This window comes from Tenacibaculum profundi (assembly GCF_052050075.1).
Classification (GTDB): Bacteria; Bacteroidota; Bacteroidia; order Flavobacteriales; family Flavobacteriaceae; genus Polaribacter.
In genome coordinates, this window is record NZ_CP197225.1 from 1,735,001 (window position 1) to 1,850,343 (window position 115,343).

Annotated in this window: 87 protein-coding genes, 5 tRNA genes, 2 rRNA genes and 2 pseudogenes (2 of these 96 running past the window's edge); 52 read left to right on the forward strand and 44 right to left on the reverse strand. The window is 31.0% G+C overall.

From position 1 onward, the window contains the following. The 4 genes from ACSIGE_RS07075 to ACSIGE_RS07090 all read right to left on the reverse strand — a co-directional run. Positions 1-221: ribosomal RNA gene (locus tag ACSIGE_RS07075) — 23S ribosomal RNA — on the reverse strand (it extends 2,648 nt beyond the left edge of the window). A 228-nt stretch (positions 222-449) separates the two neighbouring features. Then, positions 450-523: transfer RNA gene (locus tag ACSIGE_RS07080), tRNA-Ala, on the reverse strand. Positions 524-629: 106 nt separating this feature from the next. Continuing rightward, a tRNA-Ile gene (locus tag ACSIGE_RS07085) sits at positions 630-703 on the reverse strand. Between the two features lie 91 nt (positions 704-794). After that, positions 795-2,316 (reverse strand): 16S ribosomal RNA (locus ACSIGE_RS07090). Together the 16S and 23S rRNA genes with 2 tRNA genes alongside form the textbook arrangement of a ribosomal RNA operon. A gap of 835 nt (positions 2,317-3,151) precedes the next feature. Between ACSIGE_RS07090 and thrS the strand changes: the two genes are divergently transcribed. The 5 genes from thrS to ACSIGE_RS07115 all read left to right on the forward strand — a co-directional run bounded on the left by thrS (position 3,152) and on the right by ACSIGE_RS07115 (position 7,044). Continuing rightward, positions 3,152-5,095: a threonine--tRNA ligase gene (thrS, locus tag ACSIGE_RS07095; protein WP_440882064.1), complete on the forward strand. Its 1,944-nt coding sequence runs from the start codon at positions 3,152-3,154 to the stop codon at positions 5,093-5,095. A 72-nt stretch (positions 5,096-5,167) separates the two neighbouring features. Then, positions 5,168-5,686 carry a translation initiation factor IF-3 gene (gene infC / locus ACSIGE_RS07100; protein WP_440882191.1) on the forward strand — a complete coding sequence of 173 codons (519 nt, stop codon included), beginning with the start codon at positions 5,168-5,170 and terminating at the stop codon, positions 5,684-5,686. A gap of 39 nt (positions 5,687-5,725) precedes the next feature. Further along, positions 5,726-5,923 (forward strand): 50S ribosomal protein L35, encoded by a 198-nt coding sequence (rpmI, locus tag ACSIGE_RS07105; protein WP_093668551.1) that lies wholly within the window; start codon positions 5,726-5,728, stop codon positions 5,921-5,923. A gap of 104 nt (positions 5,924-6,027) precedes the next feature. Then, the gene (gene rplT / locus ACSIGE_RS07110; protein ID WP_440882065.1) at positions 6,028-6,372 is read left to right on the forward strand and encodes a 50S ribosomal protein L20; all 345 of its coding nucleotides are present in this window, start codon (positions 6,028-6,030) and stop codon (positions 6,370-6,372) included. Between the two features lie 87 nt (positions 6,373-6,459). Next, positions 6,460-7,044, forward strand: a complete 585-nt coding sequence (locus tag ACSIGE_RS07115) for a hypothetical protein (RefSeq protein WP_440882066.1) — start codon at positions 6,460-6,462, stop codon at positions 7,042-7,044. A gap of 365 nt (positions 7,045-7,409) precedes the next feature. Here ACSIGE_RS07115 and ACSIGE_RS07120 read toward each other — a convergent pair. After that, positions 7,410-8,519, reverse strand: a pseudogene (locus tag ACSIGE_RS07120) (histidine decarboxylase); the annotation flags it as partial. A gap of 129 nt (positions 8,520-8,648) precedes the next feature. Here ACSIGE_RS07120 and ACSIGE_RS07125 point away from each other — a divergent pair. Then, positions 8,649-9,128 carry an Lrp/AsnC family transcriptional regulator gene (locus ACSIGE_RS07125; protein ID WP_440882067.1) on the forward strand — a complete coding sequence of 160 codons (480 nt, stop codon included), beginning with the start codon at positions 8,649-8,651 and terminating at the stop codon, positions 9,126-9,128. A 97-nt stretch (positions 9,129-9,225) separates the two neighbouring features. Here the strand turns inward: ACSIGE_RS07125 and ACSIGE_RS07130 are convergent, their stop codons facing one another. The 6 genes and pseudogenes from ACSIGE_RS07130 to ACSIGE_RS07155 form a co-directional block, all read right to left on the reverse strand. Beyond that, entirely contained in the window at positions 9,226-10,809 is a 1,584-nt protein-coding gene (locus ACSIGE_RS07130; RefSeq protein WP_440882068.1) for a hypothetical protein, read from the reverse strand. Positions 10,810-12,271: 1,462 nt separating this feature from the next. After that, positions 12,272-13,855, reverse strand: a complete 1,584-nt coding sequence (locus ACSIGE_RS07135) for a hypothetical protein (RefSeq protein WP_440882069.1) — start codon at positions 13,853-13,855, stop codon at positions 12,272-12,274. Between the two features lie 495 nt (positions 13,856-14,350). Further along, positions 14,351-14,644: pseudogene (locus ACSIGE_RS07140) on the reverse strand (OsmC family protein); the annotation flags it as partial. A gap of 145 nt (positions 14,645-14,789) precedes the next feature. Continuing rightward, complete coding sequence (locus tag ACSIGE_RS07145) at positions 14,790-16,379, reverse strand: hypothetical protein (protein WP_440882070.1); 1,590 nt, start codon at positions 16,377-16,379, stop codon at positions 14,790-14,792. Positions 16,380-17,694: 1,315 nt separating this feature from the next. Next, complete coding sequence (locus tag ACSIGE_RS07150; protein ID WP_440882071.1) at positions 17,695-19,287, reverse strand: hypothetical protein; 1,593 nt, start codon at positions 19,285-19,287, stop codon at positions 17,695-17,697. A 535-nt stretch (positions 19,288-19,822) separates the two neighbouring features. Next, positions 19,823-21,391, reverse strand: coding sequence for a hypothetical protein (locus tag ACSIGE_RS07155; protein WP_440882072.1), 1,569 nt, complete (start codon positions 21,389-21,391; stop codon positions 19,823-19,825). A gap of 204 nt (positions 21,392-21,595) precedes the next feature. Between ACSIGE_RS07155 and ACSIGE_RS07160 the strand changes: the two genes are divergently transcribed. Beyond that, positions 21,596-23,614, forward strand: a complete 2,019-nt coding sequence (locus ACSIGE_RS07160) for a ComEC/Rec2 family competence protein (RefSeq protein WP_440882073.1) — start codon at positions 21,596-21,598, stop codon at positions 23,612-23,614. Between the two features lie 8 nt (positions 23,615-23,622). Here the strand turns inward: ACSIGE_RS07160 and ACSIGE_RS07165 are convergent, their stop codons facing one another. From ACSIGE_RS07165 to ACSIGE_RS07180, 4 genes are all read right to left on the reverse strand, one after another. Further along, positions 23,623-24,138 carry a thioredoxin family protein gene (locus ACSIGE_RS07165; RefSeq protein WP_440882074.1) on the reverse strand — a complete coding sequence of 172 codons (516 nt, stop codon included), beginning with the start codon at positions 24,136-24,138 and terminating at the stop codon, positions 23,623-23,625. 96 nt (positions 24,139-24,234) lie between these two features. Then, positions 24,235-25,983, reverse strand: coding sequence for a peptide MFS transporter (locus tag ACSIGE_RS07170; RefSeq protein ID WP_440882075.1), 1,749 nt, complete (start codon positions 25,981-25,983; stop codon positions 24,235-24,237). A 74-nt stretch (positions 25,984-26,057) separates the two neighbouring features. Beyond that, the gene (locus ACSIGE_RS07175) at positions 26,058-27,440 is read right to left on the reverse strand and encodes a peptide MFS transporter (RefSeq protein WP_440882076.1); all 1,383 of its coding nucleotides are present in this window, start codon (positions 27,438-27,440) and stop codon (positions 26,058-26,060) included. A 15-nt stretch (positions 27,441-27,455) separates the two neighbouring features. Continuing rightward, the gene (locus ACSIGE_RS07180) at positions 27,456-29,603 is read right to left on the reverse strand and encodes a S9 family peptidase (protein ID WP_440882077.1); all 2,148 of its coding nucleotides are present in this window, start codon (positions 29,601-29,603) and stop codon (positions 27,456-27,458) included. Between the two features lie 141 nt (positions 29,604-29,744). Here ACSIGE_RS07180 and ACSIGE_RS07185 point away from each other — a divergent pair, with 141 nt between their 5' ends. Genes ACSIGE_RS07185 through ACSIGE_RS07195 form a run of 3 tightly spaced genes read left to right on the forward strand, consistent with a single transcriptional unit; the run spans position 29,745 to position 33,183 of the window. Continuing rightward, positions 29,745-31,022, forward strand: a complete 1,278-nt coding sequence (locus tag ACSIGE_RS07185; RefSeq protein ID WP_440882078.1) for a hydroxymethylglutaryl-CoA reductase, degradative — start codon at positions 29,745-29,747, stop codon at positions 31,020-31,022. Continuing rightward, entirely contained in the window at positions 31,023-31,958 is a 936-nt protein-coding gene (locus ACSIGE_RS07190) for a GYDIA family GHMP kinase (RefSeq protein ID WP_440882079.1), read from the forward strand. It begins immediately after the preceding gene. Positions 31,959-31,962: 4 nt separating this feature from the next. Continuing rightward, positions 31,963-33,183, forward strand: a complete 1,221-nt coding sequence (locus ACSIGE_RS07195) for an NAD(P)/FAD-dependent oxidoreductase (RefSeq protein ID WP_440882080.1) — start codon at positions 31,963-31,965, stop codon at positions 33,181-33,183. 95 nt (positions 33,184-33,278) lie between these two features. On the opposite strand, the gene ACSIGE_RS07200 is transcribed toward ACSIGE_RS07195, so the two are convergent. Next, positions 33,279-33,512 carry a hypothetical protein gene (locus ACSIGE_RS07200; protein ID WP_440882081.1) on the reverse strand — a complete coding sequence of 78 codons (234 nt, stop codon included), beginning with the start codon at positions 33,510-33,512 and terminating at the stop codon, positions 33,279-33,281. A gap of 756 nt (positions 33,513-34,268) precedes the next feature. Here ACSIGE_RS07200 and ACSIGE_RS07205 point away from each other — a divergent pair. From ACSIGE_RS07205 to ACSIGE_RS07225, 5 genes are read left to right on the forward strand one after another with little or no spacing between them, the layout of a single operon-like run. Beyond that, a complete protein-coding gene (locus ACSIGE_RS07205) occupies positions 34,269-35,348 on the forward strand; it encodes a diphosphomevalonate/mevalonate 3,5-bisphosphate decarboxylase family protein (protein WP_440882082.1) in 1,080 nt (359 codons plus the stop codon). Between the two features lie 14 nt (positions 35,349-35,362). Beyond that, the gene (locus ACSIGE_RS07210) at positions 35,363-35,863 is read left to right on the forward strand and encodes a toxin-antitoxin system YwqK family antitoxin (RefSeq protein ID WP_440882083.1); all 501 of its coding nucleotides are present in this window, start codon (positions 35,363-35,365) and stop codon (positions 35,861-35,863) included. A 57-nt stretch (positions 35,864-35,920) separates the two neighbouring features. Continuing rightward, positions 35,921-36,847, forward strand: a complete 927-nt coding sequence (locus tag ACSIGE_RS07215; protein ID WP_440882084.1) for a mevalonate kinase family protein — start codon at positions 35,921-35,923, stop codon at positions 36,845-36,847. A 15-nt stretch (positions 36,848-36,862) separates the two neighbouring features. After that, on the forward strand, positions 36,863-37,783 hold the full coding sequence (locus ACSIGE_RS07220; protein ID WP_440882085.1) for a geranylgeranylglycerol-phosphate geranylgeranyltransferase: 921 nt from the start codon (positions 36,863-36,865) through the stop codon (positions 37,781-37,783). A gap of 42 nt (positions 37,784-37,825) precedes the next feature. Next, a complete protein-coding gene (locus ACSIGE_RS07225; protein ID WP_440882086.1) occupies positions 37,826-38,662 on the forward strand; it encodes a pseudouridine synthase in 837 nt (278 codons plus the stop codon). Positions 38,663-38,688: 26 nt separating this feature from the next. Here ACSIGE_RS07225 and ACSIGE_RS07230 read toward each other — a convergent pair whose 3' ends face one another. Genes ACSIGE_RS07230 through ACSIGE_RS07240 form a run of 3 tightly spaced genes read right to left on the reverse strand, consistent with a single transcriptional unit; the run spans position 38,689 to position 41,768 of the window. Next, positions 38,689-39,060 (reverse strand): heavy-metal-associated domain-containing protein, encoded by a 372-nt coding sequence (locus tag ACSIGE_RS07230; RefSeq protein WP_440882087.1) that lies wholly within the window; start codon positions 39,058-39,060, stop codon positions 38,689-38,691. A gap of 2 nt (positions 39,061-39,062) precedes the next feature. Then, positions 39,063-41,303: a TonB-dependent receptor gene (locus ACSIGE_RS07235; protein ID WP_440882088.1), complete on the reverse strand. Its 2,241-nt coding sequence runs from the start codon at positions 41,301-41,303 to the stop codon at positions 39,063-39,065. Positions 41,304-41,354: 51 nt separating this feature from the next. Further along, the gene (locus ACSIGE_RS07240; RefSeq protein ID WP_440882089.1) at positions 41,355-41,768 is read right to left on the reverse strand and encodes an HYC_CC_PP family protein; all 414 of its coding nucleotides are present in this window, start codon (positions 41,766-41,768) and stop codon (positions 41,355-41,357) included. An 88-nt stretch (positions 41,769-41,856) separates the two neighbouring features. On the opposite strand from ACSIGE_RS07240, the gene ACSIGE_RS07245 reads away from it, so the two are divergent. From ACSIGE_RS07245 to rodA, 8 genes are all read left to right on the forward strand, one after another. Next, complete coding sequence (locus ACSIGE_RS07245) at positions 41,857-42,312, forward strand: GAF domain-containing protein (RefSeq protein WP_440882090.1); 456 nt, start codon at positions 41,857-41,859, stop codon at positions 42,310-42,312. Between the two features lie 92 nt (positions 42,313-42,404). Beyond that, complete coding sequence (locus ACSIGE_RS07250; protein ID WP_440882091.1) at positions 42,405-42,530, forward strand: hypothetical protein; 126 nt, start codon at positions 42,405-42,407, stop codon at positions 42,528-42,530. A 148-nt stretch (positions 42,531-42,678) separates the two neighbouring features. After that, positions 42,679-44,205 (forward strand): bifunctional phosphoribosylaminoimidazolecarboxamide formyltransferase/IMP cyclohydrolase, encoded by a 1,527-nt coding sequence (gene purH, locus ACSIGE_RS07255; protein ID WP_440882092.1) that lies wholly within the window; start codon positions 42,679-42,681, stop codon positions 44,203-44,205. A gap of 82 nt (positions 44,206-44,287) precedes the next feature. Beyond that, entirely contained in the window at positions 44,288-45,316 is a 1,029-nt protein-coding gene (locus ACSIGE_RS07260; protein WP_440882093.1) for a rod shape-determining protein, read from the forward strand. A gap of 13 nt (positions 45,317-45,329) precedes the next feature. Next, positions 45,330-46,157 carry a rod shape-determining protein MreC gene (gene mreC / locus ACSIGE_RS07265; protein ID WP_440882094.1) on the forward strand — a complete coding sequence of 276 codons (828 nt, stop codon included), beginning with the start codon at positions 45,330-45,332 and terminating at the stop codon, positions 46,155-46,157. Next, entirely contained in the window at positions 46,150-46,656 is a 507-nt protein-coding gene (gene mreD, locus ACSIGE_RS07270) for a rod shape-determining protein MreD (protein WP_440882095.1), read from the forward strand. The genes mreC and mreD overlap by 8 nt, the downstream gene beginning before the upstream one ends. Beyond that, positions 46,653-48,533: a penicillin-binding protein 2 gene (mrdA, locus tag ACSIGE_RS07275; protein WP_440882096.1), complete on the forward strand. Its 1,881-nt coding sequence runs from the start codon at positions 46,653-46,655 to the stop codon at positions 48,531-48,533. The genes mreD and mrdA overlap by 4 nt, the downstream gene beginning before the upstream one ends. Next, complete coding sequence (gene rodA, locus ACSIGE_RS07280) at positions 48,514-49,791, forward strand: rod shape-determining protein RodA (protein WP_440882097.1); 1,278 nt, start codon at positions 48,514-48,516, stop codon at positions 49,789-49,791. Before mrdA ends, rodA begins: the two co-directional genes overlap by 20 nt. 464 nt (positions 49,792-50,255) lie before the next feature. Here the strand turns inward: rodA and rpsT are convergent, their stop codons facing one another. The 4 genes from rpsT to proS all read right to left on the reverse strand — a co-directional run bounded on the left by rpsT (position 50,256) and on the right by proS (position 52,301). Beyond that, entirely contained in the window at positions 50,256-50,507 is a 252-nt protein-coding gene (gene rpsT / locus ACSIGE_RS07285) for a 30S ribosomal protein S20 (RefSeq protein WP_440882098.1), read from the reverse strand. Positions 50,508-50,541: 34 nt separating this feature from the next. Continuing rightward, a tRNA-Glu gene (locus ACSIGE_RS07290) sits at positions 50,542-50,613 on the reverse strand. Between the two features lie 60 nt (positions 50,614-50,673). After that, positions 50,674-50,745 (reverse strand) — tRNA-Glu (locus tag ACSIGE_RS07295). A gap of 77 nt (positions 50,746-50,822) precedes the next feature. Beyond that, complete coding sequence (proS, locus tag ACSIGE_RS07300; RefSeq protein ID WP_440882099.1) at positions 50,823-52,301, reverse strand: proline--tRNA ligase; 1,479 nt, start codon at positions 52,299-52,301, stop codon at positions 50,823-50,825. Positions 52,302-52,452: 151 nt separating this feature from the next. Here proS and ACSIGE_RS07305 point away from each other — a divergent pair, with 151 nt between their 5' ends. The 5 genes from ACSIGE_RS07305 (at position 52,453) to ACSIGE_RS07325 (ending at position 57,436) form a co-directional block, all read left to right on the forward strand. Beyond that, positions 52,453-53,547, forward strand: a complete 1,095-nt coding sequence (locus tag ACSIGE_RS07305; RefSeq protein WP_440882100.1) for a hypothetical protein — start codon at positions 52,453-52,455, stop codon at positions 53,545-53,547. 65 nt (positions 53,548-53,612) lie between these two features. Then, complete coding sequence (locus ACSIGE_RS07310; protein WP_440882101.1) at positions 53,613-54,989, forward strand: OmpP1/FadL family transporter; 1,377 nt, start codon at positions 53,613-53,615, stop codon at positions 54,987-54,989. 101 nt (positions 54,990-55,090) lie between these two features. Then, a complete protein-coding gene (locus ACSIGE_RS07315) occupies positions 55,091-55,987 on the forward strand; it encodes a NifU family protein (RefSeq protein WP_440882102.1) in 897 nt (298 codons plus the stop codon). 13 nt (positions 55,988-56,000) lie between these two features. Then, on the forward strand, positions 56,001-56,729 hold the full coding sequence (gene ubiE / locus ACSIGE_RS07320) for a bifunctional demethylmenaquinone methyltransferase/2-methoxy-6-polyprenyl-1,4-benzoquinol methylase UbiE (protein WP_440882103.1): 729 nt from the start codon (positions 56,001-56,003) through the stop codon (positions 56,727-56,729). Between the two features lie 2 nt (positions 56,730-56,731). Beyond that, on the forward strand, positions 56,732-57,436 hold the full coding sequence (locus ACSIGE_RS07325; protein ID WP_440882104.1) for a porin family protein: 705 nt from the start codon (positions 56,732-56,734) through the stop codon (positions 57,434-57,436). A gap of 366 nt (positions 57,437-57,802) precedes the next feature. Here the strand turns inward: ACSIGE_RS07325 and ACSIGE_RS07330 are convergent, their stop codons facing one another. Genes ACSIGE_RS07330 through ACSIGE_RS07340 form a run of 3 tightly spaced genes read right to left on the reverse strand, consistent with a single transcriptional unit; the run spans position 57,803 to position 59,440 of the window. Further along, positions 57,803-58,621, reverse strand: a complete 819-nt coding sequence (locus ACSIGE_RS07330; RefSeq protein WP_440882105.1) for a mechanosensitive ion channel family protein — start codon at positions 58,619-58,621, stop codon at positions 57,803-57,805. A 28-nt stretch (positions 58,622-58,649) separates the two neighbouring features. Next, positions 58,650-58,862, reverse strand: coding sequence for a hypothetical protein (locus ACSIGE_RS07335; protein WP_440882106.1), 213 nt, complete (start codon positions 58,860-58,862; stop codon positions 58,650-58,652). Between the two features lie 5 nt (positions 58,863-58,867). Then, positions 58,868-59,440: an RNA polymerase sigma factor gene (locus ACSIGE_RS07340; protein WP_440882107.1), complete on the reverse strand. Its 573-nt coding sequence runs from the start codon at positions 59,438-59,440 to the stop codon at positions 58,868-58,870. Positions 59,441-59,664: 224 nt separating this feature from the next. Between ACSIGE_RS07340 and ACSIGE_RS07345 the strand changes: the two genes are divergently transcribed. The 12 genes from ACSIGE_RS07345 (at position 59,665) to ACSIGE_RS07400 (ending at position 76,447) form a co-directional block, all read left to right on the forward strand. Further along, on the forward strand, positions 59,665-60,528 hold the full coding sequence (locus ACSIGE_RS07345) for a sigma-70 family RNA polymerase sigma factor (RefSeq protein ID WP_028891227.1): 864 nt from the start codon (positions 59,665-59,667) through the stop codon (positions 60,526-60,528). A gap of 202 nt (positions 60,529-60,730) precedes the next feature. Next, complete coding sequence (gene rpe, locus ACSIGE_RS07350) at positions 60,731-61,396, forward strand: ribulose-phosphate 3-epimerase (protein WP_440882108.1); 666 nt, start codon at positions 60,731-60,733, stop codon at positions 61,394-61,396. A 389-nt stretch (positions 61,397-61,785) separates the two neighbouring features. Beyond that, the gene (locus ACSIGE_RS07355) at positions 61,786-62,049 is read left to right on the forward strand and encodes a hypothetical protein (RefSeq protein WP_440882192.1); all 264 of its coding nucleotides are present in this window, start codon (positions 61,786-61,788) and stop codon (positions 62,047-62,049) included. A 314-nt stretch (positions 62,050-62,363) separates the two neighbouring features. Then, positions 62,364-64,214 (forward strand): GMC oxidoreductase, encoded by a 1,851-nt coding sequence (locus ACSIGE_RS07360; RefSeq protein ID WP_440882109.1) that lies wholly within the window; start codon positions 62,364-62,366, stop codon positions 64,212-64,214. 206 nt (positions 64,215-64,420) lie between these two features. After that, the gene (locus ACSIGE_RS07365; protein ID WP_440882110.1) at positions 64,421-65,053 is read left to right on the forward strand and encodes a Crp/Fnr family transcriptional regulator; all 633 of its coding nucleotides are present in this window, start codon (positions 64,421-64,423) and stop codon (positions 65,051-65,053) included. 244 nt (positions 65,054-65,297) lie between these two features. Next, a complete protein-coding gene (locus tag ACSIGE_RS07370; protein ID WP_440882111.1) occupies positions 65,298-66,329 on the forward strand; it encodes a methyltransferase in 1,032 nt (343 codons plus the stop codon). A 1,395-nt stretch (positions 66,330-67,724) separates the two neighbouring features. Continuing rightward, a complete protein-coding gene (locus ACSIGE_RS07375) occupies positions 67,725-68,351 on the forward strand; it encodes a GNAT family N-acetyltransferase (protein WP_440882112.1) in 627 nt (208 codons plus the stop codon). A 77-nt stretch (positions 68,352-68,428) separates the two neighbouring features. Beyond that, a complete protein-coding gene (locus tag ACSIGE_RS07380; protein ID WP_440882113.1) occupies positions 68,429-69,481 on the forward strand; it encodes a 3-oxoacyl-ACP synthase III family protein in 1,053 nt (350 codons plus the stop codon). A 13-nt stretch (positions 69,482-69,494) separates the two neighbouring features. Then, positions 69,495-70,376, forward strand: a complete 882-nt coding sequence (locus ACSIGE_RS07385) for a 3-oxoacyl-[acyl-carrier-protein] synthase III C-terminal domain-containing protein (protein ID WP_440882114.1) — start codon at positions 69,495-69,497, stop codon at positions 70,374-70,376. A 29-nt stretch (positions 70,377-70,405) separates the two neighbouring features. Continuing rightward, on the forward strand, positions 70,406-72,352 hold the full coding sequence (locus ACSIGE_RS07390) for a fatty acid CoA ligase family protein (RefSeq protein ID WP_440882115.1): 1,947 nt from the start codon (positions 70,406-70,408) through the stop codon (positions 72,350-72,352). Between the two features lie 36 nt (positions 72,353-72,388). Continuing rightward, positions 72,389-73,420: an NAD-dependent epimerase/dehydratase family protein gene (locus ACSIGE_RS07395; RefSeq protein WP_440882116.1), complete on the forward strand. Its 1,032-nt coding sequence runs from the start codon at positions 72,389-72,391 to the stop codon at positions 73,418-73,420. 12 nt (positions 73,421-73,432) lie between these two features. After that, complete coding sequence (locus tag ACSIGE_RS07400; RefSeq protein ID WP_440882117.1) at positions 73,433-76,447, forward strand: non-ribosomal peptide synthetase; 3,015 nt, start codon at positions 73,433-73,435, stop codon at positions 76,445-76,447. Between the two features lie 223 nt (positions 76,448-76,670). Here ACSIGE_RS07400 and ACSIGE_RS07405 read toward each other — a convergent pair. The 15 genes from ACSIGE_RS07405 to mraZ form a co-directional block, all read right to left on the reverse strand. Then, positions 76,671-76,742, reverse strand: a tRNA-Arg gene (locus tag ACSIGE_RS07405). Between the two features lie 19 nt (positions 76,743-76,761). Then, on the reverse strand, positions 76,762-77,211 hold the full coding sequence (locus ACSIGE_RS07410; RefSeq protein ID WP_440882118.1) for a GatB/YqeY domain-containing protein: 450 nt from the start codon (positions 77,209-77,211) through the stop codon (positions 76,762-76,764). Positions 77,212-77,240: 29 nt separating this feature from the next. Beyond that, positions 77,241-79,106 carry a cell division protein FtsZ gene (gene ftsZ / locus ACSIGE_RS07415; RefSeq protein ID WP_440882119.1) on the reverse strand — a complete coding sequence of 622 codons (1,866 nt, stop codon included), beginning with the start codon at positions 79,104-79,106 and terminating at the stop codon, positions 77,241-77,243. A 70-nt stretch (positions 79,107-79,176) separates the two neighbouring features. After that, complete coding sequence (gene ftsA, locus ACSIGE_RS07420; RefSeq protein WP_440882120.1) at positions 79,177-80,523, reverse strand: cell division protein FtsA; 1,347 nt, start codon at positions 80,521-80,523, stop codon at positions 79,177-79,179. Then, positions 80,510-81,157: a cell division protein FtsQ/DivIB gene (locus ACSIGE_RS07425; RefSeq protein WP_440882121.1), complete on the reverse strand. Its 648-nt coding sequence runs from the start codon at positions 81,155-81,157 to the stop codon at positions 80,510-80,512. Before ACSIGE_RS07425 ends, ftsA begins: the two co-directional genes overlap by 14 nt. 89 nt (positions 81,158-81,246) lie before the next feature. Next, positions 81,247-82,599 (reverse strand): UDP-N-acetylmuramate--L-alanine ligase, encoded by a 1,353-nt coding sequence (murC, locus tag ACSIGE_RS07430; protein ID WP_440882122.1) that lies wholly within the window; start codon positions 82,597-82,599, stop codon positions 81,247-81,249. A gap of 7 nt (positions 82,600-82,606) precedes the next feature. Beyond that, on the reverse strand, positions 82,607-83,701 hold the full coding sequence (gene murG, locus ACSIGE_RS07435) for an undecaprenyldiphospho-muramoylpentapeptide beta-N-acetylglucosaminyltransferase (protein WP_440882193.1): 1,095 nt from the start codon (positions 83,699-83,701) through the stop codon (positions 82,607-82,609). A gap of 28 nt (positions 83,702-83,729) precedes the next feature. Further along, positions 83,730-84,917 (reverse strand): FtsW/RodA/SpoVE family cell cycle protein, encoded by a 1,188-nt coding sequence (locus tag ACSIGE_RS07440; RefSeq protein ID WP_440882123.1) that lies wholly within the window; start codon positions 84,915-84,917, stop codon positions 83,730-83,732. Positions 84,918-84,928: 11 nt separating this feature from the next. Beyond that, positions 84,929-86,266: a UDP-N-acetylmuramoyl-L-alanine--D-glutamate ligase gene (gene murD, locus ACSIGE_RS07445; protein WP_440882124.1), complete on the reverse strand. Its 1,338-nt coding sequence runs from the start codon at positions 86,264-86,266 to the stop codon at positions 84,929-84,931. Positions 86,267-86,269: 3 nt separating this feature from the next. Then, the gene (gene mraY, locus ACSIGE_RS07450; RefSeq protein WP_440882125.1) at positions 86,270-87,496 is read right to left on the reverse strand and encodes a phospho-N-acetylmuramoyl-pentapeptide-transferase; all 1,227 of its coding nucleotides are present in this window, start codon (positions 87,494-87,496) and stop codon (positions 86,270-86,272) included. Positions 87,497-87,501: 5 nt separating this feature from the next. Further along, positions 87,502-88,965, reverse strand: a complete 1,464-nt coding sequence (locus ACSIGE_RS07455) for a UDP-N-acetylmuramoyl-L-alanyl-D-glutamate--2,6-diaminopimelate ligase (protein ID WP_440882126.1) — start codon at positions 88,963-88,965, stop codon at positions 87,502-87,504. After that, positions 88,965-90,974, reverse strand: a complete 2,010-nt coding sequence (locus ACSIGE_RS07460; protein WP_440882127.1) for a penicillin-binding protein — start codon at positions 90,972-90,974, stop codon at positions 88,965-88,967. The genes ACSIGE_RS07455 and ACSIGE_RS07460 overlap by 1 nt, the downstream gene beginning before the upstream one ends. A gap of 2 nt (positions 90,975-90,976) precedes the next feature. Continuing rightward, the gene (locus ACSIGE_RS07465; RefSeq protein ID WP_440882128.1) at positions 90,977-91,309 is read right to left on the reverse strand and encodes an FtsL-like putative cell division protein; all 333 of its coding nucleotides are present in this window, start codon (positions 91,307-91,309) and stop codon (positions 90,977-90,979) included. A gap of 1 nt (position 91,310) precedes the next feature. Beyond that, on the reverse strand, positions 91,311-92,207 hold the full coding sequence (gene rsmH, locus ACSIGE_RS07470; RefSeq protein ID WP_440882129.1) for a 16S rRNA (cytosine(1402)-N(4))-methyltransferase RsmH: 897 nt from the start codon (positions 92,205-92,207) through the stop codon (positions 91,311-91,313). Continuing rightward, complete coding sequence (mraZ, locus tag ACSIGE_RS07475) at positions 92,194-92,661, reverse strand: division/cell wall cluster transcriptional repressor MraZ (protein ID WP_440882130.1); 468 nt, start codon at positions 92,659-92,661, stop codon at positions 92,194-92,196. Before mraZ ends, rsmH begins: the two co-directional genes overlap by 14 nt. 458 nt (positions 92,662-93,119) lie before the next feature. On the opposite strand from mraZ, the gene ACSIGE_RS07480 reads away from it, so the two are divergent. The 5 genes from ACSIGE_RS07480 (at position 93,120) to ACSIGE_RS07500 (ending at position 97,720) form a co-directional block, all read left to right on the forward strand. Beyond that, on the forward strand, positions 93,120-93,884 hold the full coding sequence (locus ACSIGE_RS07480) for an alpha/beta fold hydrolase (RefSeq protein ID WP_440882131.1): 765 nt from the start codon (positions 93,120-93,122) through the stop codon (positions 93,882-93,884). 95 nt (positions 93,885-93,979) lie between these two features. Then, complete coding sequence (yihA, locus tag ACSIGE_RS07485; RefSeq protein WP_440882132.1) at positions 93,980-94,591, forward strand: ribosome biogenesis GTP-binding protein YihA/YsxC; 612 nt, start codon at positions 93,980-93,982, stop codon at positions 94,589-94,591. Between the two features lie 5 nt (positions 94,592-94,596). Further along, positions 94,597-95,283, forward strand: coding sequence for an RluA family pseudouridine synthase (locus ACSIGE_RS07490; protein ID WP_440882133.1), 687 nt, complete (start codon positions 94,597-94,599; stop codon positions 95,281-95,283). A 27-nt stretch (positions 95,284-95,310) separates the two neighbouring features. After that, positions 95,311-96,360, forward strand: coding sequence for an alkane 1-monooxygenase (locus tag ACSIGE_RS07495; RefSeq protein ID WP_440882134.1), 1,050 nt, complete (start codon positions 95,311-95,313; stop codon positions 96,358-96,360). Beyond that, entirely contained in the window at positions 96,350-97,720 is a 1,371-nt protein-coding gene (locus tag ACSIGE_RS07500) for an aldehyde dehydrogenase (protein ID WP_440882135.1), read from the forward strand. Before ACSIGE_RS07495 ends, ACSIGE_RS07500 begins: the two co-directional genes overlap by 11 nt. A 57-nt stretch (positions 97,721-97,777) precedes the next feature. Here the strand turns inward: ACSIGE_RS07500 and ACSIGE_RS07505 are convergent, their stop codons facing one another. Further along, positions 97,778-100,159 (reverse strand): penicillin acylase family protein, encoded by a 2,382-nt coding sequence (locus ACSIGE_RS07505; protein ID WP_440882136.1) that lies wholly within the window; start codon positions 100,157-100,159, stop codon positions 97,778-97,780. A gap of 210 nt (positions 100,160-100,369) precedes the next feature. Here ACSIGE_RS07505 and pelF point away from each other — a divergent pair, with 210 nt between their 5' ends. The 7 genes from pelF to galE all read left to right on the forward strand — a co-directional run bounded on the left by pelF (position 100,370) and on the right by galE (position 112,403). After that, positions 100,370-101,908, forward strand: a complete 1,539-nt coding sequence (gene pelF / locus ACSIGE_RS07510; RefSeq protein WP_440882137.1) for a GT4 family glycosyltransferase PelF — start codon at positions 100,370-100,372, stop codon at positions 101,906-101,908. Beyond that, on the forward strand, positions 101,905-103,500 hold the full coding sequence (locus tag ACSIGE_RS07515; protein WP_440882138.1) for a hypothetical protein: 1,596 nt from the start codon (positions 101,905-101,907) through the stop codon (positions 103,498-103,500). The genes pelF and ACSIGE_RS07515 overlap by 4 nt, the downstream gene beginning before the upstream one ends. Before the next feature lie 100 nt (positions 103,501-103,600). Continuing rightward, a complete protein-coding gene (locus ACSIGE_RS07520; protein WP_440882139.1) occupies positions 103,601-104,290 on the forward strand; it encodes an endo alpha-1,4 polygalactosaminidase in 690 nt (229 codons plus the stop codon). 268 nt (positions 104,291-104,558) lie between these two features. Further along, on the forward strand, positions 104,559-106,271 hold the full coding sequence (locus tag ACSIGE_RS07525; protein ID WP_440882140.1) for a hypothetical protein: 1,713 nt from the start codon (positions 104,559-104,561) through the stop codon (positions 106,269-106,271). Between the two features lie 110 nt (positions 106,272-106,381). After that, on the forward strand, positions 106,382-110,116 hold the full coding sequence (locus ACSIGE_RS07530; protein WP_440882141.1) for a DUF2194 domain-containing protein: 3,735 nt from the start codon (positions 106,382-106,384) through the stop codon (positions 110,114-110,116). A gap of 66 nt (positions 110,117-110,182) precedes the next feature. After that, on the forward strand, positions 110,183-111,313 hold the full coding sequence (locus tag ACSIGE_RS07535) for a DegT/DnrJ/EryC1/StrS family aminotransferase (protein WP_440882142.1): 1,131 nt from the start codon (positions 110,183-110,185) through the stop codon (positions 111,311-111,313). A gap of 79 nt (positions 111,314-111,392) precedes the next feature. After that, a complete protein-coding gene (gene galE / locus ACSIGE_RS07540) occupies positions 111,393-112,403 on the forward strand; it encodes a UDP-glucose 4-epimerase GalE (RefSeq protein ID WP_440882143.1) in 1,011 nt (336 codons plus the stop codon). Between the two features lie 56 nt (positions 112,404-112,459). Here the strand turns inward: galE and ACSIGE_RS07545 are convergent, their stop codons facing one another. Together ACSIGE_RS07545 and pta are read right to left on the reverse strand one after the other, a co-directional pair. After that, entirely contained in the window at positions 112,460-113,644 is a 1,185-nt protein-coding gene (locus tag ACSIGE_RS07545; RefSeq protein WP_440882144.1) for an acetate/propionate family kinase, read from the reverse strand. 12 nt (positions 113,645-113,656) lie between these two features. Next, positions 113,657-115,343 carry the 3' portion of a phosphate acetyltransferase gene (gene pta / locus ACSIGE_RS07550; protein WP_440882145.1) on the reverse strand. Its footprint extends 407 nt past the window's final position, so only the last 1,687 of its 2,094 coding nucleotides appear in the window; its start codon lies beyond the right edge, outside the window; it ends in the stop codon at positions 113,657-113,659.

A 115,343-nucleotide genomic window follows, 5' to 3' on the forward strand; every position in this document is an offset into this window, starting at 1 on the left:
AATCACTTTTGTTTTCTTCTCCTCCGGGTACTTAGATGTTTCAGTTCTCCGGGTTTGCTCACCTTGCGGTGTGATATATCTTCAATATACCGGGTTGCCCCATTCGGAAATTTACGGATCATAATGTATGTGCCACTCCCCGTAACTTATCGCAGCTTATCGCGTCCTTCTTCGCCTCTGAAAGCCTAGGCATCCTCCATACGCCCTTATTTAGCTTATTGTACTTTTTGCTTCCGATATTAATCGGAAACGAGCTCTTTATAATTCTTAATTATATTTTTATAAAAATATATCGTTAGATACTTAAATCTAACGCTCTATCTTGATTCTTTACGATATCATTTTACCAATATGTCAATGAACTTGTGCCGAGTCAGAACTGATAAATATTTCAGTTACCAACCTGGTATAATACCTTGTGATAATAATTATCTATAGGTATTATCTAGTGGAGAATATCGGAGTCGAACCGATGACCTCTTGCGTGCAAGGCAAGCGCTCTAGCCAGCTGAGCTAATCCCCCATGTACTTCTAGTATGAGGCTTAACTATTGAGTTATGAGTCGTTAAACATTCTCAACATAACCCGCTTCTAGAATTTCCTTTAACTAAATACCAAACAAAAAAAAGTAGTCTTGGGCAGGCTCGAACTGCCGACCTCTACATTATCAGTGTAGCGCTCTAACCAGCTGAGCTACAAGACTATTTAAGATCTGATCTTAGTCTTTTTTATTTTAAAATTAACAGCAGAGTAAAATTACACTTCCTTCTGTAACTTAACACCATCTTCTCTAGAAAGGAGGTGTTCCAGCCGCACCTTCCGGTACGGCTACCTTGTTACGACTTAGCCCTAGTTACTAGTTTTACCCTAGGCAGCTCCTTGCGGTAACCGACTTCAGGCACCCCCAGCTTCCATGGCTTGACGGGCGGTGTGTACAAGGCCCGGGAACGTATTCACCGGATCATGGCTGATATCCGATTACTAGCGATTCCAGCTTCACGGAGTCGAGTTGCAGACTCCGATCCGAACTGTGATATGGTTTATAGATTCGCTCCTATTCGCATAGTGGCTGCTCATTGTCCATACCATTGTAGCACGTGTGTGGCCCAGGACGTAAGGGCCGTGATGATTTGACGTCATCCCCACCTTCCTCACGGTTTGCACCGGCAGTCTCGCTAGAGTCCTCAGCTTTACCTGCTAGCAACTAACGATAGGGGTTGCGCTCGTTATAGGACTTAACCTGACACCTCACGGCACGAGCTGACGACAACCATGCAGCACCTTGTGAAATGTCCGAAGAAAAAGCTATCTCTAGCCCTGTCATTCCACATTTAAGCCCTGGTAAGGTTCCTCGCGTATCATCGAATTAAACCACATGCTCCACCGCTTGTGCGGGCCCCCGTCAATTCCTTTGAGTTTCAATCTTGCGATCGTACTCCCCAGGTGGGACACTTATCACTTTCGCTTAGTCACTGAATCTAAATCCAACAACTAGTGTCCATCGTTTACGGCGTGGACTACCAGGGTATCTAATCCTGTTCGCTCCCCACGCTTTCGTCCATGAGCGTCAGTATATACGTAGTAGACTGCCTTCGCAATCGGTATTCTGTGTAATATCTATGCATTTCACCGCTACACTACACATTCTATCTACTTCCGTATAACTCAAGTCAACCAGTATCAAAGGCAGTTCTACAGTTAAGCTGTAGGATTTCACCTCTGACTTAATTGACCGCCTGCGGACCCTTTAAACCCAATGATTCCGGATAACGCTTGCACCCTCCGTATTACCGCGGCTGCTGGCACGGAGTTAGCCGGTGCTTATTCTTACGGTACCGTCAAGGTCGTACACGTACGACTGTTTCTTCCCGTATAAAAGCAGTTTACAACCCATAGGGCAGTCTTCCTGCACGCGGCATGGCTGGTTCAGGCTTGCGCCCATTGACCAATATTCCTCACTGCTGCCTCCCGTAGGAGTCTGGTCCGTGTCTCAGTACCAGTGTGGGGGATAATCCTCTCAGACCCCCTACCTATCGTTGCCATGGTAAGCCGTTACCTCACCATCTAGCTAATAGGACGCATAGTCATCTTGTACCAATAAATCTTTAATATACAACCGATGCCAATCATATATATTATGGAGTATTAATCTTCATTTCTAAAGGCTATCCTCCTGTACAAGGCAGATTCTATACGCGTTACGCACCCGTGCGCCGGTCGTCAGCAAGTAGCAAGCTACTCCTGTTACCCCTCGACTTGCATGTGTTAAGCCTGCCGCTAGCGTTCATCCTGAGCCAGGATCAAACTCTTCATTGTATAATCTTTAATATTATTTAATGTCAAGTCTTCAAAAGAATTTTCAAGTGGTAAACCCTAAAGCTTACCGTGGTAATTCTACTCTAATTACGCTGTCAATTTCAATATTTTCAATGAACTTGTTAACCCAAAATAATTAATATAATCTCAATCAATATCTCAAATTAAACTCTTGTAGAAATGCTAGAATCGAACTAACTGATAAACTAATTATCATTCCAAAATTTCTGTGATCGTGTCGCTCTCCGTAAGCGGATGCAAAACTAAAAACTTTTTTAAAAATAACAAACATTTTTGAAAGTTTTTTTATTTTTTTTCAGAACAGCCGAAGTCAAATTAAAACCTCAAACAAACTAAAAAAAAGTAAATAATTACTAATTATCTTACCCCCCTTTATAACTCTAAAACAACACGCTAAATCAATGAACTTGCTAACTCTTTTACTATGCGTTTTTCGCGTTAGCGGTTGCAAACATACAACCATTTTTTATTCTAACAAGACTTTTTTTAACCTTTTTTTAAACCAAACAAAAAAACAGCTTAACACCAATTACTTATATTTTAAATAATACGTAATTCAACTACCAGGTTTTTAAAAATCACTTCGCCCCTCTATCCCCCCCATCAATTTATTATACAAGTACTTTAAGCTTAATTATCCCATGACCTATTCTATTTCTGTATCATTCCATAAAAAACACATATCACATATCCTGCATTAGAGTTGCATTAATTATATACTTATATTATTGTACACAAAATGCATTTGCAATATCTTTGCCCTTCGAAAATTTCCACTTGTAGGGAAATCAATTATAATTTTATATAAAACACAATGATTAAAATTACATTACCAGACGGAAGCGTTAAAGAGTTTGAAGTGGACAGCACTGCTATTGACGTAGCCAAAAGCATTAGTGAAGGACTTGCAAGAAATGTTATCTCTGCTAGTTTTAATGGATCAACTATTGAAACAACCACACCTTTAACAACCGATGGGTCTTTAGTTTTATATACATTTAACGATAAAGAAGGTAAAAAAGCCTTTTGGCATTCTTCTGCTCATGTACTAGCTCAGACTATATTGGAATTTTATCCAAATGCAAAGCTGACAATTGGGCCAGCTATCGATAATGGCTTTTACTATGATCTTGATTTAGGAGAAGATATAATCTCTGAAAAAAAATTTCCAGAAATAGAGAAAAAATTCTTGGAGTTAGCTAGAGAAAAAGCAGAATTTAAAATGCGTGAAGTTTCTAAAACTGATGCCATAGCCTATTATGAAAGTAAAAACAATGAGTACAAGGTAGAGCTTATTGAAGGTCTTCAAGATGGAGACATTACTTTCTGTGATCACAGTAATTTTACAGATTTATGTAGAGGAGGCCATATCCCAAATACAGGTTTAATAAAGGCTATTAAAATAATGAACGTAGCAGGAGCTTATTGGAGAGGGAATGAAAAGAATAATCAACTAACACGTATTTATGGCATCTCTTTTCCTAAACAGAAGCAGCTTAAGGAATATTTAGAATTATTAGAGGAAGCAAAGAAACGTGATCACAGAAAGCTAGGAAAAGAATTAGAACTTTTCACCTTTTCGCAAAAAGTTGGTCAAGGACTTCCTCTATGGTTACCAAAGGGTGCTGCATTAAGAAGCAGATTAGAAGACTTCCTTAAGAAAGCTCAAAAGAAAGCAGGTTACGAAATGGTGATGACCCCCCATATTGGTCAAAAAGATTTGTATGTAACCTCTGGTCATTATGCAAAATATGGTGAAGATAGCTTTCAACCAATAACTACACCTAAAATGGATGAAGAGTTTCTTTTAAAACCTATGAATTGCCCTCATCATTGTGAAATTTATGCTCATAAGCCATATTCTTATAAAGACCTACCTATTCGTTATGCAGAATTTGGAACTGTTTACAGATATGAACAAAGTGGCGAGTTACATGGATTGACAAGAGTGAGAGGTTTTACTCAAGATGATGCCCATATTTTTTGTACGCCAGAACAACTTGATTCAGAATTTAAAAACGTGATTGACCTCGTCCTTTATGTATTTGGTTCTCTAGGATTCAAAGATTTCACTGCTCAAGTTTCTGTTAGAGATATGGAAAACCTCAACAAATATATTGGTGATAAGGAAACTTGGGAAATTGCTGAAAATGCAATTATAAATGCAGCAAAAGATAAAGGATTGGACTTTATTATTGAAGAAGGGGAGGCAGCATTTTATGGTCCTAAACTAGATTTTATGGTGAAAGATGCTTTAGGAAGAAGTTGGCAATTAGGTACCATACAAGTTGATTATAACTTACCTAAAAGGTTTGAATTGACCTACAAAGGCTCGGACAATCAACTACACCGACCTGTTATGATACATAGAGCTCCTTTTGGATCTATGGAACGGTTTATTGCTGTATTACTTGAACATACCGGGGGAAAATTTCCGTTGTGGTTAACACCTGAACAAGTTATCATATTGCCAATCAGTGAGAAATACCAAAAATATGCAGAAAAAGTTTTACATTTGTTAGAAAATTCCGAAATTCGCGCCCAAATCGATGATCGAAATGAAAAAACAGGTCGTAAGATCAGAGATGCAGAAGTTAACAAAATACCTTTTATGGTAATTGTGGGCGAAAAAGAGCAGGACGACAACACTGTTTCTGTAAGAAAACACGGTGAAGGAGATGTTGGAACTCTATCTATTGAAGAATTCGTATCTTTGATATCAGAAGAGGTGAACAAAACATTAGTTCCTTTTAAATAAGTAAAGTTAATAATTTTAAATATATAAGCCATAGCAATCAAAAGAAGAAGAGGTGTCAGAAACACCAGAGTAATTAAAGAAGATCAACATAGAATTAACGAAAAAATTAAATATGTTGATGAGGTACGTCTTGTAGGCGATAATGTCGAAACTGGTGTATATTCTTTGTTCAAAGCAAAAGAAACTGCCAGAGAATTAGGTTTGGATTTAGTTGAAATCTCACCAAAAGCAGTTCCTCCTGTTTGCAAGATTATTGATTACAAAAAGTTCTTATATGAGCAAAAAAAGAGAGAAAAAGCTCTTAAGGCTAAAGCTACAAAAGTAGTTGTAAAAGAAATTCGTTTTGGTCCGCAAACAGATGAGCATGATTATGAATTTAAGAAGAAGCATGCTATAAAATTTTTAAAAGACGGGGCTAAACTAAAAGCTTTTGTCTTTTTTAAAGGACGCTCTATTGTTTTCAAAGAACAAGGACAAATTTTATTATTAAAGTTAGCCCAAGAGTTAGAAGATTATGGAAAGGTAGAACAAATGCCAAAATTAGAAGGAAAACGTATGACTATGTTCATCGCCCCTAAGAAAGTTAAATAAGAAATTTAAAATATAAGCAAGATAAAACGATAAGCAAAAATGCCTAAAATCAAAACAAAATCTAGTGCCAAAAAACGTTTTAAACTAACTGGCTCTGGAAAAATCAAAAGAAAGCACGCGTTTAAAAGTCATATTTTAACAAAGAAGTCTAAAAAACGTAAGCTTGCATTAACACATGCCACATTAGTTCACAAGTCTGATGAGGCCAGTATTAAGCAACAATTAGTATTAAAATAATTGTTAGTTAAGGTAGTAAATTAATTATAAACCATGGAGTCAGGCTCATAAAGTATTACAGCAGAAATAATGTGATCGCCTACTACAAAAAAACAATTTGAATTATGCCAAGATCAGTAAATTCAGTAGCTTCAAGAAATAGAAGAAAGAAAATTTTGAAGCAAGCAAAAGGTTACTTTGGACGTAGAAAAAACGTGTACACAGTAGCAAAAAATGCGGTTGAAAAAGGGTTATTATACGCTTACAGAGACCGTAAAAACAATAAGAGGAATTTCCGTTCATTATGGATTCAGCGTATTAATGCTGCAGCTCGTCAGTATGGATTATCCTATTCTCAGTTTATGGGGAAAGTTAAAGCAAATGAAATTGAGTTAAACCGTAAAGTTTTAGCCGATTTAGCTGTAAACAACCCAGAAGCTTTTAAGGCCATTGTAGATAAAATAAAATAAGTTTCATAAACTTGCTTATAATAAAAACCCAAACTATAACGTTTGGGTTTTTTACTAAAGACTATTGTTATACTTAAATAATATTTCATGAAATTCTTAAAAATCTTATCATTAGTACTAATTACTAACATTGTTTTTGCTCAAGACAAGAAAAACGAAATGGAGAGTAGTTCTATAGAAATGAAATTCGATGAACTATATAAGAAATCTAGTTCTTACCAGAAATATAAAGTTATAGATAAAATTGCTTACTCAGAACTTAAACAATATGTACTAATTTCACTTAAAAAACTTGAGAATACTATTGACAATGAAAAAAAAGACGTCACCAAACTTAATGATGAATCCACAAAGTTAAATAATGAAATTAAAAACTTAAAAGAAAAATTAGATACCTCTATTGCTCAAGAAAATAAAATTTCTTTTCTAGGGATTGATTTAAATAAAATAAACTATAACATCATAGTTTGGAGTATTATTTCTATTTTGATTGCATCTCTTATGTTTTTCATTTATAAATACAAAGACAGTAATAGTACAACAAAGAGAACTCAAATCACATTTGATGAAATAGAGCAAGAATTTGAGCTCCATAAGAAAAAATCTATTGAAAAAGAGCAACAATTAAGAAGAAAACTTCAAGACGAAATAAACAAACAAAGAGGTGTTTAAAAAATTCAGAATAAGTCTTTGAATTATATCAAAGACTTATTGTACCATATTATCTGAACAAATACTTTTTCTAAGTACATAATAAAGATCTTATTTCTCCCTTTTATTTATCAACTACTAATCCAAAATGTAAAATAATAAATTGATCAATTTCACATTCTATCCTTTGTAGTAATAATAATAAAATTCTAAGTAATGAAAATTACAATACTTTTACATATTTATAATTATTTCTAATCCTAACCAATTTTTTGGTTAAATAGTATACTACTCTAGAAATTAAAAATCAAATGTCTCTATAAATGAATTACTCGTTAAAGGTATATTTTTAATAACCATCTATTTTTCTACAACGCTTACTTTATTTAACTAGCAATTGTCTCTCGCTCACTTACTAAAGCTTCTATAAATTCATCAATTAAGTCCTTGTTCAATCCAGGAATACAAATAATATGAGCTATACTTCCCTCTGATGCTATTTGATATTTTTTACATAAATCATCAGATGGTTTATCGAACACAACGGTAAGTGCTTCATTATTCCTCCAAGCATTCATCCCTAATCTACACAATTCTTTTTCGGTATATCTTGCTAAATCTTGAGCCTTTTTTACTCTAGCTTTTAAGCCATTTTTTCCTATTTTATCAATAACTGACCAAAGAAATAATGGTGTTATTCCATTTCTTGATCCAGTAATAGTTGTATCCAACGTCCCTACATACGATATTGAATTTGCTACTCTATTTCTATGTGCTCTTTTACACATTACAATACCACAGGGTATGGGGCCTCCAATAAACTTATGACCTGAAATTGAAATACTGTCAACACCTTCTGCAAAATCAAACTTTAATTTAGGCTCAACAAAAGGAGCAATAGTACCTAAAAAGGCGGCATCACAATGGATATAATAATTTTTTATAGCATACTTTTTAATAATCTTTTTAATCTTCTCCAAATCATCAACAGCCTCTGTCATTGTTGTTCCAATATTTAAAAAGAAAACAGCTGGTTTATCCCTGTGAATGGTTATAACTTGTTCTAAATCTTCGTAATCAATTTCACCATTATCTTGACTTCTAACAACTACATTTCTCATATTCAACAAATGAAGATTTTTCTTAACACTATAATGAGTTGCCTCGCTATAGTATACTATAGCATCAGGGAAACATTCTCTTGATAAATAAAGTCCATAAAGGTTTCCTTCTGTCCCCCCATTAGTAACATACCCCCATACGTCGTTCATAGAAGTATTTAAAATATCAGCAAAAAAAGAAATACAATTTCTCTCAATTTCTTTAGTATCTATAGCCAGTGTAGAATTAGACTCAGGATCTCCAACATTATTAACACATAAATCTAAAAATGGAGCAAAATCACTAAAACTAAAATCTTTCGCTAATGGATATCCTAGAAAACTATCAGATTTTCTTTTTATTCTTCTATAAACGTTATTAAATGTCTGCATATCACTATTTTTTAAACAAAATTACAAATAAAGAATATAATTCCTAAAAAAAATATTATATTAGTAAAATTTCCTACATAAAACCTAATAAACAAAATAAAAAAACTAATTATTATCTAAAACTTATATTTTATGAAAAAAAATACTGCTCACCTATTAGATGCTATTGATTTGAAAATTATAGAAGAGCTACAAACAGATAGCAAACAATCAATTAAACAGATATCACAAAAAATAAACCTATCAATTACTCCTACTCATGAGAGAATAAAAAAGATTGAATCGTCTGGAGTGATTGATAAATATGTTGCTATTATAAAACCAGAGATGCTAGGTAAAAAGTTAATTGTTTATTGTCAAGTTACCTTAATCCAGCATGAAGAAAACGCGTTTAAAAAATTTGAAGACTACGTAAACTCTGTTTCTAAAATAGCAGAAGTGTCCTATATCGCTGGTAGTTTTGATATTCTTTTAAAAATCATCTTAAAAGATATGAATGAGTATCAGAATTTTGTTTTAAAGGAAATGTCGCAATTAGAAATTATTTCAAATATTCAGAGTTCGTTTGTCATTAAACAAATAAAAAACAACACTCTTATCAGTATTGAATAATACCATAAGGTTTATTTTAAAAATTAAGTTAAATCAACACCTAGATTACATATTTATTGTTCTCCAGGTAGGTATCTGGTAACTTATAAAACAACTATCATGTTCCTAATTTTTTTAAATTCAAACAAAAAGTTCCGTATACTTTTATAGTATGTGGAAATATATTTATAGAAGACTTCGCTCCAAAGTTAAGTACCTCATCTGGAGTTTGCCCAGCCTTAACATCTACATAATCTAGATAAATAATTGCTTTTACATATACATTACTACTTTTTATAGAACCTTTTGGTATAAAATAATTAATCATCGCATTAGGATTCGTATTCGATCTAGAGAAGGCTGGTAAGCTCTGACTATCAACATAAAAAAGATGTCTATCTGCTGAAACGCTTAATGCAGGTAGTATTTTATTAATTCTTCCCATAAGGATGTCATTACTATCCCAAATATAATTTCCCAATGGAGTTCTATGATGCTTTGCTAGGTATGGTCTGCCTCCAACTAAATCCTGAACATATTGAATACCAATCTTTTTTCCTCTATGAGTTTGATCTATTAAGAAATTAACATCTTCCTGTGTAATAGAGGTTGAAATAGTTTCACTATTGTAGATATAACTAAACTCAGCACCTCCAGCTAAACTGGGATTATTAGTATTTCCTCCAGCTGTTAAAGAGCCCCCAACTATAAAAGAATAACTTGGGTTACTGCGTGTTCTTGTTACTGGTTGGTTCCCTATTTTAGCGATAGGTGAGTAATCTTTTATAATAGCTCTATCAAAACTATTTCCTTGCAATTCTGTTACAAAAGTTACTGAGGTTATTAAGTTTTTTAATTCTTGATAGTATTTCATTCCTCTACTAGGACGCAATACATCATACCTTGGATTTTTATATCTTCGACCAAAACTGGCCCGTGTATGAGTAACGCCGCTTTCTGGTACGTATTCAATATGAATTCCATACCCCTCTTCACCGTTGTCTTCTGTTTTACCTTTAGCTACCTTTAATCGAACATCATACTTTAAAGACTCATGTTCAATAAAATAGTTAACTTCATTTTGATATTTAGTAAAAATATTTTTTTTTCTATTAACATCTGTAGAAAAACTATTTATGGCGGTTGTACTTAATAGCTCTTCTTTTATTTTTTTCTTAATTTCATTAAAGTTAAAAATAGAAAAAAATGCCTTTTCATCAAGATTTTCACTTGAAGTTAAAAAAGTTTCACATTTATTACCTTCTCTATAAAATATACTTTTACGGCCTGCTTTAGGATCTATATAGGATAGCATATAAAGGGTTACATTATCTAAAATGTCCCCAGAAAACGCAACAACACTATTTCTTAAGGCTTCTTTTTCTTCTTTACAAGAGGCTCTGACAAGATAAGCGATCCCCTTTTGATTACATAACTCTAAAAGATATGATGTTTCTTCTTTTTTCTGATCAATTAAATAAATTTTATTTTCATCAAGTATATCCTCTTCCTTACGAAGGACCTTATAAGACATACCCGGTGGAAGTAAGTTTTTTAAATGCATAAACTCAATTGTAGCATCTTGTTTATTTTTTAATTTTAAATTCTGATCATCTTTATTACTACAATGAATAAATAAGATTATAGTTAGAAAAGCCAATATTATCAGTCTCAAATTAATTTTATAAGTCAAGTTTGTCATTTTATACTAGTTTTTTTAAAAAAAATATTTAATAAAAGGTTAGAAATATTATACAAATTACATTTTCAAGTGCATTTTTTGATAAAAAATGTACTTAAATTAATAAAAAATTACACTTTGCCCCCCCCTTTTCCTTTTATTTTCTTAAACCCTGATTAAAAATAATTTAAAGACAATCATTGATAAAAGATAGAGGTAATTAACACCTCAATTTTCATTATTACACAATTATCTGTTTATAGTTCCTCTTAATTCATGTAATTTGTAGATTGGTCTTTTTTTATGCAAATCTGACCAAAGCTTAACTAAACATACTTATTTAAACTCTTTAAAGACCTTAATAACAGATTGCAATTAGGGCAAGCATAATGTTTATGTTTTTCAATTTATTTATTACATAAATATGTAATTAAAGGTTAATAAAAATGCACAGCGTTATCATTACAATACGCAATGAGCTGTATATTTAAAGTTTCATAAAGTGGTGGACGATCTATAAAAATCTATTGACGTTGATTTTAATTTATATAATTTAAGATTCGTAAGTAAAAAATCACAAGCTTTTCTTTAACTAAAGAAATAATTTTGGTCTAACACTTTATTAAGGAAGAGAAAACCTTTTCAAAAAAACGTTCAATTCCTCTTACTTTAATTTGTTTTAAATCACTAAAAAAATTAAAGCTTATGTTTTTATTTTTTCTAAATAACTAGAGGGTATCTAAGGGCATCATGCTACTTAATAGCATCAAACATAAATTTATCGAAATAAAGAATTGTGATAATTAAAGATTTTAAAAAACGTACTGAAATCTCATAATTTAAAATGTTTTTTAAAGCTATTTCTATGGTAAATACTCTTATAACCTATACTCGAAAATAAGGTTTAGCTCTGTTCTAACAGACTATATTTTTTTTCGAATAAGCTTTTCATATATTAGGTTTTATCTATGTAGTATTTTTAAAAAAAGTATTGTAATCTAATGATCATTTTTAAATCTAGAACTTTTTTTTTATCCTTTTAGATAAAATTTAGCTAACTTTTCTCTACACCTAAACAAGGAGACAAAAGAGCATTTTGTACACTCTTTAAATATTAAAAAAATGTTAAAACTCCATATAAAAACTAGAAATAACCGATAAAAAAATAATTAAAAAAACAAATAATATACGCTATATTTTACCCTCTTACATTGTCTTAAGTTTTAGGAAAAATTAAGAGAATAGTCTCCATTAAAAACACCTGATCAACACCGTCCTTTTAAACTCATAAACAACAGGATCTTAAAGTTAAATATTTAAGAATTCCATTAAAAAAAAGAATTAATTCAAAATATACCCAACCGTATTATTTATTTAAAATATTAGTACAAAAAAATCGAGGCAATAAATAATTGCCTCAACTTTTTAATACATACATAATATCAATTTAAAGTAGTAGACTCTTATATTATGCTATTATTATTTAGTTTCCTAATTTTTTTAGATTTAAACGAAAATCAGGTGCTTGACCTAAATGAGAAGTTAATTTTGCTTCAAGCGAATTCAGATCATGATCAACATTAAGTAACTCATCTGGAGTTTGACCAACTTTAACATCTAAATAATCTAAATAAATCTTGGCTTTTACTTTAACTTCCCCATTATTAGGAATACTATTCTCTGGTATAAAGTAATTTACCATTGCGTTTGGATTCGTATTAGACCTTGACATACCTGGTAAAGTTTGGGTATCCACATTAAAGAAATGGTCATGTGTTGATGTAGCCAAATCACCTAATATCTTATTTAGTCCTCCATTTATAAGAGTATAACCATCATCTACATTGTTTTTAAAGTTATACGATCCTAATGGACTCCTTGGATGCTCTTCAAAATAGCGTATGTCTGCCACAAAGTCTTGTAGGTATTGAACGCCTAATATCCTTCCACCGTTCCCTTCTTCGATTATATGTTTAACATCTTCTGAAGTAATCGTACTTGAAAGAGTTTCACTATTATAAGTGTAACCTCCAGTCAAATTTGCTCCCAGAGAGGGACCTGTTGTAGCAGCTGTACCAGTCAACCCTCCCCCAATTGTAAACGAATAACTTGGACTTTGACGTGTTCTTCTTACAGTTCCACTAATTTTAGCAACTGGAGAATAATCCTTTATAATAGCTCTACTTGGACCTGTCAATTCTGTTACAAAAGTAACTGCCGTAATTAAATCTGTTAGCTCTTGATAATATTTCATTCCATAACTTGGGTACCATATACTATAATCTGGATTTCTCTTTTTGTTTCCAATTCTTGCTCGTTTATGTACAACACCAGACTGCGGTAAATATTCCACATGAATACCATATCCATTCTTATTTGTATCATTTGTTTTTCCTTTAGCTATTTTTACAACAACATTATACTTCAAAGATGTAGTAGATATAAAATAACTAGCTTCATGTTGATAGTTATCAAAAACTTTGCTTTTATTTCTAGTAGAATTAAGAGCATTTTTTCCTGATAATTTTAATAATTCTTTACTAATTTCATTACTAATCTCATTTACAGTGAAAGATGAAATACTTACACTTTCCTTGTCTATACCATTTGAAGATAATGGCTTGTCATCACCTTCTTCATAAAATATACTTTTTCGACCTTGGACTGGATCTTCATAAGAAAGAACATATAAATTTGAATTATTCTTATTGCTTCCCGCATAAGCTACCATAGTATTTTTTAGCGCATCTTTTTCTACTTTATTAGATACCCTCACTAGGTACTCTAGGTGTTTATCATTACAAAGTTCAACTAAACTAGACGTTTCAGCTCCTTTTCTATCAATTAAATAGATCTGATCTTTATTTGATATATCGGAAGCTTTATTAAGTATTTTAAATGATTTTCCTGGGGGCAGTAATTTTTCTAACCCATCAAACTGAGCAGTTGTCAATTCTTTTTCTATCGAAAGGTCTTGAGTATCGCTATTACATGCTGAAAATAAAACCATTACCACAGCAGATAATTGGACTATTTTTAAAAATTTTGTATTTAATAAATTATTCATTTTATTTTATTTTATTTTGAGGTGTTTTTTATAGGACTAATCTTTAGTTTTAGGCAAAAAAAGTCCCACCCAAAGTGTCTACTACTTTGAACTAATCATGTATCGTCAAAAGAAAACATAACAAGGAGTACTCTTTTTTACTTGTTACCTGTGTTTACTTTTAAAGTTGTTTGTGCGAATGTATTTGTCAATAAAAACGTGAATACAAATGCGAGGATTGATTTTTTATTTTTTATTTTTTCTAATTATTACTGGTGCAAATTTACAGGTGAATACCTTGTTAAAATGGTAATTTAAGTGCTATGAATGGTAAAAAGGTAACTTAAAGTAATGTGCTTATAAATTATAAAAGTCATTCAGGTTTAATTTTAAAAAGAATCAATGTTTTTTTCTTGAAAAAGGAAAATATTATAAAGAAATGAAGGAAAAACTTTTTAGGTTTTCCCTTGATATTGAAGTATAACTACTTCATATTAAAATCAATTAATCTATTTTTTAAATTATATCCAGTTTAGCTGTCATTTTAATCTTGTTTGTTATTGAATAATAATTAGGAAAAAGTCTAATGACTTGATCAGCGATCTCTTTTAATTCTTCAGAACTTCCATCACCTTTTACAGTAAATAGGTATTCAGCTGAGTCAAATCCAGCAGGTATTTTTTCATCAATACCAAGAAAACCACGTAAATCAAGTTCTGTTTTAATATCAAGAGTAAGATTATCTATTTTTATACCTTTAGATGATGCTATTGCGATAAATATTATCGTCATACAAAACGATAACCCAGCAAGAAAATAGCTTTGACGATCTTAAAAATCTCTATAATTTACTTTTAAATATAAAAAATCGAGGCAATAAATAATTACCTCGACTTTTTAATACATACGTGATATCAGTTTAAAGTAATAGACCCTTACATTATACTATTATTATTTAGTTTCCTAATTTTTTTAGATTTAAACGAAAATCAGGTGCTTGACCTAAACGAGCCTTTAGTACTCCTTCAATCGAATTTCTAGGATGAGTAGCATTCCAGTACTCATATGGAGTTTGACCAACTTTAATATCTGCATAATCTAAATAAATTTTGGCTTTTACTTTAACTTCGCCGTTTCTAGGAATACTATTCTCTGGTATAAAATAATTCACCATTGCGTTTGGATTCGTATTAGACCTTGACATACCTGGTAAACTTTGAGTATCCGCATGGAAGAAATGGTCATGTGTTGATGAAGCCAACGAACCTAATGTCTTATTTAACCCTCCTAATATAAGAGTATAACCATCATCTGCTGTATTATTTCTAACATTATAAATTCCTAATGGAGTCCTTGGATGCTCTGAATAGTATGGTTGTCCTGCTACATAGTCTTGTAGATATTGAACACCTAGTTTTCTTCCTCCATTCCCTTCTTCGATTATATGTTTAACATCTTCTGAAGTAATCGTACTTGAAAGAGTTTCACTATTATAAGTATAAGATCCATTCAAATTTGCTCCCAGAGAGGGACCTTTTTTATCAACTGTACCAGTCAACCCTCCTCCAATTGTAAACGAATAACTTGGACTTTGACGCGTTCTTCTTACGGTTCCACTAATTTTAGCTACTGGAGAATAATCTTTTATAATAGTTCTACTTGTACCTGTCAATTCTGTAACAAAAGTAACTGCCGTAATTAAATCTGTTAGCTCTTGATAATATTTCATACCATAACTTGGATACCATATACTATAATTTGGATTTCTCTTTACAGTTCCAAATCTTGCTCGTTTGTGCACAACGCCAGACTGAGGTAAATATTCCACGTGAATACCATAACCTATTTGATTTGTATCATTTGTTGTTCCTTTAGCTATTTTAACAACAACATTATACTTCAAAGAGTTATTAGATACAAAATAACTAGCTTCATGTTGATACTTATCAAAAACTTTGCTTTTATTTCTGGTAGCGTTAAGAGCATTTTTTCCTGATAATTTTAATAATTCTTTACTAATTTCATTACTAATCTCATTTACAGTAAAAGATGAAATAGTTGCCACTTCCTTATCCATACCATTTGAAGATAATGACTTGTCATCACCTTCTTCATAAAATATACTTTTTCGACCTTGGACTGGATCTTCATAAGAAAGAACATATAAATTTGAATTATTATTATTACTTCCCGCATAAGCTACCATAGTACTTTTTAGCGCATCTTTTTCTACTTTATTAGATACCCTCACTAGGTACTCTAGGTGTTTATCATTACAAAGTTCAACTAAACTAGACGTTTCAGCTCCTTTTCTATCAATCAAATAGATTTGATCTTTATTTGATATATCGGAAACTTTATTAAGTACCTTAAATGATTTTCCCGGGGGCAATAAATTTTCTAACCCGTCAAACTGATTCGCAGTTGTCAATTCTTTTTCTATCGAAAGGTCTTGAGTATCGCTATTACATGCTGAAAATAAAACCATTACCACAGCAGATAATTGGACTATTTTGAAAAACTTTGTGTTTAATAAATTGTTCATATTATTTTATTTTTTTTTATTTTTTTTTATTTTGGGGTGTTTTTATAGGACTTATCTTTTAATTTTAGACAAAAAAAGCCCTACTCAAAGTGTCTATTACTTTGAACTAATCATGAATATTAAAATCATTTGATTCTTAAAATTAGAACGCTACTAACCGCTCTATTTCTATGAATAGGATCTACATCATTTTATCTAATAACAATGAGGTATTTGTTAGTTTTAATTAAACTAACCAAAAAGTTTTTTCACTCATAATAAGGATTTTTAAAAGGGTTAAAACGAACTTATAAAGTTTAAACTTATATTTTTTCTAGATATATCTTGTAAAGGGAATGTAATAGACTACTCTTTTTACACTAGTGGAAAGCTAACATCCTAAATTATATTTATCTTTTTAACTTAAATTGATTAACAAACACCGAAGCCAACACATTGCCTTACAATAACATAAAGACAAAAAAAAACTTCAAATACCCTATTAATAACAAAAAAAACGAATTAAAAAACATTATTCACAACAATAAGGTGTTAAAATTATAAAAATAAAAACATCCATATTTTGTTCTTTGCTTTACATTGTCGAGGCAAAGCGACGTTTTTTAAGGTAATTCTACAACTAGTTTCTCTTAGAATATTTTGTTTTAATCTATACACGAGACCTTCTTTATTTTTTAGTATTATTTTCCAAAACTTACTTTTGTTAAATTTTAGTATAACCAAATATTCTTCAAGTAAGCTATAAAAATCATGTTGTCTAAAATTTTTATTAGTTTTTAAAATTGCTGCAATAATTTTATATCCATAAAAACTGGTAATAAATTTATTTTGTCTTCAGGGTTAAAATTAGTGGATAAAAAAAAGAAAATATCAATTGTAGTAATAATGAAGTATTATAATTGCTTCGATTCACAAAGGAACACAAAAAACTATAATACAACAATTTAAAAGCGTAAAATTATAAAAAAACAAATATTGATAGATGATCAAAATAATGAGTAAGAAAATAGCTTTAACGATCTTAAAAATCTCTATAATTTACTTTTAAATATAAAAAATCGAGGTAATTATTCATTACCTCGACTTTTTAATACATACATAATATCAATTTAAAGTAGTAGACTCTTATATTATGCTATCATTATTTAGTTTCCTAGTGTTTTTAGATTTATAACTTTGACGACCTTAAAGGTCTCTATGACTTACTATTTAATATAAAAAAGTCGAAATATTAAATTATCTCGACTTTTTTTGTTTGAACCCTTAAAAGGGTATTTGCATCTAAAAAACTTTGTTGCTAAAACTACGTGCGAACCTAGTTAACTTTCTTGTTTTTGAGTTTGTTAAGATTTATAGTAACAGTTTTTGAATCATATTGGGAATTAAAATCTCCTGCGACTATTTTAGATGAACCTGCTCTAAAAACTTCATAAGGAGTTTGCCAGGCAAAAACATCTAAAATATCAAGTACAATTGAATGCCTAACTTGTACTTCACCATTTTCAGGAACTCCGTTTTCAGGTATAAAAAAGTTTACCATTGCTTTCGGTTTTGTATGAGATCTTGACAAGGTAGGCATAGTCGTTGGTGTTACATGGTAGAAATTATCATCTGTAATTGGAGTAGCTGGTGAAAGTGTTTTATTGAGCCCTCCTTGTATAAGCGTCTCAATTGAAGGATCTTCTATCCTTACAACCTTTTTTAAATCTGGCTGTCTTGGGTGTTTGTACAAATATTCTTTTCCTGCTATTAGCGCTTGAATATATTGCAATCCTACTTCTCTAGTACCTATTCTATTTTCTTCATTTATTACTCTGTTATTAACATCTGATTGAGTCCACGCTGCTGATTGAGATCCGCTACTATAAGTATAAGATCCATTTAAATTTGCCCCTAAACTAGGACCATCTGCACCAACCGATGCATCCAAACCTCCTCCGATTGTAAACGAATAGTTAGGCTCAGATCTTGTTAGCGTTACAGTTGTACCTATCTTAGCGTCCGGATAATAATCTTTTGCTGCAGTATTTGTTGCCCCTATTAATTTTGTATTAAAAGTTAGCCCAGTTATAAGGTTTGATAGTTTTTGAAAATATTTATGTCCTCTACTTGGATACAAGAAATTATATTGTGAATTATAGGTTTTACTTCCAAATTTGGCTTCAGGGTGGGTAATACCATCAATTGGGAAATAATCTAGATGAATTCCATACCCAACTTCCTCTGTATCACTTGTCCTTCCTTTGGCTACTTTAAACACAACCGCATACTTAAAATTAATGTCCTGAAGATAAGAGGTAACTTGAAATTGATAATCAGAAAGCCCCCCTTTATTCTCGTCTTTATTTGTTTTATCAGAAGTTCTAAGTTTTTTCTTCATTTGAAGTTTTGACATGTCCTGTTGTAATTGATCTGTGATATCACCTAAAGTAACAGAATATGATTCATCAGAATTAGAAAAACTAGATTTTCCTTCTTGATAAATAAAAGTTTGATAACCTTCTTCTGAGTCTTTAGATGTCAAAACATATAGATCTGATGAATTATTAACATCTGCTAAAAATGCTACCATACTATTTTTCAAAGCTTCTTTTTCAACTTTATTTGAAGCTTTAACCAAATAATCAACACCTTGTTCTTGACAAAGCTCTACTAAACTAGCCGTTTCAGCGCCTTTGCCTTGGATCAGATAAATTGGGCCTGACCCCGTAATATCTGATTTACTATTAAGAACTTTAGAAGAGGTACCTGGAGGCAATAAAGACTCTAAACTGCTAGATTGACTAGAGTTCGCAACTTCTAGTTCTTCAGAAAAATTTTGCTCGTTACTATCACACGAGCTTAATACTGTAGTCCCTGCAATAGCTAATGCTAATAAGCGTAAAGAAATTGTTTTTTTAATATTCATTATTTTATATTTTTTTGGCAAAATTATAGTGAAAGAGTTGTTAAGAAATTAAACAAACTGCTCTTTTTAGAACACTTATTGCTTATTTCGCAATTTTTAATTAAAAAGAATTAATTTTCAATAAATAGACTTAAAAAAGTATGGGTAGAAGCTAACGGAAAACTCTTATGATTTTATCCTATATTTATAAGAATTTAAAAGGCTATGAAAAAAATAATAGAGTACTTTCCTTTCTATCTTATGCTGTCTATATGTGCAAAAATTTGTATAGAAAATATCAATTGTAGTAATAATGAAGTATTATAATCGCTTCGATTCACAAAGGAACACAAAAACCTGTAATACAGCAATTTAAAAAATAAATATTGATAGATGATCAAAATAATGAGTAAGAAAATAGCTTTAACGATCTTAAAAATCTCTATAATTTACTTTTAAATGTAAAAAATCGAGGTAATTATTTATTACCTCGACTTTTTAATACATACATAATATCAATTTAGAGTAGTAGACTATTATGTTATGCTATCATTATTTAGTTTCCTAATTTTTTTAGATTTATTTCAAAATCATGTGCAGGAGCTGAATGTTTCCAGAATGTTGCTTCAATCGAATATCTAGGGTGATCAACATTCCAGTACTCATATGGAGTTTGACCAGCTTTAGCATCCATATAATCTAAATAAATCTTGGCTTTTACTTTAACTACCCCATTGCTAGGAACATTATGATCTGCTATAAAGTAATTCACCATTGCGTTTGGATTCGTATTAGATCTTGACATACCTGGTAAACTTTGCATATCCGCAATAAAGAGTTCATCATGTGTTTCTGACGCAAACATACCTAATGGCTTATTTAACCCTCCTAATATAATAGTATTATCTCTTAAGTCATACGATCCTAATGGAGTCCTTGGATGCTCTTTAAGATAACGTTGTCCTGCCACATAGTCTTGTAGGTATTGAACGCCATGTTTCAATCCATTTGGCTCTTGATTGACTAAATGTTTAACATCTTCTGAAGTAATCGTACTTGAAAGACTTCCACTATTATAAGTATAAGATCCATTTAAATTTGCCCCTAAACTAGGACCATCTGCACTAACCGATGCGTCCAAACCTCCCCCGATTGTAAACGAATAACTTGGATTTTGACGTGTTCTTGATACGGATCCACTAATTTTAGCAACTGGAGAATGATCTTTTATAATAGCTTGACTTGGACCTGTCAATTCTGTTACAAAAGTAACTGCAGTAATTAAATCTGTTAGCTCTTGATAATATTTCATTCCATAACTTGGGTACCATATACTATAATCTGGATTTTTCCATAAGTCTCCAAATCTTGCTCGCTTGTGTACAACACCAGACTGAGGTAAATATTCCACATGAATACCATATCCACTATCTTTTGTATCATTTGTTATTCCTTTAGCTATTTTAACAACAACAATATACTTCAAAGATTTAGTATCTATAAAATAACTAGCTTCATGTTGATACTTATCAAAAGCTGTGCTTTTATTTCTAGTAGCGTTGAGAGCATTTTTTCCTGATAATTTTGATAATTCTTTACTAATCTCATTACTAATCTCATTTACAGTGAAAGATGAAATACTTACACTTTCCTCGTCCATACCTTTTGAAGATACTGACTTATCGTCACCTTCTTCATAAAAGATACTTTTTCGACCTTGGACTGGCTCTTCATAAGAAAGAACATATAAATTTGAATTATTCTTGTTGCTTCCCGCATAAGCTACCATAGTACTTTTCAAAGCTTCTTTTTCAACTTTATTTGAAGCTTTAACCAAATAATCAACACCTTGTTCTTGACAAAGCTCTGCTAAACTAGCCGTTTCAGCGCCTTTGTCTTGGATCAAATAAATTGGGCCTGACCCCGTAATATCTGATTTACTATTAAGAACTTTAGAAGAGGTACCTGGAGGCAATAAAGACTTTAAACTGCTAAATTGACTAGAGTTCGCAACTTCTAGTTCTTCAGAAAAATTTTGCTCGTTACTATCACACGAGCTTAATACTGTAGTCCCTGCAATAGCTAATGCTAATAAGCGTAAGGAAATTGTTTTTTTAATATTCATTATTTTATGTTTTTTTGGCAAAATTATAGTGAAAGGGTTGTTAAAAAATTAATCGAATCCTCGTTTTTAAAATACTTATTACTTATTTCGCAACTTTTAATTAAAAAGAATTAATTTTCAATAAATAGACTTAAAGAAGTATGGGTAGAAGCTAACGGAAAACTCTTATGATTTTATGCTATATTTATAAGAATTTAAAAGGCTATGAAAAAAATAATAGAGTACCTTCCTTTCTATCTTATGCTGTCTATATGTGTAGGAATTTGTATAGAAAATAATATGGATATACAAGAGCTAAGCTTACAAAAAAGTTATCTATACATTATTATAATAATTATTTTTCTATACTTCATAATGAATAAAATCGGTCATTTACTATTTATGTTGATAGTAATATTATTATTCATCAGTGTTGGCTTTCTAACTTCTTTTTTTAATAACCCTATAAACTATTCTAATTATTACAAAAAAATACCGTCAGAAAATAAAATTTTAACTCTTCACATAAAGGAAAAACTAAAATACAATTCGTATTATCAACGATATATAGGAGCAGTTGTCTCTGTAAATAATATAAAAACTAGAGGCAATGTACTTGTTAATATTAAAAATAAAGGCTCTAAATCATTAGAAATAGGTCAACTAATATATTCTAATGCTAACTTTAGTTCAATAAAACCTCCATTAACGTCAAGTCATTTTGACTACAAAAGCTATTTATCAAAAAAATATGTGTTCGAACAAATCTATTTGGATAATAATGAATTTCAAATACTAGAAACAAAAAATAATTCTATAATTAGAATTGCAGAAATATTGAGGGCAAGAATAGAAATATCTTTAGATAAACAACCTTTCTCAAAAGAAGTGCTTGCTGTTATAAAAGCACTTCTTATTGGACAACGTAAAGATTTGTCTAATAAAATAAGAACTGCTTATTCAAAAGCTGGCGTCATTCATATTCTTGCTATATCTGGACTACATCTTGGTATTTTACTCTACTTTTTAAACAGTATATTGGCTTTCCTTACTCAATTTAAATATGGTAGTCAGGTTAAATTTTTAATTATTTTAGTTATTTTATGGGGTTTCGCATTTATTTCAGGCCTTTCGGCATCCATAACGCGTTCTGCGACTATGTTTTCTTTCGTTATCATAGGAAAGTTATTGAATAAAAATACTTTTACGGAATATTCTATTATAAGTTCCATGCTATTTCTACTTTTAATAAAGCCTATGTTTTTGTTTCACATTGGTTTCCAGCTAAGCTATCTTGCTACCTTCGGGATTGTTTGGATATACCCAGTACTACAGAAACAAATACACTTTAGTAATGCTTTTTTTTCTAAAATATGGGAAATATTAATTATTTCTCTATCTGCACAAATCGCAATACTTCCTCTAAGCATCTATTATTTTAATAGCTTTTCAGGCCTGTTCCTAATTTCGAACTTAGTCATTATTTATTTTTTAAGCTTTGTTTTGATATTAGGAATTATAATTATCTCTATGGCAGTTATTAATATTTTACCCTATCCTATTGCTTTTCTATACAACTATATCATTTCTCAAATGAATAATTTTATTGAATGGATTTCCTCTTTCGATTATTTCATTTTCAAGAACCTTATCCTTAATAAGTTTGAAATACTTCTTTGTTATTTGATCATTTTTGGAAGCATCAATATACTTTATCACTTTACTAAAACCCGCTTTTTTCTGATTCTTTATTGTTTTTTAACATTTCAACTAGTAAATATTTATGAAAAAAGAGTAATTTATTTAAAAAACACCTTAACCGTTTTCCATGATAACAGAAATACTATTATCGGCAAGCAAAAGGGGAAAGATTTAATGATTTATCATTCTAAAGAGCATAAAAGCCTCGGTTATTTTACTGATCCAATTAAACAGAAAACAAACGTAAATATCAATTTAAGTAATAAAACCCCAAATATTATACAGCACAAAAATAATACTCTTTTAGTTTTAAAAGATACTTACTTACAGGGTTTAAAAGGAATAGATAAGAAGACAACTATTTTACTTTGTAACTCTCCCAAAATAAACCTTGAACGTATTTTGAAAAAAAACAATCCTAAACTGATAATTGCTGATGGAAGTAACTATAAAAGCTTTATAACTATATGGAAAAAAACATGTCTAAAACATAAAACACCGTTTTATTCCACTGAACAAAACGGTGCATATATTTTTAATTGAAACAAAAGCTAGATAGAACTTTTAAAATTTTTCTCAAAGTCTTTCCATTTCGTTTTTTTGTAGTTATCGTCATTGAAAAAAGCCAACACTATTTCAAATTTCTTTTCAGCCATATATCCTGGAACATTTTGTAGCAACTGTTTGTCTTTATTTAAAAATGCTGTAGATGGATAGCTCAATCTACCCTTCATTAACGCTGCTGCTAATTCGTGATATCCTCTTCTTCCTTGAGATTTGTAGGCAAAAGTTTTTCCTTCAAAACTAATATCATTTCGGTCTTCCCCATTTAATTTTACTGGATAATAATTTTCATTTATGTATTTTATAATTACCTCATTTTTATAGGTTGTATTATCCATTCTCTTGCACCAACCACACCAGTCCGTATAAATATCAATTAATATAGGTTTCGGTTCTTTTTCGTTTTTTTCCATAGCTTCCTCAAAAGACAACCAATCTATTTTATCTTGAGCATTTATACCCAAAGAAATTAAAGCTAGTATTATAAAAATAAAATTCTTCATATCTTCTTAATTTCAATAACTATTCCAAAATTACAAAAAAAACCTATTAATTCTCAACGATTTAACAGGTTTAATATTGTTTAACTATATAAGCTATTATTTAACTCCATGCATAAGTCTCTTTAAAACAGGATGTAATACTAAAGATATGATCCCTAATCCGAGAGGTATTAATGTAAAAATTAAGAAAAAACCTGATAAACTATATTCCTGTGTAATTTTTTCAATATCTCCACCAATGTAATGTGCTAGCTTATTTCCTATTGCAATTGCCAGATAATAAACTCCAAACATAAACGCAATCATTCTTGTTGGAATTAACTTGCTCAAATAGGAAAGCCCCATCGGTGACAAACATAGTTCTCCAAGCGTGTGAAATAAATAGGCCAAAACCAACCAAATCATACTTAAACTAGCACCTTCTGCACCTGCAGAAACATTTCTTGCACCAAAAGCTAAAAATCCAAAACCTAAAGCTAACAAAGCCAGACCAAGAAAATACTTAACTGACGCAGGTGGGTTATAATCGCTGTCCCACCACTTTGTAAATAACGGAGCAAATATGATAATAAACAAAGAGTTTAAAATAGCAAACCAAGTAACCGGAACTTCAGTTTCAGAACTACTAAACTCTGTGTAAATTTTATATAAAACAATGATCCAGACAATAACGAAACTAGATCCTAGTATAATGTTTGACAATCCGATTTTGGTATAGGTCTTTCTAAATAGACTTATTAAAACATACGTTATAATACCTAATGGAACAACAGTTACCAATAGATCAATTACTTTAAATATAGTTCCTGAAGTACCTTCTAAAATTCTATCTGTAAAATCTCTTGTATAAATAGGCAAAGATCCTGCTGCTTGTTCAAAAGCAGCCCAGAAGAAAATTGTGAATAAACTAAAGATGGCAAATGCAATCATTCTGTCTCTTTCAATTCTTGTATATCTTGGTATTCTTACCAATAATAGTACAATAAATGAAATTGCCGCTAATAGCGCAAAAAACAATGAATCAGACAACCCAGCAACACTAAAATTCAAAATATTAATATTTCCAATCTTACTTAAAGGGTCATTAATGATAAAAATTAAAGCAGAAATAGTAAAAAGCCCTATTAATATATAATCAATAATAGAAAAAGGATTTCTTACTCCTACTTCCTCTTCTACCTCTATTTTTTCTTTATTTGTTTTCAAAGGCTTGTCTCCAAGTGTTCCAAAAATCGGTTGTGCATAATAGAACTGCAACATTCCTAACAACATAAAAACACCTGCTAATCCAAACCCATAACTCCATCCTATTTTTTCTCCAACCCATCCACATAACATAATACCTATGAACGCACCTGCATTTACCCCCATGTAAAAAATATTATATGCTCCATCTTTTTTATCATCTTTTCCTGCATACATCTTTGAAATGATTGAGGTCATATTGGGTTTAAAAAAACCGTTTCCTATAATCAATAAAGCTATTCCAATATACAAAGATGTTGGTGTTTCAAAAGCCATTGAAGCATGCCCCAAAGTCATTAGAAGTGCTCCAATTACAACAGCCATTCTGTATCCAATTTTATTATCAGCTAACCATCCCCCAAGCAAAGGTGTAAGGTATACAAAAAGGGCGTAAGTACCTAGTAACGATAAGGCAGCGGAAGTACTCCAACCCCATCCTGGATTATCTCCTAAAACTGCTCCTGTTAAAAAAATAACCAGAATAGCACGCATTCCATAATAAGAAAAACGCTCCCACATTTCTGTAAAGAATAGAACAAATAGTCCCGCCGGATGCCCCAGTACTTTATCTTTAAATAAATTCTCGATATCTGTCTTCATATATTTCTAATATTTAGTTTGTAAACGCAACAAACCTCCCAAGTTTTTCTTGTGAGGTTTATCGCATAAAATAATTAATTATTATTTTCTATATTTTCAGCACCATGAGTTAATCTTTTTAATGGCTTTAGCAACGTTATGATTAATACCCCAAATATTGTACAAAATATAGCAATTCCTGTAAATACTTGAAATTCTCCAGCTCCCTCAGACAATTCTCCAACGAATCCAGCTACTTTGTTTCCTAATCCTGTAGCAGCAAAATAAGCTCCCATCATAAAAGACGCATACTTTACTGGAGCTAATTTTGTGATGAAAGATAAGGCTACTGGCGAAGCACATAATTCACCGATAGTGTGGAATAAGTAAGCTAAAACTAACCATATCATGGCTGATTTTTCAACAACTTCCTCCCCATTCATTACAACCTCTGTACTTGCTTTGCTCATAAAGAAGAATCCAAATGCCATGATAATAACTCCCACAGCCATTTTGAATAATGAAGAAGATTCTTTTCCTTTTTTACCCCAGTTATACCAGAACCCACCAACAGCAGTACCTAGTACAATAATGAAAAATGCATTAATCGATTGAAAAACCGCAGCAGGAATTTCATTCCCTATAAGCGGTAAAGAAAAAGAAAGAATTCTATTTGTTTTTTGCTCAGTGTATAGACTCATTAAACCTCCAGCTTGCTCAAAAGCACCCCAAAAAACAATAATGATTAGGAATGACAAGAACATTACTAACATTCTATCTTTCTCGACCTGAGTTAAAGGTTTCTTCATTAATTCCTTGTCTGGAGAATCTTTCTTTCCAAGGAATTCACCCACTCCATCTAAATACTTTAATCCGAACATATAAACTAACTGCCCCAATGCCATTCCAATTCCAGCTAAACCGAAACCATAATGCCAACCATACTTGGCGGCAACGGCTCCAACAATAAGAGCTCCCAAAAATGCTCCTAAATTAATACCTATGTAAAATATATAAAATCCTTTGTCTCTTCTGTCATCTCCTTGATTGTATAAACCACCAACCATGGTCGAAATATTTGGCTTCAAAAAACCAACACCAATTACAATTAAAATCAATCCTGCGAAAAAAGCCCACTGTGCATTAATCGCCAATATTCCATGGCCCGCACATAACAACAAACCTCCTAACATCACAGCCTTTTTTTGACCTATAAACTTATCGGCAATCCAACCTCCTGGTATAGATGTTAAATACACGAACATTGTATAGGTTCCATAAAAAGACAATGTCTCTGCATTTGTCCATCCATATCCCGACTGCGGATCCCCTAGAATAACAGGAGCTGCAAGAAAAAGTGTTAAAATAGCACGCATTCCGTAATAAGAAAAACGTTCCCACATTTCTACAAAGAATAGAACATAAAGCCCAGCAGGATGTCCAAAGATTTCTTTCTCTGCTACTATATTTTTAGCCATATTTATTTGTTTAGTTTATAAGTTATTTTTGATAAAGTTAGTCATTTTAGTATAAAGATGTAAACGTGTATTACCTCCATAAATACCATGATTTTTATCTGGGTATATAGCCCATTCAAAATCTTTATTAGCTTGAACTAATGCCTCTACCATTCTATATGTATTCTGAACATGTACATTATCATCACCTGTACCATGAATTAACAGGTACTTTCCTTTCAATAATTCTGGGTAGCTTAGCGGAGAGTTCTCGTCATAACCTGAAGCATTCTCTTCTGGAGTTCTCATGTAACGCTCTGTATATATTGTATCATAAAAACGCCATGTGGTAACAGGCGCAACAGCTATTGCTGCAGCAAAAACTTCATTTCCTTTAAGTATGCAATTGGTACTCATATAGCCACCGTAAGACCATCCCCAAATACCAATTCTTTTTGCATCAATGTAAGAAAGTTCTCCTATTTTTTTGGCAGCTTCAATCTGATCTTCCATTTCATATTTTCCAAGATTTTTGTAGGTAATTTTTTTAAAGTCTCGTCCTTTAAATCCTGTACCTCTTCCATCAACACATGCTATTATATAACCTTGCTGAGCTAACATTTGATACCAGTACTCATTTGACCCACCCCATCTATTCGCTACCTGTTGTGAACCTGGACCAGAATATTGATACATTAAAAGAGGGTATTTTTTTGAAGGATCAAAATTAGTTGGTTTGATCATATACATATTCAACTCCTCTCCATTTACAGAAATAGTAGAAAATTCTTTACTAGCAATATTATACTCTGCTAATTTCGACTTTAGAGCAGCGTTGTCTTTTATAATTTTCAAAACTTCTCCTTTTGCATTTCTCAATGAATAAATACTTGGTGTACTTGCATCTGAATAGGTATTAATGAAATAGTTTAAATTTTTACTAAAAGCTGCTATATTTGTTCCAGTTTGCTCACTTAGTAGCTTTTTATTTTTTCCTTCTAAAGAGATACTATAAACACCTCTATTTATCGATCCATTTTCGACTGATTGATAACAAATTGTATTGTTTGTTTTATTAAATCCATAATAAGAAGTTACCTCCCATTCTCCTTTTGTTATTTGATTAATCAGTTTCCCTGCTTTATTGTAGTGATAAATATGATTAAAACCATTTTTTTCGCTTGTCCAAATAAAACTGTTATCGTCTAAAAAAGTTAAATCATCATTAACATCCACATAGGCTTTGTCTTTCTCATTTAATATTAGCTGACTACGATAAGTATCAACATTAACAAAATACAGATTTAAGTCATTTTGATGACGATTAAGTGTTCTAACAGCCAAAACTTTATCATCTTTAGTCCAGTTTATCCTTGGAATGTATTCATATTCACCTACAGTGATTTCTGCTGTTTTATTAGTTTTTAAAGAAAAAATATGCAGTGAAACCTTAGCATTATCCTCTCCAGCTTTGGGATATTTAAATACATGCTGAACTGGATACTTCCCATTACCAAAAACATCCATTGAAAACGTTTTAACCTTACTTTCATCAAATCTTAAAAAAGCAAGATGATTACTATCTCCACTCCATTCGAAAGCTTTAACAAAACCAAATTCTTCTTCATAAACCCAATCAGTAATACCATTTATTATTTTGTTCTCTTCACCACTAGATGTAATTTTATAAACAACCTCTTCTTTATCGAAACTCTTTATGAATAAATTATTTTCTTTTGCAAATGCAACTTTTTTACTATCTGGCGAAAAAGTGGGTTCCTGTATATCTTCCCCTATTAAAGAAATCTTTTTTGTTTTTATGTCATAAACATAAAATGTACCAAGAAACGAATGACGAAATATCTGTTTAAAATTAGTTCCTAAAATTAATTTTGTTTCATCATTATTAAACTCATAGGAATTAAAATAATCAATATTTGCTAAATCTTTACTGTCAACTATTGTTTCTATTTTTTCTAAAGTCTCATAACTGTATTTATTGACCGAAGAACTAAATCCATCAAAGTCAATGAGTGAATAAAAATCACCATTCATGGAATTTAGGGAGTTCATATAATCAGATCTAAAAGTATTGTTTTTCCATATGTCTTCTAGAGAAATGTTCTTTTTTTGCGCTTGAAGTAAAGTAGATAATCCAAGAACAAAGATTAATAATTTGTTCATATTTAGTATTGTCTGTGTCAAAAGTTTGCCAAGTTTACGGAAAATTCATTAATTTTTAGATCAAAATGATCATAAATATGTTCAGATAATACTAAATTAATTGGATTCATTTATCTTTGACCTCCTAAAACTTAATGAAGAATGGCGAAAGTTATTTCAGGATTTTCAAAGCTATCGAAAAAAGAAAAAATTGACTGGTTAGCAACTAACTTTTTTAATAATCAGAATGAAATTATTGAAACGATAAAACAGTACTGGAATGCTGATGAAGCATTGCAAAGGCTTCATGATGATTTTATAGAAAACACGATCACCAATTTTTATATGCCGTATGGTATCGCTCCTAATTTTGTTATAAACGATAAAGAGCATGTAATTCCTATGGTAGTTGAAGAAAGCTCTGTTGTTGCAGCTGCCTCATTAGTTGCTAAATTTTGGAGTACAAGAGGAGGTTTCAAAACAAAGGTTATTTCTACTACAAAAGTAGGACATATCCACTTTATGTATTCTGGTAACAAAGAAGATTTAGAAACCTATTTCGAAACACAAAAAAATAATTTACTCAAAGCAACCCTTTCCATTACAAAGAATATGAGAAAAAGAGGTGGTGGGATTTTAGACATTAACCTTATTGACAAGACCAAAAGTCTTACTGATTACTATCAACTTCATGTTTGCTTTGAAACAAAAGACTCAATGGGCGCTAATTTTATAAATTCTTGCTTGGAGGCTATTGCAAATGAATTTAGAAGAAATGATATTGATATTATTATGAGTATTCTTTCAAACTATGTCCCCGAATGTTTGGTAAGATCTGAAGTATCTTGTAAAGTTCAAGATTTAGGAGGTGAAAATCCTGAAAAGTTTGCAAGAAAATTCCAACAAGCAGTTAAAATTGCTGAAATAGAACCTTACAGAGCTGTAACACATAATAAAGGTATTATGAACGGTATAGATGCCGTTGTTTTAGCGACTGGAAACGACTTTAGAGCCATTGAAGCAGGAGTTCATGCTTATGCGTCCAAAGAGGGTACATATAAAAGTTTATCTCATTGCGAAATTGAAAATGGAATCTTTAAATTTTGGATCGAACTTCCCTTAGCAATAGGAACTGTTGGGGGATTAACAGCCTTGCATCCAATGGCCAAACTCTCATTGGATATGATGGGAAGACCCTCCGCTCCAAAGTTAATGGAAATTATTGCTACAGCAGGCTTAGCTCAGAACTTTGCCGCATTACGAGCCTTGACAACAAAAGGAATTCAACATGGCCATATGAAAATGCATTTAATGAATATTTTAAATCAAATGGGAGCCTCAAATGAAGAAAAAAACATAATCTCTAAAGAATTTGAAAACAGTACTGTTTCACATAGTGCAGTAGTACAAAAACTTAAAAATTTGAGAAAAAACTCTTAGATGGATTCAGTAAGATATTATAGTAACGGAAAACTACTTCTTACAGGAGAATACTTGGTACTCGATGGAGCAGAAGCTTTAGCTGTTCCATCTAAGTTTGGTCAAGATTTAACTGTGCAAAGTATAAATGATCCTGAATTAATTTGGGCCAGCTTCACCCAATCAGGAAATTGCTGGTTTGAGGCTAGTTTTAGCCTTCCAAAATTAAGATTAACATCAGCTACTTTTAATTCTAATATTGAGGGAAGTTCAGAATTTATTGCAGAAACCCTCCAAAAAATATTACAACAAGCTAGAAAATTAAACCCTAATTTCCTTAATACTTCGAGTGGTTTTATTGCTAAAACAAAATTAACTTTTTCAAGAAATTGGGGGTTAGGAAGTTCTTCAACCTTGATCAATAATATAGCAGAATGGGCTCAAATAGATCCTTTTACGTTATTAGAAAACTCTTTTTCAGGAAGTGGTTACGATATTGCTTGCGCCAAAAACAACACTCCAATACTTTATCAAATTGAAGAAAAAAAACCTATCATAAAAAAAGTTAATTTTAATCCAAATTTTAAAGATCAACTATTTTTTGTTCACTTAAATCAGAAGAAAAATAGTAGAGAGGGAATTGCCCAGTATAAAAAAGTAAAAGACAAAGTTAAGCAACACATATCATCAATAAACGACATCACCCATAGATTATTGATATGTAAATCTATTAATGATTTTGGTTCTATTATTAAGGAGCACGAACAAATAATAAGTGGGATCATAAAAGAAAAACCTGTTAAGAAAAAATTATTTTCAGATTATTTTGGAGAAATTAAGAGCCTAGGAGCTTGGGGCGGTGATTTTATATTAGCGACTGGAAACAATGATACCCCCGAATATTTTAAAAATAAAGGTTTTAAAACTATTTTAAGTTATAATCAAATGATTTTGTAAAGCTGTGAAAAAAGTAATTATTATTGGAGGAGGTGCTGCTGGTTTCTTTACAGCAATAAATGTCAAAGAATTAAATCCAGAATTAGACGTTACAATTCTTGAAAAAGGAAAAGATGTTTTGCAAAAAGTTAAAATATCAGGTGGTGGACGTTGTAACGTTACACATGCTTGCTTTGAACCTAAAGAACTAATTAAAAACTATCCAAGAGGAAAAAAGGAATTATTGGGACCTTTCCATCAATTTATGACTGGCGATACTTTTGAATGGTTTGATAATCGTGGCGTACCTTTAAAGGTTGAAAATGATAACCGAGTATTTCCAGAAGCAAACACTTCTCAGGCAATTATTAGTTGTTTTACAGAATTAACTAATAAACTAAATATAAAAGTTACTACGAATCAAAACGTAATTGATATTGAACATCAAAATCACTCATGGAAGGTTATCACTAAAAATAAAAATCACCAATGTGATTTTCTAGTTATTGCCTCAGGTAGTGGCAAGAAAATATGGGATTTAGCAAAAAAGCTAAATCATAAAATCATCACACCCGTCCCTTCATTATTCACCTTCAATATTAAAGACCCTCGGATTTTTGACTTAGGAGGAGTATCGGTTCCCAATGCTATTGTAAAAATTGCTAAAACAAAGCTAGAAAATTCAGGTCCTTTACTAATTACCCATTGGGGATTAAGTGGTCCTGCTGTTTTAAAGCTTTCTGCTCATGGAGCAAGGATATTATCAGAAAAAAACTATCAATACAATGTTATCGTCAATTGGCTTGGTATGGATAGTGATGAAGTTCTTGAAATGTTAAATAATTTTAAAAAAAAGCTTTCCAAAAAACATATTTATTTAAGATCTCCTTTTTCAAATCTTCCTAAAAGATTATGGGAACGTCTACTAAATGCAACCAAGATTTCAACTAACGCAAATTGGGCTGATTTAAGTAACAAGCAGCTAAACAGCTTGTCGATTCAATTAACGCAAGGACTATTTAACGCAAATGGTCGAACTACTTTTAAAGACGAATTCGTCACCGCTGGTGGAATTGACCTAAAAGAAATTGACTTTAAGCGATTCGAAAGTAAAATACATAAAAATCTATTTATCGTTGGCGAAGCCTTAAATATAGATGCTGTTACAGGTGGATTCAATTTTCAAAACGCTTGGACAAGCGGATATATCTGTGCTAAAAGCATTGCTGAAAATTCTATTTTGTAACCAAATTTATCTACAATTTAAAAAAACAACTAATTCTTTTTTCAATCAAATATTGCTAATAAAAAAGTTTGACAAAATAGCTTCAAACAGTTATTTTAGACTACTTTCAAACCCCTATGAGGTTTCAACGCATCTCTGAATATCTTCATATTTGCCTCGTCGACAATTATAAAAGCCAGTACATGAAACTTGTTAATTTCTTCGAGATTGATATCAAAAAAAGGTAGGTCGTTTTGGTCCACAAACTCTTTTAAATGCAAACAATGATGTTTTGCTATTTCAAAACTATCCTCTCCTCTGAAGTCCCAAACTAATTTAATTTTATGCATCAACCTTATATTTTTTTCACAAAAATACCTATTCCAAGAGAAATAGGTATTAATTATTAAATAAATTCAAAATGAGAACAAGACTCGTTTTTTTAAAATTTTGCTGTGGGGGACAATTTATTTGAGTTTTTAACTATTTATAAAATTATTATTACTCTAATAACGAAAAAAACGTAAGTTAAGTATCTACTAACTTTTTTTTAACATTAAAGCTTAGAAACAAACCGATACAAATGAAAAATATTAAACTAAGTTCAATCTTTTTAAAATCATAAAATCAAATTTTATTTATTTTACGATACAAAAAAACCCGCTCCAAAATTAGAGCGGGAAAATTGCTATGAAAAAGAAAAATTCTAAGACGTCTCTTAGAACTGACGCAAAAATATAAAAAAAACAGTATTCATTATGTTAAAAAAAGGCACTTAAGCACACCTGAAAACCCTATTTATAAATACTCAAAAACCCTAACAAACTAGGCGTTAGCACTAGTAAAACTAACTAATAAAACAACTAAAGATATTAACCTAAAAATTACCAAAATTCTTTTAAAAAGAATTAAATGCTATTTTAAGACTATAGCAACAAATTAAATAATTCTACGAAAGTCAATAACATTCTCTTTTAATAGTAACTAAAAAACCTGATTGAGTAAAAGAATAAAGACAACGTTCTCTTTTCAATATTTTTCAGAATCGTAAGCATTGTCTTTATTAGAAAATAACATGTACTTTTGTAAAAACTATAAGTTTAAGAATGTTAGAATTTATTTTTCAAGGAGCCTGCAATGATATTAAAAAAACTAGTCATAAATGGCAAACTCCAAGTAATATTGCACTTGTAAAATACTGGGGAAAAACACATCCGCAACTACCCAAAAATGCTTCTATAAGTTTTACTTTAAACAACTGCAATACAAGAACTAGAATAGACTTCAATAAAAAACAAAATAACAATAGTATTGAATTTGAAATCTTTTTTGAAGGAAAAATTAAAGAAGAGTTTAAACCAAAAATTGCCGATTTTTTTGATAGAATTAAAAAATACTGCCCTTATATTTATGACTATCGAATGGTAATATATTCAGAAAACTCTTTCCCGCATAGTAGTGGGATCGCTTCCTCAGCAAGTGGGATGTCTGCTATTGCTATGTGTATTATGAATCTTGAAAAGGATTTGAATCCAAATATGAAAGATAGCTACCTAAAGCAAAAAGCTTCTTTCCTGGCTAGATTGGGTTCAGGTAGTGCCAGTAGAAGTATCGAAGGTCCATTAGTTGTTTGGGGGAAACACCTTGACATAGCTGGAAGCTCTGATAATTATGCCATTAAGTTCCCCTATAAAACTCACCCCGTCTTTGACAACTATCAGGATTGTATTTTGATAGTAGATAAAGGGGAAAAAGATGTTTCCAGTACTCTGGGGCATAATTTAATGCATAACCATCCATTTGCTGAGCAAAGATTTAAACAAGCCAACGATAATTTAAAAAAAATCTCAGATATTCTCCAAAACGGTAATCTGAAAGAATTCATAAGTCTCGTAGAAAGTGAAGCCTTAAGTTTACATGCAATGATGCTAACAAGTAATCCTTACTTTGTTCTTATGAAACCTAAAACCCTTGAAATAATTAATAAGATATGGAATTACAGACGAGAAAATGATAGTAATATTTGCTTTACTCTTGACGCTGGTGCTAATGTTCATCTATTATACCCTCTCTCAGAGAAAAAAGAAGTAGATTTTTTCATAAAATCAGAACTGTTAAAGTTTTGCCAAAAAAATCATTATATTTGTGATTATACAGGATCCGGATCTAAAAAAATTAATTCATAACCACTACCCTAATCATGAAAAACACTACTTCTCTTCTTTCTGTCATTACACTAATAATATTCTCACTAAATGGTTTTGGTCAAGAAACTATTTGGTTCAATTCGAATTGGCAACCCACTACAGAATCTCAAGGAAAATACTATCGACCCTATCCTAAAAAAATTGACCAAGGCTACTGGATAGTAGATTATTACATGAATGGACAAGTTCAAATGGAAGGATACAGTAGTATATTAACTCCAGGCAAAGAAGAGTTTGAAGGCTTGGTACTTTATTATCATGAAAATGGGACGCCTTTTCATAAAGCAAATTATAAAAATGGACAATTGCATGGAATTCGAAAAGTTTATTACGAAACTGGAGAACTCAAGGAACAGGGAAGATATGTCGAAGGGAAGCGCTCTGGAATTTGGAAAACCTTTTACAAAAATGGAAAAATAAAAGAAAAAGGTAAATACAAAGACAATGAAAAGTCCGGAATTTGGAAAACTTTTCATAAAAATACAAAACAATAAATTGGAATCTAGAGGTATTACTTGTATTTTTGTATTACTGAAACATTTACAACACCTATGAAAGGACCTTTATTCTATGCAAAAATTTTGCTCTTTGGGGAATATGGTATAATCAAAGAGTCTAAAGGACTGGCTATTCCATTTAATTCATATAAAGGAGCTTTAAAAACAGTGAATACACTGAATGGTGAAGCAAAAAAGTCTAATGAAAACCTTTTAGGATTTCATCAATATCTAAAAGAGCATGGTAGTGAGCTTATCCAATTAGACCTTGAAAGTTTCAAATGTGATATTAATAATGGAATGTATTTTGATTCCTCAATTCCTCAGGGATATGGAGTTGGTAGTTCTGGCGCTCTTGTTGCCTCAATTTATGACAAATATGCTTCCAAAAAGATTACAGTTCTTGAAAATTTAACAAGAAATAAGCTATTGACTCTTAAGGAAACCTTTTCCATAATGGAATCATATTTCCACGGTAAGAGCTCTGGACTAGACCCTCTGAACTCTTACTTAAGTCTTCCTATTCTTATAAATTCTAAAGAGAATATCGAAGCAACTGGTATACCCTCTCAAAAAGACGGAAGAGCCGCTGTTTTCTTACTAGATTCCGAACAAATTGGAGAAACAGAACCTATGGTCAATATTTTCATGAATAAAATGAAAAATAAAGGCTTTAGAAAAATGTTAAGTGATGAATTTTCTATCCATACTGATGCGTGTATCGAAGATTTCTTACAAGGCAATATAAAATCGCTATTCGGTAATGTGAAAAAACTATCAAAAGTGGTTTTTAAAAACTTTAAGCCAATGATACCTTCGGCTTTTCACAAGGTTTGGGAAAAAGGGATAAGAACAAATGATTACTATTTAAAACTCTGTGGATCTGGTGGCGGTGGTTATATTTTGGGCTTTACTGAAGATTATGAAAAAGCAAAAATTAGCTTAAAAGACTATAAACTAGAATTGGTATATCGTTTCTAACTAACCTTTGTCACTATGGGTAATACATCAAAAGTAACTATACTCTTTTATAAAGTATTTAGCCTATTATCAGTAGTTAGAGGACACAACATATTAATATTAATAGCAGCGCAATATTTAGCTGCTATTTTTATTTTTTCAGAGAACAAAGCTCTAAAAAACGTTCTTTTTGACTCTCATTTATTTCTGTTAGTACTCGCAACCACATGTGTAATTGCTGCAGGATACATTATAAATAACTTTTACGATGTAAAAGCCGACAGAATTAACCGCCCTATAAAATCTGGCTTGGACTCAATTGTTAAACAAGAAACTAAATTATCTTTATATTTTATTTTAAACTTTTTTGGTTCTTTATCTGGATGGCTAGTATCTTGGAGAGCAGCTATTTTCTTTACTTTTTATATTTTTAGTATTTGGTTATACTCTCATAAATTAAAAAGATATCCTGTCATTGGGCTTGTCTCAGCAACTACACTTACTATACTTCCCTTTTTCGTTATACTGGTGCATTTTAAAAATTTTTCAAAAGTTATTTTTGTACATGCTTGTTTTTTGTTTTTAGTTATAATGGTAAGAGAAATTATAAAAGATTTAGAAAATATAAAGGGAGCTATAATAAATAATTACAACACATTCTCAGTAAAATACGGAGAAAATAAAGCAAAACAACTTGTTATAATACTACTCATACTCACTCTACTACCGATAATAATATTATTTAATTACCCAGGAATAAATCATATGAAATATTACTTTTATTTTGCTGCTAGTATTTTATTATTTATTGGGATTTATATAAATAAGGTAACCACAAAAAATCAATACAGACTGCTTCACAACATACTAAAGCTATTATTATTAGCAGGTGTTTTTAGCCTAATCTTTATTGACAAAACATTAATATTAGATAAAGTGATTCGAGTTTTAGATTAGTTTTAAAATATTTAATTGTAAATTTGCACACATTTTTTAATTATGAATTCAAAAGACTCGTCGAGAGGACGACAAGCTGGTAAAATCAGCAATCCTCGTAATAAATCTCAATTTACAAAGAACTTCAAAAAGAACAAACCTCAAAAAAACGCTTCTCAAAAAGAGACAAAAGAAGGCATCAGGCTAAATAAATACATTGCCAATTCAGGAATTTGCTCAAGAAGAGAGGCTGACACTTTCATTGAGCATGGAAGCGTTACAATTAATGGTAAACTGGTTACAGAAATGGGCTATAAAGTCCAACCAGATGATGAAGTCCGTTTTGATGGTACACTCATATCAATGGAAAAGAAACGATATGTTTTACTAAATAAACCAAAAAACTACATCACAACAATGGAAGATGATCGTGGTAGAAAAACAGTAATGGAACTGGTTGGAAATGCAACATCTGAACGTATTTATCCCGTAGGAAGGTTAGACCGAAATACTACTGGTTTACTTTTATTTACAAATGACGGAGAATTAGCAAAAAAATTGACCCACCCAAAACATAATGTGAGAAAACTCTATCATGCTACTTTAGACAGAAAGCTAACATTGTCCGACTTAGAAAAATTAAGAGGTGATGTTACTATAGAAGGGAAAAGAGTTTTCATTGATGCCGTTTCCTATGTAGAAGGTGAAAAAAAGAACGAAGTTGGAATTGAAATTCATTCAGGAAGAAATAGAATTGTTCGTAAAATTTTTGAACACTTCGGATATAATGTAACAAAACTAGATCGTGTAATATTTGCTGGACTAACAAAAAAGAATTTACCACGCGGTCGCTGGAGAGAACTCACAAATCAAGAACTAAATAATTTACATATGTTATAAAAAAAACCGTGCTAAGCACGGTTTTTTTAAGCCTTTTTTTTATGATCATTTTTTACATCTTCATCTCTGTACTTACAGCAAGGATGTAAATTATCATAATCTATCTGAGAGGCCTTAACTTCTTTTGTATCATGACCTACCTTTGCTACCTTTTGCTTAATCAAATTTAATTCCGTTTTTCTTTCGTCAAAAATCAAACTTAAATCATGTGTTTCAACATTCCAATTAGCATATTTCACTCCTTTCATTGATAAGGCTGCCTTCTCAATTCTTTTCTTACACATCATACACACTCCATCAACATTAATTATAACTTTCGCATTTTTCTTCTTGTTTTGAGATAACATAGAAGATGTTATTCCTAACATTAAAAAAACAAATAAAACTTTTTTTCTCATTTTTAATCTAATTTAATTCTTAAACCTGTGTAATAATTGCTACCAAAAATTGGTGCGTAAACAATAGTAGTATCAAAATAAGCTCCAAATGGATTCTCACTACCCCGAATGGGACTATCTTGCCTAACATTTGTTATATTTTCAGCTCCTAAATATAATTCAAAAGTCTTAGAAAAAACCTTTGTTAATTGAGCATTTATTGTACTATAAGGTTTTGAGTAACTAGCTAGCCCTCTACTTTTAAGACCCTCATCTCCCCCCGGTATTCTTTGATTTCCTAACCAATTATATGTAAAATCAAACTTCCATTTTTCTCCATTGTTCTTCGAAATTGTCTCATAGGATGTATTTACAAAAAATCTATTTCTCGCTAAAAGAGGTTTTTCAAATCTACCGCTTTCATAATCAGTTTTTACATTATTAAGTCTGTATGCCAAGCGAATATTAAAATACGGTAATACGTTTTGAGTAATTTCGGTCTGAAAGCTTTCGGCTTTACTATCACCTTTTAAATCATAAAACGAAATAGCATTTAGATTTTCCCAGTCAACTACCACTTTATTTTGAAAAACTGTTCTATAATAATCGATACTAATTGATCCTTTCCGGTCAAACAACCTGAATCTTTGAGAAAAAGACACCCCTGAATTCCAGGCAATCTCTGGGTTTAACCCATAAATTCTCCCTTTGTTACTTTGAATATTAACACTCCGTGAAGAGGCAAATAACTGTAAATTTTCAGCGAAAATATTGGCACTTCTTACTCCTCTACCTATTGAGGCCTTAAAAACCCCTTTATTCCATGCAGCATAACGGGCATGTATTCTTGGAGTTAAAAAGACACCTAATAAATTATGAAAATCTAATCGAATACCAGCTGTTAAGCTAAAAAACTCATTATCATCATACGTATATTCAAAAAAAATGCCAAGATCATGTTCTTTTCTCTTAAAATTCTTGTCTATAACTAATTCAAAATAGTCATCTTGCAAAAAACTTGCTCCGACTTTAAATTGATGTCGAGTATCTCCAATTATTGAACTAAATAGGCCATTTACATAAAAACTTTTATGATAAATATCGTAGTCTTTTAATCCAAAATAAGATTTTTGCTGATGGTCATTGTAAGACATTTGAAAGCTAAACTTCTGAAAAGGTAAGTCTGGAAAAACATAACCTAACTTAGTGGATATAGCAGCTTTTGATGTATTTATCTCACTTCCCCAAAACTGGGGATTTTTATATTGTTTTTTAAAATCATAATAAATTTGACCTGTTTGCTTAGTATCATTCAAATACCTCAAATTAACAAAACCAATCCATCCTTTTTCAGAATCAATATATTGCCACCGATTCATTATATTAACTTGATTTGTTAAAGGATTATCTAAAAAGCCGTCGTTGTTTCTATCAAATTTTAGACTTCGATTGCTACCATGCAAATAAAAACCTGTGTACCATTTATCTGAAAGCTTTTGATTGAAATGAGTATTTAATTCTAATCTACCACCAAGCTCTCCATAAAAATTTGTAAAAAATTTACTGTCGCTAAAAGGTTTTACCAACTCCGCGTTAATCTGCCCAGAAATACTTTCATAACCGTTAGTAATACTCCCAGCTCCTTTCGTTATCTGTATGCTCTCAACCCATGATCCTGGAATAAAAGTTAAGCCAAATACTTGAGAAGCTCCTCGTACCGAAGGTATATTTTCCTGAGTAATTAAAAGGTATGGGCTTTTTAAACCTAACATTTGAATTTGTTTAGTCCCTGTTAAGGCATCTGAAAAATTTACATCAATTGATGGATTTGTTTCAAAACTCTCTGATAAATTACAACAGGCTGCTTTCAATAATTCAGCACTCCCTATATTCATTATATTTTGCGCATCTAAAAAAGACCGTTGAGTTGGTTCTTTAGAAACTATAATTTCAACTTCCTCAAGTATTTCTTTTTCTTTCAAAACGTATCTTAAATAAGATTTATTTTGAATTAATAATGTATCTGTTTTAAAACCAACATGACTAATAATCAGATAATTATCAGCTTGATTATTTGGTATTGTAAACATACCATCATCATTGGTTATCGTTCCTATTTGAGTGTTCATCCAAAATACTGATACCCCTGAAACCGCCTCTTCATTTCCTTTTTCATTTGTATATAAAACTTTTCCTTTAAACGTAACTTGCGAATAGCAAATCGAATTTATAAGCAGTATCGTAATACCGACTATATTTTTCATATTGTAAGTTATTGTGTTTGTTTTTTAATCAACTATAAATCAAAACACAAATCATAAAATAAATACCTGATACAATAAACGAATGTTATATACTATTTGAAGTGAATAGTATTTTTTGAGATCATAGACTTTAAAAACAAATTCAGCGTCCGATATGGTATTTGGTTTAAAAAATAATATCGTATACTTTTCTATATTCTGTTTCAACTCAATGGTACTTTCGAAGATATTTTTTTCTCCAGACAAAAAAATACGTTCGTTTTTACAACATGATTTTTTTTCGGAAACAGCAATACTAAATGACTTACAAGATGACTCCTTTTTACATGAATGTTTCTCTCCAAAAAAAGAAACACCAACTAATTTCCCTCCACAAAAATATTTTTCAATTGTAAAAGAAGTTGTTGACAAAACTAGCAGAATCGCTAATAAAATTGATGTTATTTTTGAGAATACTTTTATCACATTGGTAAAATTACGAAAAATATTTTTGCAATAGATATCTTCAAAGTACTTTTGCTACTTTGTTTAATATTTATTTGAAATAAAATTTATGGATAATATAATAGAGATAAAGAAGCAAATTGAAAGAATTTGTAGCTCTCAAAAACCCAAGGAAGAAAAACTTCAACAAATATGTGATTATTTAGCATCTGAAATTTCTTATTACGATTGGGTTGGCTTCTATTTCAAAAATGGGGATAAGAAGGAATTAAAACTTGCTCAATTTTTTGGAGAGCCCACTGAACATACAATAATTCCTTTTGGTAAAGGCATTTGTGGTCAAGTTGCTCTTAGCAATAAAAATTTTGTGGTTCAAGACGTAAGTGAACAGGATAATTATATTTCATGTGGTTGGAAAGTTAAATCAGAAATTGTTGTACCAATATTTATCGACGGACAAAATATAGGTCAAATTGACATTGATTCTCATTCAATAAACCCTTTTTCTTCGAAAGACGAGGAACTTCTAGAATTTATTTGCAAAAAAGTTAGTTTTTTCATTTAAAAACTAACTAAAATATTTGATAATTAAAGTTTTTTTATTTAATTTGAAAGATATTTATTAACAACTTTATTAACATTTAATTCCCTTATATTATGAGTAGTAATGAATTCCCCACTTACGCTGCTTTGGGCGACAGAAACGCTCAAAAGAAAAATCAACAAACTTTAATAGAGAAATTCACTTCATGGTTTAGAAATTTTCTTGAAAACGCAGAGTGAGAATTAAAATTTCGATTTATAGTTAATTTTAAAAAACACTGTCAAATTAGCAGAATTTTGGCAGTATTTTTTTATTCAAAAAACTAAACACTTTATTGTAAAACCCTCTAGGTTTTAGTATTTTTGGTCTCTTAACAACACAACAAAAATGGACAATACAAAAACCATAAAATCAGCACTAATTTCTGTATTTAATAAAGACGGATTAGAGCCAATTGTCAAAAATCTCAATGCGTTAGACGTTACTATTTATTCTACTGGAGGTACCGAAAAATTCATAAAAAATTTAGGTATTAATGTTTTACCTGTAGAAGATGTAACAGCTTATCCTTCTATATTAGGTGGAAGAGTAAAGACATTACACCCTAAAGTTTTCGGAGGTATTTTAAATAGGCAAGATCACGAAAGTGATATCGCAGAGATGAAAGACTTTGACATCCCTCAGCTTGATTTAGTTATTGTTGACTTATACCCTTTCGAAAAAACAGTTGCCTCAAATGCTTCCGAGCAAGAAATTATTGAAAAAATTGATATTGGAGGAATTTCACTTATTAGAGCAGCCGCCAAAAATTATAAAGACACTGTCATTGTTTCTTCAATGGAGCAATACAACGATTTTCTGTCAATAATAAGTCAATCAGGGGGGAAAACAACAATTGCTGAACGAAAAAGGTTTGCGTCAAAAGCTTTTAATATTTCCTCTCACTATGATACGGCCATTTTTAATTACTTCAATGAAGAAGAAATTGTTTATAAAGCTAGTGAAACTAGATCTAAAATCTTACGCTATGGGGAAAATCCTCATCAGAAAGGCTATTTCTTTGGAGATCTAGAGAATATGTTTGACAAGCTAAACGGTAAAGAACTCAGTTACAACAACCTACTAGACATTGATGCTGCTGTAAATTTGATGAATGAATTTACCAAGGAGCCTCCTACTTTTGCCATATTAAAACATAACAATGCCTGTGGCCTCGCACAACGGTCAACGATTCATGATGCTTACCTTGATGCACTAGCAGGAGATCCTGTGTCTGCTTTTGGTGGAATTTTAATAGCTAACGATACTATTGATCTAGCTACGGCACAAAAGATACATAAATTATTTTGCGAGGTAGTAATAGCCCCATCATACGATGATGACGCTTTAGAAATTTTGAAAGGGAAAAAAAACAGAATAATTTTAATTCAAAAAACAACAAAGCTATCTCAACAGACTGTAAGAACAGCCTTGAATGGATTTCTTGTTCAAGATAAAGACAATAAGACAGATCTATTAGAAGATATAATTTATGCAACAAACAATAAACCGTCTGGAAAAGAGTTAGATGATTTATTATTTGCTTCAAAAATTTGTAAGCATACAAAATCAAATACGATTGTTTTGGTCAAAAACAAACAACTACTAGCAAGTGGAACCGGCCAAACAAGCAGAGTAGATGCGTTAAAACAAGCTATTGAAAAAGCTAAAAGTTTTGATTTTGATTTATCCGACTCAGCAATGGCTAGTGATGCGTTTTTCCCTTTTCCTGATTGTGTTGAAATTGCACATAAGGCAGGCGTGAAAAATGTAATTCAACCGGGAGGATCTATTAAAGATCAACTGAGTATTGACTACTGTGATAAAAATCAATTAGCAATGATTTTCACAGGAACAAGACATTTTAAACATTAATTATTTTTGATGTAAAAGCTATCTATATTTTTTATAGATTTGTGTGTACGCATCAATTATTTAGATAAAAGACAAACATTTTATGGGGTTTTTCGACTTTATGACCGAAGATATTGCTGTTGATTTAGGAACTGCAAACACGCTAATAATCCATAATGGAAAAGTAGTTATTGACAGCCCTTCTATTGTTGCAAGAAATAGACTTTCTGGTAAAATTATTGCTACGGGTCATGAGGCCAATAGAATGCAAGGAAAAACACATGAAAACATAAAAACAATACGCCCACTTAAAGATGGAGTAATCGCTGATTTTCAGGCCTCTGAAGAAATGATTAAGGAATTTGTAAAAAAAATTCCTGCCATTAAAAAGAAGCTTTTTCCTCCTTCTTTAAGAATGGTTATTTGTATTCCTTCTGGTATTACAGAAGTTGAGAAACGTGCTGTTATCGACTCTGGACGCCATATGAATGCCAAAGAAATATATCTTATATATGAACCTATGGCAGCAGCGATAGGTGTTGGAATAGATATTATGGAACCGAAAGGTAACATGATTATTGATATAGGTGGTGGAACAACTGAAATTGCTGTAATTGCTCTTGCGGGTATTGTATGCGATCAGTCTGTGAAAGTTGCTGGAGATTTATTCACGAACGATATAATGTATTATATGCGAACACAGCACAATTTATACGTTGGCGAAACTACTGCGGAAAAAATAAAAATTCAAATTGGTTCAGCCACAGAAGATCTTGATACACCTCCAGATGATATGATGGTTCAAGGTAGAGACTTACTCAGTGGCAAACCTAAACAAGTTCAAGTTTCATATAGAGAAATTGCCAAAGCGCTTGATAAATCAATATTAAGAATTGAAGACTCTGTAATGGAAACTTTATCTAAAACTCCTCCAGAATTAGCTGCTGACATATATAATACTGGTATATACTTAGCAGGAGGAGGCTCTATGCTAAGAGGCTTAGATAAACGCTTATCTCGCAAGACTGACTTACCTGTTTATGTAGCAGAAGATCCACTTAGAGCTGTAGTTCGTGGGACTGGTATTGCTCTTAAAAATCTAGAAAAATACAAATCAGTATTGATCAAATAAATAATGTTAATTCATGCAGCAGCTTGTTTATTTCTTACAGAAGTATAAGTATTTTTTGTATTTTCTTTTTTTAGAAATTACAGCTGTTGTACTGATAATTAACAATTATTCTTTTCACAAAAGTAAAGTGATAAGTTCTGCTAATCTCATTTCTGGTGGAATACTGAATAAAGTAAACAACATAAACAAGTACTTCCATTTAAACACTGAAAATACATTACTTGCAAAAGAAAATATTATACTTAAAAATAAAATTGAACAACTTTCTAAAATAATTGATAGTAACAAAATTACTGTCGTCGTTGATAGCCTAAAGTACAATCAAAAGTATATATATAAAGCTGGAAAAATAATTAGTAATAACTATAATTTTTCTTATAATTTTATGACTATTGACAAGGGTAAAAATGATAATATTTCTAATGAAATGGCTGTGATAAATAGTAAAGGAATTATCGGAATCACGGAAGATGTTACCAGTAGATATTCTAGAGTGCAGTCAATTTTAAATAAGAATAGTAAAATAAACGCAAGACTCAAGAATAGTCATCATTTCGGAACGTTAGAATGGAATGGAAATAATGTAAACATTGTTCAATTATCGGATATTCCTAGACAAGCAGTTTTAAAAGTTGGAGACACAGTAATCACTGGAGGCAAGTCTTCTATATTTCCTGAAGGACTAAATATTGGAACTATAGCCAGTATTCCTGAAAAAGCTTCTGCTATCAATACAATAGATGTTAAACTTTTTAACGATATGACAAATATTGGTAATATTAACATCGTTATAAATTTTCACAAAAGTGAGATTAATGAGCTAAACAAAAAAAATGAATAGAACGATACATTTAATTTTATTATTCTTGTTTTTTGTGCTTTTACAAGTAATTGTGCTTAATAATGTTTTACTATTCGGGTATATCAATCCTTACCTATACATTTCTTATATATTTATTTTCCCTCTTAATCAAAAACGTTTCCTTTTTCTTTCTCTTAGTTTCATACTTGGCTTGCTAATTGACTTATTTTCCAATTCTGGAGGAATTCATGCCTTCGCGACCTTATTTATAGCTTATATTAGATTATTTTTAGTGAAAACTATTTTTAAAAAAACAGAATCTGATTATTTATTATTTGACTTAAAACTGGAAACATTTGGTAAAGTGTTTAACTATGTTACAATTTTAACAATTATACATCATTTTATATTATTTAGCTTTACCAACTTCAGCTTTAGTAATTTTTCAAATATTATAATTAACACCCTACTATCAACGTTATTTACCCTAATACTGTACTTTTTAGGAAGTTTTATTTTTAGAAAAAAGTTATCATGAGAAGAAGCTTTTTATTAATTTTTCTTATTTTCCTAGTTTCGCTTATTTATATTGGAAGACTTTTTCAGTTACAAATTCTTAAGAGCGAAAAACAAAACCCTGCTTTTACCTCAACAGTTAAAGTTGAATATGATTATCCTGAAAGGGGATATGTGTATGATCGTAAAGGGAAATTATTAGTTGCAAACCAATTATCATATGATGTTATGGTTATTCCGAAGGAAGTAAAACCACTTGACACCTTAGAATTTTGCTCTCTTTTAAAAATAACAAAAGAAAATTTTTTAAACCGTTTTAAAAAAGCTGAACAATACGCTAGGTGGCTCCCTTCTGTTTTTTTAAAACAATTATCGAAAGACCATTTCGCTTTTTTACAAGAAAAATTATCCAAATATAAAGGCTTTTACGTTCAAAAGCGGATTATACGAAATTATCCGATAAACTCTGCTGCAAATGTACTGGGCTTTATTGGTGAGGTTAACGAGCAAAAAGCAAAGTTAAGTACTTACTATGAACAAGGTGAGCTAATTGGAAAACTAGGTATAGAAAAACAATACGAAAAAGATCTTAGGGGAATAAAAGGTAAAAGATATTTCAAAAGAAATAACCTAAATGAAATAACTGGACCTTATAATGAAGGAAAACTAGACACCCTTTCTATACCTGGTAAAGACTTAACATTAACAATCGACAGTGATTTACAGCAATATGGTGAAAAATTAATGAAAGGAAAAAGAGGTGGTATTGTAGCTATTGAGCCTAAAACAGGTGAAATTTTAGCTCTAATTACCGCACCTTCATATGATCCTAATCTATTAGTTGGGAGGAAACGTTCTAAAAACTCTACAAAATTATTTTACGATTCGATCAATAAGCCAACATTCGATAGAGGACTGCAAGCAATGTATGCTCCTGGATCACCTTTTAAAATTATTAATGGATTGATTGGTCTTCAGGAAGGAGTTATAAATAATAATTTTTCGGTACGTTGTTTTGGTGGTTATAGATACGGCCGACAAAAAAAAGAGTTTATGAGGTGCCATTGTGGAATAATTGGAAATCCTATACATTTAAAAACCGCCATCGCTAAGTCTTGCAATAGTTATTTTGCTACAACATACAGAAGAATAATAGATAATGCTAAAGATTCAAAAACAGGACTTGAGATTTGGAGTAAACATGCAAAAAGTTTTGGTCTTGGTAATTATTTAGGCTACGACTTACCAACAGGACAAAAAGGTAGAATTCCTGACTCTACTTATTACAATAGTTGGTACAATTTTAGATGGGGTGCCACTCACACCATTTCTAATGCAATTGGTCAAGGAGAAGTTGAAACCACCCCAATGCAACTAGCTAATATGACTGTTGCAATTGCTAACAAAGGGCATTATTATCGCCCACACATTGTCAAAAAAATTAATAATAAACTTATAAAAGATAAGACTTATACTGAAAAAATAAAAACAACTATAGCTCCAAAGCACTTTGAAATTGCTATCGAAGCTATGCATGAAGTTTTTACAAGAGGAACTGCAAGAGGGAGTAAAGTAAAGGATATAGAAATTTGCGGAAAAACAGGGACAGTTGAAAACTTCACTAGAATAAATGGTGAACGTATACAACTTAAAGATCATTCTATTTTAGTGGCTTTCGCTCCAAAAAATAATCCCAAAATAGCCCTCGCTGTCTATATTGAAAATGGTGGATATGGATCAACAATTGCAGCACCAATAACCAGTCTTATCATTGAAAAGTATTTAAAAGGTCATGTCGAAAGAAGATATATTGAAGAGAAAATGATTGATTTAAGTTTAAAATCAGAATATGATAAATTAATTCCTAAAATAGATAGTATTGCGCCAAGAGAGAAATAACATATTTGTCGGAATCGACTGGGTTACCGTAATTCTTTATATTATTCTTATCATTTTTGGATGGGTTAATATTTATGCGGCCTCCTCCAATGAAATTGATAACCAAATTTTTAACTTTTCAACAAGATATGGAAAACAATTAATCTGGATAGCTCTTAGCATACCTATTATAATATTCGTACTATTCTTCAACTCCAAATTCTATGAAACTTTTTCAAGCATATTATATGTTATTTCTATTTTATTTCTGATTGGAGTTCTGGTTTTTGGAAAGAAAATTAATGGTGCAACTTCCTGGTATAGCTTTGGAGGGGTAGGCCTCCAACCTTCCGAGTTCATGAAAGCTTTTACAGCACTCGCACTAGCAAAGTTAATGAGTGATAGGCAATACAACTTAGGTCTCTTAAAAAATCAAGTAAAAGCATTTGTTATCATTTTTTTGCCAGCTTTTTTTATAGCATTACAACCGGATATGGGGTCCGTTCTTATTTATTTCTCTTTCTTTTTTGTATTAAATAGAGAGGGTTTAACACTAACATATATTATTTTAGGAACATTCTCAATTTTGCTGTTTTTATTAACTATTTCCTTTGGAGTCGCAACAGTATTAACAATTTCATTGACCCTTATTTCAACTTATATACTATACGCTATTTATAAGAACAAAAGATTTATTCGGTTTAATATTTTTAAGGTGATCGGTACTTATGCAGTTACAAGTATCTTCATTATTGGAATAGGATATATATATGACAACGTAATAGAACAACATCAAAAAGACCGTTTTGATATTTTACTAGGCAAAATTAAAGATAATACAGGTATTGGTTATAACACCTACCAGGCAGAACTAACCATAAGCTCTGGTGGCTTTAGTGGAAAAGGATTTCTAAAAGGGGATAGAACACAGGGTAATTTTGTACCTGAACAAGATACAGACTATATATTCAGCACAGTTTGTGAAGAATGGGGGTTCTTGGGAAGTTCTGCTGTAATAATTATATTTTCACTTTTTCTATTCAGAATTATATATCTAGCAGAAAAGCAAACAAATAAATTCGGAAGGATTTACGGTTATGGCGTCGTTTCTATATTCTTTTTTCATGTTATAGTAAATATTGGTATGGTAATAGGTATTTTACCTACAATCGGAATACCGCTCCCTTTTTTTAGTTATGGTGGTTCTTCTCTATGGGGTTTTACCCTCCTTCTATTTATTTTCATACGATTAGATGCTTATAAAGCATATGATCTATAAACGTTTCTCCGCCCCTTTTTTAAACTTCTTTAATGTCCTAACAACTTATTCTAACTATTTAAATCCCTAATTATTTCTTTCTTAAAGATCTATAACAATCTATTTTTACTACTTTAACAAAAAAGATGGTTCTTAAAAAGTAAATTTAATTAAATATTATTCTAAAAGTTTCATGTTAATTTAAAGAAGTAGAAAATTCAGATTTTAAAGTTTTTGATGGTTGGCAGTCAATCCCAATATCTATAGATTATCAATCTATTCTATCTTTATGCACTTATTTTATACATAGAAATACAAATCAAATGCTTCGAAAAACCATTTAAACACTAACATAAAAGCTACGGGAATACAATATCCATTAGTAATCCATAGGGTATGGTATGTTTTTAAATATTATTTTTTTGATAAAAGAAAAGGGCGCCCAATCAAGGGTGCCCTTTTAACTATTAACTAACCTTAAAACTTTATAAAGCAGCTACATGTTTAGCCAATTTAGACTTTAAGTTAGCAGCTTTATTTTTATGTATAATATTATTTTTTGCCAGCTTGTCAAGCATTGAAATTACTGAAGAAAACATACCTTCAGCTTCTTTTTTATCTGTTGAAGCTCTTAATTTTTTCACAGCATTACGTGTTGTTTTGTGCTGATATTTATTTCTTAAGCGTTTTGCTTCGTTACTTCTTATTCTTTTTAATGCTGACTTATGATTTGCCATTTTAATAAAGCGTTAAATGTTTATAAAAACTTTGTAGTCCGTACGGGAATCGAACCCGTGTTACCAGGATGAAAACCTGGCGTCCTAACCCCTAGACGAACGGACCATTGTTTTAGTGTATTATATTAATATAATTTCATACTGCTAACGAATATAAAATTATTTGTAGTCCGTACGGGAATCGAACCCGTGTTACCAGGATGAAAACCTGGCGTCCTAACCCCTAGACGAACGGACCATCACAATACATATCTGTGATTGCGGGTGCAAATATATAAACTATTTTAAATTACACCAAATCTTTTTTTAAAATTTTCAATAGGCTTTTGCAAATAAAACTCTTCGTACTGATGGCTTTCCTGTTAACACACACATACCTTGCTCTTTAGCATAATCATTAGGAATGCATCGAATGGTAGCTTTAGTTAACTCTTTTATTTTTTCTTCAGTTTCATTAGTTCCGTCCCAATGCGCTGAAACGAACCCGCCTTTCTTCTCTATCACTTCTTTAAACTCTTCAAAAGTTTCCACCTTTGTGGTGTGATTTGTTCTGTAATCTAATGCCTTTTTAAATAAGTTTTCTTGAATATCATTTAAAAGGTTCGTAATATGATTTACTAACTCATTTTGCTCAATTATTTCTTTTTCAAAGGTGTCTCTTCGAGCTACCTCAACTGTACCATTTTCAATATCACGATTTCCTACAGCAACACGTACAGGCACCCCTTTAAGCTCGTATTCTGCAAACTTTGCTCCAGGCCTCATTGTATCTCTGTCATCAAACTTAACAGTAATCCCCTTAGCCCTAAGACTTGATATAAGTTCAGACATTTTATCAAAGATGATATTTAACTGATCCTCTCCCTTGTAAATCGGCACTATTACTACTTGAATTGGAGCTAATTTTGGTGGTAGTACCAGACCTGAATCATCTGAATGTGTCATTATCAATCCTCCTATTAAACGGGTAGATACCCCCCAAGAAGACGCCCAAACATATTCTTGTTTTCCTTCTCTAGATGTATATTTAACATCAAACGCTTTTGCAAAATTTTGACCTAAAAAATGTGACGTTCCTGCTTGCAAAGCCTTTCCGTCCTGCATTAAAGCTTCAATCGTATACGTCGCATCTGCTCCCGCAAAACGTTCACTTTCGGTTTTTTCTCCTTTTACAACTGGCATTGCCATATATTCCTCTGCAAACACGGCATAGATATCTTGCATCTGTTTTGTCTCAAACAGTGCTTCCTCTTTTGTAGCATGCGCCGTATGACCTTCTTGCCAAAGAAACTCTGCCGTACGAAGAAACAAACGAGTACGCATTTCCCAGCGAACAACATTTGCCCATTGATTAATTAATAAAGGTAAATCTCTATGAGATTGTATCCAACCTTTATAGGTGTTCCATATAACAGCCTCTGAAGTAGGTCGTACTACCAACTCTTCCTCCAACTTCGCTTCTGGGTCAACTCTTAATTTACCTTCTCTATCTGGGTCACTCTGTAATCGATAATGCGTAACTACAGCACATTCTTTTGCAAAACCTTCTGCATTTTTCTCTTCAGCTTCGAATAAACTTTTAGGTACAAAAAGTGGAAAATAGGCATTTTGATGTCCTGTCTCTTTAAACATCCTATCTAACTCTGCTTGCATTTTTTCCCAAATTGCAAAACCATATGGTTTAATTACCATACATCCTCTAACTGCCGACGTCTCAGCTAAATCTGCTTTAACAATCAATTCGTTATACCATTTAGAATAATCTTCTGCTCTTTTTGTTAAATGTTTACTCATATAAGAAAGTTTGGCATAAAATTTGTAAATTTTTATGCGTAAATTGTAGGTGCAAAACTACGTTAAAAAGGTAATAAGCCCAACAAAAAATATTTTTTTGCAACGCAATGTAAAAGAAAAGTAATTCGTTCAACTATAAAAAAGTCCTAACATGATACCAAAATACACCAAATCCAGATTTTTTTACCCAAAATTCATTTTATTCATTATATCGATTTTATTAGCTTCTTGTGGTACGATGCAAACCGTTTCTAACAACGATGGTATTTATAACGATGAACCTCTGGCTCAACATGAATCACAAAGGAATAGTATAATAACACCCAGTGATAATGAGTTTCAAAAAAATGAAGATAATTATTTTTCTAAAGAATTAGAAAGAATTGGACTACTGAACGGAACAGATATTTTTACAGACATTGATAATTATAAGTCTGATACTGATGATGATTTCGAACTAGAAAACAACTTTGATACTGAAACCGAAGAAATCAATAGAAGTTATAACTCATATGCTCCTTGGGGTTATCATTCAGATGACAATGATGTTGTTATCAATGTTAATACCAATCCGAATTGGGGCTGGAATAACTGGGGATATGGTTGGAATGATTGGGGTTGGAATAATTGGGGCTGGAATAACTGGGGCTGGAATAACTGGGGATATGGTTGGAATGATTGGGGTTGGAATAATTGGGGCTGGAATAATCGCTGGTGGAGAGGGCGTTATATATATGGAAATAGATGGGGATGGAATAATTATTGCCCTCCATATGGATATGCAAATCGTAGATATTTTTATGGTAATAGAAGAAATGCTAACTACTATCGAATGGGAGCAAGGAGAGGCTATAATAACTACAGAGGTCATTATACAAGACGAGCTATAACCTCTAGACGTTCTTCAAATGTATATAGAAATAGTCGAAATATAAGATCCTCAAGAAGACACGGCAGTATTAACCGAAGATCTTCAAGAACCTATAGAAATTCAACAGGTAGATCATCAAACAGAAATTTTTCAAGATCAAGAAGTAATTCTAATCGTAACTATACTCCTTCAAAAAGAAGAACCCGCTCTAGAACGTATACACCTTCCAGATCAAAGAATAACAATTCCTCAAGAAACTACTCTCCTTCAAGATCAAGGAGATCTTCAAACTACTCACCATCAAGAAGGGGTAGTTCCTCAAGAAGTTACTCTTCAGGAAGGTCTAGTTCTCGATCTAGAAGTAGGAGAAACTAAAAACTTTAAATAATTTAAACTAACTACGCAATATAATTACAGTTTATATTTTAAAAATTACAGTAATGAAAAAATTAGTATTATTAGGAATTTTACTTAGTTCCTCGCTAAGTAGTTTTTCACAAGATTTTGAATTTCAAAGATTAAACTACAACCAACTTGGTTTACTATTTTCACAAGATGATAATTACGGGACTGCTAGATTTGAAGCTATGAGTGGTGCTTTTGGGGCTCTTGGAGGTGATCTTTCTGCATTTAGAATCAACCCAGCAGGTAGTGCTGTTTCTTTATCAAGTACAGCATCGGTTTCCTTAAGTCATTTAAATTCGGACTATGCTTCTATATACTATGGGAATTCTTCAAATTCATTCAATGATTCTTTTAATCTATCACAAGCTGGCGCCATATTCACTTTTAGCACCAATTCAACAGAATGGAAAAGAGTCGCTTTTACTGTTAACTATAATGTCAAAAGTAATTTTAATTCTTTCTATAGAGTCGCAGGAAACAGTCAATTTTTATACAATAGCGAACACCTAGATGATTTAGAAATAAATAAAAATCAATTTGATAGATCGTTGGAGCAAGATTTTTCAGTTGAAAAAAGAGGAAAATCAAGTGTTATTAATTTTGGACTTTCAGCAGTACATGATAATAAGCTTTTTGTTGGTGTTTCTCTTAATTTTCATGATTTAAACTTAAACAGGATATCTCATTTAATAGAAAAGAATGATGATAGAAATGGAAACATATTAATCGCCGATAATTTAATTGATTCATATATACAAGGAAATGGTTTTTCTTTAGGCTTAGGTTTTATTTATAAATTCAATCATAATTTAAGATTTGGGCTCGCTTACGAAACTCCAACCTGGTTTAATGAAATACAAGAAGATTATGCTGAAGACCTAATACATGAAGAAGTAAAAGATTTAGATTTTTTTAAAACTCGTGCTGTACCGATAGAAGAAGGAGCTATTTACAGGTTTAGAACTAATAGTAGAATCACAGCTAGCGGCGCTTATATTATTGGAAAGCAAGGTTTAATAAGTTTTGATTATACATACAAAGATTATCCAAACATAAAGTATAGAGAAAATTCTTCTACTTTCATTGATGCAAATCAAAATTTTAACTCAAACTACAGAGCAACCCACTCTTTTAATTTAGGTACAGAATGGCGTTTTGACAGGCTAAGTATTAGAGGTGGTTATCATTATTCTAAAAATCCTAACCTTTTGGTAGCAATTGGTGGAAATACAAATGATGATAATATCAGAGGTTTTTCAACAGGGTTAGGTTATAATTTTGGAAATATGAAAATTGACCTATCTTACAGTAAATTTGAAAACCAAGAATTTGAATCAATATATAATCCTGGAGACATTATTCTTGACAACGATACTTCAAGAATCTCAGGAACACTTACCATAAACTTGTAATCAAAACACAAATAATTATAAAAGAGACCCTCTATTACGGGTCTCTTCTTGTTATTATTTCTCAGTTTTTTACCGTAATTTTGCATTTCATTCAGAAAGATATGGACTCAGTTAAAATAAACATTCAAGAAACTAGTAACGAAACCATTATTAAATTTGTTAGTAGCAGTATTTTAATAAATGGTGGAAGTTATGAATACAATAATATTGATGAGGCTAAGAACTCTTCTTTGGCTCAGCAACTATTTTATTTACCTTTTGTTAAAAAAGTATTTGTAACGGCAAATTTTATTGCTATTCAACGTTATGACATAGTGCAATGGGATGATGTTGCTGAAGAAGTAAAGGAACAAATTGAGGCCTACATAAAAAAAGGCAACCCTGTTGTCAAAGAAAATACTGAAAAGAAAGAGCCTATTGAAGTTTATGCTGAAGTAACTCCAAACCCTAGTGTAATGAAGTTTGGAACCAACAAAGCGCTTACACAAACAGATGTGGAATTAAAAAATATTGATGAGGCTAGTAAATCCTCCCCTTTAGCGCAAGAGCTTTTCAGTTTCCCATTTGTGAAAGAAATTTTTATTTCTGAAAATTATATTTCAATTATGAAGTATGATATGGTCGAATGGAATGAAGTATACCATGATATAAGAGCTTTTATAAGAAATTATCTCTTAGAAGGAAAGACTATTATTTCCAAGCTCCCTGAAATTAAAAAAGAAACAACTCAAAAGACTGAAGAAAAAACTAATCTCTCTGATATTGAAACAAAAATAGTTGCTATTTTGGATGAATATATAAAACCCGCCGTTGCTTCAGATGGTGGAAATATTGCATTTAAATCTTACGATCGAGAACAAAAACAAGTGAATGTTATCTTACAAGGAGCATGTAGTGGTTGCCCTTCTTCTACCATTACTTTGAAAAATGGCATAGAAACAATGCTAAAAGAAATGTTGCCCAATCAAGTAAATGAAGTTGTTGCCATTAATGGATAATTCAAAAAAAATTATGTCTAAGCAAATTAAACCTTACAAAAATTCTAATTTAGGAAAAAAAGAGCAAGTTGCTCAGATGTTTGACAATATATCCAAAGAATACGATGGTCTAAACCGAGTAATATCAATGGGTATTGATATTAGTTGGAGAAAGAAAGTTGTTAAAATTGTTGGAAAAAAATCTCCAAAGCAGATCTTAGATATCGCCACTGGCACAGGTGATTTAGCTCTTATGATGACGAACTTAAATCCCGATCGTATTATAGGATTAGATATTTCCCAAGGAATGCTGGAAGTAGGCAAATCTAAAATCAAAAAAGCAAACTTAGACCATAAAATTAAAATGGTTGTAGGTGATAGTGAAAATATACCTTTTGAAGATGATACATTTGATGCCATAACAGTCTCATTTGGCGTGAGAAATTTTGAAAACCTCAACAAGGGGCTTCAGGAAATCTTGAGAGTATTAAAACCAGGAGGGCAGTTTGTTGTTTTAGAAACTTCTAATCCTACCAAATTTCCATTTAAACAAGGTTATCGTTTATACACTAATTATATTTTACCTACCATAGGAAAATTGTTTTCAAAAGATAGGGTTGCTTATTCATATTTATCAAAAAGTGCAAATTCTTTTCCTTTTGGACAGGCCTTCAACAATATTTTGCAAAAAAATGGGTTTAAAGAGGCAAAGAATTTACCCGTAACTTTTGGAGTTGCATCAATATATACAGCTTTTAAATAATTATGTTAAGAAAATTTATAGTTTTTATAATACTTTGTAGTTCAACTTATAAAACGCTTGGTCAAAGAGAGAAAGTTCTAAACCTTCCAAGTTTTGATAAACCTTTATTCCATTATGGTTTTTACTTAGGAATGAATACAAATGGCTATAAGGTATCCTACAAACCTAGCTTTGTAGACAATCCTCAGGTAGAGGTACAGCCATCCGTTGGTTTCAATGTAGGTTTGATTGGTGATTTAAGACTTCATAATAATTTAAATCTAAGATTTGAACCTGGATTAATGTCCAATACAAAAACGCTTATTTTCAAACATATGCCTGAAGTTAATGAAAACCGGAGAACAAGAGAAGTAGGAACTACATTCCTTCATTTACCTCTAATTTTAAAGGCAAGTACCAATAGAATTAACAACATTAGACCTTATGTTTTAGGCGGTATTGCTTACGATTATAACTTCTCAAGTAACCAAAACAACAGCGATGATAATTTTGCTGGAAATTTTAGAACAAAAACGAGCAATATCACCTATGAATTGGGCATTGGTATAGACTTGTACCTGAATTACTTTAAATTTTCTCCTTCCATACGAGGTGTTTTTGCTATTTCTAATGAAATAATTTATGATAATAGTCCTAATAGTCCATGGACAGATCCAATTGATTTTCTCGGTACAAGAGGAGTATTCTTAAATTTAGCATTCGAATAAAAGATTTCTAAATAATATTATACATCTATTACAAAAAATTACGAATGGCTCTCAATATTATTGAGAGCCATTCTTCTAAAAAAAGGACACAAACCTTTTTTACCTTATTTAGATAGAGTTTCCCCCGAAATCTATCTTATAAGATTAGGACACATTATTTCATATGAAGTCACTTTCAAAGAAAAAATATAATATAAAGCACCTACTAAAAAAGAAAAGGTTGTCTTTTAAAAGACAGCCTTTTCATGTAAATATGTAAAGCTAAAAAACTTTACTATTAGATAGAAGTCCCCCGAAATCTATCGTTATTTCTCTCAGTTTCAATTTCATAAATTTCAAACTGATAGATATGCAAATATACATTTTTTATTTTTCAAAAATTATTTTGCTATCAACTACATCTTTAATGGGCAAAATAACCTTTCCTTTATTGGTTTTTAAAGTAATACATATATTGTCAATAGCTACCACAACTCCCTCAATTTCATCAACTCTAATGTGCTCACCTATGCCTATATTTTTTCTTGAATAATATCCAAACAATAATCTACCAACAGCATCTCTTGCTCCTAGTCCGAATGCAATTGTAAAAGCTAATAATATTGAGCCTATCAATAGAGTTAAGTTACTCTTTATAATTGATGTATCAACTCCTGCCTGATCTAGTGCCGTTATTGATAAAAAAACTACAATTAAATAAAAAGCGATATTACCAACTAAATTACCTCCTGTTATCTCTAGAGATTTAAACATAGATTGAATTGCCTTTTTTACAACAGTTCCTAAGTAAGCACCAGCAAGAAAAATACCTATAGCAGTTAGTAATTTTGGCAAATAGGCAAAAAAGCTTTTGATCCCGTTAGAAACTCCATCTAGACCAAACATTTCCGCGCCAACCATTACAAATATGAAAATTAAAAACCATTTTAAAACAGCTAATATTATGTTGGTAAGTACGATATTAATGGTAGTATCTCCAAAAATTTTCGTGTTACTTAATTTTTTTGACCATTCATCTATCTTAGTTTTTGCTAAAGCCTTCCTCACAATATATAAAAAAAGCTTTATGATTAACCAAGAGAAAATAACAAATGAGATAAAACCAACAACTTTGGGTAGTGATTCAATTATTCCCTCAAATGTATTTTTAAATGGTTTCAAAATGTCTAATTGTAAAGAGATCATAATAGTATTAGTTTAGTAGTTTATGATATTAATCCGTAATTTCTTCTGTGTTATCTTCGTTGTCTGGAGGTGGTGCCCCTCCTCCACTGAGTAAATCAACAATTGTATTGGGATATTTGACAACAAACAAATCCGCTACATCTATAGAAAGCTTTATCATTGCCACATCATTAAGCACCTTTTCTTTTAGTACTTTTGGCAATTCTTCGTTATGTAATATTTTTTTAAATGGATTATCCATAATAATTACAACTCGTTATACGTTTCTACAACCTTCGCTTTTGCTCGTTTTAAGCGCATCTTAACAGCACTTTCTCCTAACTCTAACACGCCTGCTATTTCTTTTATACTCATATCGTCTTGATATTTCATTAATAAAATCATTTTCTCAGCAGGAGAAATTAGTTCGAGTGCCTTTGCTAATTTATCCGACTTTAGCTCAAATAGAGCTGCATCATCTATTTCATCTAAACCATTATCTTCCTCCTTGATTTGATCAGTAACAATTGTTACTCTTTCTTTTCTCTTTGCACTATTACGTTGAACATAATTTACACAAAAATTGTAGGTAAAAGAATATAACCAAGTAGAAAATTTTGATTTACCTTTAAAAGTACGCAATTTAACAAATAAACGAATGAAAAGGTCATGTGTTAGATCTTGCGCTTCCTCTTTACTATTGGAAAAGCCATAGCACTTGTTATAAACAAGACCTGCATAGCGATCATATAAAACAGCAAACAAATGAGTATCATTTTTTTCTACTATTTTTATAACCAACTCTTCGTCACTTATTTTTGTAAGATTAGTACTCTTCAACGGCTAAGTTCAGTTAATTTTTTGTTTAGACTTTTTATATTTAAGACACTTACTTCTCAAAACAGTCACATTTTCACTCTATAACCCCACAAAATTAACAAATATTTAACCACAAATAGATTTTTTTTAAAAAAATCAAAAACTTTTGTAACATTTATTTTCATTGCTACGTATTAGTTAATAGAGAGCATTATTTAATTAACAATAAATACGAGCCTAATTACATGAGACAGCTTAAAATTACAAAACAAGTTACTAACAGGGAAACAGCTTCATTAGACAAATACTTACAAGAAATTGGTAAAGTAGATTTGATCACCGCAGATGAAGAGGTAGAACTAGCACAACGGATAAAGGCAGGTGACCAAAGAGCTTTAGAAAAATTAACTAAAGCGAACCTTCGTTTTGTAGTTTCTGTTGCTAAACAGTATCAAAATCAAGGCCTAACACTACCTGATTTAATTAATGAAGGTAATTTAGGTTTGATAAAAGCTGCAAAACGTTTTGATGAAACTCGTGGTTTTAAATTTATATCATATGCAGTTTGGTGGATACGTCAATCAATACTTCAAGCTTTAGCTGAACAATCTCGAATTGTACGCTTACCACTAAATAAAATTGGCTCTATCAATAAAATCAATAAAATGTATGCTTTTTTAGAGCAAGAAAATGAGCGCCCACCAAGTGCTGAGGAAATTGCTAAAAAATTAGATATGACTGTTAATGATGTTAAAGAGTCAATGAAAAATTCTGGTCGTCATGTATCTATGGACGCTCCTTTAATTGAAGGAGAGGATTCAAATTTATATGATGTATTAAACTCTGGTGAATCACCAAATCCAGATAAAACATTATTACATGAATCGTTACGCATAGAGATTAATCGTGCATTAGAAACATTAACTCCACGTGAAGCAGATGTCGTAAAATTATATTTTGGATTAGGAGAGCATCAACCAATGACTCTAGAAGAAATCGGCGAGACCTTTGATTTAACCAGGGAGCGTGTGCGTCAGATTAAAGAAAAGGCCATACGAAGATTAAAACATACATCTCGTAGTAAAATTTTAATGACTTATCTTGGTTAACTTCAATAATAAAAATATTTAAATTAAAGCGAATAGTTACAATAACTATTCGCTTTTTTTAGAAAAAGCCCCTCTATTAAAAACTACACTATCAAAAAGTTAATTGTTATATTTCTTTAGTCTCGGAGAAATTTTCAAATTAAAAATTTCATGTATTTTTGTAATTCAAAACAAACAATACAACACAATAACTATTAAATAAATGGAAAAACTTATTGCCCCTTCAATTTTAGCTGCTGATTTTGCCAACCTACAAAAAGACATCGAATTAGTTAACAAAAGTGAAGCGGATTGGTTTCATATAGACATAATGGACGGGGTTTTCGTTCCTAATATATCTTTTGGAATGCCTGTTCTTAAGTCTATCTCAAAGCACGCAAAGAAAACTATTGATGTGCATTTAATGATTGTTGAACCAGATAGATACATTAAAACATTTGCTGATTTAGGCGCTAATATACTGACTGTTCATTATGAAGCTTGTACTCATTTACATAGAACTATTCAATCGATAAAGGCAAATGGCATGAAGGCTGGAGTAGCTTTAAATCCGCATACCCCTATCGCAGTCCTTGAAGATATTATTACTGATCTCGACCTAGTTTGTGTTATGAGTGTTAATCCGGGATTTGGAGGACAGTCGTTCATTGAAAATACGTATAAAAAAATAGGTCAATTAAAAAACTTAATAGAATTTAGTAAAGCTACGACGTTGATCGAAATAGATGGCGGTGTAACCGATAAAAATGCAAATAAACTAATTGATGCTGGCGCAGATGTTTTAGTTGCTGGAAGCTTTGTTTTCAAAAGTAAAGAGCCAATGGAAACTATTCAGAATTTAAAAACAATGGTTAACCGAACAATTTAAATAATTTTTTTTACTAAACTCAAAATTTCATGTAAATTATTACTGTTTCAACTTTTGCAAATGACCTGGAGACATGCAAAAACATTGAGATAGTTAGCAAGAGTAAAGCTAATTAGATTCATATAGATATAGGTATTACGAATGCTGTTTCGTTCCTCAAAAATCTTTTGAAATTCCTGTTCTTAAATCTATTTCAATGCTTGCAAAGAACCATTAACTTACAGCTAGTGGCTGCTGAGTAAGATAAATATATTAAAATATTTATTGATTTAAGTGATAATACACAAAATGTTCACTATGATATTTGTAATCATTGCATAGAACCATTTAATCTATAAAAGCAAATGCTATAAAAACTGGAGTTGCTATGAACGCCTCCTGTCTCCGTTATAGAAAATACTCTTCATAAGTTTGACCTAATTTGTATTATGAGTACTAATTCAGGGTTTGAAGGAAAATCATTCATTGAAAACACATGCAAAAAACTAGACCAATTGAAATATTTAATTAAGCATGGAAAATATTTTAATAAAACTTCAGCATTAATTCAAATAAATGGGGGAATAGACGGTTTTAATGCAATTAAAATAGTTGATAGCAAAGCAAACGTTATAGTTAGTAGAATCTATGTTTTCAAAAGTGAAAACCAATAGAAGCTATTGATGATTTGAGAACTAGACTAGAAAGTGTTTTAGTTGATCGAAGCTTCAATTTCAAAAGGAAAACAATAGTTATCTATAACAGATTAATAATCCATCTACAATCATTAAAGCCAATTCATTAAAAACTACTCTCAGCCACTCAATCAACACCCTATCAAAACATTAAACACTAACGCCCTCTATATATTAAGAGTAATCACCGAAATAAATACATCTTTCTACATTTATAGTTGCTAAAAAAATCAAAAAAACAACTAACTAAAGAACTAAAATAATGTATTTTTTATATTCATATTAAAGATATTATGAATAGAAATGATTTTATAAGAACTACAGCCCTCGGAGCTACAGGATTATTATTTTGCAATACTATTTTTGGCAAAGCATATAAGAAAAATGAATTAAAGGATGGAAATGTCTTTGAAGCCATCATTATTGGAACAGGATATGGCGCCTCTGTAACAGCACTCAGACTATCTCAAGCAGGCATAAAATGTCTCATGCTTGAAATGGGATTAGACTGGAAATCATCTGGAATTCCTTTTAGTAAAATGAGCTGGGCTACAAAACATTCTACCTGGTTAAAAAATACAACAATAGCCCCTTTCGGAAATTTTAGAACTTTTCAGAAATTTACAGGAATACTAGACAGAATGGACTTTGAGAACATTAGGATTTATCTAGGAAGAGGAGTCGGTGGTGGCTCATTAGTAAATGGAGGAATGGCTGTAACCCCTAAAAAAGAATATTTTGAAGAGATATTTCCTAATCTAGACTCAGCCCTATTTTTTAATAAGTATTTTCCTCTTGCTCATTCCGAATTAGATACAACTATAATACCTGAACAATATTATAATTCCTCTAGCTATTACAAATTTTCAAGAACAGGCGAACGGCAAGCTAGAAAAGCTGGCTACAAAACTGTTAAAATCCCAAGTAGTTATGATTTTAACTACATACAAATGGAAGAAAAAAACGAAGTTCCTAAGTCTGCCCTTGATAATGAAGTTATTTACGGTAATAATTATGGTAAAAAAGATTTAACGAAGAATTATTTAAAAAAAGCATTAGAAACAGGAAATGTAACCATTTTAGCTTTGCATAAGGCAGAACAAATTATTCAACTAAGTAATGGACAATATAAAATTAAAGTAAACAAAATAAATACAATAGGCACAACCATTGAAACTATCCATTTTTTAACAAACAAGCTATTTCTTGGTGCAGGAAGTATTGGTACTACAGAGCTATTACTAAAATCTAAGGCAATGAATACCTTAAATTGTAATAATAATTTTCTTGGTAAACTTTGGGGTAATAATGGTAATGTAATGACTGGAAGAAATTTTGTCAAAGGGGGTACAGGAGCAAGTCAATCCACAATTCCTGTTGCTGCCATAGATGGATGGACCGATAATGATGATGCTATTTTAGCTGAAATTGCCCCCCTACCTATTGGAATGGAAACATGGACATCTTTATTTCTAGTTATTAACAAACTAAAGAAACACGGTGAAATACTATATGATAATAAAAGAAAAATGTTAATTCTAAAATGGGGAAAAACACATACCAACCATATGGTTAAAAACGTGAAACAATTTATTTATAACATGAATAATGCTAATGGCGGAACAATAGCTTCATTATTGTTTGATAAAGGCGTTGGTGAATATATCTGCTACCATCCACTTGGTGGCTGTGTGCTAGGAAAAGCAACTGATGAATATGGTCGGTTAAAAGGGACTTCTGGTATCTACATTACAGACGGATCACTTATACCTGGATCATTGGGTGTTAATCCGTATATATCGATTACAGCTATTGCTGAATATTGTATTGAGCATGTAATTAAATACGATTTTCCAGGTAATCAAAATACTTTCGAAAAAAAAGAAAAAAAAATTGATATTTATCCTGTTCCTTTCCGAAACCATTTAAATATCCGCTGGGTTTCAGGCGTATGTAATGAATATAAAATTCAATTGTTCGATAGCTTTGGAAACAAAAAAATAGACGTTAATGTTACTTTAGAAAAAGGTAAAGATTGCTTCAAATTACCAAACCTAAGCAACTTAAAAAGTGACATATACATTCTTAAAATATTTAATAAAGAAAATCAAGAATTAACCCGTAGGATGCTAAAAAAAGAGTAGAAAATTATAAAAGTAGATAAAAATACTAGTACTCGATACTTTTTATAAAATATAACTAATAATCATCTGTCATTTTAAAACTACAACAATTTTCGCACTCTTTTCTCAAGAAAACTGAGTTTATTTCTCATAGATAGTGATATTTTAAAATAATATTAAGTACCTTTATTGACCAAACCATTCAAGAATATACAAAAACATTACCATTGATAAAAGAATTAAGGCTTAATTATGGCTATTTGTTCGAAGAAGAATTAATTAATGAAATACACTCAATCGGTATTTATAAGGAATTTAAATCTCAGACAACTATTATTAATACAAATAGCTCTATTATTTCAATCCCTTTATTACTTGAAGGAGCCATAAAAATTTTAAGAGAAGATGTAAATGGGGACGAACTTGTGTTATATTATCTTGAAAAAGGAGATACTTGCGCTGTAACATTATCTTGCTGTGTTGGGCAAACCAAAAGTAAAATTAGAGCTGTTGCTGAAACTGATATCAAATTGTTAATGATACCCAAAGAAAAAATGAGTGAATGGCTAAGCAAATACAAAACATGGCAAGAATTCATTCTGCAAAGCTATCATAATAGACTTCAAGAATTTGTAGAGGCTGTAGACACCATTGCTTTTCTAAATATGGACCAACGACTATTTAAATACCTAAGAGACAAAGCTCTGGTCAACCATAATGATTCAATTAATGTGACCCATCAAGAAATTGCAAATGACTTACATACTTCAAGGGTAGTTGTTTCTCGACTTCTAAAATCACTTGAAAGACAAGGTAAAATTAAATTGCAAAGAAATTTAGTGAAAATATTAGAGATCTAATTTATAATTCTTTCGCTTTTATAAAGGCCTCTTCCTAATCTAAAGTTGTAGATAATGCGACCGTATTCTTTATTATTTAACATGACAAAGAACCTATCTAATAACCTTGTTTTTTTCAATAAAAAAAACCTAATTACTTAAAAAGAATTTAATTACGAGTTAAAGTATTTTTTGCATAGATTTAGATCTTAAAAAATAAGTATTCATCACAAATCGTTAGTGTGAATAAATAACAAATATAAAAATGGATATTAAAACACAAATTACCCCCTCTCGAATCATGGAAATCGGGATGGGATTTTGGGCTTCAAAAACCCTTTTAACAGCTGTTAACATGGAATTGTTCACTCACTTAGCCAAAGAAGAGCTATCTGGAGAGGCCATTAAATCAAAACTAGCGCTGAATGGAAGAGGGCTTTATGATTTTTTAGATACTTTAGTTGCACTAGGTTTTTTGAACAGAAAAGGCTTAAAAGAATCATCTATTTACAGTAACTCTGAAGAATCTAATCTGTTTCTCGATAAAAAGAAGCCATCGTACGTTGGAGGAATGCTTGAAATGACCAATAATAGAATATACCAAATTTGGGGTAACCTAGAAGAAGGATTAAAAACAGGAAAACCCCAAAATGAAACGAAAAATGGTGGGATTCCAATATTTGAAATGTTATATTCTGAAGAAAAAAAATTGAAAGAATTTTTAAAAGCCATGGCTGGTATTCAAATGGGAAATTTTATGATGTTTTCAAAAACTTTTGATTTTTCATCATATAAAACTCTTTGTGATGTTGGAGGTGCTGGAGGGGAACTCTCTACTCAGGTAGCATTGAATAATGAGCACATGCATTGTACCTCTTTTGATTTACCTAAAGTAACAGCTGTTGCATCAGAAAATATTAATAGCATGAACTTAAATGAAAAAGTTTCAGCATTGTCTGGTGATTTCTTTAAAGATAAGCTTCCAAAAGCTGATGTTATTACAATGGGAAATATTCTTCATGATTGGGGAATTAAAGATAAAAAAATGCTGATAAAAAAGGCCTATGATGCCCTACCTTCTGGAGGAGCATTGGTGGTTATTGAAAATATCATTGATGATAATAGAAACGAAAACGCCTTTGGTTTACTGATGTCATTACACATGAATTTAGAAACACTTGAAGGATTTGACTTTTCATCTGCTGACTTCGATGTTTGGGCGAAAGAATGTGGCTTCAGAGAAACATCTAAAATGCCTTTAACTGGACCTTCTAGTGCCATAATAGCAATCAAATAAATTAGTTTATAAGCTTGTATTGCAAAAACGATTCTCTTTAACAAAAAAAGAGGATCGTTTTTAGTATAATAAATTAATGTGAAAAACTAACAATAATGGAAAATATTAGTGACCAACAAACAAGTCAAGTAAAAAGGCTTTTCACTCAAAGAAATATACTTGTAACGTAGGAATTAGTTGCCACTTGATACAAAAAAGGCTAGATCATAATGAATTATTCTTTTAAAATATGTTTACAATAAACATGAAGCAACTTAAATGACTAATTTATTTTTAATAATATATATAATTGTATTCTATTTCAACCCTACTTAAGGGTTAACTATAAAACAATACTAACTTTATTGAAATAATGCTATTGTCTATAGATGACGTTGTAATAGTACCTTCTCGAAAAAACTCTATTTAACAAAATAAAATTTAAAGAAAATTTTATGAATCAATAGGGAAGCTCATATTAAAATATAATAAATATTAAAAAAATATTTATTCCTCGAAAACTACAAATCGTTAATAAAATAAATACAACAGAACTATCAACTACTTTAAATAATACAGTTCAATAATCTGTAATAATGCCTCTTCAGCATTTTTATAGAAAAACAAGTATTAGAAGAATAAAATGTCACTTCTTCAATGAGTCATACTTATATTGGAAAAGTTTTTAATTTTTCTTTGTGAAACTGAATTTATCCATGAATAAGTATGCATTTTTTTTAACATTATTGATTAAATTGGAAATCGATCATACTATAAACTTTAAATATCATTAGAACCTTCTATTTTCAATATTTACGATTGAATATGCTTTTTTGATGGAAGGGTATTTAATATTAACGAATTCTTAGTTTAAAAAGAAAATCAGTAAAAAGTATAATAAAAAAAGTAATTAGTATACAACTCAAAAAATTAACCATTATAATTTTGTAATAAATTACACCCCTCTAAATAATACAATATGCTACGCCCCCGAACAATAATAAACATCTTTCTTAAAAAGAAAAAACAACTTCAATACGATCCGATAAAAAGTACTACAACCATTAATTTTTCAAAGAAGATTTAGTAACAAGAATGGTAACCCCGAAATTTATCTTCTATACTATCATTAGTCCGTAGAAAATAAATTTTCAAAATCATTAACAAACCATAAAAACTACATGCTTTAAAGTCTGTAAAAGAACACTTTAAATAAAAACAGACTCAAATTGAACATTGTAATTTTTTTGATAAATGAAGATGAAAGTCTTTGGTTTATAATACTTTTTTAACAATAACCTCATACAAGTTATATGAACAATAATTATTTATTTTTTTATTAAAGAATATTTAAAACACTAATTACAAAACAAAAAACAATATTAATATTTAGTTTTTTTCAAAAATAAAAAAGTCATGACCCCTAATAATAAAAAGCTTTTCTTTAGAAAAGCTAGCCCCCAAGATTCTGATATTGTTTGTCTACTTATCTATGAAGCTTCGAAACCATCTTTTGATTTCAACTATACTTTAAAAGATGCTACTCCACTGGAGTTTATTAAGTATTGTTTCAAGAGTGGAAAGGGATTTTTTGGATACAAAAAACAAACAGTTTGTATACTTAATGAGAAAATAGTATTTACAGCAACTTCTTATAAAGGAACTGAATTTAGACGTCTTGCCATACAAACAATTCAACTATCCTATAAATATCATGGGTGGATAAATGCCACAAAAATATTAATCCGAAGCTTACGAATTTCACACTTATTTATTGAACCTCAAAAAGAAAGTATATACCTAGCTAACATATGCACTGACATTAATTTTCGTGGAACCGGAATCTTTAAATACTACTTTAACACATTAACTGATACTATCAAATCAGAACCTTTAGCACAAATTGAATTGGATGTTTCTTACGACAATGAAAATGCTCTTAATGTTTATAAAAAATTAGGATTTAAAATAACTGAAAATCGAGACTATATAAGAAAGGATAAAAAATTCACAGGAACTAGAAGAATGGAATACATTTTTTAGCTTGTTACAAAACTTTTAGAAACATAAAATTAAACAACAAATATTTAACTTTTTTGAACATCTATATTTATTAAAAAATGGAAAAAATTGATAAAAAAAACAGAATTGAAAGTCTTGGAATCTATTTCCCAGAAAAAATAGAGACAATAGAAGAAACTGTTTCAGAAATGAAAAACAAACAACCTTTTGACCTTAAAAAAATTACAGGAATAGAGGAAAGAAGGGTATATTCTAAAAACGAATCGTGTTATAAAATTGCGCTACAAGCTGTTAAAGACTGCCTAAGCAAATCTAAATATGAAGCTAAAGATATAGATTTAATAATTGTTCCTTCCATCTCAAGATTTCATAATGGCAGTAATAAGCAGCTTTTCGAACCTCCTTTGAGTCTTTACATCAAAACAACTTTAGGGATGGAAAATGCCATTTATTTTGATATATCAAATGCATGTGCTGGTATGATGACTGGTATCTATATTATAAATTCAATGATCAAGTCTGGAGCCATAAAAACGGGTTTAGTAGTGAGTGGAGAAAATATTACTTGTATAGCAGAAACAGCAAAGAAGGAAATTAATGATCCATGGGACTCTCAATTTGGTTCTTTAACTGTTGGTGATTCTGGAGCTGCTGTAATAATTGATGAAGCAGAAGACGAACATGATTATATCGATTATATTGAATTATTAACTGCTGCGGAACATGCCGAATTATGTATTGGAAAACCAAGCGATTTAAATGCGGGCTTTGCTTTATACACAGATAATAATGAAATGCATAAAAAAGATCGAATTGAATTATTTGCACATTTTATTGAAAAATATTACAAGGAAACAGGAAGATCTATGGAAAGTGAAAATTTTGATTGGATTATCCACCATCAAGTAGGATTAAAAGCGATTAAAAATTTCACTAAATATATTGAAGAATCTTCTAGCTTTAAACTTGCAGAACCCCTGAATTGCGTAGAAAAATACGGTAATACTGCCACTACCTCACACTTTATTTCGTTATATCATAACTTAAGTAATGGCAAATTAAAACCTGGTTCAAAAGTACTAGCTATACCAGCTGCATCAGGAATTATTACAGGTTGTTTATCTGTTAAAATAACTAATTTAAAAAAATAAAAAACACATTTTTATGAACTTAAAAATAACAGCTGTTGGTACTAGTACGGCTAGTAATAGTTCTATACAATTGGCAACAGAAGCTATTGCATCTTGCTTAAAAAAAACAAATATCAATCATCAAGAAATTGATTATCTAATTAATGTTGGAATCTATAGAGATGAAAATATGGTAGAGCCTTCTATGGCTGCACTCATCCAAAAAAAATCAGAAATCAATCTTGACTTTATTAAATTTAATACCCCTGTAACTACTTTTAGTTTTGATTTAATGAACGGAGCTTCTGGAGCTATCAATGCTTTTCATGTAGCTTCTAATTTCATGAAAACAAAAGATAAAAATTACTGTCTTGTTGTTTCGTCAGATAACCACCCGGGAGGTCAATCAGACAAAAACTTCCCTATAACAAAGTATGGTGGGGCATTCTTACTTGAAAAATCAAAAGACACCAATAAAGGCTTTCAAAATTTTTACTTTACAAATACAAAAGATTTGGAAATTGGTTTCGAAGGCTATATCGATCTAGACGAATACACCACATCAAGTAGAACTAATATCACGATTGTTCAACACGCTAATTACATTCAAAAGTTAGGTATCTTTTTAGGAAATGAGGTTTTAGCGTATATGAAAAAAAATCAACTTAACGTTTCTAATACACTACTCATAACAACGCAACAGTCTTCTGATTTTTCTTTCCAAGTAGCTCAAATAGCTGGAATACCAGAAGACCAAGTTATTTCTTTGAAGAAATTTGGAAATCCCCATACCTCTTGCTTTGCTATCGGGTTTGAGCATTTACTCGAACAAGAACTCGCTAAAAAGAATCAAAATGTCTTGTTTGTTGGAGGAACTGGAGGTTTATCTTGCTCAATTGCATGGTATAAATTATAATGTTAACAACCCCCATTTTATTACACACAATGAAACAACTTGAATATAATCCAGCAAATATATTTTATCAGCATAGTACATCTTATCCTCAAAAAACAGCTTTTGAGTTAGGAGTTAAAAATCATGAAACAGTCATCTATAAATCTTATTCGTACAAAGAAATAGAAATAATGGTTACAAGTTTTGCTGAACATTTATTTGATTCAGGGCTTAGACAAGGTGATAAAACAATTATAATGATAAAGCCATCTATAGAATTATTTGCCTTAGTTTTTGCTTTATTTAAAGTGGGGGCAGTTCCGGTAATTGTTGATCCTGGAATGGGAATTAAAAGGCTGTTACATTGCTATAAAACAATAAAACCAACAGCCTTTATAGGGACAAGAATTCCTCATATCATTAAAAAATTTTCACCAAAAACATTTAAAACAATTACGATTAGTATTCTTGTGAAAGGAAATACTTTAATTTCGAAACTTTCAAAACCTCATAAAAAGAATACCCATGCTTCAGAAGTAGCAATAGCCAAAACAAATAAAAAAGCATTAGCTATTATTAATTTTACCACGGGAACCACTGGACCTGCAAAAGGTGTCTTTTTTTCCTATGGTATGATCGAGGCAATGGCTTCCATGAATTATTGTGTATTTAAAAACTCCAGTAAAAGTATCAATTTAGTTACTGTACCTTTATTTGGCGTACTTAATATACTTATGGGATGTACAAGTATTTTACCTTATATGGACCCTACTAAGCCGGCTAAAGTTAATCCTAGAAATATAATAAAACCGATTTTAAAATTCCACGTAACCTCAATGTTTGCCTCTCCAGCATTATTACATCAAGTTTCTAAGTTTGGAGTTGAAAATAACATAAAACTTTACTCCTTGAAATCGGTAATTTCGGGGGGAGCTCCTATCACTACAGAAACATTAAAAAATGTGACTAAATTACTTACAAATTCAGAAAAATTAAATGTTACATGGGGCGCTACTGAAGGATTGCCACTCACTACAATTACGGGTAAAAAAATTCTGAATCAAACCCTTGACAAAACACATAAAGGTTATGGTAGCTGTATAGGTAAAGCAGTTGAAGGTGTTAAAGTCAAAGTAATTCCTATAACTGATGAGGTGATAACAAATTTGGATCAAACTCAAGAATTAGGAAAAAATACTATTGGCGAATTAATTGTACAAGGAAAAAATATTAGCCCTTCTTATTTTGATAATCCTGAAGCTACTGCATTACATAAAATTTATGATAACGGTTCTTTCTGGCATAGAACAGGTGATCTAGGCTGGATAGACAAAGAAGAAAAAGTCTGGTTCTGTGGACGAAAATCACATGTTGTAAAATCTACAGCCCCGATTAAAACTTTATATCCAGTGCAAATAGAAGGTATTGTAAACCAACACCCAGAAGTATACCGAAGTGCTTTAATTGGTATCAAAACTAAATCAAAAAGCATAAAAACAATCATCTGTATTGAATTAACAAATAATAGCACTAAGAAAAAATCACAAGTAATAATTAAAAGTGAAATTTTAAAAATGCTAAGCAAAATTGAAAAGAGTGAGCATATAAATGAAGTCATATTTGACAGCTCATTACCTGTGGATATTAGGCACAATTCTAAAATTAAACGGATTGAACTTACAGAAAAATATCAATATCGTTATGACCAAAAACCAGAAGGCGATATTGACAAACCCATTCATTTTCTAAAATTTCACTACCTAATGATTATTCCTATTTTAGGTTGGGCCTTTATATTTTGGGGGATTTTTAAGCCATTTATAAGTACATTATTAATAATTATATGGTCAATTGACCTCTTTTTGAGTGTCGTCGTTCATTCCTTACAAATTCCTATTGGTATTTCTAAGGGTTTTAATAAAGGATATTCTAAATGGGCATCTGGAATTTATACTTTTATTTTTGGAGCCACTTGGTGGAAAACAATTTCAAAGTAACCCCTATTAAATAAACTATTAAATATTTATAAAATCATGCGTATTCTAATTACTGGAGCTTCAGGTTTTTTGGGAGGACATTTAGTTGATGCCTTTGTAAAAGATTTACATCAGGTAAAAGTACTAATAAGAAAAACAAGTGATATTACACATCTGTCCACTTACGGAAAAAATATTGATTATGTATATGGAGATATTGAAAACCCAATAAGTTGCCATTCAGCAACTCAAGACATTGATATTGTAATACACTCAGCTGCAAGAGCAATGGACTATGGCAACTATAAAACTTTTGAAAAAACAAATATAGAAGCAACTAAAAATTTACTGACTGCTGCTAAAAAAAATGGAGTTCAGAAATTCTTATTTATTAGCAGTCCAAGTGTATTAGCCGAATTTAAAGATCAAATTAATATTAATGAGCAATATCCATATCCTAGAAAAGCAATGAACTATTATTGTGATTCAAAAGCTAAAGCTGAGCAATATGTTTTGAGTCAAAATGGCTATGGTATTTATACAACTAGCATCAGACCAAGAGGCATATGGGGACCTCGTGATAAGACTGGTTTTCTTCCCAAACTCATGAAAAGAATAGCAACTGGCAAATTAAAAAACCTCTCTGGAGGAAGACCTGTTTTAACTGACTTATGTCATGTATACAATGTTTCACATGCTTGCTTACTAGCAAGTAAATCAGATAAAGTTGGTGGTAATATCTATTTCATAACAGATGATTCTACTATTGAAGTCTGGACATTTCTTAATCACCTAGCAATACTTTTAGAGCTTCCTGAAATTAACAAAACAATTCCTTCAAAAATACCAATACTAGCAGCTTCAATATTTGAAATTTTATGGAAAATACCGTATTTGAAACATCATAAATCTATGCCTCTTTCAAAATATTCATTGGGCTTATTAACTCGACAAAGCACCTATAACATTAGTAAAGCTAAAGAAGATTTTGCCTATCAACCTATTATAAATGAACGTCAAGGTATTCAAAACTTATTAAGTTGGATCAATCAAATTGGGGGTGTTTCTGCTTTTACAAAACATGTTTAATCATAAATAATTATGAAAGAATTCATAAGAAAAATTTCAGCCTCTGAGAGACTATATTTGACCGGAGCTCAATTATATCCTCCCTTTTGTATTCGAATGGTTATTGAAAGTGATCATTCAATAGCTATAAAACAATTACAAAAAGCTGTGTCTATAGCCTCTAAAAGACATCCAAATAGTAGATTGATTCTTGTAAAAAAAGGAATGCATTCTTTTTGGAAAGATTCTGGTATTGATCCTCCTGTAATTTCTTTACCTAAATCATCAGAAAAAGAATTCTCTTCTAAAATGAATTCCGCTATTGACGCGCCTATAGATTACAAAAAAGGTCCAACAAGCTCCGTATATCAAATACAAAATGCTACCTCGTTTTTTATTATTTTTAAAGTATTTCATGGGACAATGGATGGTAAAGGGGCTATATCTTGGGTTAATGACGTTTTTCGAGCGTTAAAAAAAGAGACTATAATAGGCGCAACAAGTACCTTAACAGACGAAGGATTTTTAAAAACTACCAGTCCTAAAAATTCATTTCGTAAAAATTATCCTCTAAATGCCACTCCAGCTATAAAAAAAGAGACAAGGTATAAAACTGATGATATAGCCACACAAACAGTTATCAAACTACCTGGTAAACACACAGCAATAGTTGCCAGATTAATTCATTATTTTTTAAAAAAAGGAAAAATAAATCGTTTCATGATTCCTGTTGATCTAAGGAAGCATGTAACAAATATTCAAACTGGAAGTAATTTTAGTAATCCTATTTTTTTTGAAACTGATGATTCCAAAGATCTTGAATGGAAAGATATTTATGTAGACTTAATTGAACAGTTAGCCGAAAAAAAAGAATTACAAACAGGTCAATATGATACTATATTTCATTATCTACCGGTGGTATTTTTAAACTACATACAAAAAAAACTACAGAAAAAGCAAATTAATAATAGTAGCTTCATGCTAAGTGGTATTATCTCACATATGGGTAAAATAGAATTACAAAACTTTAGCTTTGATAACTTTAATCCTAAAGGTGTGTTTTTTTATCCAATGCACCTTCCTAATATAGCAAGTTCTTTTGTTATTTCAGAAAACAATCACCAAACATACCTCGGCATTAGTGTCCCAAGTAAACTAGCAGATTCAAAAGACTTATCTTTATCACTAAAAAACTTTAAATTACAACTTTCACAAGATCGCATTAAAAACACAAAACCTTCAGTCATAGAAGGAAATAAAAAAAACGATTTCCCATATCAAAGCATAGACAAATGGCTTTTTGAAGAAGTAAAAAAGCACCCTAAAAAAATAGCTTTACGCGAAGGTAATAGCAATACAACATACGAGAAATTTTACAGTGATTTATCCGCAATTGCTAATGCTTTAGCTACTAATTATCAACCTAAAGGAACTATCATAGCAATTCACTCTAAACGTTCTAGCTATCTAATAAAAAGTATTTTTGCCGTAATAAAAACTGGTGCTGCGTTTCTATTAATTGATGATAGTTACCCAAAAGATAGAGTAACATATATGCTGAATGATGCAAAAGTTACTCTTGTCATTACTGATCAATTGATGACCTACCCAGAAGGGGTTCAAAAGATAAAAATTAATGATTTTAAATATGATAACTTTCGCAATGAGAAAAACGAAATACCAACTCGAAATAATGAATTAGCTTATGTATTGTATACCTCTGGTTCCACTGGTAAGCCAAAGGGAGTTTGTGTAAGAACTGAGAGTTTGCTTAATTATCTTAATTGGTCCATTAATTATCTTTCGAAAGACCAAACAGCAAATTTAGCGCTATTTAGTTCCATTTCTTTCGATGGTACATTAGATAATATTTTTCCTCTTTTTTCAGGAGGAAGTATTACTTTATATCCAGAACCTTTTGATTTGGACCTCTTATCGAGAATTATTCATAATCCAAATATCAACGCAGTAAAACTTACTCCTGCTTACTTAAAATTGATTTCTCTAATTCATATTCGTGCTACACACTCTATTCAAAGTATTTATGTTGGAGGTGAAGAATTAACCAGATCAATAGTTCAAAATACTTTCAAAAATTTCGGAAACCATATTACGATTTATAACTTATATGGTCCTACAGAAACGACCATTAGTTCTTCTTACCTAAAAATAGATTATACTACTAATTTATCGAAAAAATCAGTTTCTATAGGTACTCCAATTGATAACACAAAGATTTATATTTTGGATAAAAATTTACAGATCGTTCCAAGGAATAAGATAGGAGAAATATACATTAGTGGTGCTGGAGTATCATTTGGTTATTTAGAAAATCTCTTATTAACTAGAAAATCATTCATAAAAAATCCCAGTTACCCAGATGAAATACTTTATAAAACAGGAGATTTAGCTATTTTGGATGATAATGATTTAATACACTATAGAGGTAGAAATGATCATCAAATAAAGATTAATGGAGTACGAATTGAACTTCCAGAAATCCAACATGCCATCTTAAATACTCCTAGATTAGAAGATGTATCGCTCATAACAGAAGAGACACGGCAAGATAACGAGAATACTAAAAAAATAATTATAGCTTTTTTTACTCCTAAAAATATAAATGTAGGGGATATTAAAAAACAAATAGCATCTCAATTACCAAAATATATGATTCCATCTAAATTTATTGGATTAGATAAAATACCTTATACTAAAAATGGAAAAGTTGATCGAAAACAATTATTGAAGATCTCAAAAAAAATAGTAAAAGAAACAAAGGTTCCGATTCCTTCTGTATTAAACTCAAAAGAGTTGAATTTATTAGTTATATTTTCTGAAATCTTGAAAATTGATAAAAATGAGATCGATAGAGAAGATTCATTTAACGACTTGGGGGGAGACTCACTTGGTATGCTTTTTCTTTTAGATCGTATAGAAAAAGAACTAATTGATACTAAAAACATAAAAAAATGGAAGGAAAAAATTTCTTTAGTTATTCAAACTCCTACCATAAAAAAAATAGGTAAACTGTTAAATCAAATATAGTTTTCTTGTAATAATTTAAGTATTGAATATCTTCAAAATATTACTTTCTTTTTCAAAAAAATAAAACTGTGTTATTTACTTATACGCTAACCTAACTAACAGTTAAACAAACTAGTTGTAAATCAAGATCAGCTTATATCTATTTTATAATTAAGAAAAATGGTGAAACAAAAAGTTTTATAATTACTAAATAAAAAAACACTGGACTAAACCAGTGTTTTCGTGACCCAAGAAGGACTCGAACCCTCACCATCAGAGCCGAAATCTGATATTCTATCCATTAAACTATTGGGTCTTCTTTGTTTGCAAAAATACTATTTTACAAGCTTACTCTTTACAATTGTAGAAATTATTTTACCATCAGCTTTTCCTACTAATTTTTTTGAAGCAACTCCCATCACCTTTCCCATATCCTTTATTCCTTCTGCTTTTATATCTCGAATAATATCATTTACAACTTCTTCTATTTCTTCCTTGCTAAGAGCTTTTGGCAAAAACTGTTCAAGAACAGAGGCTTCTGCGAGTTCAGGCTCTGCCAGATCATCTCTACCTTGATCACTAAAAATAAGAGCACTATCTTTTCTTTGCTTTACTTGTTTCTGAACAATTTTTAATTCTTCCTCATCAGATAATTCTGCATCACCTCTTTCTGTATTTACTAACATAAAAGCAGATTTTAAAGCTCTTAATGCTTTTAAAGCCAATACGTCTTTTGACTTCATGGCCTCTTTTATTTTTTCTGTTAATTGTTTCTGTATTTTCATTCTAAGTTTTGTTTAGAAAAATGATAAATTTAATCTACATTATCATGTAAAAATGAATTGTTTGAATTTAATAAGTCATCCTTATCATTTTTTAAGGCCTTGTCTATTTTACTAATATCTTGATTAGCATCTATATCAACTCCTAATCTTTTATATGCTGGCTGACGTTCAATTTCATCTATATTTTTACTTACTTTGTCAGCAAAGCGATAATTAAATCCTTTCATTTTATCTCGCCTCTCTTGAGCCCTTCTTTGTAATTCTAAAATAGTTAAACTCATAGGAGATCCTTCTTCATTTAACTCTGAATTCAATTCATCCTCCTTGGAACTTGTTTTTACCTCAAACCTCAATGACTCGTCTTCTTCTTTAGCTATTTTTGGAATAGAGCTCTTTCCTATTGTTGGTTCAGCTTTAAAATCTTCTAAAATATATCGTTTATGTATTTTTTTCGAATCTACAACATCTGCCTCAACTTCTAAATTTTTAATTTGCTCTGTTGTTTTTACTATTGTAGATTCTTCAACTTTTGGCTTAATTTCCTCAAATGAGTTTAAAGGTAAATCAAACAGTAAATCTTGCTGAATACTCTCTTCCTTAATATTTTCCTCTTTGTTCGTATTTGAAGCGTTAGTAATGATAAAATCTTCCTCAGAAACAGAATTAAAAGTAACTTCATCATAAACTACATCAATGTTCTTGATAGACTCAGTTGTAAAAACTAGATCAGGGTTTTCTTCATTTTTCTCTTCTTTTAAAACATGTACCACCCTCTGATCAATCTTTTGTGTTAAAGGTTCGTCAATTGTAGGGGCTTTCTCTACTTTTTTCTCTTCGAAATTATACGTTGCCTTTTGCTCATCTTCTAGTGTATGAACAATTTTTTTTATTTCAGTACTTGATATATCTCCTTGCTGATCTAATGTGAAACCTGTTGCTACAACCGTCAAGGAAATTCCATCTTCTAATGCATCATCTTCACCTATTCCCATGATTATATTGGCATCATAACCAGCTTCTTCTTGGATATAATCATTAATCTCACCAATTTCGTCCAAAGTCACCTCATTCGCTCCTGAAACAATTAATAAGAGTACATTTTTAGCTCCTGTAATTTTATTATCATTTAACAATGGTGAGTCAAGAGCTTTAATAATAGCATTTTTAGCTCTGTTAGCTCCAGCCTCCTTTGCTGATCCCATAATCGCTGTTCCACTATTTGATAATACTGTTCTCGCGTCATGTAAATCTATATTTTGTTTATAGTGATGTGTTATTACTTCAGCAATTCCTTTAGCCGCAGTTGCTAAAACTTCATCTGCCTTTGAAAACCCTGCTTTAAAACCAAGGTTACCATATACTTCTCGTAATTTATTATTATTAATTACAATAAGTGAATCAACATGTTTTCGTAACTCATCAATACCTTTCTGAGCTTGTTTTGAGCGCATTCTTCCTTCAAATTGAAATGGCATCGTAACGATTCCAACCGTTAAAATATCCATATCTTTTGCTATTTTAGCAATAATTGGAGCAGCACCTGTACCTGTTCCACCTCCCATTCCAGCAGTAATGAACACCATTTTAGTATGTGCATTTAACATCTGCTGTATTTCTTGAATACTTTCTGCTGCTGCTTGAGCACCAACTTCTGGATTTGCTCCAGCTCCTAAACCAGATGTCAAATGCGCACCTAATTGAACTTTATTTGGGATTGGACTATTTTCCAAAGCCTGGGCATCAGTATTACAAATTACGAAATCTACTCCGTGAATTTGTTTATTGTACATGTGATTTACGGCATTGCTTCCTCCCCCACCTACTCCAATAACTTTTATAGCATTAGATTGTGTTTTAGGCATGTCGAATGAAATGTTATCAAATTCTGCGCTCATAATAACTTTTCTTTTAATGATTTTAATTTAATTTAACTCTACAGGGGACAAGTTTAGAGTTTTATTCTATTTATTCTGCGTTATCTAAAAATTCCTTAAACCTTTCAGTGAACTTTTCAAAGAATGATTTTGATTTTTTTTTCTGTATTTCCTCCGTTTTATAGACTTCTTTTTCATCTTCTGTTTTTATTTCCTCTTCTTTTCTTTCAAAAACGATATGTTCTTCTTCTTTTTTCATTTCTACAATTGTTTCTTCTTCTTTTTCCAATCCTTCAATTAATAAACCAACAGCAGTTGCATATGCTGGACTGGATAAAACATCATCAGAATCCCCTGCTAAATGCTCATTTGGGTATCCAATACGAACGTCCATCCCTGTAATGTATTCTACAAGCTGTCTTAGGTGTTTTAATTGAGAGCCTCCTCCTGTCAAAACAATTCCAGCTATTAACTTTCCTTTCTGTGTTTCATGTCCATAATTTTTGATCTCTAGATAAACATGTTCTATGATTTCTTGAACCCTTGCGTGTATGATTTTAGATAAATTTTTTAGTGTTATCTCTTTAGGCTCTCTCCCTCTTAAACCGGGTATCGATACTATTTCCGTTTCTTTATTTTCACCTGGCCAAGCTGACCCAAACTTTATCTTTAATAACTCTGCTTGTTTTTCAATTATCGAACAACCTTCTTTAATATCTTCAGTAATTACATTTCCTCCGAAAGGTATTACTGCAGTATGCCTTATAATACCGTCTTTGAAAATAGCTAAATCGGTTGTACCGCCACCTATATCGATTAGGGCTACCCCTGCTTCCTTTTCTTCTTGGCTAAGTACTGCCGAGGCTGAAGCGAGTGGTTCCAATGTTATGTCCGAAAGACTAAGCCCTGCACTTTTAACACAACGTCCAATATTTCTAATTGAAGACACCTGCCCAACAACAACATGAAAATTAGCCTCAAGTCGCCCGCCATACATTCCTATTGGTTCCTTAATCTCTGGTTGGCTATCCACTTTAAATTCTTGTGGAAGAACATGGATAATTTCTTCACCAGGAAGCATCACTAACTTATGAACCTGTTCAACTAAATTTTCTATATCAGAGTTATCTATAACTTCATCTGATTTTTCTCGTGTTATGTAGTCACTGTGATGTAAACTTCTAATATGCTGCCCAGCAATCCCCACAACAACATTTTCTATTTGATATCCAGAAACGCTTTGAGCTTCATCAACCGCTTGTTGTATTGACTTTATTGTTTGCGTAATATTATTAACAACGCCACGTTTCACACCTAGGCTTTTCGCTTTACCAATACCGAGAACTTCAAGCTTTCCATACTCGTTTTTACGACCTATCATGGCAACAATTTTGGTTGTACCAATATCTAAACCAACTGCTATTCTATTGTTTTCCATTATGACTATGTTTTGTGCATACAACCTGGTTGTGATACTTTACGTTAATTAATTTATACCGCGTAATGGTTTCGTCTATAAGTGCCTTATTATAAAAGGCCTTTAACTTTTTTAATTTGAGTGAGGCAAACTCGCTACCTCCAAATACTACCCTATAATCTCCAGAACGAACATTAAAAACATACTCACCGTTCGACTCTCTTTCGACTGCAATGATCTCTTTTTTAAAAAAATCATCGCTTGCGATGGTTTGTAGTAATTTTATAAGTTCTTTGATTTCTGTAGCATCCTCTACTCCCGAGACTAACGGAACTCTCGATGAAAAATTACTTGACATTGGAATTTTAACTCCAAATCTATCAATATAAAAAAACGTATCGCCATTTACAAGACGAGCCAAAGGCTTACGTTGTTTTATTAGGGTTTTCAGTATTCCATCTATTGTTAAAAAAACAGAAGCTTTTTCAACATACGGATTCATCGAAACTCTAGTCTCTAGAGAGTGTAAATCTACTACTCTTTTCGGTTGATTTTTAACAAATTTTCGATTTTGTATTAACATTTTATCAACCATACTATGCGTCAGGAAGTTATTATCTCCTTCTTCAAATTCAACGTCTATTTTTTCCACCATCTTATCTCTATTTCTATCGATAGAAAACCCATATAAAAAAAATAAAAAAGCAATTAATGCAATAAACGTTATGTAGGACGAAATCTTTCTCAAATTAATAAACTGTATTTTTTTTCTAAACCTAATTTTACTCTATCTACTAACAAAGAAATATCTCCAGCACCAATCATTACGATAACATCCGCATTTGATTTTAAAACATTCTCAATAAGTTTATTCTTTGAGGTTATTTTTTTTTCATTTATTGTCATTTTTTGCATTAACCAATCTGATGTTATCTCTTTTATTGATTGTTCTCTTGCTGGGTATATATCAAGCATTAAGACCTCATCAAACTTTGAAAGTGAATCGGCAAATTCATTCCCAAAATCTCTTGTCCTTGTATATAAATGCGGTTGAAATACAGCCAACACTTTTTTTCTAGGGTACATTTCTCTTATAGCAGTCTCTACTGCTTTTATCTCTGTTGGATGGTGTGCATAATCATCAATTAAAACTACTTTTTCCGATTTAATTTTATATGAAAATCTTCTTTTAACTCCCCTAAAACTAAACAACTGATCTTTAATCATCTCAAAAGATACACCATAAACATCTGCCATCGTAAAAGCAGCCAATGCATTCATCAAATTGTGTCTTCCTGCTGAATGAAACTTTATATCTTTAACTATCGTACCAGGTGTTTTTATATCAAATAAGTAACCACCTTCACTTACTTTTATATTTAAAGCTTGATAAGCCACAGAATTTCCAAAACCATAAGTTAAACCTTTAATTGGTAAATCTTCAGCCACAATTAAAGCATCCGAGACTTTTCCTGCAAATTCTCTAAAGGACTCATGCAAAGCGCCAGGCTTATCGTATATATCTAAATGATCTAAATCCATTGAAGTAATACAAGCGATATTGGGGCGAAGCTCTAGAAATGAACGATCAAATTCGTCTGCCTCTACTACAGAAATCAAGTCTTCCCCTAAAATCAAATTCGAATCGTAGTTCTCTAAAATACCCCCTAAAAAAGAAGTTGCCTTTAAGGGCTGCATTATGTGCCCTAAAATTGCAGATGTAGTGGTTTTTCCATGTGTTCCTGCAACCCCAAAACAAAATGTATTTTTTGTAATTTCTCCAAGAATTTCGGATCTTTTTAAAACAATATAATTATTAGCTCTAAAATAAGTTAGTTGTTGATGATCTGAGGAAATTGCTGGTGTATAAACAACCATAGTTTCCTTTTTATTTAAAAAGTGTAGATCTATGTTTTTTACTTCATCCTCATAATGAATACTTACTCCAAGCTCCTTCAAGGAATCGGTAATTGGAGAACTCGACCTATCATATCCTGCAACATTTTTACCCATAACAAAAAAATAACGGGCAATAGCACTCATTCCAATCCCTCCAATCCCAATAAAGTATATATTATCTACCTGCTTTAACTCCATATACTCCTTAATTTTGAATAATTTTTTCTATTTCATTAACGATATCATTAGTAGCATTTGGGAGTGCTAGCGTTTTTATATTATCACTTAAACTCTCTTGTTTACCTACATCTTTAAGTAAAGTTTCTAAAATTATTGGAAATGTTTTAAGGTCATTTTCCCTCAACAATATAGCTCCATGTTTATCAGAAATAGCCTTTGCATTTTTAGTTTGATGATCCTCAGCAACATTTGGAGAAGGAATAAAAATAACAGGCTTTCCTACAATACATAACTCAGAAACAGAGCTAGCCCCTGCTCTGGAAATAATAAAATCGGTTGCTGCGTATGCCAAATCCATCCTATCTAGAAATTGAAATACTTGAACATTTTCTTTATCATTATATTTTTTAAAATCATCAAAATATAATTTTCCACACTGCCATATAAGCTGTACATTATGACTTTTAAAAAAATCGAGATGGCTTTCAACCAATTGATTCATTTTCAACGCACCTAAGCTCCCACCTAAAACAAGTATTGTTTTCTTTTTAGAATCAATACTAAAAAACTTCTTTCCCTCCTCAGTTTTAACATGAATAAAAAGTAAATCTTGTCTGACTGGATTTCCAGTTTTAACAATGTTTTCAATTGGAAAAAACCGTTCTAAATTATCATACGCCACACATATTTTTTCTGCTTTCTTCGCTAGTAACTTATTCGTAATACCTGGATAAGAATTTTGTTCCTGTACTAAGATAGGGATGCCTTTTTTATTAGCCATAATCAAAGCCGGACCACTTGCAAAGCCTCCCGTACCTACTGCTATATCAGGTTTAAATCGGTTAATTATTTTGTTTGCATCCCAAAGACTCCTTAATAATTTAAATGGAAACGTTAAGTTAGCCAACGATAGCCTTCGTTGAATTCCTGAAATCCACAATCCCTTGATTTTATAGCCTGCCTGTGGTACTTTGATCATCTCCATCTTGTTTTCTGCTCCAACAAATAAAATATTTGCTTCTGGATAGCGTAGCCTTATTTCATTTGCGATAGCAATAGCAGGGTAAATATGGCCTCCTGTGCCTCCTCCACTGATTAATATATTTAGTGATTTCTTCATGTCAAATCTAATTGGCTTTATTTTACCTTTAAATAGTTTCATGTAAAATATCTAAAGGATTATCATCTAAAATAGTTTCTTCTGTTTCGTTTTTAGACGCGCTTACACTCAAAATCATGCCCAAACCGAAACATGTCATCCAAATAGATGTTCCCCCACTACTAATTAATGGCAAGGTTTGCCCCGTTACAGGCAAAATATTTACTGCTACCGCCATGTTAATCAGTGCCTGAAAAACAATTGGTATACCAACACCAATTACAAGTAATGTTCCAAAAATTGTATTCGCTTTTTTTGCAGTAATTAATATTCTAAAAAGCAATAAAAAATAAATAAATATCGCTAGTAAAGCTCCTATCAAACCATACTCCTCAATAATGATTGCATAGATAAAATCTGAGGATGATTGAGGTAAAAAATTCTTCTGAACACTTTTGCCTGGTCCCTTTCCAAAAGTCCCGCCTGTTGCAATAGCTATTTTTGCCTTTTCAACTTGATAGTTCTCTGCCCCGTCTGAACTCGAAAAACTTTCTAATCTACTTTGCCAAGTATGAATACGATTAGGCATTGCATCTGGAAACGCTTTAGCTACTAAAATAAAAAACAATAACGAGAACAAACCAATTCCAAGTATATAACCTATATACTTCAAAGGATAGCCTCCAACAAAAGACAATAAAAGTATCATTGTAAAGAAAATCGCCGTTGTTGAAAAGTTAGCTGGTAATACTAAAATCAAAACCAACCCAACTGGGAACCACATTTGCAACAAACTTTCTTTAAACTCAATAGGCTTCTCTTTATTTTTTGCCAAGTACCTTGCTACATATACCATTATAACCAAGCCAGCAAGAGTAGAAGTTTGAAAGCCAATTCCAACAAAAGGTATTCGAATCCAACGACTTGCATTTGCCCCTCCTATAACCGTACCTTGTGACATTGTAAAAATTAAGAGTAAAACAACAATAGGCAACATAAGAACCGACCCTCCGCTAAAATACCTATAGGGTATTTTATGAACCCCATAAATAATAGCAAATCCAGAAATTAACAAAACGATATGCTTTATTAAATGTCCTAAAGTAGACCCATTACCTACAACATAAACTAAATTTGTACTAGCGCTATATACCGGCATAAATGAAAATACGGCCAAAACAAGTACAATAGCCCAGATGGATCTATCTCCTTGAATATGTCGAAATAAGGGTTTCATATCTTTACTTTTTACAATCCTGCAACAGCTTCCTTAAATTTATCTCCACGATCTTCATAGCTACTAAATAAATCAAAACTCGCACATGCTGGCGACAAAAGTACTGTATCTCCTTTTTCAGCAATCTTATGAGCAACCTTTACAGCCTCTTCAGCACCCGCAGTTTCAACCATTATATCAACTACATTTTGAAATATTTCAACTATTTTTGAGTTATCCAGCCCTAAACAAATAATTGCCTTCACTTTTTCTCTAACTAAAGGCAATAAATCTGTGTAATCATTTCCTTTATCAACACCTCCTACAATCCAGACCGTAGGAGTATCCATACACTCTAATGCGTAGTATGCAGCATTTACATTAGTCGCCTTACTATCATTTACATATTGTACTCCATTTATTTTAAGCACATTTTCCAAACGATGTTCAACCCCCTCAAAATCACATAAGCTTTCAGCTATTATTGATTTTCTTGCTTTTAATAGGCGAGCTGCCATTGCTGAAGCCATAGCGTTCTTTGTGTTATGTTTTCCCTGTAATTTTAAATTTGAAACATTCATTAATACTTCTTCCGAATTAAATTTTATTATAATATTTTGATCTCTTAAAAAAGCACCATATGCTAACTCCTCTTTTATTGAGAAGGGTACTAATTTTGCTTTAGTTTTATTTTTATTCAACCACTCAACAATTACTTTATCATCTTTATTATAAATTAAAAAATCATTTTCTTTTTGATTTTTAGTTATTCTAAATTTAGACTCTATATAATTGTCAAAACTATGGTTGTACCTATCCAAATGATCAGGTGTTATATTGGTCAAAACAGCAATATCTGAACTAAAATCATGTATACCATCTAACTGAAAACTACTTAATTCCAATACGTAAATGTCATGAGATTTTTCGGCTATTTGCTTTGCGAAACTATCTCCAATATTTCCTGCAACACCAACATTAAGCCCCATCTTTTTTAATAAATGATATATTAACATCGTCGTTGTTGTTTTACCATTTGATCCTGTAACACCAATAACTTTTGAAGTAGTATACTTTGCAGCGAACTCTATTTCTGAAACTATTGGCACACCTTTTTTAACTAACCGCTCAACCAAAGCTACTTGTTCTGGAATACCTGGACTTTTCATCACTATATCCGCTTTGAAAATAAGCTCTTCACTATGTTTCCCCTCTTCAAAGGCTATATTATTTTGTATTAAAATATTTTTATAATGCTCTTTAACTAAACCTTTTTCAGATACAAAAACATCATAATTTTTACTTTTTCCTAAAATAGCCGTTCCTACACCACTCTCTCCTGCGCCAAGTATCACTAGTCTCTTCTTCATTTGCTATCTCAATTTTAAAGTAACAATGGTTAATACAGCCAATAAGATACCTACAATCCAGAATCTAGTGACAATTTTACTTTCGTGATACCCTAATTTTTGATAGTGATGATGCAATGGAGACATTTTAAAAACTCTTCGTCCTTCTCCAAACTTCTTCTTAGTATACTTAAAATAAGAAACCTGAATCATAACAGATAAATTTTCAATAACAAAAATCCCTGCAAGTATTGGTAATAATAATTCTTTTCGAATTGCTATCGCGATAACTGCAATAATTCCTCCTATTGTCAAGCTACCTGTATCTCCCATGAATACCTGAGCAGGAAAGGTATTATACCATAAGAAGCCAATTAAAGCACCTGCAAAAGCAAAAATAAACACAGTAATTTCACCAGATTTTGGTATGTACATTACATCTAAATAATCAGCAAAAATAATATTCCCCGACACCCAAGCGAAAATTGCTAAAGCGACAACCATAATTGCTGAGGAACCAGCTGCCAATCCATCAATACCATCAGTTAGGTTAGCTCCATTTGAAATTGCAGTAACCAAGAAGACAGTAACAAAAATAAAAATGATCCAACCATAACTTCTATAGTCTTTTCCTAAAAAAAATAAAACTTTGGCATAATCGAGTTCATTTTGTTTCAAAAAGGGGACTGTTGTCTTAGTAGATTTATGTGCTTCTCCAAAAACAATCTTTTTTCCATTTTTATCAACAACTTGGGAATCGGTAGACAACTGTTCTTTTATTGTGACATCAGGATGAAAATAAAGCATTGAGCCAACAATCAGACCTAAACCAACCTGACCTAAAACCTTAAATTTACCTTTTAAGCCTTGTTTATCTTTTTTAAAAACTTTAATATAATCATCCGTAAAACCAATAGCTCCCATCCATAAAGTTGTAATTAATAAGATTATAATATAAATATTATCCAGCTTTGTAAGCAGTAACACCGGAATCAAAGTACCTAAAATTATTATAACCCCCCCCATAGTTGGAGTACCAGATTTTTGAGTCTGTCCTTCTAAACCTAAATCTCTTACAGTTTCACCAACCTGTTGTTTTCTTAAATAATTGATTATTTTTTTCCCAAAAATCATGGTTATAAGCAGAGATAGTATAAATGCTGAAGCAGACCTAAAAGTTATAAACTGAAACACACTCGCTCCGGTCAAATTAAACTCACTCTCTAGATATTCAAAAATATAATACAGCATCTTTTTTATGTTTTTTGCTGGTTAAAGCAGTTTACTACTTCTTCTAAATCATTAAAAGGAATTTTCTTTCCTTTTACTTCTTGATATTTTTCGTGTCCTTTTCCTGCAATCAGAATAACATCTCCTGAAGCAGATAGTTTACAGGCCGTTTTTATTGCCTGCTTTCTATCTAGAATAGACAATATTTTTATTTGGTTTTCTGGAGCAACTCCCTCTTCCATATCGTTAATAATACTCTGTGGATCTTCTGTACGTGGATTGTCAGAAGTCAAAATTACCTGTGAACTTAAATAAGAGGCGATACTTGCCATTTGAGACCTCTTACTCTTATCCCTATCTCCACCGCAACCAACCACCGTAATAATACTTTCTTTATTCATCCTGAGATCGTTGATTGTTTGAAGTACATTCTTCAAAGCGTCAGGTGTGTGGGCATAATCTACAACTGCTGTAACCTTATCTTCAGAAACTACATATTGAAAACGTCCATCGACACTTTCTAGTTGACTTAGTAGACGTAATGATTCTAACTTTTCTAAACCTAATAACTCAGCAACGCCATATATTGCGAGTAGATTATATGCATTAAACTCACCTATCAATTTAGTCCACACCTGGACCCCATTAAAAACCAGCAAACTACCAGCAAAGCTTTTCTCTATGATTTTCCCTTTAAAATGCCCTACAGTTTTAAGTGTATACCCAAACTTCTTAGCTTTTGTATTTTGTAGCATTATTTGACCATTTTTATCATCAAGATTAGTTAGTGCAAATGATGTATTAGGTAGATTATCAAAAAAAGATTTCTTAACATCTCTATACGCTGCAAAATTTTCATGATAATCCAAATGATCATGTGTAAGGTTCGTAAAAACACCCCCTTCAAAGTGTAGGGATTCTGCTCTTTTCTGATGAATTCCGTGAGAGCTTACCTCCATAAAACAATATTTTACTCCGCAAGCTACCATTTCTGACAAATACTTATTAATAGAAACAGAATCTGGTGTTGTATGAGTAGCTTTGTATTCTTTATCATCAACTAATATTTTTACTGTGGAAAGTAAACCTACTTTAGCTCCTGAGCTTTTCAATAATTGATATAATAAAGTAGTTATTGTTGTTTTCCCATTAGTTCCTGTAACTCCTATTAATTTTAGTTTCTCAGAAGGATTATCAAAAAAGTTTGCCGAAATAGTAGCTAAAGCACTACTTGAATCTTCTACCTCAACATAAACAACTTTTTCTTTAAAGATCTCGGGTAAAATTTCACAAACAATAACTGATGCTCCTTTTATTAATGCTTTATCTATAAAATGATGACCATCTACGTTCACTCCTTTCTGAGCTAAAAATAAGCTCCCCTCCTTAACATTTCGACTATCGAAATAAATACCATTAATCATAACATCAACAGAGCCATAGATGGTTTTAATCGAAACTTTATTTAATATACTTTCTAATTTTTTCACTACGATAATCTTAGATAAACCGTTGAACCTTTTAATACTTTTTTCCCATGTTCAATTGACTGATATAACACCTTCCCAATTCCTGTGAATTTAACCTTTAATCCCATATTCTCAAGTAAAGAAATCGCATCCATACCACTCATCCCCAGAACCCGAGGCATTATAGTTTTGTACTTCTTGAGTTTGGTATAATACGCTTCATAATCCTTATCAACTTTTGCATAAGAAATAACATCTGTTACTGACTGATTTTGAATAGGAGTTGTTGTATATATTTTCTGAGCTATTTCTTTGAAAACTGGTGCCGCAACCTTGGCTCCATAATATCCTTTTTCTTTTTTTGGCTCGTGAATTACCACTATACATGAATATTTTGGGTTATCTGCTGGAAAAAAACCTGCAAACGAAGCAACATACTTCGAACTAGAATAATACCCTCCAGTGATTTTCCCATTTGAATCTTTATGCCTAGGAATAAACTTTTTTGCAGTACCTGTTTTTCCTGCCATTGAAAAATTAGAAGAATAAATATTACTTGCTGTTCCTTTTTTCACAGTATTCTCCATAATTTTTCGAACTTTATCTAATGTTTCTTGAGAAGCTATTTTATCCTTAACCACCTCTGTTCCAAAACGCTTATCTATTCTATTTGCTACTCTTAACTCTTTAACAAAATAAGGTTTCACTAACTTTCCATTGTTTGCAACAGCATTATAAAAGCTAAGTATTTGGAGAGGGGTTAATGAAACCCCATAACCCCAAGCCATCCATTCAAGAGTGATCGGTCTCCAATTTTTATCCGGAGTTCTGATAAAAGGTTTTCCTTCGCCTTTTATTTTTATTCCAGTTTGCTTATCCAAGCCGAAGGATTTAATTCTATTCACAAATTTCTCAGGTTTCCTATCGTAATACTTTTGAATCGTTTTAACAATACCTACATTTGATGACACTTCAAAAACTCTTGACAAAGAAATCCTACCATATCCTCCCACCTTGCTATCTTCTACTTTTCTGTCATTGATAAATATTTTACCTTTACCACAATCAACAACAGCAGAAGTATCAATTAGTTTATCTTCAAGTACTGCCATTAAACTAGCCAACTTAAATGTAGAACCAGGCTCATGACTTTCCCAAACAGCATAATTCCTTTTTTCATAATACTTACCTTTAGATGTTCTACCCAAATTTGCAATTGCTTTTATCTTTCCTGTACTCACCTCCATTACCACTGCACATCCATGTTCAGCCTCAAAATCTTGCATCTGCCTTAACAAAGCATGATGAACTATATCTTGGATATTGACATCGATTGTTGTAATGACATCATGCCCATCAATTGGCTCTTTTTCATTAACATCATTGATGGGTTTCCATTGTCCTTTTGCTATTTTCTGTTTTAATCTCCACCCATTTTCACCTTTCATATAATCCGCAAATGCCCCTTCAATCCCTGCTCCTCCTCTGTAATCATCATAACCGATTGTTCTCTCTGCAATCTTCCCAATTGGACGCACCCTAACTGTCTGTTGCTCAGCAATAAAACCTCCCCTATAAACACCTAGTTCAAATATTGGGAACTGTTTCATCCTAGCATAGTCATTATAACCTATACTTCTAGCTATAAGCAAATAGCGATTTTTACGCTTTCTAGCATCTCGCAATTTTTTCTGATAAAAACTTGGTCTTTTACCCATTAAACTAGATAATGAATCTGACAGTGACTTTATATTTTTCTCAAACACTCTTGATTTAACAGACATAACATCCATTCTAATAGTAAATTTTGACATTGAAGTAGCCAATAAATTCCCATCAGACGCATAAACATTCCCTCTGTTAGCAAAAATAGTATCGTTTCTATGTGTTTTAGCTAGCGATAATTTCCGGTACTTATCTCCATCCAAGAATTGTAACTCAAAAATCCTAAAAACAACAACTACAAAAAAAAGAGCCATCAAAATAACAATTACATAAAGTTTATTTAATATGCCTTTTTTTATCACCATCCTTATTGTTGTTTAATTGTTACTTTAATCTTTTTAGGAGGCTTTTTAGCTGGTGCTAAACCCTTCCCTTTCAACTTGGTTCTTATACTACTTTCTAACTTCATCCGCATTAATATGGCACTTGTATCAACATACTCTGCTCTCAACCTTCTTTTTTCTTTATTTAGTTCTGAGATCTCCACCACCTTAGCATCTGCGCTATGAGCTACTGAAATCATTACTAAAAGCAATCCAACTATAAAAAATAACATCTTCCAGTTTCGCACAGAACTATCATCAGTCAGAAAACCTCCTCTTAAAACATCATAAATATTTGCTCTCACTATTAAATTCAATTTATTTCAGCTCTGCTATCCTTAACTTTGCACTTCTTGCTCTATTATTTTCTTTGACCTCTTCTTTAGAGGGAATAATTAATTTTCCTACCCTTTTTAAAGGCTCATTCGTATTCCCAAAAACATCCTTTTCCAATTCCCCATTAAACATTCCTGTCCTTATAAATCGTTTAACTAATCGATCTTCAAGCGAATGGTATGAAATCACACTCAATCGCCCGTTTTCATTAAGCAAACCTGGAACCTGACTTAAAAAATCCTTTAACACCTCTAGCTCTTGATTAACCTCAATTCTTATAGCCTGAAAAACCTGAGCAAGTATTTTATACTCCTTTGCCTTAGGTAAAAAACTTCTCAAAACTTGTTTTAATTGAAAACTTGTTTTAATTTCACCTTCAGCCCTTTCCTGCACAATTCGTTTAGCCAAGGCTCTTGCATTTCGAAGCTCCCCGTACATAAATAAAACATCAGCCAAATCTTTTTCCTCGTACCTATTTATTATTTTTTTTGCAGAAAGCTCAGACTTCTGATCCATTCTCATATCTAAATCTGCATCAAAACGGGTTGAAAACCCTCTATCTGCAGCATCAAATTGATGGGAAGAAACCCCCAAATCCGCTAAAACACCATCAACTTTACCAACACCGTAAAAACGCAGAAACCTTGTAATAAACTTAAAATTTTCTCCAATCAGAACAAATCGACTATCATCTATCAGATTCCTATGAGCATCAGGATCTTGATCAAAAGCAAACAATCTCCCTTTTTCACCCAAACGACTCAAAATTTCACGAGAATGCCCTCCTCCACCAAAAGTCACATCAACATAAACACCCTCTGGTTTTACATCCAGAGCGTCTACACTTTCTTTCAATAACACTGAATTATGATAATTCATCTAAATCTATATTACCCATCACTTCTTCTGCTAAATCAGCAAAATCCACAACAGAATCATCTATTATTTTTTCGTACTTCTCTTTATCCCAAATTTCTATTATGTTGACAGCTGAAGACAACACCAATTCCTTTTTCAAACCTGCAAAACGACACAAATCTTTAGCGATCAAAAACCTACCAACCCCATCCATTTCTACAACTTTAACCCCAGCTGTAAAACGACGAATAAAGTCGTTGTTTTTCTTAACAAAACGATTCAATTTATTTATTTTTGTCATCATCAGATCCCACTCACGCATAGGGTAAACCTCTAAACAGGACTGAAAAACAGATCGCTTCACAACAAATCCATCTTGCAACACCGAAGACAATTGCTTTTTCAAAGCCGTAGGCATCACCAACCTACCTTTTGCATCCATCTTACACTCATATGTTCCGACCAGACTTTCCATTTAACAAACCAATAGTTTGGATCAAAAATATAAAAAAAATACCACTTTACCCCACTTTAAACCACTTTGTTGATAAGTTTCAACACTCTACTTAAAACACTGACTAGCAAAGAATAAATACTTTTTAAAACACCCAAAACGAAACAAGTCAACACACCAGTCTCTTACATAAGCACAAACTACTAATAGTTCGTTAACAAAAATCACTTATTCATATTAACTTAATAAAACATAATTTAAAATTCCATCAAAAGGAAAATAAAACAAATTAACAACCAATCAGGAAACTAAATCTTTATTAAAAACATATCCATTTTTAGGAAATATTTTAGTTTTTACAGACAAAAAACAAAAAAAACTCTTCTAAAAAAAGTGAAACAACGCATTACTATCAATAATAAAAGTGAAAAATTGCCAAAAAAAAACTACATTTGTCGATAAGTCAAATCAAACTTTTTATGACTGAATTTTTAAAGAAGGAAGATAAATTTACTTTCGCAGAAGCAGGAGAAGGAAAACCTATTATCGTTCTACATGGACTCATGGGGGCATTGAGTAATTTTGACACAACTTTTAAATATTTCTCAGAAAAAGGATATCAAGTTTTCATCCTAGAACTCCCATTATACACACTGCCTCTGATTAAAACCAATGTAAAGAATTTAGCTAAATATTTACATGAATTCATTAATTTCAAAGAACTAAAAGACTTTATCTTACTTGGTAATTCTTTAGGTGGTCATGTTGCTTTATACTATACAAAACTTCACCCACGGAATGTTTCAGCTCTAGTTTTGACAGGAAGCTCAGGACTATACGAAAACTCAATGGGAAGCAATTACCCACGAAGAGGTGATAAAGAATTTGTAAGAACTAAAACACGTGCTGTTTTTTACAATCCTGAAATTGCTACGGATGAATTGGTTGACCAAGTTTATGATGTTATTAATAATCGAAATTCTTTAATACGAACTCTTGCAATTGCAAAAAGTGCTGTAAGACATAATATGGCAAAAGATTTACCAAAGATGAATCATCCAACTTGCCTTATTTGGGGTCGACAAGATACAGTAACCCCACCTGAAGTTGCTGAAGATTTTCACAAATTATTACCAAACTCTGACTTATACTGGATTGATAAATGTGGTCATGCCGCAATGATGGAAATACCCGAAAAATTCAATACCATACTTGAGGAATGGCTTTCAAAACGTAACATTTAAATAACTCTCTTTGGATCAAATAAAAATGTTATGCATCAAGAAAAATAAATATTTGGTATTTAGATAAAATAAATATTAAACTTAAATTTACCTTAATGAAAATAAAATCTGCAGAGTTTGTAGTAAGCAATACTAATGTGATTAACTGTCCAAAAGAGAGAATTCCTGAATATGCTTTCATAGGGCGCTCAAATGTTGGAAAATCTTCGTTAATCAATATGCTTATGGAACGGAAAGATTTAGCCAAAACATCAGGTAAACCAGGTAAAACACAGCTAATAAACCATTTTAAAATAAACAATGAATGGTTTTTAGTAGATCTTCCTGGATATGGTTATGCACAAGTATCTAAAAAGAAAAGAGCCAAATTTCAAGGGTTTATTGAATATTATTTTAAAGAAAGAGAACAATTAGTTTGCGCTTTTATTCTTGTAGACTCCAGACATAATCCTCAGAAAATTGATATCGATTTTATGCAATTCTTGGGAGAAAATCAAATTCCATTCTGCATTATTTTTACCAAAGCAGATAAATTAAGTAGTTCCAAATTAGGAAAACAAATAACCTCTTACAAAAAAGAACTATTAAAATATTGGGAGGAATTACCAATGTCTTTCGTCACATCATCAACTAACAAACAAGGCAAGGAAGAATTTTTGAAATTCATAGAAAAAGTTAACGAAGATGTTGGTCCTAATTTCAAATAATGAAAATGCGAACCACAAAAGATTCACTTCAAATTTTATTTGAAGACAACCATATCATAATCATCAATAAGCGTTGTGGAGACATTACCCAGGGCGACAAAACAGGAGACACTCCGCTTAATGAAATTGTTAAACAATTTCTGAAAGAAAAATACAATAAACCTGGCAATGTCTTTTTAGGAACTGCTCATCGTTTAGACAGACCCACTTCAGGTATTGTCATTTATGCAAAAACATCAAAGGCTCTTGAACGTATTAATAAAATGTTCAGGGATAAGAAAATAATAAAAACCTACTGGGCCATTGTAAAAGGACATCCAAAAAAACACAAGAACTCATTAACCAATTTCATCAAAAAAAAACCACAACTCAACAAATCTTTTGTGTACGAAAAAGAAATAAACGGTAGTAAACAGGCAATATTACACTATAAGCTATTAAAAAAACTACAGAATTATTCTTTACTTGAAGTCAATCTAGAGACAGGCAGACATCATCAAATAAGAGTTCAATTATCTAATATAAAACACCCTATTAAAGGAGATTTAAAATATGGTGATAAACGGAGTAATAAGAATGGTGGCATTTCTTTACATGCTCGGAAAATAGAGTTCACACACCCTGTAAGTAAAGAACTTATAAAAATAGTAGCTCCTACTCCTAAGGAAACTATTTGGGAAGAATATCCGTAATTTCGTATATTTAAGAAAATATTATGGATGCGTGCTATTAAATATCTTCTTTTCTTAACACTGCCTATAACCGTGTCAATTTCTTTCATTCAAAATGGATGGTTGACATTCTTACCAGTGATCACATTTTTCATTATAGTTCCGTTACTAGAACTATTTTTTAAACCAAAAAACAACAATTTTAATGAGGAAGAAGAAGAAGTTGAAAAAAACAATAAATTTTATACTCACATTCTTTACTTAGCTGCTACACTACACCTATTTTTCCTTTTATGGTTTTTAATTTTTGTACATCATCAAAACATACCGCTAATAGATTTTATTGGTAAAATAACCTCCATGGGAATGATGTGTGGCGTTATTGGTATTAATGTCGGGCACGAACTGGGGCACAGAAATAATAGAATGGATATATTGATTGGAGAAGTTCTATTACTTAGCTCCCTCAACATGCATTTTCTACCTTATCACAACGCAGGACATCATTTTAATGTTGCTACTAAGAAAGATGCAGCAACCGCCAGACGAAATGAGAATGTTTACATATTCTGGATACGTTCCCATTTCCAAAGTTATTATCAAGCGTGGATATTAGAAAACAAGAAACTTCTCCTAAATAACAAACCTTGGTATCACTATCAGAACAGAATGGTGATATACACCATTGCTTCACTAGCACTAATTTTTCAAATTTTTTACTTTTTGAGTATTAAATCATTATTTGCTTTTATCTTAGCTGCAATCATTGGCATTTTACTATTAGAAACTGTTAATTATATAGAACATTACGGGTTATTAAGAAAACAAAACAAAAGTGGGCGATATGAACGAGTAAAAAGAATCCATTCATGGAACTCTGATCATGTAATAAGTAAATACATTTTATTTAACCTGTCTAGACATTCAGATCATCACTACAATGGAAGCAAACATTATCAACTACTTAAATCATTAGTTGAGAGTCCACAAATGCCAACAGGTTATCCTGGAATGATGATTCTAGCTCTATTTCCTCCTCTATGGTTTAAACTAATGAATAAAAAACTTCAAGCACTACAAAAAAATAATGAATATTAATAAAATAGTACAAAAACAAAAAAGCTTTTTTCTATCACACAAAACGAAAGATGTCTCTTTCAGAAAAAATTCACTAAAAAAGCTCCTTCATGAAATTAAAGAAAAAGAAAAAGAAATAATTAATGCCATCAATAGTGACTTTGGGAAGTCAGAATACGAAACTGTTATGACAGAAACATCAGTCATCATTGCAGAACTAAATCTAACACTTCGAAATATAAAAAAATGGAGTAAGCCTCAAAAAACACTTCCCTCTCTTTTAAACTTTCCATCCATTGCTAAAATTTATAAAGAACCCTATGGAAACACACTTATAATATCTCCTTGGAACTATCCTTTTCAATTGGCCTTCGCACCTCTTATTGGAGCTATTGCTGCCGGAAACACAGTACTTCTTAAACCTTCAGAACATACTTCTAATACGAGTAGTATTATTCGAAAAATTATTGAAAATGTATTCTCTCCAGAACATGTTAGTGTTATTGAAGGAGATGCCTCTGTATCAGAAAAATTATTAAAAATTCGCTGGGACTATATTTTTTTTACAGGAAGCACTTCAATCGGTAAGATAGTAGCAAAAGCTGCAGCAGAACACCTTACTCCCATAACTTTAGAACTTGGTGGTAAGAGCCCTTGTATAATTGATGAGTCAGCAAATTTAAAACTCGCAGCTAAAAGAATTTTGTGGGGTAAGTTTATAAATTGTGGTCAAACCTGTATATCTCCGGATTATATATTAATCCATACTTCTGTTAAAGAAAAATTTATTACTTATTTTCAACAAGAGTTACGGGAAGCCTACGGAGAAAATCCAGAACTTTCTCAAGATTTTCCTAGAATTATTAACTCTTTTAATTTTAACAGGTTACGCAAGATGATGGAGCATAAAATTATCTTAGGAGGTCAAATTAATGAGAAAGATCTTTATATATCACCAACCCTTATTGATGAACCTGAATTAAATAGTAAGGTTATGCAAGAAGAAATTTTCGGACCAATCCTTCCAATAATCTCCTATTCTAGCATCAGTAAAATTGACAAAATCGTATCGCAAAATGATAAACCACTTGCTTTTTATGTATTTTCCAAAAAGAAAAGTTTTGTAAATCAAATGATATCTAAATACTCTTTTGGCGGAGGAACAATTAACGACACTACAGTTCATTTTGTAAATCACAGACTTCCTTTTGGTGGAGTTGGTAAAAGTGGAATGGGAAGCTACCACGGAAAAAGATCTTTCAATACATTTACACACCAAAAAGGCATAGTATTTAGAGCTAACTGGCTAGATATACAAACTAGATATGCTCCATACAAAGGTAAATTAAAGCAACTAAAAACCTTAATGAAATTTGGATAAATATCTCTGATACAAAAACGAAAATATTGTAGACACAATCAATTTTATATTTTAGGCTTAGTCAGGCAGAAAAACAAGAATATTTTTCGAATTTTCAATTTCTGTTTGATTCAATTTCATTTTTACAAATAATCCATTGTGGTATTTTTCTTTTTGATCTCTATAATAAGGACTAAATATATTCCCTGATTGCCCGGTAGGGATTATTGATATACTATTTTCTATATTCGAAAAATCAATTATCCTTCTTGTTGATGGACCTGCATAAACCTTATAATATCCTGTACTATCTATATTGTATATTTTATTATTTATGACTTGATCACCTCCATTTGGCTGGTAGGGCCCTACATTAAATATCTTCCTAAAAATACCTCCTAGTTTTCCTATTACATGTTCATGTTCAACCGAAGCTACTCTTTTCCATTTCCATTCTTCAATATTCTTTCCCAATTGATTTTCAAGAAACTCAACCCCTTTTTTAAAAGATATCAAGACAATATCTTTTTTAGTCTCTTTTTTATTTTTAGTATTTAGATCATCCCACCAAATAGACTCCTCTTTTTTAACTTGATTAGCTAAAACCTTCTCCTCAAATGGTGTATTCATAAATTGATAAAAAACATCCTTCATCTCATCTTTAAATGTATTTTTCATAAACTCATACCTAACTCTATTGTAAATAACAGGCTCAATATTATTTTTTCCAAAATCCCCATTCCATGCTTTTAGTAAATGTAACACTTTTAGCTCTTTCTCCGATAAATCTTGGCTACTAATACAACTAAACATTTTATCAATAATATCAGGCGCCGTAACGGATCTAATATCACAGATCATCTTGATCATATCTTCTTTGGTAAAACCACTTTTATCTTTCAATAAATCTACTATTCTTTTGGCTCTATCTTCTGGCAAGTAATACCCTGGATATAAAATACCTGCTATAGAATCTGGCTGATTATTTGCAGAATAAACATATCCCCATTCAGGGTTAATTGCTTGTGGATTCTTATCGAACTCTAAAAATTCTATAATTTCATCTTTCCCAGATAATCCGTTTAAAAATACTTTTCTATAAAGCCCCTCTCTATATTTATAAAGCTTTCCTGCTCCAAACCAAGCTATATTATCCTTTACATCACCATACATAAGATTCAATCCTGGCGAATGTAACAATGCTGCCCCTTTTTTAAATTGGGAAATTGAATTAGAATGTGATAACTGATAAGCTGCTTCAAGTAAATCATTATCTAATTTTGTGTATATCCATTGCATAGAAATAGGACGAGGACCTTTAATATGATCTATAAGATTATTTATAATTGGACCATGTTGACTAAATTTTACTTGATAATTTATGGTTTGACCTCCTTTAACTTTTATACTCTTATTAATTAATTTATATTTTTCTATCCCGTTCTTTGTTTTATAACACATATCATCATTTTCTATATTTTCCTCAACATAAAAGTCAATGTCATCATTTTGAAACATAGTTACACCATAAGCGTAATTTCTATTATGTCCGAGAAGCGGAAAAGGAGTTAGCGCGAGATTATACCCATACATTTCATAATCTGGAGTTTTTATATGGGATTGGTACCAAACTGAAGGTTGAGAATATGCGATATGTGGATCGTTCGCAAAAAGAACTTTTCCTGATTTAGTTTTTTCTTTACCTATAACCCATGAATTACTCCCTATAAATGAAGCTACTGGTAATCTGTCTATTATTGTATTTATTGCTTTTGATATTTTAATACTTGATTCGGCACAACTGTAATTTTCTATGGAGGTTAAGTTAGAATAATCTGCTTCTACCAATTCTTTCAAATAGTTTTTCCCAAGCTTCTCTTTAATTGCCGTTAGCATAGGATCTGTTTTATGAGCCAAGGCAAAGCTAAATGCCATGTATGCGAAAACATTGTAAATATCCTTAAGTGTATATTTTTCCTTATCAATGCCCAACATATAAAACTCTATAGGCTTAGGACCTTTTTCTATAAATTGATTCACCCCGTTCAAATAAGCCATCGCCATTTTAAAAGATAAACTATTTTGATTAACCCTTTCAATATTTTGTGCAATTCTTTCTTCAATTCCAATTCCTAAAAAAAATTTATCAACTGAAACAAAATCTTTTCCAAAAATTTCAGCTAATCTACCTGCAGCAACCCTTCTAGTTAACTCCATTTGCCATAACCTATCCTGAGCATGAACATAACCTAAAGCAATGTAGGCATCAATACTATTACTCGCATTGATATGAGGCACACCTATATCATCAAAATAAACCTTCACAAGATCTGAAATCCCCGTTAAATTCAATTTACCATTATAGATTGGCTTTAATTTTTTATAGAAAAAAAAGCTTCCAATCATCATTATTATTAGAAAGGATGCTACAAGACCAAGAACTTTTCGACTAAAAATCATTTATAAAAAAATTTCTTTTCCTAAATATAAATATCTTTTTCACTTTTTTTAAACTCATTTTATTCTCGAAATTCTAAAAAATCACAACAACAACAAAATAGTAAAAACACTTAAGAAAATATAGTAAAAACCCTTAATCCCTAACTAAAAGCTTTTATATAAATTTGGCCACCCCCCGACTCTTATTCTTGAATTTTAAATTATAAAAAAATGAATTTAAAAAAAGTAAGAGAGCCGATTGAAAAAAAAAGGGTCCTTCTTGTCACTGAAGGAACGTATCCATATAACTATGGCGGGGTCTCAAGCTGGTCGCACACATTATGTAATCTAACAAAAAATGTTGATTATCTTATCTATTCTTTGAATGCTCACTATGAAGAAAAACCAAAATATGAAATACATGATAATGTAAAAAAAATAATACAAGTACCACTTTGGGCTACCTACGATTTATATGATATAGTAGACTATGGTATTTCGTATAAAAAAATAGTTTCAAAAAAAAGAAATACGAATAGGTCTATTATAAAATATAACTTTCTCAAGTCTTATAGAACTTTTATTTCGAATTTAATTGATAAAAACGGAGACATAAAAAAACTTGAAGAAAGTATCTATGAACTATGGGAATATTTTGAAAAATTCGATTATGAACTTACTGTAAAAAATATATTAGTTTGGGAAGAATTTAAAAAAGTCATAATAAAATCTAATTTTAAATCTTCTAACTTAATCTTAAGTGATATATCGTTTTCATTTCAATATATTAACAAACTATTACTTCCCCTCACGATTCCTATTCCAAAAGTAGATATTGTTCACATTACATTAGCTGGACTCCCAATTTTACCTGCATTAATTGCAAAAAAGCTATACAAAGCTCAAATTTTGTCTACTGAACACGGCGTGTTTATTAGAGAAAATATGATTAACATTAGCAGTTCATCATTCTCTTTTTTCGTGAAAAACTTAATTATAAAATGCTCCGAATCTATTTGTAAGCTCGCCTATACAAGATCAGATCTTGTTACTTCCGTGAACAAATTCAACACAAAATGGGAGTTTAGATACGGTTTAAGTGAGGATCGATCCAAAGTAATTTATAACGGGGTTGATGAAAATAGATTTACAATAGGAGAAAAACCTGATCATTTAAAAAATATTCCAACAGTTGTTGCTATCGCAAGAATATTTGCATTGAAAGATATAATTACAATGATTAAAACCTGTGACTATGTAAGAAATAAAATTCCCAACGTACAATTCATTGTATACGGCGACAAAAAAGCTGACTTAGAGTATGTGCAAGAATGTGAGGATTTAATACAAGAGCTAAAATTAAAAGAAAACTTCATACTCGCTGGACATCATAATCAACCAAATAAAGCTTTTTTAGAAGGCGACATTTCTATTTTGACATCTATTTCAGAAGGCTTTCCATATACTGTAATAGAATCCATGAGTTGTGGGGTTCCTGTAGTAGGGACAGACGTTGGGGGAGTTGCTGAAGCTATTACGGAAAAAACGGGGTTTGTTTGTAATCCTAAAGATTATAAAAACATAGGTGAACGAGTTTTTTATTTGCTCTCCAATCCTGAAATACGAAAAAAAATGGGGATTGAATCCCGAAAAAGAGTTTTAGAAAACTTTACACTTCATAAAATCATTCAAACTTATGAAGATACTTACGAAAGTTTAACCCAACCAAAAACACTTACAAAAAAGCTAACCTCTTATATTAAAAAATGATAGAAGATATTGAAGAAAGTAAACGTCTACTACTGCAAAAAATTAAAAATAAAATCGGATCTCCAGTATCTATTGACGTAGTTGTAGCTACGCTAGAATCATTAGGAATAAAAAGTAAGAATATTCAAAATGATTTTGGGTATGATGACTCTTGGGAACTCTCAAAATATATTTATCAGGAACTAACATTGAATGTTGAAACTGACATTAAAAATGAGAAACAATTAGAAGATGAAAATGAAGCTACAAAAAAAAACAGAAGAATATCGCTTAGCGCCTATTTGTTTTTTAAACAATATTTTCTGAGTACGTCATACCTCCTTGCTTTTGCCATACAACTAACATCAATTATTACTTACGGATTCTCTATTTATATATACACTGGCTTCAATCATGTTCAATCAACTGTTGTTGTTTTAGGGATTATAATAGGTATGATAATCAGTGGTGGATTTATACAAGTTATTGGTAATCAAGTGTCCGGGCATTTTTACCTCAAAGATTATCAATTAGTTCAAAAAATGACATTCTCATTGCTTAAAAAAGGGAGTGTTTTCATAATTTCAAGTATTTTTATATTATTTTGTATTAATCTAATTATACCTTTCTATCCAATTAAAACAGCACTTCTTATTGGAGCTTATGCTTTTTGGGTTGGTTTGCTCTTCTTAGTTTTTGCTCCCCTACATGTGGTAAAAAACCGTAAAATAATATTGCTAGCAACAATACTTGCTACTGGGATATGTTTACCTTTAATCAATAACCCATTTCTAAACTTATATCAACTACATTTTATTGGTCTTATCATCGCTATATCAACGGTAATGTTATTTCTTGTAATATACTTTAAAATAAAAATAAAGCATAGCCAACCTAGCAAAATTAAATTCCAAAAAGGAGCTATATTTTATAATAATATTCATTCTTTTCAATATGGTATTTTAATTAATTTATTTTTTTTCATAGATAGGATTGTGGCTTGGTCTAGCACTAAAGTTGGGAATTTTTTTATGCCAATTTATTACGAAAAAGATTATGAAATTGGTATGGATATTTCAATTATTTTCTTCCTTTTCCTTGCAGGAATACTCGAATATGGAAACACCTCTATATTTAATCTTCTTAATAATCAAAAAAATAAAACTAATTTCAATAACCTAAAAAAATATAAGAAAAAAGTTCGCTTATTATATCTTAAGAATCTTTCAACTATATTTATCTCATCCGTTCCTGTCTACCTAATTATTTTATATATTTTTTATGGTAACTGGGGGTATAATTATTTTTTCACCGAATCTTTAAAAACAATAAACATAAAAGTTGCTAATATTGGAGTTCTAGGTTATTTATTCTTATGTTGTGGTATGCTCAATTGTTCATACTTATTATCAATGAAAAGACAGAAAGAAGTTTTACAAATTCTTTCATTGTCTTGTGCAATAAATTTAGCCTTTGGACTCTTATTTAGTCGATTATTATCTTATGAAGATAGTGTATTTGGAATGCTTATTGCCTCTGTATTTTTAACTATTGTAAGTTTTAAAGAAAATATAAAAGTTTATAAAAACATTGACTACTATGCTACACAATAAATACTTGATTTTATTTTTTAGTTATTTTTTCTTCCTAAAATCCTATGCAAATCGTAATAACGTATTTTTATGTTATGGAAAAGTTCCTGTTCATGAAATAATGAACTACACGTATGTTATTATAGAAGCAAGCTATTACAATAGTGCAGAAGTAGCTATTTTAAAGCAACATAATCAATATGTATTATCCTATATATCAATTGGCGAAATAAATAAATACACTTCTTTCTACAAAAAAGGAAAAGCCTATACTATTCCAGGAAAAAATAATATTTGGAATAGCTATTATCTTGACATAAAGCAGAAACCTCTTCAAAAAATAATTTTAGAAGACATTAACAATAAAATCAATACCAAAGGGTTTGATGGGCTATTTTTAGATAATGTGGATAATTATGGAAATTATGGGAAACAAAAACATTTACGAACTTACTTAATTTCTTTTTTAAAAAACTTGAGGCAAGTGTATCCGAATATTTTTTTGATGCAAAATGCAGGTCTTGACCTAGTAAATGAAACACATGGTTTAATTAACTCAATTGGTATAGAATCTATTATAACAGCATATGATTTTGAGCAAAAGAAATATCTATTTAGAGCTAAAAACGAATTAAAAACAAAAATTTCATTAATAAAAAAAATAGAAAAAGAATACAATATACCTTTTATCATAATTGAATATATGGACAGTAAAAAAGGTAAAAATAAAATACTCAGAAAAATGAAAAAATTTAAATGGGACATCTTTATTGGACAAATTGATTTACAAACTAAACCAGTGTTTAAATAATATGGGTATGTATGTAAACAGTTTTCTTTATGCGCTTATAAGACTTATTTTTGCCTTCTTAATTTTCTATTTCATTAGAAAGTCTGTAAAAAAGAAAAGAAGTGATTTATTTTCTTATTTCATAATTTTCAATATTAGTAAATATACGTCGATTAGTGTTATTTTAGTATTTATATTAACTTCAGTTCAAGCCTTTAACTTATTCAATTATTTAATATGTATTCTAATTTTTCTTGTTTTTGACTTAAATAACTTTAATTCCCCCAAAATGATTCTTACTACATTGAAAGATGGGTTTGAAAAAGCTACCTCTGAATTCATTAGTTTAATTGAATCTTCAAATAAGAAAAAACATTTTAAAAGATATATCAGTCCTAAAAAATTAGATAACAACGAAATTTATGATCTCGTTTCTGTCCTATTAATTATTATTATTACCTACGTCTCGAGAATGTATTTCTACAAGAATGACTTATTCCTATTCTCTGAAAACTGGTTCTCTGATTTTGATAAACTCTCATTAATAGAACAGCAACAATGGTTCAATACCGAATACCAAGAAATGGGAGAATATGCTCTTATTAGCTTAATAAGTAAATTCTTTAAGCTTAGCCTAGGTATGAGCTTACAAATGTTCGGTTTATTACAAATTATAATTCTTTCAATTCTTATTTACTTCATAATAAAAAATATTAGTAAAACAAATAGTGTTTTTTTCCCATTTCTTACATCGCTATTCCTCTCTGGGCACTTTGACATTTTACCTAATGATATTACCCTAATATTTCAACATAGGAAAATATTTACAGTATTAATTATTTTATTACCAATCTTTATTAAGATATCTAAAAAACAACATTTTTATAAATTTCGAACAAACTTTATTTTACTTTGTCTTTCATTTATTTCGATAGCACTAACTCACTTTGCTTCAATTGTAATAATAATAATACCATTTGTTTCAATACTCTTTATTTTTGATAACAATAAACCAATAAAACAAAAAATAACCTTATTATTCTCACCTATTATCATTGGTACTTTGATTCTTGGTAGCTTTATTTTTCTTTTTGAATTTGGAGAATTCAACACCTTTTTTTTCCTAAAAAATAGTTTTATCGAAGTTTCAAACTATACAAAAATGGGAAATCCAAGGTTTGACTTTAATACTATTACTCTTTTAGTATCTTTTTCTTCGATAATAACAATATTAATCAACATTTTTAATAATCGTGTAAATTTTTTTCCTTTAATATTATGTATTTTATACTTACTGTATGTAAACCTATACCGTACTAATCACTTTTTAATTGATAAAAATTTACTTCTACCAATCATAAGTATTCTCACACCGGTTTGTGCTATAATAGCTGTTTTTGAAATATTATTAAACAACTTCAAGTGGAACACTTCAAAGTATACTGAAAGTTCTGCCTTATTGATCTTACTTATTCTATTTTTTATTGGAAATCATTACCAAAAAACTAGTTTAAAGCACCTTAAAGAGTCAAATGAGACAAATCGACAACTATTATCTGTTTATGATAAAATAATAACTAGCCATCTTCCCTATAGCTATGCGGTCTCAAATCTACAAAAAGCAATGCCTTTTAGTGAATCCAATCATTTCTTTATAAATTATCATGAACTGAATAAAACTTATATTGATAAAGATTCTATTTTTCATACAAATAGAAAAAAGAATGACTTTCTTAAAAAACATCCTGAAGCAACTATCCCTAACAGTGTTTTCATATTTGAAATTCTTGATTTAGATAAAAATATCAGCCGCACTGGCTTTTTAACTCCCGAAAATCAGTTTAAAGAAAACGACCGTATAATTAATGTTTTAAAATCACGAGGAAGGGATATTTTACTCTTTATGAATACTAATCGGGTAAGAGTATATAAAATAACAAATAAAAAAAACAGTAGTGATATAGATAAGATGTTATTTTACGATAATCGATTTGAAGGATAATTATATATTAAATAGAAAAAATAACACCAAGAATTCTAAGACTTCGCAAAAATTATTTTAAGAGAGATTAGAAATTCCATAACTAAAAACAAGCACTAAAAATATTAAATGTGAAAAAAATAGCTGGTCAATCCATAAAATTAATTCTCGCTACGTTTCTTTTTATTTTCTCTGTCTATGGAGTCTATTTTAAAGAAAAAATCTTCTCTAAAGCAAATACTATTTCAATAGAAAAAAAATTTTCAAAAAGTAACTTTTTTATCAATAAAGAAGCTCCAATAATTAGCTTCATAGGTGATTTAGAGAGTAATGACAACGTTCTTTCTCATATCAAACAATTATGCGATTATACAAAAATTCCCTTTTCCTACATCCCCATTAAAAAAGCTACGATATCAAAAGATTTTTACATTCCCAATAGCTTAAAAATTATTTTTCTAAATAAAACAGATAATTTCCCACAAAAAATAATAGAAAAATTAGTCTGTTTCACCGCAAAAGGGGGAACTATAATAGTTACTAATACACCAGAGGATCAACGTTTAAACTATTTAATTGGTTTATCTGAAAAAAAATCATTACATAATTATAATACTTCAGCTAAAGGAATATTATTCAATAATAACTTCACTCCAAACCTAAATAATGTTGCTATTTTCGAAGATATAATTCACTATGGCCTAAACAAAAGTAGTTTTAATGAGAATGTAAAAACGGTATTAACCTCTGTAAACGATAAGAATTATCCCGTTATTCTTGAAAATAAAATTGGACTAGGGAAAGTAATTCTTTTTAATACTACTTTCGAAATTTCAAAATACGAAAGAGGTTTGATTTTCCCTTGTATTCTATCATCTCTTGAGGGTATTCCATACCCCATTGCAAATGTTAATGCTATTTTTTTGGATGATTTTCCAAGTCCTGTATATCCTTTTATAAAAGAACCTATTCTAAGTGAATATAATATTTCTAATCAAAAATTTGTTAGGGATATTTGGTGGCCAGATATGCTAGCTCTAGCAAAAAAATATAATATCAAATATACTACAACCATTATTTTTGACTACGATGAAAATGTAGAACCTCCTTTTTCATACAAACAATGGAATTTAGCCAGAGAAAATTTTATTCCCATACCTCACAAAATTACTCAAAGTGTATTGAAGGAAAACCATGAACTCGGAATTCACGGATACAATCATGTATCGCTATTAGAAAAAAGTTGGAACTATGAAAACATTATAATTGCAATGAATACTGTAAAAAAAATGTGGGATATTAGTGGATATGGTCATCATCCAATATCTTACATCCCCCCATCCAACTATATTGATAAAAAAGGTGTTATTGCTTTACATGAGGGTTTACCTTCGCTAAAATATATGTGTAGCCTATATACTGGGCATTTAAAGAAAGGAGGTGATAGAGAATTCAATCCTGAGCCTTACACACATGAAATGTTTGATTTCCCAAGAAATACCTCTGGATTTTATATGAATAATTTTAAAAAATATTTAAAAGAATCTATGTTTCTATATACTGGAATTTGGTCTCACTTCGTGCATTCTGATGATATTTATCAAATTCCTGCAATGGGAAATTTAAAAACAAAAGGGAAATTTAGTTTTAGAAATGAATTAGGGCTAAATTGGAGAAAAATAAATAACCAAAATCAACCTGGAATGCTAACTGCCTTTGAGGAGTTGATAAAAAAACATTGTGAAAATTATCCATTAACTAAATTTCCCGATGTGAAAAATGGAGGAAAGTTAGTCGCTGATTTAAGAGCTGATGATTTCAAACATAAAATAATTGATGAATTCTATTCTGTTCAAAATTTAACTTCCTCAGAAAAAGAGCACAATTGGTTTGTTTATACTTCGAAAAGCAAATCAAACCAACTATTTCAATACTTAAAAAACAATAATTATATATTTTCTAAAACCACTTTATTCGAGGGTTTTATTGTAAATATAAAAACATCGAATGGAAAAATTAGCATTCCTATACTGAATAGAAGGTATAATAATTTTGACAAAGAATATTATTTATCTGAATATCGTAATTACCTCAATCATAAAGAAACTTCAAGAGACTTATTAAAAAAGAAAATAGAATCATTAAGAAAAAAAATATTTCAACAGACTAAATTATCAATCGATACTTGGAAGGAATACGCAAAATATTCTTCATGGACAAAAGAAGAGCTTATTTTTTGGAATGATTTAGAAAGCTACTATTACAAGCACCAAAATTATGAAGCCTCTTCCTTATCTGAAGCTATGGCTAAAATTATTTGGTATCCTTCGGAAAAAATTAGAACAAACTGGTTACAACGAAAAATAATAACAGCTGACAGTCTTCAATTAAAAATTAAGCTATTGAAAGATTATATTAAAAATAATAATACTAAAAATAATATAGAATCAATTCAAAAAAAATTAAAATTGATTGCAGAGTTAAATCCAAGTATTGAAAATAGAATTGCCTTTATTTCTTCCTATTTATGGAATAACAGTAGTGATAAATTAGCAGTCCTTCTGAAAATACCATTAAGCACTAAATACAAATATTTTGCTAGTGAACTAGCTTGGTACTTTTATGAGCAAGGTTATTTATTAAAAGCTTTAGAATGGGCATCGATTTCAAATAAAATAACAATTGACACGCAAATGCACTGGTTATTTGAAGCAAAAAAATACAAGCAATTAAACTCTTTTTATTTAACATACAAATATAAGTCTGAAGATGAAAAGTTAATCGCAGACAAAACAATGATTGACCTTTATCTTGCTAGGGATATGTTTATGAAAGCTTGGGAAATTGCCACTAAAATTCCCAATTCTCATCATGAATACAAATCTATCCAAAAAAAAATGAATGTATTTTATCTTTACCAAGATAGAAATATTCACAAAAAACTAGTAAACGATGACTCATTTTTATATAAAAAAATAAGAGATAGCATTCATCGAATAGTTATGTTAGAAGAAAATAACCTCTATAATTTTGAATCTTCTTTGACTACCAATAGAAACGATATAAACAACTTTGATAAAAAAATCACTTATAGTTTTGTTAACAGGAAACAAAATGCACATAACTTTTCTTTTACACAATCATCTGTGAATGATATTATGAATAATAAAGAGGAAAATATTTCACTATATGGGTTTAATTATAAGTTTGAAAGTTCAAGATTATTTAATCAACAATTTCAATATTCAGGTTCATTTGGTTTTGAAACCGATAGAAACAAGTATTTTTATAATTTTAATACTCAAATTAATTATAATGTAGCTAATAGTTTTTTATCAGCTGAATATACAGCTACTCCTCTCAGAAATAATATTGGTCTTGAAAATTATATGTATGCTAACACCCTGAATATATATTATGAAAAAAACTTTGAAAATAAAATCAATGCATCATCATTTCTTGAAGGGAATTATTACACCGACGACAATTTTGACACAACCATATCTTTATCTGTAAACTACCCCATCATCAATTATGGAGGTAATACTTTCAGAACAGTTCTTGAAAGCTCACATTCATTCGGATCAACCAATTCGGAAGGAATTCCTTATTGGATGACAATTAATAGACATTTTTCAGGAGGAGGGCTACAATACCAGTTAAATTCTGATATTGACAAAACATTCATACTTATTGATGGTATGTATTTCTATGATAGTTACTCATCTTACTTTTCTAGATATCGAGCAAAGATTAATTTTCATTTACAAAAATATTTTACTGTAAACTTTAATGGGGAACTATATAATCACGATTTATACTACTCAAATACACTTAATATTGGATTATCATATTATATACACTAAACAACTTAATTGAATTCATATAAAGACAGATTATAGTTGTATTTTTGATATGATAAAACGCATATAATGAAAAAAATACAAATGGTTGACTTACAAGGTCAATATCAAAAGATCAAAGACGTTGTTAATACATCATTTGAGGAGATATTAAACTCTTCAGCATATATAAATGGTCCATATGTCAAAGAATTTCAATCTGACTTGGAAAAATATTTAAATGTTAAACATGCTATTCCTTGCGCAAATGGCACAGATGCATTACAAATTGCAATGATGGCTCTTGGTTTAAAGCCAGGTGATGAAGTTATTACTGTTGATTTTACTTTTGCAGCTTCTGTTGAAGTCATTGGACTATTAAGATTAACTCCTGTTTTGGTGGATGTAGAAGTGGATACTTTCAATATGAATATTGAAGCTTTAAAAAGATCAATTACTCCTAAAACTAAAGCTATAGTACCTGTTCATTTGTTCGGGCAATGTGCAAATATGGAAGCAATACTTGAAATTGCTAAAGAACATGATTTATTTGTTATCGAAGATAATGCTCAAGCAATAGGTGCTAACTATACTTTTAGTGATGGGACGGTAAAGAAAGCCGGAACAATTGGTCATGTTGGAACAACTTCATTTTTTCCTTCAAAAAATTTAGGTTGTTATGGAGATGGAGGAGCTATTTTCACTGATAATGATAATCTTGCACATAAGCTAAGAGGAATCGTAAACCATGGAATGTATAAAAGATATTACCATGATGTAGTTGGCGTAAACTCTCGATTAGATAGTTTGCAAGCTGCTGTTTTAAAGGCAAAATTACCTTACCTAGATAGCTATTGTAATACTAGAAAAAAAGCTGCTGAATTTTATTCAAACGCATTCAAAGATCATCCGAATATTATTACTCCGAAAATCAGTAAATTTTCAACTCATGTCTTTCATCAATACACACTAAGAATTACTAACCAGAGAAGAGATGAACTTCATAAGTACCTGATTGATAAAAATATTCCAAATGCTATTTATTATCCCGTTCCACTTCATGCCCAAAAAGCTTATAAGAATAGTCGTTATAATGAAAAGGACTTCACTGGTACAAATCAATTAGTTAATGAAGTTATTTCATTGCCTATGCATACAGAGCTTGATGCTGAACAGTTAAATTTTATAAGTCAAGCTGTTTTAACTTTTTTAAATAAATAAAACATAAATTAAAAACATACATGCCTAATTAAAATTAAAACCCTATTTTTTTTCCTTCAACCTCTAAAAATTAAAAAATATGAACAATATTCTAGTAACAGGTGGATTAGGCTTTATCGGCTCACATACTGTTGTAGAGCTCCATAACGTTGGCTTTAATGTTATCATTGTAGATGATTTATCCAACTCAAGAATAGAAGTCCTAGATAATATCACTCAAATTACAGGTAAAAAACCAGACTTTCATCAATTAGATCTAAAAAATAAATCTGACGTAAAGAAATTATTTGAAACCACTAAAATTGACGGAATTATCCACTTTGCTGCATTTAAAGCGGTTGGTGAAAGTGTTGAAAAGCCATTAGATTATTATGAAAATAATATATCCAGTTTAGTTTATATCTTGCAAGAAATTAGAGATCGAAATATAGATAATTTTATATTTAGCTCATCATGTACTGTTTATGGTCAGGCTGATGAATTACCTATCACAGAAAAAGCACCAATAAAAGTTGCAGAGTCACCTTATGGAAATACTAAACAAATTGGAGAAGAAATTATACGTGAATCTTGCGCTGCTTATAATTTTAATGCAATTGCATTACGTTATTTCAATCCAATTGGCGCACATGAAAGCATAAAAATTGGGGAGTTACCATTAGGGGTTCCTCAAAACCTGATTCCTTTTGTTACCCAAACTGCTGTAGGAATAAGAAAGGAACTTTCTATTTTTGGTGATGATTATCCTACTGAAGATGGAACAGCCATAAGAGACTATATTCATGTCGTTGATTTAGCAAAAGCCCATATTGCTGCACTTAAACGATTGTTAAATAAAAAGAACAAAACTAACTTTGAATTTTTCAATGTGGGTACAGGTAAAGGTAGTTCTGTTTTAGATGTTGTTAAATCTTTTGAAAAAGTATCTTCTAAAAAATTGAACTATAAAATTGTTGGCAGAAGAAATGGTGATATTACCGCTGCTTATGCAGATACAACACTTGCAAAAAAAGAGCTTAACTGGCAATCTGAAAAAACTCTAGACGATGCTTTAGAGTCTGCTTGGAAATGGCAACAAAATCAATCATAAAAAAAAGCTTCAAGTTTAAATAACTTGAAGCTTTTTTTATAATTTCTTTAACTTTGCTACTTAAGTAACTCAAATGCTTGATTAGCGATCTCCAACTCCTCATTTGTTGGAATAACGAGTACTTTTACTGGAGATTCTTCTGTGTTAATTTCTGTAAGCTTTTTAAATCGTTGGGCGTTTATTTTCTCGTCTAATAAGATTCCTAAGCCTTCCATCTCTTTACATATTAACGCTCTCATTTTCTCTGAATTTTCTCCTACTCCTGCAGTGAAAATAATAGCATCTAATCCATTTAAAGCAGCAAAATAAGAACCAATATATTTCTTCACTCTGTAAGCGTTCATTTCCAATGCTAAAAGACAACGCTTATCTCCATTATTAGCTTCTGTCTCAATATCTCTTAAATCACTGAAACCTGTTAACCCTAGCATTCCACTTTCTTTTTGAAGTATATTATTAACTTCTTCTGCAGTATAGCCAAGCGAATCAATAAGATAAAAAATTAGGCTGTGATCAATATCACCACTTCTAGTTCCCATAATTAAACCTGTAGCAGGACCAAAACCAAGACTATGATCAATACTCCTTCCATCATTAATTGCTGTCACACTACAACCATTTCCTAAATGTATAGTTATAATTTTTGACTTTTTTTTATTCAAATATTCAATAGCTTGCTCGGAAACAAATTTGTGGCTAGTTCCATGAAACCCATACAAACGAACATTATTATCCTCAAAAAAATGATTAGGTATTGCATATTTATAGGCTTTTTCTGGAATTGTTTGATGAAATGAGGTGTCAAAAACGGCAATTTGACGTGCCTCTCTGAAAAGATCTTCAGCCACATTAATGCCTTCTAAATTTGCTGGATTATGTAGTGGTGCTAAATAGAATAACTCTCTAATTTTATTTTTTACTTCTTGATTTACTTCTTTAGTTTCTGTGAAAGAAACCCCTCCATGAACCACTCTGTGACCTACAACTTTAATTTCACTAGTAGAATTAATGACTCCGTTTTTCTTATCAAGCAACATCTTTACTACCTTTTCAAGACCTTTTTTATGATTCTCTATATTTGTAACTTCTTCTATATATTCATCTGCTACTTCATATTGGACCTTACTGTTCTCTAACCCTATTCTTTCAACTATCCCTGAACATATGACCTGCTGGTCGGGCATCATAAACAATTGATATTTAATTGAAGAGCTTCCTGAATTTATTACTAAAATTTTCATTTTTTAAACGTTTTATCCTTGTGCCTGTATAGCCGTTAGTATAACTGTATTAAAAATATCATCAACTGTACACCCTCTACTTAAATCATTAACTGGTTTATTCAAACCTTGTAACATCGGACCTATTGCTAATGCACCAGTTTCTCTCTGAACGGCTTTATAGGTATTGTTTCCTGTATTTAGATCTGGAAATATCAACACATTTGCCTGCCCAGCTACCTCCGAGTTAGGCATTTTTTTCTTCCCTACTGATGGATCTACAGCAGCATCATACTGAATAGGGCCTTCAACTTTTAGGTCGGATCTTCTTTTTAAAACAATCTGCATTGCTTCTCTTACCTTATCAACATCTTCTCCCTTTCCAGAAGCTCCTGATGAATATGACAATAAAGCTATTTTAGGATCTATTCCAAATGCAATACTCGTATCTGCTGCTGAAATAGCAATTTCAGCTAACTCATCTGCAGTTGGATTAGGGTTAATAGCGCAATCACCAAAAATTGATACTCTATCTTCCAAACACATAAAAAATATAGAAGAAACTACAGAAAAGCCTGGTTTAGTTTTCACAAATTGTAATGCAGGTTTTATTGTATGCTGGGTTGTATGGGCTGCCCCTGACACCATACCATCTACATACCCTTTATATACCATCATTGTACCAAAATACGAAACATCTGCCATCAAATCCTCTGCCATAGCTAAATTTATTCCTTTATGTTTTCTTAGCTCATAAAGTGTAAGCGCAAAATCTTTAAAATAGTCTGAATTTATTGGATTTATGATTCGTGTTTTTTTAAAGTCAAATGAAATATTTAACCTTTTAATAGAAGCTTCTATGTTGATTTTATTACCTAAAATTGTGAGATCTATTAAATCATTTTTTTGAAGCTGAGATGTTGCTATTAATATACGGTCATCGGCTCCCTCAGGTAATACAATATGTTTTCTTTCCTTTTTAGCCATTTGTAAAAGGTTATACTGAAACATACTAGGTGTTACAACATTTGACTTTTTATAACTAACTAATTTCTCTTTTAATGTTGTCGTATTTACATATGTTTCAAACATGTTTATCGACATCTTTATTTTACTTTGATTATCCGCGTAAATATGTGATCGAATAGTACCTAACTTCGCTGTAACACTAAATGTACCTTCTTGTACCCACAATATAGGAACAATTTTTTCTAGCCCTTTAATAAGCTTTATTACCGACGAACTTAAATCAATACCACCTGTTAAAATAATAGCAGAAACAGAAGGGTAGTTACTTGATATATTTGCTTGTAATGTTCCAAGTAAAATATCTGATCTATCTGCAGGAGTCACAACAACGCAATCATCAGTTAAATGATTTAAAAATTTAGATAAATGCATTGCTCCAACTTTAATATCTCCAGTAGTATTATTAAGATATTTATCTCCAAATAACACGTTACCATCAATACCCTTTAAAATCTCTTTTATTGATGGATTATTTAATTTGTTGTCTACTGGTATTGCATTTATTGATACAGACTTGGGTAAACTAGCTCCAACTTTTTGTAAAATAATAGGTATATTTTTTTCTTGTACTTTATTAGCTACAACAGCTATAACTTCTACGTCTTTATTCGTAAAAGAATCGTACGTTAAACGTAATCCCTGAATAAAATCTAATAAGCTTTTTCCATTCCCTCCTGAGACAATAATTACG

Excerpts from the sequence above, each read along its gene's own strand:
- ACSIGE_RS07250 (WP_440882091.1), top strand. The coding sequence starts at position 42,405 with ATGAGTAGTAATGAATTCCCCACTTACGCTGCTTTGGGCGACAGAAAC.
- ACSIGE_RS07425 (WP_440882121.1), bottom strand. The coding sequence starts at position 81,157 with ATGGTGGAAAAAATAGACGTTGAATTTGAAGAAGGAGATAATAACTTC.
- ACSIGE_RS07165 (WP_440882074.1), bottom strand. The coding sequence starts at position 24,138 with ATGAAGAATTTTATTTTTATAATACTAGCTTTAATTTCTTTGGGTATA.
- ACSIGE_RS07155 (WP_440882072.1), bottom strand. The coding sequence starts at position 21,391 with ATGAATATTAAAAAAACAATTTCCTTACGCTTATTAGCATTAGCTATT.
- ACSIGE_RS07210 (WP_440882083.1), top strand. The coding sequence starts at position 35,363 with ATGAAAAACACTACTTCTCTTCTTTCTGTCATTACACTAATAATATTC.
- ACSIGE_RS07490 (WP_440882133.1), top strand. The coding sequence starts at position 94,597 with ATGCGAACCACAAAAGATTCACTTCAAATTTTATTTGAAGACAACCAT.
- ACSIGE_RS07505 (WP_440882136.1), bottom strand. The coding sequence starts at position 100,159 with ATGATTTTTAGTCGAAAAGTTCTTGGTCTTGTAGCATCCTTTCTAATA.
- ACSIGE_RS07410 (WP_440882118.1), bottom strand. The coding sequence starts at position 77,211 with ATGAAAATACAGAAACAATTAACAGAAAAAATAAAAGAGGCCATGAAG.
- ACSIGE_RS07260 (WP_440882093.1), top strand. The coding sequence starts at position 44,288 with ATGGGGTTTTTCGACTTTATGACCGAAGATATTGCTGTTGATTTAGGA.
- ACSIGE_RS07190 (WP_440882079.1), top strand. The coding sequence starts at position 31,023 with ATGGATTCAGTAAGATATTATAGTAACGGAAAACTACTTCTTACAGGA.
- ACSIGE_RS07150 (WP_440882071.1), bottom strand. The coding sequence starts at position 19,287 with ATGAATATTAAAAAAACAATTTCTTTACGCTTATTAGCATTAGCTATT.
- ACSIGE_RS07180 (WP_440882077.1), bottom strand. The coding sequence starts at position 29,603 with ATGAACAAATTATTAATCTTTGTTCTTGGATTATCTACTTTACTTCAA.
- ACSIGE_RS07200 (WP_440882081.1), bottom strand. The coding sequence starts at position 33,512 with ATGCATAAAATTAAATTAGTTTGGGACTTCAGAGGAGAGGATAGTTTT.
- ubiE (WP_440882103.1), top strand. The coding sequence starts at position 56,001 with ATGTCTAAGCAAATTAAACCTTACAAAAATTCTAATTTAGGAAAAAAA.
- ACSIGE_RS07330 (WP_440882105.1), bottom strand. The coding sequence starts at position 58,621 with ATGATCTCTTTACAATTAGACATTTTGAAACCATTTAAAAATACATTT.
- proS (WP_440882099.1), bottom strand. The coding sequence starts at position 52,301 with ATGAGTAAACATTTAACAAAAAGAGCAGAAGATTATTCTAAATGGTAT.
- ACSIGE_RS07545 (WP_440882144.1), bottom strand. The coding sequence starts at position 113,644 with ATGAAAATTTTAGTAATAAATTCAGGAAGCTCTTCAATTAAATATCAA.
- yihA (WP_440882132.1), top strand. The coding sequence starts at position 93,980 with ATGAAAATAAAATCTGCAGAGTTTGTAGTAAGCAATACTAATGTGATT.
- rsmH (WP_440882129.1), bottom strand. The coding sequence starts at position 92,207 with ATGAATTATCATAATTCAGTGTTATTGAAAGAAAGTGTAGACGCTCTG.
- ACSIGE_RS07390 (WP_440882115.1), top strand. The coding sequence starts at position 70,406 with ATGAAACAACTTGAATATAATCCAGCAAATATATTTTATCAGCATAGT.
- ACSIGE_RS07395 (WP_440882116.1), top strand. The coding sequence starts at position 72,389 with ATGCGTATTCTAATTACTGGAGCTTCAGGTTTTTTGGGAGGACATTTA.
- ACSIGE_RS07315 (WP_440882102.1), top strand. The coding sequence starts at position 55,091 with ATGGACTCAGTTAAAATAAACATTCAAGAAACTAGTAACGAAACCATT.
- ACSIGE_RS07205 (WP_440882082.1), top strand. The coding sequence starts at position 34,269 with ATGTTAGAATTTATTTTTCAAGGAGCCTGCAATGATATTAAAAAAACT.
- murD (WP_440882124.1), bottom strand. The coding sequence starts at position 86,266 with ATGAAGAAGAGACTAGTGATACTTGGCGCAGGAGAGAGTGGTGTAGGA.
- rplT (WP_440882065.1), top strand. The coding sequence starts at position 6,028 with ATGCCAAGATCAGTAAATTCAGTAGCTTCAAGAAATAGAAGAAAGAAA.
- ACSIGE_RS07480 (WP_440882131.1), top strand. The coding sequence starts at position 93,120 with ATGACTGAATTTTTAAAGAAGGAAGATAAATTTACTTTCGCAGAAGCA.
- ACSIGE_RS07145 (WP_440882070.1), bottom strand. The coding sequence starts at position 16,379 with ATGAACAATTTATTAAACACAAAGTTTTTCAAAATAGTCCAATTATCT.
- ACSIGE_RS07325 (WP_440882104.1), top strand. The coding sequence starts at position 56,732 with ATGTTAAGAAAATTTATAGTTTTTATAATACTTTGTAGTTCAACTTAT.
- ACSIGE_RS07385 (WP_440882114.1), top strand. The coding sequence starts at position 69,495 with ATGAACTTAAAAATAACAGCTGTTGGTACTAGTACGGCTAGTAATAGT.
- murG (WP_440882193.1), bottom strand. The coding sequence starts at position 83,701 with ATGAAGAAATCACTAAATATATTAATCAGTGGAGGAGGCACAGGAGGC.
- rpsT (WP_440882098.1), bottom strand. The coding sequence starts at position 50,507 with ATGGCAAATCATAAGTCAGCATTAAAAAGAATAAGAAGTAACGAAGCA.
- ACSIGE_RS07400 (WP_440882117.1), top strand. The coding sequence starts at position 73,433 with ATGAAAGAATTCATAAGAAAAATTTCAGCCTCTGAGAGACTATATTTG.
- ACSIGE_RS07520 (WP_440882139.1), top strand. The coding sequence starts at position 103,601 with ATGAACTACACGTATGTTATTATAGAAGCAAGCTATTACAATAGTGCA.
- ftsA (WP_440882120.1), bottom strand. The coding sequence starts at position 80,523 with ATGGAAAACAATAGAATAGCAGTTGGTTTAGATATTGGTACAACCAAA.
- mraY (WP_440882125.1), bottom strand. The coding sequence starts at position 87,496 with ATGCTGTATTATATTTTTGAATATCTAGAGAGTGAGTTTAATTTGACC.
- ACSIGE_RS07370 (WP_440882111.1), top strand. The coding sequence starts at position 65,298 with ATGGATATTAAAACACAAATTACCCCCTCTCGAATCATGGAAATCGGG.
- ACSIGE_RS07130 (WP_440882068.1), bottom strand. The coding sequence starts at position 10,809 with ATGACAAACTTGACTTATAAAATTAATTTGAGACTGATAATATTGGCT.
- ACSIGE_RS07535 (WP_440882142.1), top strand. The coding sequence starts at position 110,183 with ATGAAAAAAATACAAATGGTTGACTTACAAGGTCAATATCAAAAGATC.
- ACSIGE_RS07495 (WP_440882134.1), top strand. The coding sequence starts at position 95,311 with ATGCGTGCTATTAAATATCTTCTTTTCTTAACACTGCCTATAACCGTG.
- ACSIGE_RS07360 (WP_440882109.1), top strand. The coding sequence starts at position 62,364 with ATGAATAGAAATGATTTTATAAGAACTACAGCCCTCGGAGCTACAGGA.
- ACSIGE_RS07335 (WP_440882106.1), bottom strand. The coding sequence starts at position 58,862 with ATGGATAATCCATTTAAAAAAATATTACATAACGAAGAATTGCCAAAA.
- ACSIGE_RS07215 (WP_440882084.1), top strand. The coding sequence starts at position 35,921 with ATGAAAGGACCTTTATTCTATGCAAAAATTTTGCTCTTTGGGGAATAT.
- ACSIGE_RS07170 (WP_440882075.1), bottom strand. The coding sequence starts at position 25,983 with ATGAAGACAGATATCGAGAATTTATTTAAAGATAAAGTACTGGGGCAT.
- rpmI (WP_093668551.1), top strand. The coding sequence starts at position 5,726 with ATGCCTAAAATCAAAACAAAATCTAGTGCCAAAAAACGTTTTAAACTA.
- ACSIGE_RS07115 (WP_440882066.1), top strand. The coding sequence starts at position 6,460 with ATGAAATTCTTAAAAATCTTATCATTAGTACTAATTACTAACATTGTT.
- ACSIGE_RS07345 (WP_028891227.1), top strand. The coding sequence starts at position 59,665 with ATGAGACAGCTTAAAATTACAAAACAAGTTACTAACAGGGAAACAGCT.
- ACSIGE_RS07235 (WP_440882088.1), bottom strand. The coding sequence starts at position 41,303 with ATGAAAAATATAGTCGGTATTACGATACTGCTTATAAATTCGATTTGC.
- ACSIGE_RS07225 (WP_440882086.1), top strand. The coding sequence starts at position 37,826 with ATGAATTCAAAAGACTCGTCGAGAGGACGACAAGCTGGTAAAATCAGC.
- ACSIGE_RS07175 (WP_440882076.1), bottom strand. The coding sequence starts at position 27,440 with ATGGCTAAAAATATAGTAGCAGAGAAAGAAATCTTTGGACATCCTGCT.
- ACSIGE_RS07525 (WP_440882140.1), top strand. The coding sequence starts at position 104,559 with ATGATTCTTACTACATTGAAAGATGGGTTTGAAAAAGCTACCTCTGAA.
- pelF (WP_440882137.1), top strand. The coding sequence starts at position 100,370 with ATGAATTTAAAAAAAGTAAGAGAGCCGATTGAAAAAAAAAGGGTCCTT.
- ACSIGE_RS07515 (WP_440882138.1), top strand. The coding sequence starts at position 101,905 with ATGATAGAAGATATTGAAGAAAGTAAACGTCTACTACTGCAAAAAATT.
- ACSIGE_RS07125 (WP_440882067.1), top strand. The coding sequence starts at position 8,649 with ATGAAAAAAAATACTGCTCACCTATTAGATGCTATTGATTTGAAAATT.
- ACSIGE_RS07305 (WP_440882100.1), top strand. The coding sequence starts at position 52,453 with ATGATACCAAAATACACCAAATCCAGATTTTTTTACCCAAAATTCATT.
- thrS (WP_440882064.1), top strand. The coding sequence starts at position 3,152 with ATGATTAAAATTACATTACCAGACGGAAGCGTTAAAGAGTTTGAAGTG.
- ACSIGE_RS07375 (WP_440882112.1), top strand. The coding sequence starts at position 67,725 with ATGACCCCTAATAATAAAAAGCTTTTCTTTAGAAAAGCTAGCCCCCAA.
- mreD (WP_440882095.1), top strand. The coding sequence starts at position 46,150 with ATGAATAGAACGATACATTTAATTTTATTATTCTTGTTTTTTGTGCTT.
- purH (WP_440882092.1), top strand. The coding sequence starts at position 42,679 with ATGGACAATACAAAAACCATAAAATCAGCACTAATTTCTGTATTTAAT.
- ACSIGE_RS07245 (WP_440882090.1), top strand. The coding sequence starts at position 41,857 with ATGGATAATATAATAGAGATAAAGAAGCAAATTGAAAGAATTTGTAGC.
- ACSIGE_RS07460 (WP_440882127.1), bottom strand. The coding sequence starts at position 90,974 with ATGGTGATAAAAAAAGGCATATTAAATAAACTTTATGTAATTGTTATT.
- mraZ (WP_440882130.1), bottom strand. The coding sequence starts at position 92,661 with ATGGAAAGTCTGGTCGGAACATATGAGTGTAAGATGGATGCAAAAGGT.
- ACSIGE_RS07500 (WP_440882135.1), top strand. The coding sequence starts at position 96,350 with ATGAATATTAATAAAATAGTACAAAAACAAAAAAGCTTTTTTCTATCA.
- ACSIGE_RS07440 (WP_440882123.1), bottom strand. The coding sequence starts at position 84,917 with ATGAAACCCTTATTTCGACATATTCAAGGAGATAGATCCATCTGGGCT.
- murC (WP_440882122.1), bottom strand. The coding sequence starts at position 82,599 with ATGGAGTTAAAGCAGGTAGATAATATATACTTTATTGGGATTGGAGGG.
- ACSIGE_RS07380 (WP_440882113.1), top strand. The coding sequence starts at position 68,429 with ATGGAAAAAATTGATAAAAAAAACAGAATTGAAAGTCTTGGAATCTAT.
- mreC (WP_440882094.1), top strand. The coding sequence starts at position 45,330 with ATGCAGCAGCTTGTTTATTTCTTACAGAAGTATAAGTATTTTTTGTAT.
- ACSIGE_RS07230 (WP_440882087.1), bottom strand. The coding sequence starts at position 39,060 with ATGAGAAAAAAAGTTTTATTTGTTTTTTTAATGTTAGGAATAACATCT.
- mrdA (WP_440882096.1), top strand. The coding sequence starts at position 46,653 with ATGAGAAGAAGCTTTTTATTAATTTTTCTTATTTTCCTAGTTTCGCTT.
- ACSIGE_RS07310 (WP_440882101.1), top strand. The coding sequence starts at position 53,613 with ATGAAAAAATTAGTATTATTAGGAATTTTACTTAGTTCCTCGCTAAGT.
- ACSIGE_RS07135 (WP_440882069.1), bottom strand. The coding sequence starts at position 13,855 with ATGAATAATTTATTAAATACAAAATTTTTAAAAATAGTCCAATTATCT.
- ACSIGE_RS07185 (WP_440882078.1), top strand. The coding sequence starts at position 29,745 with ATGGCGAAAGTTATTTCAGGATTTTCAAAGCTATCGAAAAAAGAAAAA.
- rpe (WP_440882108.1), top strand. The coding sequence starts at position 60,731 with ATGGAAAAACTTATTGCCCCTTCAATTTTAGCTGCTGATTTTGCCAAC.
- ACSIGE_RS07220 (WP_440882085.1), top strand. The coding sequence starts at position 36,863 with ATGGGTAATACATCAAAAGTAACTATACTCTTTTATAAAGTATTTAGC.
- ACSIGE_RS07160 (WP_440882073.1), top strand. The coding sequence starts at position 21,596 with ATGAAAAAAATAATAGAGTACCTTCCTTTCTATCTTATGCTGTCTATA.
- galE (WP_440882143.1), top strand. The coding sequence starts at position 111,393 with ATGAACAATATTCTAGTAACAGGTGGATTAGGCTTTATCGGCTCACAT.
- ftsZ (WP_440882119.1), bottom strand. The coding sequence starts at position 79,106 with ATGAGCGCAGAATTTGATAACATTTCATTCGACATGCCTAAAACACAA.